The organism is Streptomyces sp. NPDC059679 (assembly GCF_042734105.1).
Lineage (GTDB): Bacteria > Actinomycetota > Actinomycetes > Streptomycetales > Streptomycetaceae > Streptomyces.
Map to the genome: position 1 here is coordinate 114,588 of NZ_JBHWES010000007.1, position 112,455 is coordinate 227,042.

The following is a 112,455-nucleotide window of genomic DNA, read 5'->3' on the forward strand; positions in this document are numbered from 1 at the left end:
CGCCTTCACGGACCAACTCATGGCTTCGATCGGTCGGGGCATGGAGGTGTACGGCAAGTACAGCAAGATCCTGAAGCCAGATGGCTCGGAGGCAGAGCTCGATCGGTACCTGACACTGTCCCGAGTCGCGGTACGTGATGCCATGGCGCTCAAGCTAGACGAGCTGCCACTCGAGACCTTCGACAAGCGCACCAGGTTCGCGGTCTTCTGGCTGCGCCTCAACGGCCTGACGACCATCTCAAAGGGGGAGTCAAGGTTCCTCGCTCAGGCTGACAGCCTCAGCTTCGACGACGTCCGAACGCGTCTCCTGAAGGAAAGTAATCGGGGGTTCAAGCTCCGCCTTGACCCTCCGGAAAGCGTTTCGACCGACTCGTCAACGATTGAGGTCGCGCGCGCCATGGCCGGCGCATGGGATGAAGGTGGAACAGAGGCTGTCGCCTCTGTGATCGCCACCGCAGAGTTTGCCCCCAATGACCCACATCTCTGGGCCGTGGTCGGAGAGATGGTGACTCAGCTGCCCCCCAGCGACAAGGCAGCAAAAGCCCTCACCGCGATTCAGAGAAACGTGCACGCCATCAGCAGCCTTGCCCAGCGTACAGCCGATACAGCTATGCCCAGCTCGACGCAATTGACCTTCGCTAACTTGCTTGAGGGGAGCTCCTGATGAGCGCGCAACAGACCGTACCTCACTGGGCAGATGTGCTGGCCCTGCGGCCGGAGGTTCGCGCATCTGATGGCTCCGTCGGTGAACTCCAGATGTCGCTTCACAAGGCCGTTTACCAGACGAAGGACGTGCCGTATCGCAAGGTCAGCTACTACGGTGAGATCACCGAGCCTACGCCGAATCTGGTCGGTTTCTTCGCCCGAGTGGCAAGGCGGCTTGGGACCGACGACATGGGCACGGCCCTCTTCCATCTTGACCAGGGCATGGGTGGCGGTAAGTCCCATGCCCTGGTTGGTCTCTATCACATGGCCAACACCCCTGCGGAATTCTTCGCTACCGAACTTGGACAGACAGTCCGTGAGGAGGCGGAGCAGGGCGGAGTCAGCCTCGATCTCAAGTCGCCCAAGGTGGTGACCCTGACGGCAGACAACTTCTCCCCAGGGCGCCCGACTGAGGTATTCGGCCCAGCGATCAACCTATTCGAACGCTTCATCTGGGCGCTCGTCGATGGCGACATGGACCGATACAAGCACTATGTCGGAATGGGTCCAAACAAGGATACTATTCGCACGGCGCTCTCGGATGCCAACCGTCCTGTCCTCGTGCTTCTGGACGAGCTGATGGACTACGTGCTCCCGCTCTCGGCCCCGGCCTACGTTGAAACAATGCCTGATGAGCAGGCATTTCTCAGTGCGCTCATGGATGCCTGCGACGACATCCCCCGGGTGTCGTTTGTCTTGGTCATGATCCGCTCGGAGCGAGACGAGCGCGGATACAACATGGCCGCGCAGGACTTCCGGCAGTTCGTTGCCGACCGCGTGGTCCGAAACGGCCTCACTATCCCCGTCAACGAGCCCCAGGACTTTTCGTCGATCATCAGGCGACGACTCTTCCAGGCGGTAACGAACGATCTCCCTACCCAGGACCTTGGGCGGTCCTACATAAAGGCAGCTACGGGTCCGTACACGACCAAGGTATTCGACAAGCTCGGAGCTAATCGAGGCGTAGCAGGCTTCCCGGCGAGGGTGGAGAAGAGCTATCCATTCCATCCAGAACTCATGCGGCTCGTACAGGAGGAGTGGTCCCTCGTTCAGGGCTTCCAGGAAGTCCGTTCCACAGTCGCTATCTTCGCCCGTACTGCGATGCACTGGGTGGATGAGCACAAAGCTAAGCGTTGGGCTCCAACGCTGGTCGGTGTAGGCGATATCCCACTCACCGTCGCACTCGAGCAGCTCCTTTCCTCCGGGCTGCTTATGGGCAATGACCGTGCAGTTCAAGGCTGGCGAGCTGTGGCCGGCACGGACATCACGAGCTCCGACAAGAGCCACGGCCGCGCGGTCGCGATCGACAAGGAGCTACGCAACCACGGGGTGGAGTCACGGCAGCCCGCGCCAGCGGTGCGAATGGCGACGGCATTGATGTGTTACTCGCTTGTGGGCCGGGCCCAAGGGCGTCGAGGGGCTACTAAGGCCGAACTGCTTGCCAGCATCTTTGAACCGTCATTCTTCGGGACTTCTGAGTTCAACGCTGCAGAGGAGGTCTTTAATGCGCTGACCGCAGAAGAGGGGCTGGGCGCGCTCTCAACGGACACGCCGACGAATGCCCCAGCACGCTACTCACTGTCGATCAAGCAGAACCTTCGCATGTACTTCACGGCTGCCAAAGCCCTTGTGCAGCGTGCGGAGCAAGAGGCCCTGGTTTGGAACGTCGCGCAGCAGATCGCTCAGAACTCCAAAGGGCCGTTCGAACAAGTCATCACCATCGACCGGCCGCGTGGTGAAGACGTTGACCTGAGCGAGGTCTTCGCTGATGTTGATTCGAACGCCACCCGGCTCGTTGTCCTTGACCCGCGTCGCTGGACACTGCTGAATGGCAAGGACAATAGCAGCCGGACCGAGATTTCAGCTCTCTTTGGTCTCGGGGACCAGGCGCTCACTGTCGATAATGCGGCTAGCTGCATCGTTGCCTGTGTGAACACGCAGCAGCGCGATCATGCGCGGAAGCGCGCTTGGGAGGTTCTGGCCTGGCGTCATGTTCTCCAGCAGGTCAGCGATGACGCAGAGGATGATCTCGTCCAGGCGCGCGGAAAACTCAGTGCGGCCGAGACGAAGCTCAAGGACGCTGTCCTCAAGGCTTACCGGCACTACGCTTATCTACTACGGGTAGGGGAAGAACTTGTAGTTGAGTTCAAGCGGTTCGAAGACGACGGTAAGTCCGCCCTTCACGGTCAGGCGGTCTGGGATCAGCTCGTCGAAAACAGCCGAGCGACCCGCCGCGGAGGGCTGGCGCATGAATACCTTGCGGCCTTGCTGCAAACCTTTGATCGGGCTCTCACGCCGCGGGAAGTGGTGCAGGCCTTCTATAAAAACCCGGCCTTCCCGCTTGTCACCTCAATTGATGAGATTCGCCGCGTAATCTTTGAACTCATCGAGCATGATTGGGAACTCGTCGACAGTAACGGGGCTGCCCTTTCAGTTCAATCGCAGGGTCAGATTCAGATCAACTCGATCGCCGTGACCCTCCAGCCTCGCACGAAGACTACTCCACAGTCTCCGAGTATGGGGGATGATTCTTCTGCGGAAGGGGGGAGCGAAACTCACTCGGGTAGTTCCTCGGGCCAGGGGGCAGATGAGGGCGGTTTGGAGAGTCAGCCAACTGACCCGACTGATGTGAATACTCCTCTAGGTTCGAAGGTGTACAAGCGTTATCTGCTTGAATTGGCCAATAGGAGCATCACCTCCCATGAGAAGCGTGAAGAGATTTGGCAACTGCTGCGGGAACTGGCCAAGGCATTGGACCCGGCATTCTTCAATGAGCGGGACCATCAACTCATTGATTTGAGGGTGACGCTGACGACCGCTGAAGGCGATGAGGGTCGTATCGTCTCGAAGGGGCAAGAGATCGGCGCACGTGTCGTAATCGAAGAGGACGACTTCTAAGCCCGCTGGGCCACCTTGAGGGAGAGAGGGGGGCCCAGCATTCATGCCGGGTGGCACGATTGCTGTTCAGCTTGGCACCAGGCCACGACGTCGAGGCATCTCAAGGCATGCGCGCCGTGTTCCCCTGGCTGGGGCGGGGGTCTGGAGCCGTGTACACAGAGCGGCGTACCCATGTCGGAGTCATTTTCATGGACGAACCGCTTGTACAGATTACTCTGGCCCTTGCAGCCTGCCGCCTCTCGCGGCCTGGCCAGGGCGCGGTGACTGGTGAGGGGGGAAGGAGAGCGCATGCGCTTCACCGTGGTGGAAGAAGGCAGCGAGGAACCAACAGATCTTCGCGCCCATGCATTGCTCATCACGGACCGATGGAGCGATCAAGGGTTCGTCACCATGTTCCACCTCGTGGTCTATGACGAGGGTGGTGTTCGGCGGGATATCGGCGAGGTCAAGATCGGCAAGTTCGGCATGGCAACTCGCTCCTCCCCTCCTGTTCCGCAGGGCTTCGACCACCTTGACGACACGTTCTTCTCTCTCGGCCAGGACGACAGCTACTACACCAATCTGGGAAGCCTGAGGATCGAGTTTCGAGAACAAGTTCTCTCCGCGCTCCGGGACATGGCCTTCGATGCGCGAATCTTTGCGCATGCCAAAGACGAGCCCGTGACGCAGCAGTCGCTCCTGCGATTTGTGAAGATCGCTGCGGTCGAAGAGCAGTTCCGCCGCATCGCCCAGGGGGGCCAGCGGGTGACGGCTTTCCAAGTGGGCTACAAGTCGCCGGCCCCTGCAGACGGCGGAGGAGACCCTGTTGTCTTGAAGTTCGCTGTGGTTCCAGAATCGCTGCCACCGACGAACATTCACGTGCTAATCGGCCGTAACAGTGTCGGAAAGTCCTTCCTCCTCAACAGACTAACCCGCTGCATCGGCGACAGCGAAGCCAGCGAAGAAGAAGTGGGCCGGATCATCGAGTACGGGCGAGGTGGCCGCGACACCTTCACCAACCTGGTCAGCGTCACATTCAGCGCCTTCGATGACTTCCCTCTGCTCAACGATGGCGACATAGGCATAGCCCGCTACGCGTATGTTGGGTTGAAGAGTCCTACCTCCAACCGGACGCCGAGGATCAAGACCCCCAATAGGCTCCTGGGCGACTTCACCGAGAGCGTGGAGGCGTGCCTAACCGGTACACGCGCCCAGCGGTGGACGAAGGCGCTCCGCACCCTGCAATACGCCGGAAGTGGCTTCATTACGGATGAATGGCTCGAAGACTTCCTCACCACACAGAACGCAGACAGCCGTCGCCGCAAGGCCCGCCGTCTCTTCGTGGGTCTCAGTTCGGGGCACAAGGTCGTCCTGTTAACGCTGACCCGCCTAGTAGAACACGTCACTGAGCGGACGCTTGTGGTCATCGATGAACCCGAATCCCACCTGCACCCGCCCCTCCTGGCCGCGTTTATCCGAGCCCTGTCCGACCTGCTTGCCGAGCGCAATGGACTCGCTATCGTCGCCACTCACTCGCCCGTCGTCCTCCAAGAGGTTCCGGCCTCATGCGTGTGGAAACTGAACCGGTACGGGAACCAACTCGTCGCCGAGCGTCCCGTCATCGAAACGTTCGGAGAGAACGTAGGCATCCTCACTCACGAGGTCTTCGGCCTGGAGGTCACAGATTCCGGCTACCACCGCTATCTGAAGAGACTCGTCCGCGACAACCTCTCGTACGGAGAGATCCTCGGCCGCTTCGACGGACAACTCGGTGGTGAAGCCAAAGGCATCGTCATGGCCCTCATCTCCGTACGCGACACACAAGGAGGCCTCGGCCCGGCTGTGGAGGAACGCTACTGATGCGCTCGCTGCCCGTGCCGAGCCTGTCTGCTCGGACCCTCTACCGCGCCTGCATTAGCACGGCGATCCGCAGGCACAAGCGGCGGCTGGAAGCGTTGGAGCAGGCCGTTGTCGATGCATCTGACGAGTTCGAGGCCGCAGCAAGCGCAGCCGCACTGCACACGCTCAACGAGCTCGCAAAGAAGCCTGCCGATGAGGCTGACCGCACTCAGCTCACCAATACCTACACAGATAGGCTCGTGCCGGACAGGTCGCCTGGCGGCGTGTTCTACAACGAATTGAAGAAGGTTCCCCACAAGATCTGCCCACTGTGCGGGCACCGTGATGTCAGCACCCTCGATCACCAGCTGCCGAAGATGAAATACCCGCTCCTGGCAGTCACGCCGATCAACCTCGTGCCAGCATGCGGCATTTGCAACTGGCTCAAGGGTGAACATGTGCCTGAGACAGCCAGCGAGCAGACGCTTCACCCGTACTACGACGATGTGGCAGATCAGCAGTGGCTCTTTGCCCGCCTGAAGTGGATCGAGAACCGCCCACCGGAGGTCACGTACTTCATACGCCCCCCGCAGGGCGCGGACTGTGTTCTCGCCGCCCGTGTGATTCGCCACTTTCAGATGTTCCGCCTCGCCGAACTCTACGGCCCCAATGCGGTTCGCGAGATGAGCAACATCCGCGGAATTCTCAGAGGAATGAACGCCGCAGGGCGGCGCAAGTATCTGCTGCTGGCGGAACACAGTATCCTCATAGACAAGGATGCAGGGGGTCAAAACCACTGGAAGAGAGCCTTGCTCCAGACTCTGGCAGGGGACTCCGGGTATCTCGAAGGCGGCTTCGACCAATTCTGAGCCTGTCGGCTCATGCCAGCGCACAGCGGCAGCCTGTATCACCTGACGGTCAGTTGTGATGTGGATTGGCCGTCCAGACCGTCCCATCTCCGCACTTGGCCGATGTGACTTCGCTACGGTCGCAACGCATCCAAGGGCGGCGTGGTCTCCCCCGGGTAGATGCCCATCGCCCTCGGCCTCGATCTGATCGGCAAGCATGTGCCCCTGTGTTCGACGGCAGCCTGATATATGTCATCCATGCCGGGCTCCTGGTCAAGACCCCTCGCTACCCCGATCCCGTATCAGCGTCGCGCGAAGCTCGCCGGCGCCCGGGTCGCCACCACACCGCTACCACCGCCACCCTCACAGCCGCGGGGCGGGCCATCCGGCGCGTCGGAGCTGACGGCGTCTTCGTCGTCGCACGGCAGAAGCTCCGCCCCGGCGTGGCTCACGCTGGCAAGACCGTCACTGTGGTTATTGAGGATGCCGAAGAGCCAGCACTATACGGCCGTTGACAGGATGACGATTTTGCGTCTCGGCGGTGACACGCCAGTGGTGCTTATCGGCGTTGTTTCGATCCTCGGTCGCCATTGAGGGCGACCGCCACTGCGGACCTCGACCCGCCCCTCGTGGCCTGGGCCAGGTTGCGATCCTCGGTCGCCCCTGAGAGCGACCGCCACCGGCACGATCGACGCCCCCGAGGGCCACACCTGGATGTTGCGATCCTCGGTCGCCTCGGAGGGCGGCCGCCACCCGCAACTGTCACGACAATATCGCCGACCCGCGGAAGGTTGCGATTCTCGACCGCCCCAGCGGACGGCCGCTATCGCAGGGCGGGTTTACGCCGCGGGGTCGCCCGTGTGTTGCGGTCCTGGGGCGGCCTCAGCCGATGAGGCGAGTGAGGGTCACTCCCTCGGGCACGCTGTCTTCGTCGATGTTGATCTGGTCGGCGTAGTCGTCCCAGGATCGTGCCTCGCTGTGGCCCAGCGGCTTGATGCGGATCAGGTCGAATAGCTTGTGGGCGGGGGCCCGTCCGTACGAGTCGTCGTGGGAGAAGACGTACAGGCCGCGGATGGCCATCTCGCCGCGTGAGGCGGCGCGGTCGTGATCGAACATCATGGTCATGGCTTGCCAGTAGGCGGCTAGGTCCGCTGAGGTGACGTTGGCCTTGGTGCCGAGGGCGCCGGAGTAGAAGCCGTGGCCGCGATACAGCCCGTAAGGCACGTAGTGCTTGTTGCCCATCTCGGTGACCTTGCCGTTGGCGAGGTCCTCGGGCTTGTTTGGGGCTACGCGGGTGATGCCGGCCTCAAGCGGGGTGATGGGGTCGACGGAGCGGGAGAAGGTGAGCTGCATGGGTCCGCGGGCCTTTCCGGCGTGCTTCTTCTGGTCGCCGACGGACATGACGGCGCCGAACATGCGGACGTCGTAGAAGTTGCGGATCATCCACTGCTGGGCGGTGGCGGTGTTGCCTTCTTTTGCGCCGCCTTCGTGGTAGGCGCGCTGAATCTGCGGGTTGAGGGCAACGCCTTCCTCGACGTACATCTCGAAGCCGGGCTGTCCTTGGTGGGCGAGGGTGATCGTGTTGCGGATCTTCCGCTTGAGGGCGACATCGGTGATGAGGCCCTGGCTGGTGATGGGGTCGAGGCGGGGCATGCCGCCGGCGTCGGGGTCGCCGTTGGGGTTGCCGTCCTTGACGTCGATGAGGAAGACGTAGTCGTGCTTGCGGGTGGGGTTCAGGTGTGCGGCTGTCATGACTGCGCTTGGTGTCCTTTCCGGTCCGGTGATGTCGTTGTGGGCTGTTATGCGCTCACCAGAGGGTGTCGTCCGTTGTGCTTGTGTCCTCGGTGGCCTCGGGGAGGGCGTCCGCTGCCTGATCGTCGGCGAGTTCCTTGCCGGCCTCGCGGGCCTTGATGGCTTCGGCGGCGGCTCGTGCGGAGTGAGCGCGTTGGTGTTCGTAGCCGAGGATGAACAGGGCCTGCTGTTCGGCGTTCAGGTGGGCGGGGAGAGCGTCGAGCAGGTCGAAGGCTTCCCGCATCCGGTTTTCCATGGCCCGGGCTGCGGGTTCGCTCTTGCGGGCGATGGTGCGCAGGTGGGGGCGGGCGCCGAGCCGGAGCCGGGTGAGGACGGCTCGGGGAGAGACGACGGCGGTGGTCAGGTACTTGTCGGTGATGGTGGTGTTGACCTTGGGCATGGCCTTGCGCTGGATCGCTTCGAGCATGGCCATGATCCGCCCGCATACATATCCGGGTTCGGTCGACTCGGTGTTCAGCCGGGGCACACAGAGCTCCTTGTGTCGGGTGGTCGTACGGGTCAAGGCAAGGCGCAGCAGCGCGATGCGGGGCCGGTCGATGTGGTGGTCGGCGCGGATGCGCTGCATGAGGACCGGCAGGATGTGGGCCGGCGGTGGAGTCCCGTGAAGTGCAGCTTTGGCCAGGTCAGCTTGCAGATGCTTGGGGACAGTAGTGTCGATGTACTTGTTCTTGCGCTTGTCCCAGCGAGCTCCGGACAGGGCGAGTCGCCAGACCGACCAGTAGACGTAGGTGTTGTTCCAGCCGTCCCAAGTCTGCTGGTCGGTGAACCAGGCACCGAGCCGCTGTTTCAGCTCGGGGACGGGGATGGTGATCCAATCGGCGACGATGACCCTGTTGGTGTTCACGCGCAAAGTGGTGGCGTGGAAGGCGTCGTCGAGGGCGGCCAGCGCATCGCGTCCCTTGTGGGGGTGGTTGAGCCCGTCGATGAGTTGGGCAACTTCCGTGGGGTCGGGGTTGTCCAGGGTCCACATGTCCGTTTCGGCCGTGGGGTTGCGGGTCCACCACACGATGGCGGAGTCGCCGGCACGGGTATGGTGCTCGGGGTCGGCCAGCAGTGTGTTCAGGGCGGTGGCGGCTTTGGTTCCGCACCGGACGCAGACGGGAGTAGCGCCGAGCTGCTTGATGCCGGCCCGGTAGTGGGCGGGCTGGTTGAGGCAGATCAGCTGCGTGTTCATCCCGGAGTTGGGAAGCCCCTTGATGGGGACCGGGAGCGTGGACAGCAACGATCCCGTCTGTCCGCAGACGAGGCAGAACCCTTCCTGGCTCTTGCCCGGCTTCCCACTCTTTGTGCTCTTGACCTTGTTTGCCCACCAGTGTTGGGCTTGCGGTAGGTCGTGGATCCATTGGCCGTCTACGCTGATGGCCACGAGGTGCCCCTGTTCCATCCCGTCGGGCCAGTGATCTGGCGTGCGCCTATCCAGCCACGCGGCGACCGTGTGGGCCTGCGGAAGGTCGGGGTGCTCGTTGCACCAGGAGCTCACCATGTCGCGGTAGGCGGCGTGACGTTCCCGGGCTTTGGAGATGTCCTTTGGGCTGGTCGACGGAACCTTCTCTTCGTCCGGGCTTTTCACCAGGCCGGGATGGGCGAGGACGTACAGTGCGCTGTCGGCGAGCAGGAACGGCGGGGGGTTCTTCCCAGAGCGGCCCGTGTATGGGGCAGTGACCGTTCGTTGCTCCTCCCCCTTGGCTGGGCGAAGGTCGATGATCAGCGGTTCGGTGTTGCCTGCACTGGAAAGATCGATCTGCCACATGATCTGGCGCTGCTGGTAGTAGTCGGGGACGGCATCCTGGCGGCTCTCGGCGTGTTGGACGAGGCTGTGCAGCAGCACTTCAGGACGTCCCCTCGGCGGTGGCGCGGCCCTCAGCCCCAGGCATCCCACCAACTTGGGTGGGGTTCAGCGGGCGGTCCGGCACGTGGAGAACACCGCGTTCGAGGCGGGCCCGGAACCAGTGGTATCGCTCCTTGCCGTTCGGTAGGTACTCGATGTGGTGGAGCATCAGCCCGATTTCGTCGATCGGGGGAATGCCTGCCTGGTCGGCGGGGGTGACGGCGCCGGCCTCCTGTGCTGATCCGCGGGGGCCGAAGAACGCTGCGAACTCGCGGCAGCCGAAGTGGGGTTGTTCGAAGCAGGCACCTCGCTTGATTCGGCGGTCGAACTGGTCGCGGTACTTCGGCAGTGGCGCGGTGCAACGGTCGGTGGCGTTGATGGTGGCGTGGATGCGGTAGGCGACGTCGCGCAGTGCGACGGTGGCGCGCTGCCCGCGGTCCTCGGAGGCGTCATACCGGTAGCCGTTGTTGGCGCGCAAGTCCTCGACGGTCTTCTTGGTGATGATCGAGTTGTTGACCTCGTTGCGCCGGAAGCTGGTCCACTGCACTGGCTTGAGCAGTTCAATTCGCTCGACTTGGTAGGTCATCTCCGGCTTCCGGAAGATCGCCTCCAGTAGCCCTCTCGCTGCTGAGGGAGTCATGGTCGGGTAGGAGACCCGTTCGACCTTGAGTTCTGGGCGGGTGAAGCAGGCCAGCGGTCCCCACGCCTCCACTTGGACGTGAAGTGGCCGGTCAGCCCTTTCCCCACGCTGTCGGTTTTGTGCCGTGAGCATAAGTCTTCACCCTTTCTGTGCTGCCTGGCTGGGCCGGTTGTCAGTGCCTGCGGTTAGCGTCATCGCGCCGGCGTTTGACCGATTGCGATCCCGGTCGCTCGACGGGTGTTGGGGGATCGAGGGCAGGGCGGTTGCTGCGATCCATGGCCTTGCGCTGCGCGGACTGGTAGTTAAATGTGTTGGTCTGTCAGAGTCTGGGAGTGTAGTCGACTGGATGTCAAATATGGTTGAAGATAAGAAAGATGATCCGGTATGTAGGTCAACGTCATCCCTGGAGGGCAGGCTCGTAGCCCACTCACCGGGCCATCAGGGCGTCTGGCACTGGTACGAAGACCATGCCCGAGGTACCGGAGAGCTGGCCCGCCGTTTCGCCGAGCCATGGGGAGGCGGCGAGCTCGCCTACCGGCTGGGCCGGGACCACGACATTGGCAAGGGCTCGTGCGCCTGGCAGGAGGGGCTGGTCGAAGAAGCCACGACCGGTCGCAAAGTCCGCCGCCCCTCGCACAAGGACGCCGGAGCCTTCCTGTTCGCCCAGGCTGCCCGTCAACATCCGGTGCTGACGCCGTGCGCCGGCGTCATCGAGGGACACCACACCGGCCTGTCCGCTTGGTCGGAACTTGGTGTCCGACTGAAGGGTCTGATGCGGGACTCCAGCGAGGTGGACGAGGCGATTAGCCGGGTCGCCGAGGTCATGCCAGAGATCCTGGACGGAACCTGCCCAGCCGCCCCGAACTGGCTCAACCCGCGCGACAAGACCAGCGTGGAGATGCTGGTCCGCATGACTTACTCGGCCGTCGTCGACGCAGACCGGCTCGACACCGTCGCACACTTCAGGCCTGGCGCGCACCTCCGGCAGAACGTGGACATGACGGAGTTGTGGGAACGGTACGAGAACGGCCGCCAGGAGGCCATTGCTGAGCGCCAACGCCGGAAGGAGCCCTCCTGGCTGGACAAGCTCCGCGAGGACGTCTACCAGGAAGCGATCGAAACCGCCGCCGGTGAGCCGGGCGTGTACCGGCTGCACCTGCCGACCGGCGCGGGGAAGACGTTCGCCGGCGGGGGCTTCGCTCTCCGCCACGCCGCGCTGCATGGGCTGCGGCGTGTCGTTGTGGCGGTCCCGTTTATTTCGATCACAGAGCAGAACGCGGCTGTCTACCGGGGCCTTCTGGACCCAGAGCGCGGGCCACGGGCGGTGCTGGAACACCACTCGGCCGTGAACTTTGAGACTGCCGACCGGCGGGCGTCGCGATCCTTGGACGCATCAGGGAACGTCCGCCAAGATCAAAACCGCACCCGTCTTAACAGGTGGGCGAAACTGGCTGCGGAGAACTGGGACGCCCCGTTCATCGTCACCACCACGGTCCGCCTGATAGAGAGCCTATTTGGGAACAGCCCGTCGGCCACCCGCCGACTGCACCGGCTTGCGAACTCCGTCATCGTCCTGGACGAGGTCCAGGCCCTCCCTGACACACTGCTGACGCCGATCCTGTCGGGGCTGCGCGAGCTTGTGGAACACTACGGAGTAACCCTTGTGCTGTCCTCGGCCACACAACCGGAACTCGCCGCGCTCAACCCCTGGCAGTCTGGTCTGCCGCAGCGGAACATCGTTGCGAACCCAGCACCGCTCTTCAATCGGCTCCGCCGGGTCCGGTACGAATGGCGCACCGCACCAGATGTGACTCTCGGAGACATCGCCGCAGAGGCCGCTGAGCACGACCAGGCTCTGATGGTGGTCAACGGGACGAAGGATGCCAGCCGCGTGCACAAAATGTGGCTCGGCGACCGCGAGGAGAATCCAGGCGTCCTGCACCTGTCGACCCGCATGACCGGCGGCCACCGAAGAGAGACCATCCAAACGGCAAAGCAACGCCTTGAGGCCAGCATGGACACTCTGCTGGTCTCGACGTCGTTGATCGAGGCCGGCGTCGACCTCGACTTCCCGCGCGGATACCGCGCCAGATCGCTGCCGGAGTCCGAACAGCAGGCTGCCGGACGCATCAACCGAGAGGGACACCGCCCGACCGAGGACAGCGTTATGGTCATCTTCGAACCGAGGGACGGTCTCCAGCCTCAAATGATCTACAACCGGTGCGGCATCGCCGCGGCGTCCCGCCGCTTCGGCGAGGAGCTTGCAGACCCTGATGATCTGGACACATTGTGCTCCTACTACCAGCACCGCTACCGACTCCAGGCCGGACGCTCCTCCACAGATCCCAACGGTGCCACCGGAGAAGCCATCGAGGCGCTGCGAGGGAAATTGGACTACCCGGAAGTCGCCCGCAAAATGCGGATGATCGACAACGAGCACTCCGTGGCCGTCGTAATCATCCGCCCCCAGCTCCACCAGAGCGACCGGCAGGCGGCCCAAGACGCTATCGACCAACTCCGCCGCGGCGTTCCGACCCCCGAAACCTATAGAACGCTCCAAGACCACATGGCATCCATTCCACAACGAGAACTGGAGATGGCGATCAGTGCTGGTCACGCAGTCGAAATCGCTGGCGACCTACACGAGTGGACGGGCCCCTATCACCCGCAACGAGGCATTGAGCCCCCCATGTAGCGCACACCGGCAACAGCAGGGGGCCATTGTTCGGCATGCGCGCAAGATGCCTGATGAGGAGTTGCAATCCACGCCCGTCCCTGGGCAACCGTCACTTGAACATCATTCACTCGTTGCGTGTGAGCTGCGGCGGCCGAGGATTTCAACCCGCCTGGTACCCCGTGTAGTACTGGGCCGCTACCGTGACGACTATCCTTTGGGCGGCCGAGGATCGCAACGAGCGCGCCGACATCCTCCGGCCCACCGCCGCACTCGTGGCGGTCGCTCTCTGAGGCGACCGAGGATCGCAACTTCCAGTAGATGACCACCGCGCAGAAGCAGGCGACGTGGCGGTCGCTCTCTTGGGCGACCGAGGATCGCAACTCGGAGATGACCTGCTCGATCAGCTCGCGGTCGAGCGGTGACGGTCGCTCTCTTGGGCCACTGAGGATCGCAACGACGGTCTCTTTGGCGCGCTTGACGAGGCGGGAGAGGGTGGCGGTCGCTGTCTTGGGCGACCGAGGATCGCAACTGCTCCTGTTCCGGGCAGGGAGCGGCGGGCTTGCCTGTGGCGGTCGCCCTTCGGGACGACCGAGGATCGCAACTTGAGCCCCTTGGGTTCGGTGAGCGCCGACGGGGTGGTGGCGGTCGCCCTTCGGGACGACCGAGGATCGCAACCTCCAGTACATCGCGAGGGTCGGACGCACCCTGATGGTGGCGGTCGCTCTTTGGGCCAGCCGAGGATCGCAACGAGGACGTGATGATCCCGTACTGGGACTGGGTGGGGGTGGCTCTCTGGGGCGGCCGAGGATCACAACAGGTATTCGAGGGCGCGCTGCAGCAACGGGCGGTGCGTGGCGGTTGCTCTCTGGGGCGGCCGAGGATCGCAACTGGGACGAAGTGCAGGACGTGAACCCGGTCATGGAGTGGCGGTCGCCCTTCGGGACAGCCGAGGATCGCAACCGTGCGTCGATCCGGTCCTCCCTGGTCCGGGAGCGGTGGCGGTCGCTCTCTTGGGCGACCGAGGATCGCAACAAGTACGACGTCGAGCGGGGCGACGCCGGTGACGCGTGGCGGTCGCTCTCTTGGGCGACCGAGGATCGCAACGACACAGCGCACAGCACCACCTGCGGTCCCATCACGCGTGGCGGTCGCTCTCTTGGGCGAGGATCGCAACCCCGTGACCCCGAAGGTCCTGGCGGAGGGTCCGATGTGGCGGTCGCTCTCTGGGGCGACCGAGGATCGCAACACCACGATCATGGCTGCGAACCACAACAGTTATAAGGTGGCGGTCGTTCTCTGGGGCGGCCGAGGATCGCAACGACGTCGCGGCCCTCCTGGTGGATGACGACGCGGCGGTGGCGGTCGCTCTCTGGGGCGACCGAGGATCGCAACCCCAGCTACACCCTGATCAAGGGGTTGGCCGACGCGGTGGCGGTCGCTCTCTGGGGCGACCGAGGATCGCAACATCCGTGACCGTCTCGAAGACCAGCGGGACGAGCAGGTGGCGGTCGCTCTCTGAGGCGACCGAGGATCGCAACGACATCGGCGACGCGGTCATGGCCCAGGGCTGGTAGTGGCGGTCGCTCTCTGGGGCGACCGAGGATCGCAACTTCAATGAATGCTCTGAACTGGCTGGATACCCCCACGTGGTCGCCGTCCTCTGGGGGCCGAGGATCGCAACGTCACCCCAGATAGGGCAAGATCAGGGACTACAAAGTGTGGGGGTCGTCCTTTGGGGCGGCCGAGGAACGCAACCCGTACGACGTCCGCACCGTCGTCGCTGGTGTGCACATGGCGATCGCTCTCTCGAGCGGCCGAGGATCGCAACGCTCTGTTGCGTGTGACCTTGCGCGACGATCTGCAGTGGCGGTCGCTCTTTGGGGCGGCCGAGGATCGCAACGCCTTGCCCTTGTCCTTCACGGCGGAGGCGGCGATGGTGGCGGTCGCTCTCTGGGGCGACCGAGGATCGCAACCTCATCGACACGGACTACCGCAGCGACGCCTGCACCGTGGCGGTCGCGTTCTGGGGCGACCGAGGACCGCAACGTAGGCCGGCGGGTGCTTCTCGCCCGGGTACCAGGTGGCGGTCGCCCTCAGGGGTGACCGAGCATCGCAACGTGTCAACCGGGAGCGAACAGATGAGGCGGCCCAGGCTGGCAGTCACCCTATGGGCGGCCGTGGATCGCTGCTCCAAGTAGTACCAGTAATCCCGCGCAGACTTGATAGAACGTCGTGATTATTGTCAGCTACGAGGCCGCCAGGGCAGGGCGACGCGCTCATGAGGCGGGCGAGCCGCCGTAAGTAGATTACATTGTTGAAAAACGCTTTTGTTCAAACCCCGGTACCGCTGGCTGGGTGCCGACCTCAGTTGTGATCGTGTCTCAGGAGGCGACGATGTTTCAGGGCACCATTCCGGGCCCCATGCGCGCCATCGTGCGTGAGACCGCCGGAGGCTGGCCGCGCGGGCCGGTCTACATACCGTGCTGCGGGAACTTCACCATCGAACGGTCGTTGGCCGGCATGGGCTTCGCCCTTCACTCCTCGGACGTGTCGATCTACACGACGGCCATTGGCCGGTGGCTCACCAGGCACCCGGTCGGCATCCAGCTGGGGGAGGGAAGCGCAGAACATCTCGGCTGGCTAGCTGACTCCATGGACGACGGCGTGGGCACGGTCGCTACACTCATGCTCGGCACGCGGTTCCTCGCCAGCGTCGGTCGGGAAGGACTGTGGCACGAGCGTGTGGTGCGCTCCTACCGAGAACAGTGGCAGGTCAAGCACGCGGAGACTGTGCAGCGGCTGTCCGGCACCGATGTTGAGCTGGCCTCCTACCAGGTAGAAGATGTGCGCTCCTGGCTCCAGAGGGTGCCTCGCGACGCCCCAGTGTGCAGTTTCCCACCCTTCTACGGCGGTGGCTACGAGAAGCTGTACGAGCCGCTGAACGAGCACTTCGTCTGGGACGCGCCCGAGTACGAGCCGCTGTCGGACGCTGACGTGGTCGACGTCCTCGGCGCGATCACCGACCGGCCCTACTGGCTGACCGCCTCCAATCACGATGTGCCCGACCTGCGGCGCTACCTGCGCGGTGTCATCAAGGCCACACCGCGCTCCGCTCCCTTCTACGTTTATGCGAGCGCGGCTCCCACGCGGATCGTCTCGCCCCGCCAGCAGATCGAGCCGGTCAAAGCTCCCCGGCTGCGGCGCGGCGAGGAATTGGATGGGCCGCTGTCGCTGGCACTGCTGAAGCCGGGACAGTTCAATGCGCTGCGCTCCCGGTACCTCAACCCGCGCATCGCACCCGGCGCGGCGAACCTCGCGGTCGCGGTGAAGGACGGCATTGGGCGGGTTTTGGGTGTCTTTGCGATGGCGCCGAGCAGTTATACGCCGGATGAGGCGTACCTGCTGTCGGACTTCGCGGTAGCGCCGACGGACTATCCGCGGTTGTCGAAGCTGATCGTGCTGGCTGCAACGTCCAGCGAGGCGCGGCTGTTGTGCCAGCGGGCCTTCTCACGGCGCATCCGGGCGGTGTCTACCACGGCATTCAGCAACAACCCGGTGTCCATGAAGTACCGCGGGCTGCTCCGGCTGACGAAGCGCGGCCCGTCGAACGAGGACGGCTGGCAATTCCAGCTCCAGTACCAGGGGTCCATGGGCGAGCACACACTTTCCGACGCCCTGGAGAAGTGGGCGAAGCGGTGGGGCGCCCGAGAGACGACGAAGACGGGAGTCTGACCATGGAGGACACGAAGCAGCTTGCCCCGCCCCAGATGGTGCAGGGCGACCCACGAGTGTTGACCCTGCTGGACCTGAACGCCAGGTTCCTGCCGCACGAGCAGTTCCAGCAACTGGTCACCAACATCAAGCGGGACGGGTGTCTGACCTCGACGCCCCTGGTATGGAACGACGCTGCGAACGGGCGGCTGATCGTGCTCTCGGGAAACCACCGGACTCTCGCCGCGATCGAGGCCGGCCTGACGTCGATCTGGTGGATGCAGATAGACGAGCCGCTTCCCCGGCAGCGGCAGATTGCGCTCCAGCTCTCGCACAACGCCATCGCAGGGCAGGACGATCCGGCGATCCTCAAGGAGCTGTATGAGGAGCTGGAGTCGGTGGAGTGGCGCCAATACACGGGCCTGGACGACAAGGTCCTGGACCTCCTGGAGAAGGTCGACGTCTCCAGCCTCGGTGAGGCGAATCTCGACTTCGCCAGCGTGCAGCTGATGTTCCTGCCCGACGAGCTGGAGCGCGCGGAGGCGGCCTTCGATGCTGCCCGGGCCACGGGCTCGGCGGACCAACGGTGGCTGGCAGGGCTGGAACAGTATGAACCGGTGTTGGGTGCGCTGGAGACCTCCCGGGCCGCGTACAAGATCGGCAACAGCGCAACGGCCCTGGGCGTGATTCTCGCGGTGTTCGAACGGCACCTGGGCGAACTGGCCGACGGGTGGTTCGACACCGCCTCCGACACGCCGAACCGCAAGGGCACGGCGCCGCTGGAGACGGTGTTCGGCGTACGGGAGATCCCGGTGGAGACGGCGGTCGCCGTGCGAGCGGCGATCGACCGGCTGGTGCAGGGCGGCGCCGTGCCGGAGAACGAGCCGTGGCGGGTGCTGGACGTGTTCGCTGCTCAGGACCACTAGAGCGGCCAGTGGCCAGGAGGTGACCGGTGGCTGAGGGCACCGTGGAGCCCTGGGAGCGGCAGGCGGCAGAGTCGGTCCAGGCGTTCGAGGCGTTCTCCGTGTACCGCGATCTCGGCCCGGTACGAAGTGTCACGAAGGCGGCACAGGAGTTGCATAAATCGCGCACGCTACTGGGGCGGTGGTCGCGCCAGTACGCGTGGGTGATGCGGGCCACGGCCTACGACCGTGAACTGGACCGTGTGTTCCTTGCCGAACAGCATCAGGCCCGCCGCGACATCGCCCGTCGGCACGCCAAGCTGGCGCAGGCGTTCCTGGGCAAGGCTGTGGCGCGACTCCAGGCCCTCGACCCCCGCGAGCTGTCCCCCTCCGACCTGCTGCGCTACTTCCAGGTCGCGGCCGAGATCGAGCGGAGAGCGGTTGGTGAGGCCCCGGTGGCGGCTGACGCGGCGATGGAGGGGCAAGGGGCCGATGCAGCTGCCCTGACGGATGAGGAGCGTCGAGCTCGGATGAATCAGCTGCGGCGTGAGCTGGAGCGGCGGCTGACGGAGGAGGGGCAGTGAGCCGGGGCCGGGCGAAACGGCGGCTAATCGAGAACTTCGCCGACCCGAGGATGATGACCCTTGAACAGCTGAAGGCCGAGGTGGCTGAGCTGGTACGTGCCGATGAGCTGTCGGCGCGACGCTGGGCGTGCGGAGTACCGGAATGCGATGGATTGCCGCACGAAGGGTGGCTGCATCACCACGCACGTGCGGCGCAGCGGCAGCCGTTGTGGCTGTGGACGGTGTGGATGCTGCTCACCGGGCGCGGGTGGGGTAAGTCGCGCACGGCGGCCGAGATGGTGCGGGAGTGGGCCAAGGCACCGGGGTTGCAGATCGCGGTGGTGGCGAAGAACGCCACGCTGGTGCGTGACATCTGTTTCGAATCCCCGAAGTCCGGTCTGCTGTCGGTGATCCCGGCGGATGAGGTGGCGAAGTACAACTCCTCGCTAGGCGAGACCTCGCTCCGGCTGAAGAACGGCACCTTGTTTCGTGGGTTCGGTGCGGAGACGCCGGACAATCTGCGCGGTTGGGCCTTCGACAAGGCGTGGTGCGACGAGTATGCGGCCTGGTCGCGGCACACCGCCCAGGAGGTCTACGACATGCTGTGGTTCTGTCTGCGTGAGGCGGATACCCCGCAGGTCGTGATCTCTACGACGCCGAAGCCGCTGCCGCACGTGAAGCGGCTTGTGGAGCGGGGACGGGCACAGGAGAAGGAGCACAGGGAGGGCGGCGAGCCGCCGCGGGTGGTGCTCACGCGCGGGCACATGCGTGAGAACGACGCGAACCTGAGCCCTGCGGCGCGGGCGGAGCTGGAAGAGGAGTACGCCGGCACCCGACTGGGGCGGCAGGAGCTCTCGGGCGAGCTACTTGAGGACGTCGAGGGTGCGTTGTGGCAGGGCTGGATGCTGGAGGTCGAAGGGTTCCGGTCGAGGTCGGAGCACCTGCCGGACATGCAGCGCCTGGTCGTGGCGGTGGACCCGGCGACCAAGAGCCATGAGAAGGCGGACATGACGGCCTTCACCGTCGCCGGGCGCGGGTATCCGGTGGAGACGTTGTTCGGGGATGACCGGCCTCGTGGCTACCTGCTGCACTGCGAACAGGGCCGACACACGCCGACACAGGCCATGCAGCGTGCGGCGAAGCTGTACCACGAGTACCGGGCGGACTGCGTAGTCATCGAGGCGAACAACGGCGGTGACTACCTGCCCGCGCTGCTGGAGCAGGTGGACCCGACGGTGAACTGGCGCATCGTTCATGCTACGCGCGGGAAGCGGGCGCGTGCGGCTCCAGTAGCGCAGTTGTACGAACAGGCCCGTGTGCACCACGTCGGCTCGGCGCGGCTGTTCGCGGAGCTGGAGGAGCAGATGACCACGTTCGTTGGCCAGGGGGAGACGGAGGATTCGCCGGACTTGTTGGATTCGGCGGTGTGGGCGCTATGGGATCTGTTTCTTGATGCGACGATGCCGCCTCCGCGCGGTGGGGATGATCAGCGGTTGAGTGGGCGGCGGTAATTAGGGCGCGGGTTTCGGGTGGCGAAATTCCTTGAATTAATTCGGGGTGAATATTGAATTCCAGGACTGAATTCCCTAGGATTAAAATAGAAAGAAATTGAAAAGAATTTCAATTCAATAGGGGGTCTCGTGGAATTCGAGAATGCTATGGCGCTCATCAACATCCTGGCCGGCTACATCAGGCAGAGTGAGCTGGAGGCCGAGCGGGAGGGACGGGGTGCTCGTTCTGCCAACCCGGATGTGCGGGTGGTCGGAACGTTCACCGAGGGCTCTGCGCCTGTAGCCCTGAAGGGCACGGACGGGGTCATCTGGCTCACGACCTACGACATTGACGGTCGGCTGCCTCGGATCGTGGAGGAAGACCTCGGGGTGTCTGGCGAGGAACTCGTGGAGCTGTCCATGGCCGAAGAGCGTTTCTGGCGGGGATGAGCTAAGGGCTGGGCCCGGCGGTCTTGTGGCCGCCGGGGCCAGCCCTTTGTCGTGTGCGATTCCCTAGTGGCGACTGGGCGACGCAGGGCGGTGCCTGTTCGCGCCGATAGGCTTGCCAGCGGCGTGGGGCTGACTGCCGGGAGGGCACTGTGGGCCTGCGTCAATTCGTCATCGATGCCTGGTCATGGCTGAACTACAAACCAGTCATGGCCGATGCTGGCCGCCCAGCGAGCGGGTCGTTTCCCGAACTGGCAGCCTCGTGGCTGCCCCCACATGAGATGCGGCGGCTCGCGTCATACAAGGTCTTGGCGAGCTACGACAACAACCAGGCTGGGCAGCTCGCGGCGGCCTCTGGTGACGAGGCGGCGTTGGAGCGGCGCGAGCTCGGCGACGCGGCGAATCTGGTGGACACGGCACTCGGCTACCTGCTCGGTTCGGATCAGCGGATCGCCGTGACGGGCGCTGAGCACGCCGACGACGAGGTGCCGGAGCCGGGCGCAGCAGAGGCCGCGGGTCTCCAGGAGCGGCTACGGACGTGGGGCGAGAAGGAGCTGCTCACGCTGCGGATACAACAGGCGGAGCGCGCGGCCGTACTGCTGGGCGACAGCGTGTATGTGTTGGCGTGGAACCCGGAGAAGCAGCGGCCGACGCTGAGGGTGTACGACCCCGGGCTCTACTTCCCTCAGTGGGACGACGACCAGGACCAGGACTTCCCAAGCAGGGTGCATCTGGCGTGGGAGTTGCCGGAGGACAAGGACGCGGGGCTGAAGGCCAGGGTGCGGCGGGTGACCTACGAGCTGGGGCCGATCTCTGAGAACGACGAGAGCGTTGTACGCGAGTACCCATGGGAGCCAGGTCGGCTATCGAACATCACGTGCTACCTGACGGATGCCGAGTGGCTGCTGGAGGACCTGAAGCGTGGGGAATCCCTGGACCGGTTGCCAATGCACAAGGCCGCGTTCCGGGTACGGCCGGACGGCACTGAGCTGGAGCGGGTGGATTTGTTGATCGATTTCGTGCCGGTCATCCACATCACAAACACCATCCCGGACGGTGGGGAGCATTGGGGACGGTCTGTGGTTGCTCGCGTGCTCCAGGGCCTGGACGAGCTGGCTGCGACCGACTCGGACAGCTCGGCCGCGTCCGCGACGACGGGCACCCCGATTATCGGGCTCGCCGGGGCACGGCTGCCGGTCGACCGGGCGACGGGCAGGCCGGAGAAGTTGAAGGTGGAGGCTGGCGCGGTGTGGCAACTCGGTGAGTCCGGGCGTATGGACGCGCTGGACACGTCGTCTCAGTTGGCGGAGCTGCGGGCCAGGGTGGAGCACCTGTTGGACCGGATCGCGTCCAACTCGCGTATCACGGCGGCAGGATTGGGCACGTTGGACGCTTCGGAGGTGCCCTCGGGGTACGCGTTCAAGCTGGCACTTGCGCCGTTGGATGCGCTGGTGGGGGCTATGCGGCTGGCCAGGGAGCACAAGTACAGGCTGTTGCTCAAGTTCGTGCAGCGGCTGTACCAGGCCGGTCGCGCCCAGGGGTGGACGGCTGGAGAGTCATTTCCTGCACGGCTGGCCTGGGCGCCGCATACGCCGACGGACCGGGCCGCGGTGCTAGATGAGGTCGTCAAGGCGTACGGCGCAGGGGTGTTGTCGCTGGAGACGGCGGTGCAGATGCTCTTGGACGCGGGCTATCCGATCGACGACGCTTCCCAGGAGGTGGCGCGTATCCGAGCGAGGACCGAGCAGGAGGCGGCTGCCCGGCTCGCGGAGGCGGCGGCGCGGCGCGGCGAGCTGGACTCGCAGGAGCACGAGGGCAAGGGCGCGCCCACCGCCGAGGTAGGGGACGCGGCCGATGGGGAGAAGGCGCCTGTGCCCGTGCCTCTTTCGAGCGGGAGCAGGTGAGCGATCGGGGTTGGTGGTGTCCATCGGTGGCGATATCGGCGCCGGTGGCTACACTGATTCGCAGCGTGGGGGCGCGCACCAGGAGGAGTTGTATGGCTGGGCCTCTGCCGACTCGCCGCCCTGTCGGCTACCGCCGCGATGGGCGGCCGATCTACCCGATTCTCGGTGCCTCGTCGGAAGACGAGGCGAACGAGCGACTCGACAATGTGGACGACGTCGACCAGACAGCCCAGGTGACGGTGACCCAGGATCGCCTCGGGAAGTTGTTGACTCGGGAGAAGCAGCAGGGCGAGCGGGCCGCGATCAAGCGTCTGCTGGCGTCTCTCGGGTTTGAAACGGCGAGGGACCTCACCCAGTTTGTGACAGCGCAGCGCGAGGCCGAACAGGCCGCCCTGTCGGAAGTCGAGCGACGGGAGCAGACCGCAGCAGAGCGAGAGTTGCAGGCCGCTCGGCGCGAAGAAGCCGCTGCCGAACGGGAGCGCACGGCGATACGACGCGCGGCGCTGGTGGCGCTCGGCGCCAAGGGTAATGACCTTGCAGACGCCGAGCGGCTGCTGGCAACGGACGACGAGGCCGACGAGGCCCAGGTCACGGCGGCGGCGGAGGCGCTGCGAGCCCGACGTCCCGAGCTGTTCGGTGACGTACGTACGCCGGCGCCGCCGGCGCCGGACGGTGCCCCAGCTGGTCGAGGGCCGTCGCGCACGGTGCCAGCACGTCGGCCGGGTTCGGCCGGGCTGGAGATGGCCCAGCGGCGGGGCCACCTCGTGGCTTCCGAATAGCAGAGGACCGGCCTGCTAACCAGCAGGTACTGGGGACCACGCCCCATGACTCCCGTGGACGGCACTGCCCCCATGGGCGGTGTGCGGACAGCAACCCGCATTCGTCCATAGGAGAAGGCATGACCATTCAGCCCGTAACGACTTCGGAAACCCTGATCGCCAGCCGTGACTGGCTGGCGGCTCTGCACGGGACCGACTCGACCGACAGCATCACTCTCGACCTGAACCTGTTCACCGAGGGCGTGCACTACCAGTGTGGTGATGGGTGCGAGCCTTATGGCCGGGTGCTCTCCGGTGTGCCGGTCGGGAAGGTCACCGAGAGCAAGCTGTACGGGCCGTACGACCCGGATGCGGTGTGCGGCCGGCAGGTTCTCCGCGGCTTCGTGTTCGCCGAGGTCCCGTTCGCACCGGGGCAGACACGGATTCCGGCCGCACTGCTGTGGCACGGGTCGGTGCGCTCGGCGAAGGTTCCGGGCGGCATCGACGTGTCTCAGGTCGCCTGGCACCCGCGCGGTGCGCAGATCCGCTTCGTGTAAGCGAGGCCGTGCACTGTGACGATCCAGGACCTGTTGAAGGACGTCTCGGTGGCGGACCTCACGACGTTCGCGCGTGCGGTGCCCTCGCCGAAGGACTTCCTGCTTACGCAGACGATCTTCCCGACACGGGAACTGCCGGAGGTCAAGTGGCGGGTTAGGGACTCCGGCCGGTACGTGAACGTCGCGAAGTACCGCAGCTTCGACGCCAGCGTTCCGTTCGCGACCCGCGAAGCGTGGCAGACCTCCCGCGAGGGCGCGCTGCCCGCGCTCGGGCAGAAACTCGTGGTGGGCGAGCAGGAGCAGATTCTGCTCGAAGCCTCTCGCGGCTCGGATCAGGACCGGCTGATCGAGCTGCTGTATGACGACGTCGAACGGCACGTAGAGGCGATCCGCTCCCGGCTGGAACTGGCGGCCGGCGACGTGCTGGCGGACGGCCGCTTCTCGCTGGTGCAGGAGAACGGCTTGACGCTGGAGGTTGACTGGAACGTCCCGGACGAGAACATGCCGGTCGCCGCCCGACCGTGGTCCGACCCCGCGTCCGATCCGATCGCCGACGAGCTGCGGTGGATTCAGCACCTGGACGACATCGGCGCTCCGGAGCCGGAGCTGGTTGTCACCAGCCGGAAGGCGTTCAGCTACCTGGCGGCGAACAACGCCTATCGGGCCGCGTACTACGGGTCGGTGAACCCGTCGACGACGCCGACGGCCACGCTGACCCCGCAGCAGATCAACGTGGTTCGGGGCAACTACAACCTGCCGCCGATCCAGTTCTACAAGGCACAGGTCAGGGTCGACGGCAAGCCGCGCAAGGTGCTGTCCGAGGACCTGTGGATTCTGGTTCCGCCGGAGCGCGAGAAGTGGGCGCAGACCATGCTCGGTGTGACGGCCGAGGCGCTGGTTCTTTCGCGCGGCACCAACCCGGAGATCATCAGGGAGGACGCGCCGGGCTTGATCATCACCCGTGGTGTACAGGATGACCCGGTTCAGATCTGGACCAAGGGCGCCGCGGTCGGCATGCCGGTCATGCACACCCCGGACGCGCACATCGTCGCGAAGGTGCTGTGATGCCGGTGCGCCGCCTGATCGCCGCCGTGTACGTGAAGGACCCGTCCACGCGGGAGGACCTGGTCCTGCTGCCAGGCGAGAGACCGGCCCCGGAGATCGCCGCGCTGGTGACGAACCCGGATGCCTGGGATACGCCGCTAGGAGAAGTGGAGGAGGCAGAGCTGCGGTCGGTCGCTGTTGGCGCGCCGGACCCAACTGCGGGGGTAGCCGAGGCGGCCGACGAGAAGGGCGAGGCAGCCGGAGGCGGAGCGAAGAAGGCACCGTCGCGGCGGCCGCGCTCGTCCGCTTCGTAATACGCACGCCCGCACGGCCCGGAGCCAGTCCCCCGTTCTGGCTCCGGGCCGTGCCTCATATGAGGGATGGTGAACCTGGTGGACGAATTCCAGCGGTCCTGGCTGCTCGCCCAGCTCGGCCCGGAGGCCGACCCGGCGGACCTGGAGCGCCGGTTCTTCCGGCTGCGGTCGGTACGCGCGGTCGCGCTCGAGGTACTGGGCGAGCGGCGTGCGAAACTGCTCGCCGATCCGCTGAAAGTCACCGTTGATGGCGTAGTGACCATGGACCTTCAGGAGAACCTACGCGGCATCGAACGGCAGATCGCAGCTGTACAGCAGGCGCCGGCTCCCGATGAGCCGGAAGACGAGGACGGCAAGGGCCATGTGTTGATGACCGCATGCATGGTGCCGACACATCGCTACAGGTAGCAGCGGCGGCCAGTTGGGGACAATACTTGCTCGCCTCGCCTTCTAAAGCGTGCTGCAGAATGTCGTGGTCAGGCAGCCAGAGCGGGGCTGTGAGGGTGTCTGGTCATGTGGCGAGGGCGAGGTTGTGCATACGAGTGACGGCCTGGACGGCGTGATGGAGGCCGTCGCCGCGCTGTGGCAGTCGCGCAGGATCTTGTAGTGCTTCATCCGGTCGAAAACATGTTCCATGCGGGCGCGGACCTTGCGGTGTTCAGCGTTGTCTTCTTCCTCGCCCTTCAACAGCGGCCGTCCCGGCCGTTTGCGGTGCGGCACGATCAGGCTGGTGTTGATGTAAGCGCCGTCGCCGGGCACGGTCACCCCATCACAGTGCGCGGCCAGGCCCGAGCCCCGCCATGCCTTCGCATCCGCGGTCGTGCCGCTATGGCGTACCAGTGGCCGCCGCTGGTTCCTGGGGACCCTGACGAGATCGCGCGCCGCGTCGCAGCCGTACTCGAGGAAGCCTGGCAGCGCCTCGCCAGCAAGCAGGGTGAGGTGATCGCCAAGTTCGTGGACAACCCACAGGACGCCGTACACCTTGGCGACCTTGGAGGAGTGCAAGCAGGCGATCCGTGAGTTTCGAAAACGTGTGGATCAGGAAGCCCGGCAGTTCGTACAGCGGCAGCTCCCTCACCTGTACGAGGAGGGTGGACGCGCGGCCGCTGAGGCACTGGGAGTGACCTTCACCTGGACCACGTTCCACCGCGACGCGCTCCAGTTGCTTGCAGCAGATTCCTACGCCGACTTCCTGCGCCGCTCTGAAGACGCCGAGCGGATGGCCAACCAGTTTTACCGGGCGGCGCGGGAAGCCGCGCGTCGAGAAGTGCCGCTACTCGCGGCGGGCAACATGACCGCGAAGCAGGCTGCGGAGAACCTTGCAGATCGACTCGCAGCCAAGCACAAGCTGACCCACGTCATCTACCGCAACGGGACGCGAGTCCCAGTCCGTGCTTGGGCCGAGGCTGCCACGCTCGCGAAGTCGGCCGTCGCCTACAACGCTGGCACCCTCAACCGGTCCCGCCAGGCTGGTGTTTCGATGGTCGAAGTCTTCGACGGTTCCGACTGCGGCTGGACCTCACACCAGGATCCCGATAAGGCGGCTGGATCATTGCGCAGTGTGGAGGAGGCGGCGGAGCGGCCTATTGGCCACCCGCGATGTCGGCGTAGTTTCGGACCTCGTCCAGGTGTGGAGGGTGCTTACTGAGGTGAGCGATGAACGTCGGCTCTGGGAGTCAGTCTGCCCAGTAGTTGGACAGCATCTCCCCGGGCCATGCCGGTTGGCGAACGTCGCCACGCGGCCCCATTTCTTTGAAGTACGGGGCCAGGTCGTAGATCGGGCTTCCGTCGACCGCGTCCAAGTCCGTGACGTGGAGGTCAAGACCATCGACCTTCAACAGCCGCGGGAAAGATTGGGCGAGTTGGTTCGGGCGGCGGTGGTTACGGTGTGCGAACGTGCCGGTCGCTGGCCACCGAGGGTCGTTCCGGGGGCTCCGTGCATGCAGGGCCACGTCACCTGCTGAGGCCAGGTGGAAATGCCAGACCACGAGGAGGTGTGAGAACTCCTCCAGGCCTTGGACAACCTCGACGGGGAAGTCCTGGTTCAGACGGATGATCGCAGTGCCGCTCCAGAGGTCGTCGGCCGGCTCTGTGCGTCCGCCGACTATTGCGCCGATGGGCTTGATCTCCAGCGACTTCATGCGCTCCTCCTTGATCCTTCGGCCACGACGATGCTCAATCTACTCGGGCCAAGTATGAGGCGGCTCGAGCTTCGAGTTCCGCGACGACGGGGATTCCACGATGCCGGTATGGCGAGAGTAGTTTGCGGACGTCATGGACCGCCTGCCTGGCCCGCCCGGAGTAGATGCCCTCCTCCATGGCTTCGAGGAGCCTGCTCCAGGTGGCGCAAGCCTCTTCGACGCTTCCGTTGGCGATCTGAGTAGCCCCCAAATACCCGAGCGTGACCGCGTGCGTGCGGCGGAAGGTGGCCCCTCTGGTGCGGATGCTCTGGCGGAACTGGCGGATGGCCCCCTTGCGGTCGCCGGAGTCGCGCAAGGTGCAGGCGGTCTCGTGAGCCAGCGCCGCGCCCGAGAAGAAGAACGTGCGGTGCGGTTCGTGGATGCCTTCCCGAGCTGAGGCAAGGTCGTCCTCGGCTCTCAACAGCGCCCGTGCTGCCGCCCGATGCTGGCCGTTTGCGGCGAGACCGCGAGCGTGTACGACACCGAGCAGGGCGCGCTCCCTTGGGGTAGCCGCAGCATACCGCTGGCCTTCAATGGAGGCTGAGGACAGCTCTAGGGATTCTTTGAAGAATCCGAGGTCAAGAGCTTGATGAGCCATGGCACGCAGGATGTGGCCGACCAAGGGAGGACTGTCCGCCCGCGCTGCTAGCTTGGTTGCCAGGACGAAGTACCGCTGCGCAACGGCGTGCTCCGCGTTGTCGAACGCCATCCAGGCGGACAGGTAGGCCAGCTCGCCGGCTGCCGAGAACATGTCGCGTCTGACCTGATCGCTGGGGAACCTGCCCCGGAGGAAGTCAGTCACATCAGAGTGCAGGTACTGCACGACTGCCTTGCGCCCGTGGCCGCCACCGCGCTGCTGGTCCATGCGGGAGAAGGCCACCGTCAGCTCCTCGACCATGGTCACGTCCCCGCGCCCCACCTGCTGTTGCCGGGGTGATGTCCGTTGCGAGGCCTGGGTCATCGCCTGCCACCATCGCTCTCCGGGCAGTGCGAGAGGAGCCACCGAATACACAGCGCCACCTATGAGCTTTCGGCGGTCCGCGTCCAAGTCCATTCTCCCCAGGTTGGTCAGGGCGATGAGAGGGTCAATGTCCCAATCCAGCGTTTCCTGCAATGGTGAATGGGGGTTATCGAACCCGAGCTCTTCTGGTGTGATGGCACGCTTCAATCGCCGCGACAGTGCCTGGCACAAGATAGCGGGCGCTGCGCCGGACGGTTCCGTCCCGCCCACCCACATGCTGACGTGTGATCGCCCGATGCTCGCGTAGTCGAGGAGCTTGCCTTCCTGGGCCACCCTGTTGAACGCGCTCGCGGCCTGCGCCCGTGACCAGCCAGCCTCTTCTAATAACTCGGCGAGTCGTTCGTTCCTTCTGCGTGCCATGACGGAACTCCTGCGCTCAAACGATCTTTGACCACTTTGGCCAACGTGGGCCGTTCTGGCTCTGACCTCACCTGGTGAAGGTCACGGTAGTCGCAGTACACGTACCCAGAGGCAGATGGCGGAGGCTCACCCCCTTCTGCGTGGCGACTGCAAACGATCTTTGACCACTTTGACCACTCGGCAGTCCTTGACCACGTTCACAGGATGCCCCGAACGCGGTTCGCTCTACGTGTCCACCACGTGAACGTGGGCAATGGTGCCGCGGTTTCTGGCCCAGCGTCCCCATGTCGTGCTGTCCGTCTGAGCTGCGGAGGAGCGAGGTATGGCTGTCACCACCGCAACGGGCGCGGAGATCCTTGCGGAGGTCAGCGCCAAGGGTGCGACGGACCCCTTGCCGACCGTTCTCGACGACTTGTCCCTGACAATCAAACGCCCGACCGTACCGGAGGGCATAGACGCCGTAGCGGTCGCTGGCGTCTGGGTGGGCGTCCTACGCCGGATCGGTGCCGCGAAGCTCAACTACTGGGGTCTGCCGGATCTGGTCGAGAACGGACGGCTGTTGATCAGCGAACTTGTCACCAACGCCTTGCGGCACGGCAAAGGCCCGGAGGTCGTGTTCCGCTTCATCATCGGTGTCGATCTGATCGTGCTGGAGGTAGACGACGGTTCACCAGGCCGGCCGGAGATCCGAGTGGCGGAACCTACCGAGGAGAACGGTCGGGGCATGCTCCTCGTCGCTTCCCTGGCGAACTCCTGGGGCGTTAGCGAGGACGGGACGAGGACCTGGTGCACGCTTACGGCGCCCGCATCGGTGAGGAGGGGGCGATGACACCGTGGCTCCCAAACAGGCGGCGTCCTTCGAGGGGGAACTGATGCGACACGGGGTGACCAGCGCGCGGGCTCCGTCCAAGACAACGTCTATCGGCATCCGTACGGCCATCTCTCCGAATCGACGGAGATGCACTACTCAAACTCATCAGCAGGGGGAATCTGTGAGCAATTGCGATGATGATGCCTTCCGTGTGGTCTCGTGGAACGTCGAGGCCAACGGTGCGGGTCGTGACGGCTCGGGCGAACGCTGGCACCTGGCCATGGATGTCCTGGCCGGTCGATAAGGCTGTGCCCTGACAGACGGCCGCCCCGGTCAACCGGTTGATTCGAGCCCGATTCATTGGGGCGGCGCAAGAACCCCGACCCGGGGATAGGCGGCCCTGCACGTTTCCACTTGTGGGGCATGGCACCTCAGGCCGGCGGCTGGGAACCGTCTCTGCGGCGTAGTTGTCTCAATACGCTCCGCACGTAGGCGCCCAGTAGTACTGCCATTCGCAATCCACCTTCGAGAAACGGGAGTTGGTATGAGTCCCCAGATCACGCACACCACGCAGGTGAAGGCGCCGAGCTCGGACACGACGTCGGACGGCTTCGACCTGGACGTCACCTTGGTCGAGGTCTCCGACGTCGCCGGTCTGATCAGCCTGACGGACGACGGCTGCGGCGAGACCTGCGGCGCCTGCACCACCAACGTGGCCTGACCCAAGGCGTACGTCATCCCAGGCCGGTGTCTTCGCGACTCACCGTGCGGAGGCACCGGCCGCTCGTCTGGAACACGGAGGTTGTGATGGCTTCGAGTACTGATTTCCGTGCTGGTAAGACCGCTCTTGTCCGTGCGGTGGCCCGGCCGGAGCTTCCCGTCTCTCCGTGTCTTGACCTCGATGACCTTTCCCCTCGCGGCGCGGCTGCCCGGCTCGAGTGGTTGCGGGAGGTGTGGTCCGAGGAGGACGTTGCCGAGGCACTGGAGCACGCCAGCCCTGCCCTTGCCTCCCAGGTGGGCGCCTTGTGCTCCTCCGGTGCCCCAGCCGCGCGTGATGTGCGCCGAGCAGCCGCTTCTGTGGTCCGCTACGTGTTGCGGGCCGAGCACCGGGCGACGCCGTTTGGCCTGTTCGCCGGTGTGGCCTCAGCCGACCTCGGGTCGCGAGCGGGCACGACCTGGGGATCGGATCACGCTGTCATCGGGCGGGCGAGTGCGGAGTGGCTGATGGCCGTTGTCGAGCGGCTGGAGTCGTGCCCAGAATTGCTTGAGCGCCTGTCGGTGGTCCTCAACAACACCGTCGCAAGACGTGGTGATCGGCTCATCGTGCCGTACAAGTCCGACAGCCAAAGTGGCCGGAGGCGTGCGGTCGAGGCGGCCATTGGCTTGACCGAGCCGGTGCGGGTGGTCCTGGATGCGACCCGGTCACCGATCCGCGTGGGGGTTCTCGCCGACAAGCTTGCCTCGGCGTTCCCCGCAGTGGCGCCGGGGAAGGCGCATCGGCTCGTGCAGGAGTTGATTCGGCAGCAGGTACTGATCACCAGCCTGCACGCACCGAGCACCGAGATCGATGCCCTGGAATACCTGTTGGGCCAGCTCGACGCCGTGGAGGCCGACACCGTGGCTCCGGTTACCGATATGGTCCGCGAACTGCGCGCGGTACAGAATGACTTGCGCGACTGTGGCTCCCGCGGTGGCCGGGCCAGCGCCGCGGCGCGTATGCGGGCCCTGGCTCCGGGCGGTCGCCGCCATCCCCTCGCTCTTGATCTCCGTCTGGATGCCCGGGTTGAGCTGCCCGAGGCAGTTGCGCGTGAGATCGAGCGAGCCGCCTCGGTCTTAACCCGGGTGTGCGCCCTTCCGTATGGGACCGCGGCGTGGAAGGCGTATCAACGGCGGTTCTACGAGCGGTATGGCATCGGCACGATGGTGCCGCTCAAGGAGGTCGTCGCGGACAGCGGTACCGGTTTCCCTGACGGGTATCCGGGTGCCTCGTCCGCCGCGCGCCGCCCCCGGCTGTCCGTACGGGACGACACTTTGGTGCACCTCGCGCAGGCCGCCGCGCTCGATGGCCGCAACGAGGTGGTCCTCACCGACGAATTGATCGCCGCAATGGATATGGGTCCCGAGCAACCAAGGGTGCCGCCGCACCTGGAGATCGGTGTCCGAGTGCACGCCGACAGCGCCGAGAAACTGCACCGAGGACGGTTCCGGCTGGAGGTCGTAAGCGTGTCCCGCGGCGTCGGCATCACCACGGGCCGGTTCCTCGCTGTGCTGGCCCCCAAGGACCGCGAGCGCCTGGCCGCGGAGCTGGCCGACCTACCGACCGCCGATCTCGGCACCGTCCCCGCCCAGCTGTCCTTCCCACCGCTGCTGCCCACGAGCGCCCATGTCACCCGCGCCCCACAGGTTCTGACCACCCTGATCAGCATGCAAGAGCACCGCCCCACAAGCGGCGATGTCCTCACGCCTGAGGACCTGGCGGTGGCCTGCGACGGTCGCCGCATGTATCTGGCCGCGCCCGAGCGCGGTCAACGGATCGAGGCCGTGGGGATGCACGCGCTCAATCTCAAGGAGCACACCCCGCCGCTGGTGCGGTTCCTCACCGAGCTGTCCCGCGCTCAGTGCGCGCAGGTCACCTTGTTCGACTGGGGCGCCGCCAACGCGATGCCGTTCCTGCCCCGGCTGCGTTACGGGCGCACGGTGCTCACCCCCGCACGGTGGCGACTGGAAGCGCCCGAGCTGCCCGGCCGAGACCGCCCCCGAGCGGAGTGGGACACAGCCCTCAACGACTGGCAGAGCCGTCGGCGGCTGCCGCGTCGGGTCTATCTCGCCGAGGACGACCGTCGCCTGCTCCTCGATCTCGACCAGGCCGGACACCGAAGCCTGCTGCGCCAGCACCTGAACCGCGCCCGCCTGGCCGTCCTCGTCGAAGCCCCGGAAGCCGACGCATACGGCTGGTGCGACGGCCGTGCGCATGAGGTCGTCGTGCCACTGAAGGCCACGCGATCACCAGCGTGGCCGCCCCTGCCGGCCCCCACCATGGCACGCACCTTCTCCGCGGCGCAGATCCAGACCCCCGGCGTGTCGTCCCTGCTGCTGGCCACCCTGTATGGCGACCTACGCCGCCAGGACACCCTGCTGGCCGAACATGTTCCGGACCTGCTGGAGCGACTTGGCGGCCCGCCGTGGTGGTTCATCCGCTTCCGCGACCCCAACCAACACCTGCGGGTGCGCATCGCCCTGCCTGACGCCGATGCCTTCGCCGAGACCGCCCGCACGGTCAGCACCTGGGCCGACGAGTTGCGCACTGCCGGATTGCTGTCGGACCTGCGCTTTCCCACCTCATACCGTGAAACGGGACGTTGGGGTTCCGGCGCTGCCTGGGAAGCCGCCGAGGAAGTGTTCCGCGCAGACTCGCGCGCTGTCGTCACCCAGTTCTCCCAGCGCGAGCGCCCGCACCGGCGCGCGCTGGTGGCCGCGCACTCCATCGCCATCGCGACCTCGTTTCTCGGCAGCACCGAGGCCGGCATGCGCTGGCTGATCGACCACATTCCGCCCACCGCGCCCGCACCTGTGCCTCGCCCGCAGTTCACCGAGACCGTACGGCTGGCCGATCCATCCGACGACTGGGCGGCACTGCGCAGCGTGCCCGGCGGGCACACCATCGTGGAGGCATGGGCAGATCGCGACGCCGCGCTCACCGCCTACCGACGCCACCTTCCGGCCCCGGAGACCCAGGGCATAGCCCTTGACGACGTCCTCTCATCGCTGCTGCACGTCCACTTCGTACGCCACGTCGCGGTCGACTTCCCCGAGGAAGAGGTCTGCCTCTACCTCACGCGCGCCGCAGCCCTGGCCTGGATGTCCCGGAGGCCACGGTGACCCACCCCCTCACGCTCAAGGTGGCGGACACCGTCGCCGACCTCCTGGCCGACCCCGCCACCGCGCCACTGGCATCGGAGATCGCGCCCTCGAAGCGTCAGCACCTCGCATACGGGCCGACCGGCATCGCGCTGCTGCACATCGAACGGGCTGCGGCCGGCCTGGGCTCGTTGCAGCGCGCCCATGACTGGCTCGCCGCAGCCGCCAGGAACCCGTTCACCAGCGGCCCCGACAGCCACCCCTTCTACGGGGCGCCCGCCCTCGCGCACGCCTTGGCCTGTGCCGCCGACCACCTGCCCGGCGCATACCAACGCGCCAGGGACACCCTGGACCGGCAGATGGCTGCGGACGTCCGCCGCCGCCTCGCAGCCGCTCACCGCCGCATCGACGCTGGGCGCCTGCCGGAGATCGCCGAGTTCGACACGATCCGGGGCCTGGCGGGCTACGGCGCCTACTTCCTGCGCCGCGACCCCACCGGCGCCGAAGTACGCGCCATCCTCGACTACTGCGTACGCCTCACCGAACCCGTTGCCCACGACGGCGAGGCCCTGCCAGGCTGGTGGACGCCGACTGGCCCCTCGGGGCGGCCGGACGGCCGTTTCCCGGGCGGGCACGCCAACAGCGGCATGGCGCACGGCGTCGGCGGTGTGCTCGCGCTGCTGGCCCTCGCCGCCCGAAGCGGAATCACAGTTGCCGGCCACCGGGAAGCCTTACGCGTGATCCTGGCGTGGCTGGACCGCTGGCAGGAAGAGACAGGCCGGGGCCTCGTCTGGCCGTACTGGGTGACACGAGACGAGCTGCGCACCGACCGCCTTGCCCCATCCGCGCCAAGGCGACCGTCGTGGTGCTACGGCACCGCTGGTCTGGCCCGTGCCCGGCAGCTCGCCGCGCTCGCCCTCGGCGATACCGACCGCCAGATCGAGGCGGAGACAGCACTCGTGGCAGCCCTCACCGATCCCGTGCAGCTCAAGGCCACCACGGACAACGGCCTGTGCCACGGCTTCGCCGGCCTGGCTCACGTCGCTGCCCGGACCGCCAACGACGCGCATCCCTCGACCATTGGTCAGCTCAGGGCGGCCATCCCGCCCCTGCTCACTCCGGTCTGTCCACCGGGCACCGACCCGGAAGACGCAGCCATGGCCGTCATCCGGGACGACGACGCGGGGCCCGGCTTTCTCAACGGCGCCGCCGGAATCGCCCTGGCGCTCCTGGCTCCTGCCACGACCACCCCGCCCCGCTCCGCTTGGGATGCCTGCCTACTCATCGCCTGACCTACCGACCGAAGGACCACTGCTATGCCCTCGGAACGTTGGCACCAGCACAACGTCACCTTCGCCGACCGTGAGACCGGCAAGCGCGCCATCACCGAACGCGTCGCTCCCATGCTGGTCGAGGCTGAGAAAGACCGACAGCTCACCGCCTGGTGGTTCATGAACAAGCAGCCCTGGCCGCTGCGCTACCGCGCTGCCGAGCCGTCTCCACTGATCGAGTCCCTGCTGAGCGACCTCGTCGGCGACGGCACGGTGCGGTCGTGGACGCCTGGCATCTATGAGCCCGAGACCTCCGCCTTCGGCGGTACCGAAGCCATGGACGCCGCCCACGACCTGTTCCACGAGGACAGCCGTCACCTGCTCACCTATCAGCCCGGCACCGGGCGGCTGGGCCGCCGGGAGACCGCCGTCCTCCTGATCAGCGCCATGATGAGGGCCGCCAATCTGGACTGGTTCGAGCAGGGCGATGTGTGGGCGAAGGCCGCCGCACTCCGACCGGCAACCGAACTCGCTCCCGAGCGGGCCGCCGCCCTGGGCCCGGCCATGCGGAAGCTGATGACGGTCGACGCCCGCGGCCTGTGCCGCTCGAGCGGCCCGCTCGACGGACACGCCGAGTGGGTGGCCGCCTTTGAGCGGGCCGGTACGACGCTCGCCTACCTCGCCACCGGGGGCGGGCTCACGCGCGGTCTGCGAGCCATCATCGCCCACCACGTGATCTTCCACGCCAACCGCGCAGGTCTCCCCTCAGAAGACCAAAGCGCACTGTTCAACACCGCACGAGAGGCAGTCATGGGATCGAGTGACAACACCGCGTCGTCCGCAGAGGGCACGTCCGAAACCACTAGCGTCGGGGCGGTGAAAACCGACACGATCGCCACCCCCGAGTCCGAGGCCGCACGGCTCCGCAACGCCCTGGTCGACAAGATCCGCGAATCCGGGTACGCCCGCACACCCGTCGTCGAGACTGCGCTGCGCACCGTACCCCGCCACCTGTTCGTGCCGGACGCTTCGCTCAAAGACGCCTACGCCAACGTGCCGGTCAACAACAAATACGACACCGACGGCACATCGATCTCCTGCGCCTCCCAGCCCGGAGTCGTCGCCCTCATGCTGGACCAATTGGAAGCCCAGCCCGGTGATCGCATTCTCGAACTCGGCGCCGGCACCGGCTACAACGCCGCCCTCATCGCCTACCTGGTCGGCGAGACCGGTCACGTCACCACCATCGACGTCGACGACGACCTCGTGGAAGGAGCCCGCGCGCACCTCGCCGCCGCCGGGTTCACCAACGTCGAGGTCCTGACCCGCGACGGGGCCCTCGGCCACGCCGACGGCGCCCCGTACGACCGGGTCATTGCCACCGTCGGCGCGCACGGTGTGCCGCACGCCTGGCTCGACCAGCTCGCCCCCGGCGGCCGAGTCGTCGTTCCCCAACGCCTCAAGGGAAGCGTGTCCCGCTCCATCGCCTACGAACAGCGCGACGGCCGCTGGACGAGCATCAGCAGCAAGATGAACACCTTCATGCCGCTGCGACGGGGCATTGCCGATGACGACCGCCGAGTCATCCCGCTCAGTACGGACGGCGCCGTTCGGCTCCAGGCGCCCGCCGGGCAGCACATCGACGCCGAGGCCCTGGCCGGAGTGTTGGAGCAACCGCGCACCGAGGAGTGGACCGGGATGATGGTCCGCGCCATGGAATCGCCGGAGTGGATGGAGCTTTTCGTCTCCTGCTCCCTGCCCAGCGGTCTGATCCGAATGCTGTTCCCGAAGGACGCCAAGGGGACCATCCTCACCGAGGACCCCTACCCGTCGTCGAGCGTGGCCGTTGACAAGGGCGCCGTTACCTATCTCGCCCGCCGCCTGTCGGAGAAGAAGACCCCCGAGGGCGGCAAGCTGTGGGAGTTCGGCGTCATTGGCCACGGTCCCGGAAGCGACGAACTGACCGCGAAGGTCGCGGAGGCGATCCGCACCTGGGACCGCGAGTACCGCGGTCGTGAGGCCACGTTCGAGATCCAGCCGCTCGACGCCCCGGTGATTGAACAGACCCCTGGCCTCTTCGCTCTCGACACCTCGCTGAACCGCATCGTCGTCGACTGGCGCTGATGCCAGCCCGGATGTGAAGAAGGTGGTGCCTGTCGGTGTGGCAGACGGGCACCACCGGCCGACCCATTCCACCGCGCCACTGTCGCCTCTGGGGGAACACATGGATCCGCACGGTCCGATAACAAGGCGTTTCCCGCTCGTCGCCCGGTTCCGGCCCGCCTGCCTGCCGCTGCCAGCCCGTGTGCGGGCCCTGGTGGAACTGGCCGCCAGGGCAGCGAAACAGGGCGAGCAGGGGTTGGCCTCTACCGTCTTCAACCAGACCGCGCTTGTCGCCTCCGATCTCGGCCTTCCCGACCTCGCCCGGTCGATATGCCGTCGGCACGCCGAGGTGTACCTGCACGCCTGCTCGCTGCCCGCCATGAGCGCCATCCGTGGGCTGGAACCCTTGGTCAGCCTCGCCCGCTTGCAGATCCGCGCCGGCCACGCCGACGACGGCCGCCAGCGACTTCTGGACCTGTACGAAGCCGTCCGCGTGGGCGGCACTGTAGTCGTCGACGGCATCGCGGTCCCGGCGAACCTCACCGCAACCGTCGAGGACCGCCAAGAGGTGCGTGCATGGCTGTGGCGCGTTCTCCTCGCTGACGGCACGCGGAGTTTCACGACCACGGGACGCTGGGACGAAGCCCTGGCCCACATCCAGAGCCACCGCGGCGTAGGCACACGAATGCTCGACGGCCGCCAAGTCGCCGTACTCGCTGCCCTCACCCAGGGTGACACGGACCAGGCCGCAGAACTTCTTGCAAACACGGTCCCTGGCGAGCCGTGGGAGCAGGCCGTCACCGCTTGCCTGGCGGTGCTGTGCGACCACGATGCCAGCCAGCCCATTGATGACCAGGTGGCAGACTTGGTGGGTAGCTACCTCGACCGCAAGGCGGAGCCGGGCATGACGGTCTTCGACATCCGGCTCGGACTCACGGTCCTCGACGCGGTAGCCTCTGCCGAGCATCCCGCAGGCTGTCACCTTGTCGAGGACCTGGTTCGGCGCGCTACGGAGGCCCGCGACGGATACGCCGCCCGCGAGATCCTGGCGCACCCTCTGGCGGCCGGGCTCGCCACGGGTAGGCAGGTACAGAGCTGCAACGACCTGGTCCGAGCCTGCGCCCTCGGAGCGGGTGACCTTCCGGACGGACTGTACGGCGATCTCTCGGCCGCTCTGGACTCCAGTCATGTGGTGCTCACCCGCACGGTGACCGCCCTCCAGGCAAACGGCAATTCGGCGCGGTGACAATTGCCCCGTCGCGCTGAAGGCTGAACAGCCTCACCGAACATTGATCGGTTGTACGCAGGGCACAGTGGACTGGTGAAGCGCGGTCGCTCAACCTTCGGGCGGGACACCGACCGCGGTTCGACGAAAGTAGGACAGCAGCTTCCTGAAGTGCCAGACGGACCACATGGAGGTCCGTTCAGACTCCTGACCATGGACGCAGGTCTTGCAGCCGTTCTTGGCGCCACCGTGGGCTCCATCGGTACCGGAGGGGCGGGTATCGTAGCTGCGCTACTCGCACGTTCCCATGGACTTCTTCAAGTGCGCGCCGAGCATGCTCGCGTTCGCGCTGAGCCAAGGCGGCTGGTCTACACCTCATTTGCAGAAGGTCTCCACAAGGCATGGGAGGCTCTGCATAAGGTCGAGATGCAACTGGACGCCTGGCCCGACGCGCTTCAGCGCAAGACGCGAGCATGGCCGAAGGCCTGTTTAGGCAAGCAGAGGTCGAATACAGGGATGTACGGGGACATGAGATCGGCGTCTACATCGAAGGACCACGATCAGTGACGCTTGCGGCGATGAGTGCAAGCAGTGCGCTGTCTTCGTACCACCAGACCTTGTCACTCGCGATCTCCGCCGCTAAAGGGTGGCAGATCTCCGAGGGGGATCCATTGAGAGAAATGGAGGACAAGGCAATAAAAGCGCATGAAAGATATCTAGAATTCCTGTTCGTAGCGTCTGGCGGATTGTCTCACGACGGACTCATAAGCGATAGATCGCCAACCATCTGACGTATCCAGAGTGGAGCCTCAGGCGGGGAAATCAGGTTGAGTGGCCTCTGCGAACACTGATGTGCCACCGTGCCCTACGACAGGACAACCTCACCGACCCCTCGGTGATGGCCCTGACCTTGCTGCTCACGAGCGATACATACCACCGCCAGGTGTAGCAGTTGGATGTCTTGTAACATCCGATGGCTGTTGGCCGACCAGCAGTAAGAGGAAGGTGTCCGACAGCGGTTCTAGCGTCAGATGAATGGACCACCACGACTCTGGCAAGCACCACGTACGGATCACCGCCCACGGCGACGAAGCCACCATCGAGATCGACGGCAAACGAGTAGATCCGAGTGCCCTCGGCGCGTACACCATCACCCAGACCCTGGGCGAGCCCGCACACGTTCTCTTTCACGTCACCGATGGCGGAAGCAACCAGTGGTCCGGGATGGCGCATGTCTCCGTCGCTGATGGGCCGGATCCCGGTCCGGCGGCGGCCGCGTTTCTCGACGCCATCGATGCGGAAGAGCTGGAGTCTGCCGCGCTCGCCCGCTCCGATCTCGACACGGGACCGCACTCGCTCACGAGGGCCATGCTCACTCAGCTCGGGGAATGGGCTCGTGGCGTTTGACGTGGATGGGGCGCGGCGCGTCGTCGGCCGCATCCTGGACGACAAGCTGGAAGTGTGGCGCGACAGCGCGGGGCACGCGGACGACCGTCTGGACGAGAGGACGGGGAAGCTTATGGCGCCGACACCAGACGAGGCATTGATCTGGGATGGGCTTGGTGCGGTGATGCCACTGGGGAGGCCCGCGATCACTAAGCCCCTCGGCAGTGCGGTTGCCAAGGAGCCGCCGACGACGGACTACCAGGCCGTGCTTCCCGTGCAGGCCCCGGAGCTACGGCCTGATGACGTGGTTCGCGTCGCCGGATCGGTACGGCCGGATGGTCCCCGAGATCCGCAGCTTGTTGGCCGACGCTTCCGAGTCTCCGACAAGGCCATCGGCACGTACAGCGTCGTGCGCATCGTCCGGGTACAGGTGATCGACTGATGGCCCCGGCGAACCCGCACCCGAACGCACACCCAGACGCGACCGCGTTCCGTGATCCGATCGCGTTGGCTGCCGCACTGACCCGCATGGGGCCGGCCGCGCGAGCCCGTACGCGCACCATCGCGCGGCACCACGCGATGCTGCTGCGCGTCCGTATCCAGCACAACGCCTCCGGCCGGCCGGGGCCGCGAGTGATCACTGGTCAGTACCGTGCTTCCTGGGACGTACGAATGCGCTCCGGTGGCGGTCAGGTGACGGCGGAGGTCTTCTCCGACGCTCCTCAAGCCCGAAGGCTGGAATATGGCTTTGTCGGCGTCGACTCGCTTGGCCGCCACTATCGACAGCCGCCTTTCCCGCATGTGGAGCCAGCCTTCCGGCAGACACAGCCCGCCTTCATCCAGGCTCTTGTAGACGGGGTACTGCCGTGAGTGCGGCGCGCCTGCCGGTCACCCGCGCGCTTGCCGCCCTCATCGCCAAGACCACCGATTGTCCCTGCGGTATTGGGGAGCTTCCCCGTGTCCAAGGGGACTCAGGGGAGTGGGAGCCCTCCTCAGTGCCGTACACCATCCTCGATTCGCTTCCAGGTGACTTCAGCGGCCCGCCTCTCTGGGACTGGCACGCGGACGCGGCCTGGTCCTACCAAGTGACCTCAGTTGGCGAGCGTGCTGACCAAGTGCAGTGGCTTGCCGATCGCGTACGAGCCGGAGTCGTCGGCCGGACCGACGAGGGATGGGTCAATGACCTGTACCTCCACGAAGCATGCGTGTCCGACAGAGAGTTGTACTACGACGCCGCAGGAGTCCAGTCGGTGTCGGCGGCAGGCGTTATCGTGTCCTATGTGCAGAGGTTCACGATCACGGTGACCCCTGCGTAAGAAGCGCATCTGCTGATCCTCACCGCGGAGGCCCGCGCGGACGCTAGGCCCCAGGCCAGGCGAACCCCCTTTGGAACCTCAAGGGGCAGGGCCTCGGCACGGGACGCTGCCCCAGAAGCGGGAGCGGACCTGTGTCCCTGAAGAAGTCGTCTACCACCCACACGCGATTCCTCCGGCGTGGCATCTCCAAGATCTACTGGCTCAAGAAGATCAACGATCCGATGTGGCCGACCCGCACGGAGATCTCCGAGCCCAACCGATTCGACCTGACCAACGCCGTCTCGGACATCGAGGGCTGGGCGCTAGAGAACGATCCCATCGAGACCCCTGACATGGGCAGCACCTTCAATAGCTCGATCCCCGGCAACGACAAGGCCGAGAACTCCAGCCTGACTTTCTACGAGGACCGGCACTCGGACGAGATCGAGCAGCATCTGCCCAAGGGGGCGAAGGGCTACATCGTTTTGCTTCGCAAGGGAGACATCCCGGGGTCGCGCTCCGTCGACGTCTTCCCCGTCCAGGTCGCGACCCGCGCGGCGACCTACTCGACCGGCAACGAGGCCGCCAAGTTCAAGGTTGACTTCACGATCACCGACGAGCCGTCGCTCGACTCCGTGGTACCCGAGGCGTTCCACACTCTGCCCAAGCCGGTGCAGCACGAGGACTGCGACGACAACCACGAGCACGGCCACCACGATCACAACGGTGATCACCTCGACGTCACCGTCACGAGCACCACCAAGGCCGCTGCCACGGTCCGCGAGCACAGCGACGAGGAGTGAGCATGTCGCGCCCCTCTCCGGCCAAGCGCCCGCCGTCCCCCTCTACCGCCTCATCGGTGGAGGGGGCCTGGGCAGCCAAGATGGACCGCCTGCGCCACCGCGCCCGACCGCAGAACAAACTCCGAATCTGCGACGACGATCAGCTGCGCCAGCGGTTCGAGGAGGCCGAGCAGACCGCTCGGAGTGCCCGGTTCGTGGCCGAGGCCAACCCCGGTGATGAACAGGCATCCCAGCAGGCTGATGTCGCCGCTGCCGCGTACGAAGAGGCCAAAGCCGCACTGGACGCCGCATCGGACTTCCTCACCTTCCGCGCCCTGCCGCGCCCGGTGCTCGAGGAGCTGATCGCTCAGCATCCGCCAACCGAGCAGCAGAACAAAGAAGGCGCGGTCTTCAACCCGGACACTTTCCCCGCGGCGCTGGTCGCCGCGGCCTCGGTAGACGGCATGAGCCGTGAGGAGGCAGAGGAGCTGCTGAACACCTGGTCAGCACCGGACGCCAACGCATTGTGGGACGCGGCGTGGCAGGTCCAGCAGGAAAGCCGGGTGGAGCTGGGAAAAGACTGAGCCGCGACCCGCAACTGCGCTCCGAGCTGGAGCTGTGCGAGCGGTTCCGGATCCCCCACTCGCAGTTCCTCGGCGACGACGGCCGGTGGACGGAGCTTGACCGGGCCAAAGCGTTGGCGTGGGCGGAGTGGCAGCGGTTGCTGTGTCCCGAGTGCCACACCCGGCCGGAGGAGTGGGATCACAAACGTGGCGGAGACCCTCACGCCTACGTCACCGACACCCTGCGCTGCCCCGGCTGCGAGCTGATCGAGCAGGAGCGTGACCACGTTCCCCAGGACCGCTCCGGCTACGGCGTGAAGATCCAGCTCCTGCCACGCGCCCAGTACCGCGAACACCCTGATCAACCCCGCACGACTATGTAAGGAGGTCCCTGCGGTGGCCGGGTTCACCCTGACCGTGGCAATGCGTGCCGAGGTCCGCGACCTGATCGCGGGAACTCGCGCTGCCTCTGGCCAGATGCGGACCCTCGCCGACCGTACCGACGCCGCCCACCGGTCCCTCACGCGCCTGGACGCGAACGGGGTCCGGCTCGCCAGCCAGTTCGCCGTGCTCAACCGCTCTGTGCGTTCGGCCGTCGGCGAGCTGAACCGGATCTCTGCCCGCGCCTCGGCCGCCCGTGCCAGCCTTCGAGCAGCCGGAGACGACGGGGCACGCTCCATGTCCCGACTCCAGCGCGCCATGGCCGGCGCGGGCAGACGCGGCATCTCCACCACCAACCTGCTCGCTGGTGGCGGCCTGCTCCTCGGCGCTGGCGAGATGGTGGAGGAGGGCAACCGCTACCAGCGGCAGATGAACCTCTTCCGCGCGGTGAACGACGCCACCGCAGCGCAGATGAAGCGTGCCGCCGTCGTCGCCCAAGAGCTTGGCAACGACCTGAGGCTTCCGGGCTCTACCGCAGCCGACGCGGCCGAGGGCATGGTCGAGCTGAGCAAGGCAGGCTTCCGAGCTGACCAGTCAATCGACGCAGTACGCGCCTCGCTGCAACTCGCGGCAGCAGCCGACGTCAACGCTGCCACAAGCGCCCGCTACCTGGGCGACATCATGGATCAGTACGGCCTCGGCGCTGATCAGGCGGCCAAGGCGTCGGACACACTGGCTGCCACGGCCAACAGCGCCTCCGGCTCCATCACCGACATCTACTACTCGATGCGGTACGCCGGGCCGGTCGCTAACGCGCTGGGCGTCTCTCTGGAGGACACCGCGGCCGCGGTCGGCATGCTCGGCAAGGCGGGCATCCTCGGGCAGACCGCGGGAACGTCGCTGCGAGGAATCTTTGCGAACCTCGCGGCACCCACACCGCAGATGCGCCGTGCGCTCAAGGATCTGGGGATCGATGCCTGGGACGCCCAGGGAAAGTTCCGCGGGCTTCGGGTCGTGATCGACGGTCTGTCCAAAGCTGAACACGATCTGTCCGACAAGGACTTTGCGGCAGGTGTTACGCGGGCCTTCGGGAAACCGGCACTCAGTGGGGCTGCTGCGCTGGCTCACCAGGGAACCGAATCCTTCGACGACCTGTCGATGGCCGTGCGGCAGACCGGCGCCGCCGCGTCCATCACCGCATCCCGTGGCCAGGGGCTGGCCGGTGCGATGACGCAGCTGCGCACCCAGGCTCGGCAGACCGGGCTGGCGCTGTACAACGGCATGGCCCCCGGCCTGGAGTACGTCACCCGGCTGCTCACGCGTGGCATGGCCGGTGCGACTCCGTACCTCACGACGGCGCTGGAGTACGGCCGGAACCTGGCCATCCTGTACGGACCAGAGCTGAAGGCGAAGGCTGGGGCCGGGCTCGGAGGGTTGCTCGACGAAGCACGTCAGCTGGTCGGCCCGCTCACGGCATTGGGCGAAGACGCCTTGGCCGCTGGGCTGAATTTGCTGATCAATGCTGCCCAGACACTCGGCGAGGTCATCAAGAATCTCGCACAAGGTGCCGAACCTGTTGTCGCCGCACTATCTGGCATCAGCCAAGGTGGCGGCGCTGCCGCGGGCACCCTGGACATCCTTGTCACGGTCGCGAATCTCGCCATGAACGCCGTGTCCGGCCTGTCAGCTGTCCTGGTTCCCATCGGGCACGCCGTGGGCGGGCTGGTCAGAGTTTTCGGAGCATTGCCCGCCCCCATCCAGTCGGCGGCCCTGGCCCTGTTGCTTTTCCGCCGATTCCAGCCCGGCTTGATGAGCGTTGCAAATACGGTCGGCGGGCCAGTACGCGGTGCATTCCAGGGTTTCGCCCAGCAGATGCAGCTGCAGCGGAACCTCGCTGCGACGGCCGGGGTATCGCTGACCCGCTACGGCGCAGCCTGGGCAGTGTTGCAGGCCCGAGTCGGTTTTCTCGGCAACATGACGGCCGCGTTCCGTAGCGCCAACGGTGCGGGCGTCACCTTCATGGGCACCCTGAACGGTGTCACTCGTGCGGCCGGTTCAGGGCTCCGTTCCGCGTTCAGCGGACTTGTCGGTGCGATGGGGGGACCTTGGGGGGCCGCGCTGGCTGGAGCAACTGTTGTTCTGGGAATGCTGGCCTCGGCTCAGCAGACGGCGGCTTCCAAAGCGGCACAACATAAGGCGAACATCGACGGACTGGCGAATGCCTTGCGTGAGTCCAATGGTGTCGTGACCGAGTCTGTGCGCCAGCAAGCGGCTCAGACCATCCAAGCCGAGCGGCTGCAACACATGAACGCCAGCCTCATGGACGCTATGCGGCTGTCGGGCTACTCGCTCAAAGACGTGACGGACGCCTACCTTGGCCAGGGCACGAGCTTGGACCAGCTCGCGGCGAAGATGCGATCACTCGCCAAAGAACAGCGAGCCGCCTTCGAGAAGACGAGCCGTGGTGACAGCAACCGCGACCGCCTCGCGGTGCGCGCGTTGGCCTACCAAGAGGCTGCGAAATCGCTGGAAGGCATGTCCGGGGACGCGGCGAAGGCGACCAGGTCGGCCAAGGAACTTGCGGCAGCGCAACGAGGGGCAGGCCAGGGAACAACCGCGTATGACCGGCTCAAGATGGCGGTGGGCGGACTGGCGGACGAGACAGCCGACGCCGACCAGCGCACGCGCTCACTCAAGGACGCCCTCGACCTGCTCTCCGGCGGTCAGATCTCCCTCCAGGCTGCGAGGGCGAAGGTCAACTCGGCCGTTCTCGATCTCAAGGAGGGCGGCCGGCATGTCAACCGAGACCAGGGATATGGCGGCAAGCAGCTCGTCAATGAGGACCAGACCCTCAACACCACCACGAGGAACGGCCAGCAGCTGTATACCCAGCTCACCGCACTTTCGGATGCGACGGCGGACGCCGCGGTGGCCACCTACGATCTCGCGCGGCGCAATGGTGAGGACCTGCCGACCGCGCTGGCCAAGGCCCGTGGGGAGATGAGCCGGGCGCGCGCCGAAGCGATCAGCGCCGCCCAGAGCTACGGTCTTACCAAGGCCCAGGCAATAGGCGTCGCCGACAGCCTCGGCCTGCTGCCCTCGAAGGTCTCGCTACTGCTCCAGACCAAGGGCATGGACAGCACGCTCGCGAACCTGATCGCGGTGCAGGCCGAATTTCACCGGCTGCCGAACCGAAAAACGATCAAGGTCGACTCGCTGAGCGACGGCGCGCAGCAGAGACTGCGATCCCTCGGCTTCACCGTGAAGACTGTGCCGGGCACCCGGCAAATCAAGATCACCGCGCCGACTGCTGCCGCCAGGAAGAACCTGGACGGGCTGATCGACAAACTCGGCCGGACGCCGAACTCGAAGCACGTGCGTGTCTCCGCACCATCTGCGGCGGCGATCAAGAGCCTGGAGGCCGTCCAAGCCAAGATCAGAGCGACCCCCGGAGCGAAGTCGGTCATCGTGCGCGCCCCCACGGCCAAGGCACGTAAGGAGCTGGAGGCCCTGGGCTTCCGGATCGAGAAGGTTCCTGGCTCGAAGAACGTCAGGGTCACCGTTCCGACGGGCGGGCCGCGCAAGGCGGCGGATGCCATCCAGCAGCGGATCGACGCGCTGCGCGGCAAGTCGGTGACCGTCACGACCCGTCACGTGACCATCTTCGACACGCTCCGCGATCAGCCTTCCCAAACGGCCGACGCCCTACGGCGCCAAGCGGAGAACCTTCGCAAACAGGCTCGGGGCGGAGTTGTCGACTACTTCGCGGACGGCGGTGTCGGACGCCCCCAACGCCGTGAGCGGCATGTGGCGCAGATCGCCCCCGCAGGTGCTTGGAGAGTCTGGGCGGAGCCCGAGACAGGCGGTGAAGCCTATGTGCCGATGGCGATGGAAAAGCGCACCCGCAGCAAAGCGGTGGTCGAAGAAGTCGTCGGCCGCTTCGGCGGGCAGGTCGAGTGGTTTGCCAACGGCGGCATGCGACGCCGGACCGGCCGCGGCTACAGCCCCATGTTGGCCCGCTCGTTCAAGCAGCCCCGGAACACGGAGGTCATGGCGGGTGTGGTGCGCGCCTTCGACATGCGCACCGGCAGCGACCGCGCCCGCACACGCGTGGTCGACGCCCGCGCCGGCGGGCGCGTCCAGGTCGTCGTCGTGCGCGAGCAGCAGCCGCTGATCGGAACCATGCCGGTCACGGTCACCGACAGCTCCGCCACACCTGAGCAAATCGGCAACGAAATGATGCGCAACCTGCGCAACGCGCAGCGTGGCGGGAGGGTCTGATGACAACGCTAACCAAGCAGCCCCGCATCGAACTGGCCCCGTGGCAGTTCGAGATCGGCGGCATCGTCCTCGGCAACGGCACACACATCCCGATCGGGAACATCGAAGGACTCGGCTCGCCCGCCACCCGGCCGCAAGACGTCGACAACCCGACCGGGGACGGCACCTTCCCCGGCCAGGACTTCTATGGCATCCGAACCCTGCGGTTCGAGGCCGGCATCAAGACACCCGGCGATCCGGCCATGGCCGCCGACCTGCTTGCCCGACTGGAGCTAGCCCTCGACGACCCGGGCGCCCGCACCCGGCCCGAGGGCCGCCACGTGCTGCGCGGACGCTGGCCTGGACACCGCACTCGCCGCATGTACGGTCGGCTGCGGCGCGCGGAGGCCACCAGCACCACTACGGCGATCAACGGTTGGATCCCGCTCGACGTCGAATTCGTCGGCACCGACCCGCGCTGGTACGACGACGAGCCGTCGCACCTCACGTTGGGTCTCGACCAGGCCACCAAGTACAAGAGCCCCGACCGCACGGTGGACCAGGCACTGTGCGCGCCAGCGGGCTGCGACCCCGCGGACCCACTCGACCGGCCCGGATGGATCACGAACTACGGCAACGTGTCGACTTGGCCCAGCATCCGGGTCCACGGCCCGATCGCCAACCCGCGTATCTGGAACACCGTCACCGGTCGTGTCCTGGAACTCGGGCTGTCGCTGCGAGCGGGGGAGTGGGTGGAAATGGAGACCCGGCCCGGCTCCTGCTGGGTCCTGCGCAACGGGAAGGTCAATGTCGCCAACGACCTCACCCCGCGGTCGCGCCTTGACCTGTTCGCCATTCCGCGTGGCCGCTCCGAGATCGGTTGGAGCGGCGACGACCCCACCGGCACGGCGCGCCTCGAAGCGTCGTGGCGGTCGGCGTACACCGCCTTGTGATTGGAGCACCAGTGACCCTTGTCCAGCCCCCGATGATGGTGCATGGCGGTAACCACTCCGCCCGAGCGATGCGCCTGATGATCCGCGACCTGGCGCGCGGCCGTCAGGGCATCGCCGAAGCCGGCGATCTCAAGGTCCGCCCTCTGGAGACTCCTGGCCCGGGCGTGCGCGTTGGCGACGGCTCCGCTCTGATCCACGGCGCACGCGCCTGGCAGGGGGCGTACACCCAGAGCAACATCGGCGACGCGGTGGTCGCGGTCCCGCCGACCGGCCCGTTCGCCCGTACAGACCTGCTCGTCCTGCGCGTCGAAGACCCCGAGTACGAGGGCGAACGCGACCCACGACGAGAAGACATCGGCTACTTCCACCTCGTCCAGGGCGTGGACCAGGACACGACCACTGCGCCGCATGGGATGACCGCCATACCCCTGGCCCGCCTCACGCTGCCCCGCAACACCGCGGTGGTCACGACCGACATGATTACCGACCTGCGACAGGTCGCCAATCCGCGCAGCGAGCGGACCATGCGCACCGTGCACCCGAAGGACACCGAGAAGGTGCCCGCCAAGCACGGCCAGTGGGCGAATTGGCCCAAGGAAGCCGCCTGGGATCTGGATATCCCGGCATGGGCGACGACGGCCACCACCGTGGTTACCCTCTCGGGCCTGCGCGCCGAGGCCGGCAGCATCTACGCAGAGCTGCGTACCCACCTCGGTGAACACAACGCACCGCTGACCGTAGTCGACGACGACGGCACCACCACCCGTCGCTCCAGCGTGACCCTCGCCGACACCTTCATCCTGCCGCCCGCCTACCGCGGCACCCGCCAGCACTTGGCCGTGCAGATCAATCAAATCGACAAGTACGGCGATGGCGACCTGACCGTGGCCAAAGGCACCACGGTGACCGCCGACATCGAGTTCACGGAAAGCCCGGTGTGATGCCCGACTACCGCTACATCATCGCCCGTGCTGGCACCGGCGAGGTCCTGCACTGGAACCTGCCGCTGGCCGAAGTCGAGTTCGGCCCGGAGAAGTCCGGACCGGGCTCGCTCAGCGCGACCCTGAATCCCACGTTCACCCGCACGATGAGCGACATGCTTGACGACGCCGGCGACGCGGTGATCCTTGTCGAGCGGAACTCGATTCTGATGTGGGGAGGGCTGCTGTGGAGGGCCGAACCAGAGGGCCCCAAACTCCCTGTCGAAGCATCCGGGTTTACCAGCTACCTGCACCGCCGCTTCGACATCCACGGCAACCTCGACGGGCGTGGTCCGTACATCGAGGCAGACCCGTGCCAGGTCATCCGCGATGCCTGGGAGTACGCCCAAGAGCAGCCGGACGGGGACCTGCAAGTCGTCGTGGACGACACGAAGTCGAACGCGAAGGCCGGCACCGCGAAGGACCCCTACACCACCTCCAAGTCAGACCCCCGCAACCTGGGGGAGATCGTCGACGAGATGGCCAACATCGACGACGGCCTGGAATGGACCGAAACCGTCACATGGCGCGGTCGCCGAGCCGAGCGGCGCGTAGTCCTCGGCGCCCCGCGGCTCGGTCGGCGCCGCGAAGACCTGACCTTCACCACCAGCGCCAACGTGGTCGGCGAGCCCCACGTCATCAAGGACGCCGACTCCTACGCTCAATGGGTCATCGTGCTCGGCGCCGGCGAAGGCAAGAAGCGCAAGGTCGTGGTCGACGGCGTACGCAATGGGCGGCTGCGTCTGGAGCACAAGCTGGAGACCAGTGCGAAGGACGAGACCAAGCTCAAGCAGCGCACTCGCCGCGAACGGCTGGCCCGGCAGATCCTGCCAACGCTCACCGAGCTGGAGATCACCGACCATCCCGCCGCTCCGATCGAGGCGCTACGCGTCGGCGACGACGTACGCGTCCGGCTGCACGAGCCGCACACCGAGTACGACGGATGGAACCGCATCGTCGGCTGGACCGTGCGCCCCGGCGAGGGCGAGACCCCGGAGCGCGTGACGCTGAAGCTTGAGCGCACGGTCAAGCCGGAGGAGAGCGGCGACGAGACGGAGGAGCAGTAGATGCCGGACACGATCGATGCGCTCGCACGCCGCATCGCCAGCCTGGAGCGACGCGTCAGCACCCTGGAGCGGGCCCGACGCGCGCCGTACCCGCCGTGGCGGGACCTGCCGCTTACCGGAGACACGGCGGTGCCCGACGCCACGCAGCCGCCGCAGATCCGCGCCGATCCGTGGAACATGCTGGAACTCAGCGGCCGGATTGGACTCTCGGGCGGCCGAGCCGTAGACGAAGCGGTCGTCGCGCTCCTGCCGGAGGGCTTCTGGCCTGCCGCGCACCGCACCGTTCCGGTCGCCTCCGATGTGGCGCGCCGTGAACTCCACCTCGACATCGATCCCAAGGGCCAAGTGACTCTACGGGTCCAGGATGGCGGCAGTGCGAGAGCCACCTGGCTCAGCCTCGACAGTGTTTCGTGCCGCATTGATGGCGACGACGAGGAGTAGAAGCCCCCCGGGGTTCGCACGCCGAGATGGCGCCGATGCCTCTGGGTACCATGATCGCCGGGGTGACCCTCCACCCTTGCTTCGCAGCGAACCCCGAGGGACCGGCCCGCAGACAGGGCACGGCCGACTGCCATACGGCGCAGGGGAGAAGGCGAAGCGAGCGTGGCAACACCATTGAGCGGGGACAGATTCCTGTCCACGCTGAAGCACGCGGGCCTCGGCGTCGTCGAGCACGGCAAGTGGCGCACCCACAACCGCAACACCCATGGCAACTGGGGCCCCGTGAACGGGGTCATGATCCACCACACTGGCCCCTACTCGTCCGAGGCCGACATGGTGGATCTGTGCCGCGTCGGCTACCAGGACCTTCCAGGTCCGTTGTGTCATGGCGTGATCGACCGATCCGGAACGATCCACCTGATCGGTTACGGCCGGACCAACCACGCCGGCATGGGCGACACCGACGTCCTGCTCGCGGTCATCGCGGAGAAGGCAAACCTGCCGGGCGACAACGAGGCCGACACCGACGGCAACCGGCACTTCTACGGCTTCGAGTGCATCAATACCGGCAGCCAGCCCTGGCCCGCCGCCCAGCTGGATGCAATGGCTCGCGCCGCCGCGGCCGTGTGCCGCGCCCACGGCTGGAACGAGCACAGCGTCATCGGCCACAAGGAGTGGAAGCCGAGCAAGCCGGACCCGGGCGGCATCGACATGGACGACTTCCGTGCCCGTGTTGCCCGCCACCTCAAGGATGACGGCCAGACGCCGGACAGGCCGAAGCCGACTCCGAAGCCGAAGCCCGCCCCCAAGCCAAGGCCGGTCCCGAAGTACGCCGCCTACCCCGGCAAGGACTTCTTCCGCGAAGGCCGGTCGTCGCCCGTGATCGCGGCCATGGCGAAACGGCTGATAGCCGAGGGCTGCGACTCCTACGACACTCGGCCCGGCCCGGTGTGGAGCGACGCGCACCGCCGCTCATACGCCGCCTGGCAGATCAAGCGCGGGCATCACGGAGCCGCAGCTGACGGCGTCCCCGGGCCGGACACCTGGACCGCGCTGCGCGTCCCGCATGCCGCCCGCCCCGCCGAGCCCGCCCCGACCACCCAGGAACAGGACCACGACCCCATGCCGCAGGCCCTCGCCGACGTCGCCGAACGCACCATCGCCACGTACCTCGAGTCGGTCCTGGGCTTGATGGCTGCCTCCAGCACCACCGACATGGTGTCGCTGTCCGCGTGGCAGGCCGCCGCCGTGTCCGCGATACCCGCAGCCCTGTCGGCGCTGAAGTCCACGCTCGGCACGGTGCTGGGACGTGCGGGCACCGCGTCCTGGCTACCCGGCAAGCACGACCCGGCCACCCCAATGTCGTAACCCAAAGCCGCACGCAAGGAGGCACCATGCCAGAGGGAGAGATCGCGCTGGCCCTCGCCGAGCTGCGCAGCGCATTGGAAGTCGGCCTTGCTCGAATCGATGGACAGTTGGCGTTGCTGGTACAGCGCAGCGACCAAACTGACAAGGCGGTCGAAGACCTGGAGGCGCGGGTGACGTCCTTGGAGAAGGGGAGGTGGCCACTGCCGACCATCGCTGTCCTGGCCAGCGTCACCGCAGTGGTGCTGACGGTGTTCGGCGCGGTCCGAGGCTGAGGCGATGTGCTCACGTCGAGTCTTGGCGGCAGCTGCTCAGCACTTCTGGGCGCCCGCTTCCGGGCTGGGATCGTTGTTCACGAGAGAGCAGGACGCTAAGGCTGTCGCCGGGCTCGGGTGGTGTTCCTCGATAGCTGGATCCTCTCGCTGACAGCGTGGTGCCGGGGCTTGCCGGTGACGGCTTGACCTTCGAGTCAGGTCGAAGCCTTAGCGTCGTTGCTATGAGCACCATGCGGATCTCCCAGCTGGCTAAGCGCACGGGTGTCCCGGCGACCACGCTGCGGTTCTACGAGGACGCCGGACTGCTGCCCGCCGACCGTACGCCGGCTGGGTACCGGATGTACGGCGAGGACGCGGTGGAGCGGCTAGCGTTCATTGGCGCGGCCAAGCACCTGGGGCTACCACTGGACGAGGTCGGCGACCTGCTTGGGGTGTGGGAGCGGCGCATGTGCCGAGGTGAAGGCGAGCCTACGGCCGAAGATCGCCGACCGCCTGGCCGAGGCCGAGCACCGGGCTGCGGAGCTGCGGACGTTCACCGCCTCGCTGCACGCCGCACTGAAGCATCTGGATGCGCTGCCGGACCGAGGCGCCCCCTGCGACCCGCAATGTGGCTTCCTCACCGCGCCCGCGCCCACCGAGTCGCAGGTCAACATGGTGACCGCGTCGAGCTGCAGGGGGGTTGATCAGGAGGCCGAGCGGTGGCGGAGCGCCGCAGTCGCCTGTGTGCTGAGCGGTGAGGGCATGGCCGAGCGCACGAGCGCCTGGCACGAGGCCCTCAACAGTGCCGACCGGGCGGCGATCCCCGATGGACTGCGTCTGACCCTGCCCGTCGAGCAGGTCCCCGTTGTCGCAGAGTTGGCCGCCGCCGAGCAGCAGTGCTGCCCATTCTTCGACTTCCGACTCCACCTTGATGGTCCCCATCTGCATCTGGAGGTCAGGGCCTCTGCCGACGGGTTTGGTTTGCTCGCCGAGCTGTTCGGCCCAGGTAGCTGAACCTGTCCCGCAGCACTTCCTCATTTCTCGCGCTGTCTCCCTTTGCCAGAAAGACTCCTTATCGTGCTAGTCACCCGCTCCGTTGCCTTGTTCTTCGTTGCCGCGGTATTCGAGATCGGGGGCGCCTGGCTGGTCTGGCAGGGCATGCGTGAGCACAAAGGCTGGATCTGGATCGGGGCCGGTGTCATCGCGCTGGGCTTGTACGGCGTGGTCGCGACCTTCCAAAGCGACGACAACTTCGGGCGAATCCTGGCCGCGTATGGCGGTATCTTCGTCGCCGGGTCGCTCGCCTGGGGCATGGTCGCCGACGGCTACCGCCCCGACCGTTTCGACGTCATTGGCGCGCTGATCTGCCTCGTCGGGATGGCGGTGATCATGTACGTTCCGCGCGGTGACTGACTCGCGTCACACGCCTGCAAACGAATGTCTGCCCCTGGGCCGCCCGGCGCCACGTGATAAAGCCCCCCGCACAGCTCTTTCGGGGCTGCCGCGCCTGCCGAAGAGGGCGGAGCCTGGACGTGCGGAAAGCGAATGGCCCCTGCCGCAGCAGGGGCCATCGAGGCCTCTTGGAGTAGACCGTCGCCCACGTTAGCAGCGCCGACCGGTTGCGCGTGAGGCTACGCTTCCGTCGACACGCGCGAGGAGACACTGCGAAGGACGGGGCAATGCGCCAGCTCAAGCCGTACCTGGTCGGGCATCAAGAGTTCGCTGCTCTGTACGGGGTGGAGCCCGGGATGGTCGGACAGTGGCTGAGCCCGAGTAGGCGCGCGCTGGACCCGGCCACCGCCATCGTGGTTTCGGGCGTGCGCTACTGGCCCCTGGGGTTCGCGGCCCGCTATGGCACGACCACCCCGCGGTTCAAGCAGGTCAACGTGCGCGTAAAGGAACGGCTGATCGCCGAGCAAGGCGAGGGCTGGGAGGCGGACCTTGGCGACGAGTTGCCGCCGATTGTGGGCCAGCAGGAGATCATCCAGATCTTCCACCTGCCGGCGCAAGGCAACCTCGCCACGACGATCGCCACCGGACGCTTCCCGCACAGAGACTGGTTGCTGTCCGGGTCCCCGCTCTGGCTGCTGGACACGGTTCTCGATGCGGTGTCTGCCCTCCGCGAGAGTGCCCGCAGCCTGCCTTGGGAGACCGACGCGGCCGTGATTGCCGCTCTGCGTAACGGTACGTACGACGGTCCCGGATCGAAGGTTTTGACGCGAGGACGGCATGTAGCAAAGGGCCTCTGACCTGTGGGAACACTGTACATCGAGTCGAAATGCGAATAAGATATAAGTATTCCGATTTGGGTGCCATTGATTCGCAACGGAGGCATGAATGCAGATCGTCCATACGCCCGCCGGTGACGGCGTCGCGGTCATGAGGCCAAGTGAAATCGCACTCATGGAGTCAGTCCTGTCGCGCTACGTGCTGGAGAACCCGGACCACAACCTTGCTGTCCGGATGCTCGCGGATGTCTCTCGTGCCAATGGGGAGGTCGAGCGTACGTGGGCGGAGCGGCCGGGTCGCGTGAGCTCGACCTGATCGCGATGGTGTGAAGTCGGGCTGTCGTAGCTGGGGTTGATTAGCTCGCGCCAAGCCTCCAAGATAGGTGACATTCTTGGAATCGGTCACCAGGGAGGTGAGGATGGAGGACGTCCAGGACGAGATTCCGGGCCTGGTGATCCACACCGTGCGACAGCCTGACGGGGAAGCGGGCACGATCCAGGCGCAGTTCGAGGCGTTCCATCAGCTCAACCCATGGGTTCTCCGGGCCTTGGAGAGCCTGACGGCTGACTACCTCAAGCGCGGCGCTACCCGCGTCGGCATCGGGATGCTCTTCGAGGTCCTGCGCTGGCGCTACGCCACAGCCACCGAAGGCGACGAATTCCGGCTCAACAACAACTTCCGCAGCAGGTACGCCCGGCTGCTTATCGAGCGCCACCCCGAGTGGGCGCCCGCGTTCAAGGTCCGCGCCCTGCGGGCCGACTGAACCGAACCTCTTGGAGAACGACCAATGAACCAACCGAGCGAGCAACAGGGCGGCGGCACCACATCAGCCGCCCTGGCACCCGCCAGTGCCGAGACACCGCCAGAACGCGCCGTCACCCAAAGCGCCATTGTGCTCCGAGCCGACCAAGTGGAGTTCGACGCGCGCCAGGTGGCCGCGCTCGCGCTGATCAGCCCTGGTCTCCAGCAGGCACCGCGCGCGCAGCTAGCCGTGTTCTTCCACTACTGCGTGAGGTCCGGTCTCGACCCGTTCGCCCGCCAGATCTACATGATCGGGCGCAAGAACCGGGGCGAGGACCGCGACGAGAACCCGGTCAATTGGACCATCCAGACCGGCATCGACGGCTTCCGCACGATCGCCCACCGCGCGGCCGAGCGGACTGGAGAGCGAATCTCCTACGAGGACACCGTCTACTACGACGCTGAGGGCAAAGCGCACGAGGTCTGGCTGGCGCCCGGGTCTCCGGCGGCCATCAAGGTCACCGTGCTCCGGGGCACCAGCCGTTTCCCCCTCATCGCGCGCTGGGACGAGTTCGCCCCGGAGTACTGGGACGCCAAGCAGAGCAAGTACGTCGTCGCCAAGATGTGGCGCCAGATGCCTGCCCACATGCTGCGCAAGTGCGCTGAGGCTGGTGCCCTGCGGATGGCCGCCCCACAGGACCTGTCCGGCGTGTACGCAGACGAGGAGATGGCTCAGGCCGACGCAGAAGTGGTCGCGGGCGAGGCCGAGGAAGCCACGCAGCGGCTGCGCGCCGCCGCTGGTCTGACGGGACACGAGCAGGACGAGGGCGACGGCGACGAGGCCAACGCCGACGCATCCGAGAACGGGACGCCCCGGAAGGATGCCAAGACGACGCCGCGGAAACGGGCGAAGGCAGCCCAGCCCAATGCGGCAGTGGAACGGGAGCAGGCCGCGGGCGCCGACGAGGGCCAGCCCATCCGCAAGCGCGCGGCCCCGCGGAAGCGAACCGCTGCCGCCAAGAGCGGTGCCACCTCCTGACCTGCTCCCATCCGCTCGGGTGCCGCCCGCCGAGCCGGGCAGCACCCTGCCTTCCTGGAGATCACATGACCATCACGGCCGATCGGCCCGTCAGCCTGTGGCCCGCAGCCCACGCGGCCGACGCACGTCGTCCACGGTCCCTGCAAACCAAGATCGGCGCGAGCGACACCGTATGTGCGCGGCGCGCCGGGTACCTCCTGCACGGCCGCACCCCCACCGACACCGGCGAGAAGCGCAAGGCGATCCTCGGCACCTTCCTGCACACCGGGATGCTGGAGGCAGCCCGCGAGGAGTATGGGTGGATCATCGAGCGTCGCGTCGAGGACGACACCATCCGGGGCCACATCGACGCGGTCCAGCTCGACAGCCATGCGGCCGCTCGCCTGCCCAAGCGGCTGCGCCCTAGCCTCCCGGCTGAGGTGACCACCGTAGAGGACATCAAGACCAAGAGCACGTTCCAGTGGGACGCCATCCGACGCTACGGCGCCAGCGATGCCGAGATCCGCCAAGCCCTGCTGTACGCAGACCTGTTGCGTACTGAGGGGTTCGCCAACATCGACGGCCAGCGTCAACTCGCCCGGATCGGCCCGCTGGCTGTCGGTCGCATCCGGTTCCGGTTCATCAACCGTGACTCGGGCGATGACCACGTACAGGAGATGCCCTTCAACGCAGAGCGTGCTCGAGGCGCGCGCTGGTGGGTCCAGCAGGTTCGCGCGGCAGAGACGCCCGAGGACCTACCGCGTACCTTTCCCGGGCCGGGCCTATCCGCTGTCTGCGATAAGTGCTCCTTCAAGACCGCCTGCTGGGGCCCGACTATCGGCGGCCAGAGTCCGCAGAGCATCCTCATCCACGACGATGCCGAGCGGGGGAAGGCGCTGGCCGAGTACGTCGAGCTGTCCGAGCAGATCAAGCCGCTCAAGGACCGGATGAAGGTGTTGCGTGCCGAGCTCGACGGCTCGGAGCCCGGTGCGTACGGCGAGAACGTGCTGTCCTGGAGCGGCGGCAACCCGACCAAGGTTGACGACACGGACGCCATGGTCGCCCTCTTCAAGCGGGCTGGACTGCCGGTGCCGATGGCGCCCGATGTGGCGGTGATGAAGGCACAGCTCAAGGCGGCGGACATTCCCGTGCCCACACGGCTCGACCATGATCGGCGCACCTCGGTGGGCATCAACGTCACCCTTCGCAAGAAGCCCTGACCCGCGCCCCAAGAGGGGCAGGCCCGCTGCTGGTCCTGCCCCTACCTCGGCGCACCTCGAGCCGGACGTAATGGAGAGGTGCCGGTGAGCATCCAGCTGATGGTGGCGGCGGCCTATCTGCCTAAGGAGGTGATCAACAAGACGCAGAAGCTCGTCCTGATGAAGATCGCGGACTCTGCCGACGATCAGACGCGGTTGGCCAGGCCAGGCCTTGAGCGAATGATGGCCTGGTCCGGGGTGGGCGACAAGCAGGTCATCACGGTCGTCACGGAGCTGGTCGGCCTCGGCCTGGTCGAGCGAGTCGAAATCGGCAGGGTCGGACGCCGCGCCGAGTACCGGGTCTTCCCGCATGGGGTGCCGCCGATTCCCTCGACAGAGGAACTGATCGAGCGGCGCCGTTTGGCGCAGCGTGCGCCGAAGAATCCGCGGCTGGCCAGGAAGGTGCCGCGCCGAAAACCATCGACAACTGCGCGTACCCAGGACGACGTCGTCGCTCGCGAGGAGATCCGTGCTGCCCTGGCGGCCGCTTTCGAGAGTGGGTTGCCGGAAGGGAACCCTGGAGACGCGTGGGAAAGGGTTGCTGCGGGGGAACCCGGCAGGTTCCCCCAGGGAAACCGCGTAGGTTCCCCTGCGGAAACCCCTTCTCTTCCCCCTCCTTCCTCACCCCTTCCTGTTCCCCCTACCCCCGGTGCCGACGCAGAGGGGGAGCCGGACGGAGATGCCGAGGGGCAGCCACCGAGTGGTTGCCCACACCATCCGCGGTCCGCTGGCAACTGCCGGGGCTGCGGGACGAACCCGCGTGCCGTTCGGGAGCAGGCGCGACGCAAGGCTGCCGAGAAGGAACGAGCCTCGCAGCAAGAGTGGCTGAGGGGGTTCTTTGCCGAGCAGCAGCGCCGTGTGGCTGAGACGGACCCGCAGGCGCTCGAGATGGCGCGGCAGCGTACGCGCGACCTGGCTCGCATGGGCCGAGCATCCAGTAGGAACTCCGGCAGCAAATAAGCGAGTTCATGGATCGCCGACATTGACGCCCACGTGAACGCTAATAAGATATAAGTAAGTCCAAACTTCGAGTCGGATCCCCTTGGAGAATGAATGACCACCTCGACTGTCGACCCCGCCGCCTACCTTGTGGTGGCCGAAGTTATCCACGGCCCGCTTGCTACGCCCATCCTCGGCAAGGGGCTGTTCTGCTCCATCGAGTGCGCGGCCGTCGAAGTGCGCGAACTGTCTCGCTCGATCAGCGAACGCGGGCAAGGGGCGGCCTTCGTCCTCCAGCACCAGGGTCGCCCCGTCGGGTGTGCCGTCACGCGCGGCGGCCAGATGTGGGTGGTGCAGGTTCTCGCCTCCCATGAGCTGCCCGCCACGAACTAAACACAACTCTCAACATAGGTGACATTGTTCAAAAGGACGTCGCCCTCCCCTCTTGGAGACAGAAATGACTGTCGCGGCACTGCCCGACCACGAAGACCGGACCAACCCGCTGTGGCTCAAGCTGTTCCATGGCTATCGCCACGTGATTTCACCGCTGCGCCACTTCGGCTGGATTACCGACGTCGAACTGAGCGGCGGCAACTTCCACGTCCGCGCCGACCTCGGTGACGGCACTGAGTTGATCATCGCCGCCGAGCACGCTCTGCCCGTCGATCCCACCGAGGTGACCGGGTGGCACGTAGCGCGGCAGAACATCGAGGACCCCGCGCGACTCACCGCGCTGTACGACTCCACTCCAGATGGCCCACAGGCGCACCACGGAGTCAGCCTCATCCCGATGTTCGCGCGCATCGACGAGTTGGGCGCCCCGAAATCCGCCAGGCAGCTGATCGTGTCGTCCACGCACACAACGCCTCACGGCGTGAACCACAACCAGACCGCAGGCTATGAGGCGGCGGGGACGGCCATCGCCCGCTACTTCGAGTGGTCGCGGCGAATGGTCGCCAACGAGGGCTATCGGTGCGTCTGGGAAGAGCCTGAACAGGATGGCTACCCGCTGGCGCTCTTCGAGAAGGACGGCCACATCACCACCGTCCGCGTCACGCCCAGTGACGGCTGACCCGTCGCGCCGCGCGCCGCGCCCTGTCAGGGGCGTGGTCCGGTGATCTGGCTGCCGATTCTCTGCTTCCTCGGCGTCGCGGCGTTCATCGCCCTGGGGATCGAGGACAGTCGCCACCGTCGCGCGCGACGCACCCCCGATCAGTCCTGATCACGGCCGCCCGGCCCAACCTCCGGGCCGGGCGGCCCCGCCCCTTGGAGACCATCCCTTTGTCCCGCGCGATATCCCTGCTCTGCGGAGCAGGCGGAGACGCGACCGGCCTGGAGGAGGCCGGATTCGACCCCATTCTCGGTATCAACCACTGGCAAACAGCGATCGACACCTTTGAGCTCAACCACCCGGGCGCTACGGGGCGCTGCGCTGACATACGCAACTACCCCATGCGTTGGCTGCCGCAAGCCCTCATCCTGTGGGCCTCCGTCATCTGCACCGAGATCAGCCCCGCCGGCGGGAAGAAGCGCCAGCCCGCCCCGGCGCAGGAAGCCCTCTTCGAGGAAGAGGAGCAGTGGAGAGAACTGCCGCCGGAGGCGTTCGAGCTGACCCGCGTCACCGCCTGGTGCGTACTCCGTGCCGCTGAGGCCAAACGGTTCCCCTGCGTGGTCGTCGAGAACGTCACGGAGTTCGTCACCGACTGGATCTTGTTTCCGGAATGGATCCGGGCCATGAAGAAACTGGGCTACCGAGTCCAGATCGTCTCAGTGTCGTCTGCCCACATCGGTTCCGAGACCAACCTGTATGCGCCGCAATGGCGCGACCGCGTATACATCGTCTTCACGCTCACCACTGTCCGCCGTCCCGATCTCGCGCCGCGCCCGCTCGCGTACTGCTTCGAGTGCGGCCAGGACGTGAAGGCTCGGCAGAGCTGGCGCAATCCGAAAGTCCGCGTCGGCAAGTACGGCTCCCAGTACGACTATCGCTGCCCCAATACCCGCTGCCGCCATGCCCTGGTCGAGCCGTACGTGCGCCCGGCCTCGGACGTGATCATGTGGGACGACATCGGCCAACGCATCGGCGACCGCACCAAGCCATTGGTACCGAACACGATGCGGCGGATCGAAGCGGGACTGGAGAAGTTCCCTCTCGAGCCCAGCGTCGTCACCCTCACCCACGGCAAGGACGGCGGAGACAGGGCCTTCGCCCCGCACGCGAGGCCGCTGCCCACGCGCACGGCCAAGCTGGGTGAAGCCCTGCTGGTGCCCGTCGGCGGTTCATGGAACGACACCCCGGCCTCGGTCGACGTGCCCATGCGCACCCGTACGACACGTGAGAGCGAAGCTCTTGTCACGGTCGACCCGGCGCCCTTCATCGTGGAATTCCGCCGCAACTGCGACGCCGCGCCAGTGGACAATCCGCTCAGCACGCTGAGCACGGCCCGCCACCACGGCCTGGTGGTGCCCGATGGTGTGGCCCGTGACCGGGCCCGCAACACGCTCGTCATCCCATACCGCAAGGCCGCACCCAAGACCGCGGCCGAACCCCTGCACACTCTCGCCACCCGCGACTCGGCGGCCGTGGTGCGCACCGCGCCCGCCATCGAGGACTGCTACTTCCGCATGCTCCAACCGCGCGAGCAGCTGTCGGCACAGCGGTTTCCCGAGACGTTCCAGGTTGTCGGCTCCAAAGCCGCCCAGACCCGTCAGGCGGGCCAAGCCGTGAGCGTCAACGTTGCGCGATGGGTCGGCGAACGCCTCAAGCCCGTCCTGGCCTGACCCCGAAGAAGAAAGGATTCAATCCATGGACACTGGCACGGCCAGTCACCTGGCGATGCTCTTCCAACAGCGTGAAGAATTGGCCACTCAGCGCCGACGTATCGAGAGGGCGCACTGCCTCGCGGTCCTCGACCACATCGCCGCCAGTATTCGCCGCAACTGCCCGGAAGCCGTCTACGTCAACTTCGCGTACTACGGCAACAGCCGGACGCTGGACCTCCTCGGCGTGCTCGGGGGACAGCCCAGCCCGCTCGGTGCCTACCCCTGGCTGTGGGGCGGCAGGGACGAGAGGCACCCGCTCGCCGAGCTCGCCGACCAGATCGAACGGGACGTGCAGACCGCGCTGGCCCCGACCCACTCTCTGGCTTGGGCCATGGTGCGCCGCGACGGTGTGAGCGACGGCAACAGCTGGCTGTTGGAGCTACCCCCGCCCGACCGCGCCGCGCGCATCGCCCAGCTGGTACGCGAATACCACCCGGAGGCGACCGCGCTGATTGTGGACGGGCGCCCCTCCGGGGGGCGCATCATCGAGGTCGTTGAAGGAATCTCCGACGATGGCACCGAGAACCGCACCAGGCGGCGTTGGACGCCCGAGTGCGAGGAGATCCTAAGGCGCTTGGTCGCTCAGATCTTTGCAGTACCGGCCCTGGACGAGCGTCATCTCATGCCGATCGACGACCTCTACACGCACCCTTACGACAGCACCCCCGGTCATCTTGTGCGCCTAATGCGGCTGCCGCCCGTCGCGTAGTCACCCACGCAAGCATCGAATGAGCGGCACTGAATGGGTCAGCGAGGCACCGTGCGCCGGGGACATGCGCTTTACGCCCGACAATGCGACTGCGGACTCACTCAGAACGCCGCAGAACCGCAAACTACTGACGGTCTGCCGGGCGTGCCCCTTCAGAGCACGGTGCATTGCCCTGGTACTGCCGCGCCACTCCCTGTTCGACGGCATCTGCGGCGGACGCCTGTGGTTCAACGGTCAGGTCCGGGCCACCTGTCAGGGCGCCAACCGCGACGAACTCAAGGAGGGCGCTGCCCCCATCACCCACGGCACCGAGGCCGGAGCCCGCGCCCACAACCGGCGCGGGGAGACGGCCTGCACCCTGTGCCGGGAAGCCGGACGGCGTGCCCAGGCTCGCCGACGCGAGCGCAAGCGAGCATCCGGCCAGTAAGCACCCCTTCAACCTCCCCAAGGAGAAAGATGTTCACCGTCAAGGCGGATGCCCTGTCCGCCACCCTCGACAAGGTCGTCCCCCATCGGTCGGCTCTGTCCGCCTGCCTGCCCGACCTGGATCAGGTCGACATGGTCCTCCTCGACTGCACCCGCAGTTGGCTGCATGTCGTTGTGGCCGGAGAACGGACCATGGCCGTTGCACGAACGCGTATCGAGAACACGACGCACTGGTCTGCACCGGTCGCCTACGCCGACGTCGACGCTCTGTGCGCATGGTTGGATTCCTCCGACGAGGTCCACGTCCAGCACACCCTGGACGGCGGCCGGCCTCTGCTGCACTTCACCGAAGGTGCAGCGCGTGCGACCGTGCCAGTGGCCTCCCACATGGCTGAACTGCCCTGGCGTGAGGTGCTGCTGGCGGAAGCTCCCCAGTCCCACGCCCTGAGCCGGGCCGTACGGATGAGTTCCCGGGACCTTGCCCTGTGGGAGCACGCAGGCAAGGACATCGAAGTGTGGCCCGCCGCCGGAGTAGCGGCGTTCATCGTCACCTCGGGCCCGGACTTCATCGGCCTGCAACTGCCTCACCTCGGTTCTCCTGTCGAGGTGGTGGACGGTTGGCAGGCGTCACTGCGCACGCGGCGGTTCCTCTACGAGGGCATTCCGTACGAGGTTGGGGCCAGCTATACGGATCAGTGGGGGATGGTATGGCGGGTTGCTGCTTCGCCCGCCCCAGGGGAGGAGCCGCTCGTGGTCTCCGCCGACCGGTCCAGTGTTGCCTTGCCGCTGGCTGTGGTTCTCCAGGCAGGCGGACGCCTCACACGCGACCTCGTGATGCGGCACCCCTGAAGATAGATGACATTTATGAATCGAGATCTCTTAATCGCCGGGTGCAGGCGTGACGTGTGCGGTGACAACGAACCTGACGGCGATCGGTGTGTGGGCCTCAGACCTCTCCCCGCCGCGTGGCTCGCCAGCCCGGCATTCGCGCGAGCCGGACGGCCCAGTCCTGACGTAGGAAGTGAAAGGGAACTCTGTGAACAAGACTCAGCTCGTTGAGGCCATCGCTGACAAGACCGGCGGCAAGAAGAACGCTGCGATTGCAGTGAACGCCGTATTCGATGCCATGGTGCGCGCCGTCGTCGGCGGAGACACCGTTTCCATCACTGGCTTCGGCAGCATCAGGCCCGTCGATCGTCCGGGCCGCCTCGCCCGCAATCCGCAAACCGGCGGCCCCGTGCGGGTGCCCACCACTCGCGTTCCAGCCTTCCGCGCTGGCGCGCGGTTCAAGGCCCTGGTCGCCGGAGCCCGGGTCCTCCCGGTATCCGGCAACTGCATCCAGAAGGCTGCCAAGACGCCCCGCCGGTAACCGCCACGCACTACGTCGCCGCCCCGGCGCCCGCCGGGGCGGCGCAGTCGAAGGAACCAGGATGAACCACCCTGTGGGAACCGAAATAGAGGCCACGGCACTGTGGTTGGAGCAGCACGCCGCTTCCGGCGCCGCCGATGTCCTGCGCCGAGCGGGGCGCCAGCGCGACGAGGCGCGTTGGGAGCTCGCTGTCGCGCTCGCCGGGAAGCGGCGTCTCCTCCTGGCGTGGCGCTCGGCGCGTGAGCGCGCCGAGGAACACGCGGGCGAGGCGGCCCAGTTGAAACGCAAACTGCGTGCTCACCATGGGCAGCCGGACGGGCAGAGTGGGCGCGCGACCTTGCAGGGTCACGATGTCCTACGTGACCACGCCCTGATGCGTGTCGACCTCGCACGCTTCCAGAACTTGCTTGAGCGGGCAGGTTGGCTACCTGACGCCAAGCCGCGCCATTTGTGTCGCTGGCGCGACGGGTGGTGGGAGCTGGCCTACCGAAAGAAGAGCCCGAAGGACGGTTACCACGACAACGGCTGGTACCTGTGGGGGCCGGCCGAGAGCTACTTCGGCGAGTGGGTAGCGGCGCTGAAAGTTGACGCGACGGTTGAGGCCGATCGACTGATCACCAAGCACCTTGCCGCTGCGGCGGAGGCTGAGCGTTGAGTACGTCAGAACTCATCAGCGGTCACAATTCTCTTGATGGCCTCATCTCGGGCGCCATGGATTAGGGAATTGGAATTTCCGTAAATCAGGGCGCGCTTCAATTCCGGGAAACTTGCCTTAGTGGCATTTGCTATTAAGATATAAGTAAGGAATTCGCGAAATCCTGAAACGGAAAGGACACACCCCGCGCCCCCGGCTCAACGCCGGGGGCGCACCCATACGCGCAAGCGTCCTCTTGGAGACCATCACCATGACCTACAGCCGAGGAGTGCAAGTCCTCTCGGGCATGATCGGTGTCGAGCCCGATCACGTCGCCCGCGCGCTTCGCGTCGCCGCGCGGACCCACGCCGCGATCCGGGCCAGCCAGTTCAGCCACCTGACGGAGGAGCAGTTCCAGCGTCTCATCAGCCGGGACCAGCACGCCGTCGCGGTGGTTGCCAACCTGGCCATGCGCTTCGCGGGCCGCGTTGAAGACGCCCACCTGCTTATGGATGTCTACAGGGCCAGCGTCGGCGCAACCGTGCATCACCCCCTGATCCGCGAAGGTGTTGGCGCGCTGCCGCAGTTCCACCGCCACGAGTACGTGCAGCAGGCCATCCGTGTCCTCCTGGCAGCCGATCTGCCGCCCATCCACATCGACGGCGTCCGCGAACTCAAGCCCGGCTTCCAGGTCGACCCCGCATGGGGCGACATGCCCGGCTGGGTTTTCATCCAGCCGGACCCTGACGCCGAAGGCCGCAGCGGCTTCGCCGGCGGCCGCCTCGGCTATCTCGCCGTCATGCGCTGGGCCGGGTGGGGCGTGATCACCGTGCCGCTCCCCGGCGAGCTGTGGGGTGTCTGCCACCCCGACTACCGGGACAAGCCCTTCCCCTCCTGACCCCCTCCGCACCCGGACCGCCCTCCGCGAGCCGGGGCAGCCGACTCTGAAAGGCCAACTGCACCGTGAAGTTCCCGGTAGACGACACCACACTCAGCGCCTGGGCCTCCCTCCTCAATCTCACCGAAGAGCAGACAGCAGCCACGCTCGAGGAAATCGAGCAAACCCTGCGCGTTGGCTATGTACACCGCCCCACCGAGTTCCGGCACTTGAGCTTCGAGAAGCTGACCGCAGAGATGGACATCGACGAGTTGGCCCTCATGTTCCTCGTTACTGGGCTTCGGCAGGCCGGGCATCCGGAAGCGGCCGATGCCGTCGAGATACGCGGCCTCGTGGCCAACCTCGAGGCCAAACGCCCATCCGACTGATCGCCACCTCAGCACCCCATGCCGCCCCGGCCGCGCACGGCGCACCGGGGCGGCTCCATGCGCGCACCCAAAGGAGACTCGTGTCTGACGACGACATGGCCCTGCCACGGGCCGCCGCGCCCGCTGCGGACCGGCCCATACCGAGCTGGGCGAAGAAGGCCCCACCGAAGTCGAACACCGACCTACGAACCCCCGCCAAGACCACGTGGCACAAGGGCCTCGCCCCGCACGACCCCCACGACCACGCCCGCACGATCGTCGAGAACGTCATCGACGCCTGGTACCAGAGCTACGGCGGCAGCAGCATCGACATCCCCATCGGCACCGTCGCCGCACTCGCGCTCCTTCGCCAGCCCACAGAGATCGGCAACGGCCTGGCCGACTGGATACTCAACCGCCAGCCGCACGAACTGCCCCAACTCTTCAAAGAGATCTACCTCGGCTACTGGATCAAGCGCCCCGACCTGATCAACCGCGCCCTGCGCTTGCACGACTGGGCCTGGAACCCCAACCCGGACACCCAGCAGCTCCACGCCGTCCAGGCCGTCACCCACCGCGCCATCAACCAGGGCCTGCTGGACCTCACCGGCCACGACGACCCATACATGCGCGCGGAATCCGATGTCCTCAGCCCGCTCCTCACCGGCCTTCGCCACAAGAGCGACAGGAAGTGGCGCGGCGAGTACCACACGCCGGCGTGCGTCGCAGACCTCATGGTCAACATGCTCGTCGACAAGGAATTTGCCCGACCCAACCTGGCCATACGCGACCCGGCCGTCGGCTCGGGCACGATGTTCCGCTCCGTTGCCCAACGGCTCCGCGACTTCGACCTCAACCCACACGACTACCACTGGTACGGCAACGACGTTGACGCCCTTGCCGCAGCCTGCGCCGCCGTCAACACGATCATCTGGGACCTCGGCCCACGGGCTCACATCGGCTGCGCCGATTCGATCGCCCTCGAGGACGGCGGCCACGCCAAGACGCTCGCCGAAGCCAAGGACGCCTTCGAGGAACGCGACAAGTACGTGGGCACCGCCACCGCCATCGTCGCCTCCCGCCGCGCCTTCCGTCTCCTGGACGAGCTCATGGAGACGGCCGCCGCATGACCGATGAGCACGACCTCGTACGACCCCGAGCCACCCCCGCACGACGACCCCGCAGGCCCTCGTTCGTGCAGGCCAAGACCGCCAGCGCCGCCTATCCGATAGACGATCTCGCCCCCTACCTGGAACCGCCCTGGACCAAGGAGGACACCGACACCCCCGACCGCTCCGCCATCTACACCCACCCGGAAGGCCACCACATCGGCCTGCGCCTCCAGCCCGGCGACCTGATCATCCAAACCTGGATCACCGCGGGCCCCGACCTGCCGCCGCTTCCGGTCGGCACAGCCGAGGAGAAGGCCGAAGCCCAGGCCGCCAACGACGCCCGCCTACAGCCGGGACGCACTTGGCACCGCACCATCCCGACCCGCCACGCCAAGGACCTGACGACGGCGGTCAGTAGCCTCCTGCGCGACCAGCTCATACCCGCGCTCACCAAGAAGCCCAGGTTCGCGCGCACCGTCAGCTACGCGACCAAGGCCCAGCCGAACGCCCAGGACGAGGCACCCGGAACGAAGAAGGGGCGCTCCACCGCCAAGTACCCCCCATCCGCCAAGACCGACACGGCACCAAAGAACAAGGAGACCGAAGAGTGATTCCTCCCCAGCGCAAGCTCACCATCCGCAGCATGGCCAACCTCGCCGAGGTCCTGCCATTCATACTCGGCCACTACCCCGACGACAGCATCGTCTTCCACTGTCCCGGACCCCGTTTCATCGATGGGCCGAGTATGACCTGCCCACTGCCTGAGGACCCGACCCACTGGCTTGAGGTTGCCCACCTTGCCGCACGAAAGTTCATGCGCTACGCCCTCGCCAAAGGCAAGGATCTCTACTGTGACGTCATCATCTATCTCTGCCGTGACCCTCGGCCTGGTCAGAACGCTGAGGAGACTGCCGAGCTCCTTCGCAGCATGGCGAACTGGCTGGTCGATGCGATCGCCGACCACCGTGGCGCCCCTCAGCTAACTCTCGGACTTGTCGCAGGACGCTGGTGGGCATACACCTGCTACCAGCCTGGATGTTGTGAGGGCGAACCCCTCCCTGCTCTCGATGACCCCAACAGTGCCGCAGCACAGCTCATCCGACTCGGCTTCTCGCCAGGCCGCCGGACCTCGGAGATCGCGAAGGAGTTCCAGCCCGGCGATGCCGATCGCACTGAGCAACAGCGCCGTGCGCTCGACAACGAGGCCGCGGCATGGAGCTCTCAATGCGTCACCGACGAAGGGCAAGACGCCGTACTCCGGGCCACGAATGCGCTGCTCGAATCTGCGATGAGCGCCTTCCGCGATGGTGCCACGGAACTCGCGGACGACATAGCCGCCCGGCTCATCCACGGCCTGCATGACGAGTTGGCGCACGACCGTGGCATGGAATACGCCGAGGACGACGACCTTCCCCACGCCCGGCGTCTCTGGGCCTTCCTCGCCCGGCGGTGCATCCCGCCCTACACCGAGGCCGCGGTGCCCGTCCTCACGTTGTTCGCGTGGATCGCGTGGCGGCAGGAGGACATCCTCGCCGCACGACTTGCCCTTACGCAGGCCCTCACCGCCGACCCTGACTACGAACTGGCCGACGTGCTCAACTACGCCATCAACAGCGAAGTCGATCCGCAGGGGCTGCTTGAGACCGCGCGTGAGAACCGGGCCCGACGGCTGAAGGACACGTAGCGCACCGGCATCCAGACGAACTGAACAATCCGCGGCCCCGGCACACTGCCGGGGCCGCCCCAAACAGAGGTACCAGGTATGACCCCAGAGGAATCTGCCGACGCCGTCACGCCGCAGACCGCCTACCTTCCGCGGCGCCAGTCTCAGGCGGTCCGCACTCTCCCTCGCTTCGCTGCCATACGCCGCAATGTCCGATCCTTCAGCTTTGGCGGCGGCTGGCAGTCCATGGCGGCCCTCGTGCTCGCTGCTCGCGACGACCTGGACTACCGCACGTTCATCATGGCCAACGTCGGCGACGACTCCGAGAATCCCAGGACACTCCGGTATCTGCACCAGTACGCGCTGCCGTTCGCCGCCGAACACGGCCTTGAACTGGTCGTGGTCGACCGTGTTATGAAGCGCACCGGAGAGGTCCGCACGCTGTACCAGGACCTGACTCGGGAAGGCTCCCGGTCGCTCAAGATTCCCGTGCGGATGTCCAACGGGGCTCCGGGCACCCGCTCGTGCACCGTCGAGTTCAAAATCAAGGTCGTCGGCGACGAACTCAAGCGACGCGGCGCCAGCGCGGAGCACCCAGCCACGGTTGGCATCGGCATCACCCTGGATGAGATCCACCGGGCGAACACACGTCACTGCGAGCCGCATGAGCGGATCGAGTACCCGCTCTTGGAGCGCGGTATCCGTCGAATCGACTGTGCTCGGATCATCCGCTCAGCAGGGCTGCCGGTGCCACCCAAAAGCTCTTGTTGGTTCTGCCCCTTCCACCGTCCTGAGACGTGGCAGGAGATGCGCCGCACGGAGCCTGAGCTGTTCGTGAAGGCATGCCGGCTCGAGGATCTGCTCAACGGCCGGCGTGACGAGCTCGGCAAGGACCACGTCTATCTGACCGCCTTCGGCAAGCCTCTGCGAGAGGCCATCGGCGACGGCACGGACACCCTGCCGTTCGACGCATACGGCATGGGTTGCGATTCGGGCTGGTGCATGACCTGACCATGACCGTTGGCCACAGCCTGGTGGCGCCGTCGACTCGGAAACGGGTCTATGATCGCCGAAATTTGCCGCAGGGTTTCGACGCGAGAAGGGGACCAGGCTCACTCGAAAGGAATAAAGATGCCCTACGGTCCCGCCACTCCGGTTAACGTTCCCGGCTACACCACTAGATGCGCCCGAAGTCGTCCGCTAGCCGGATGATGTCGTCCTCGCCAAGATAGTCGCCACGCTGAATTTCGATGATGGTCAGTGGCTCGTCTTCATTGTTGACGATCCTGTGGGGCTGCCCGATCGCAATGTCGACGCACTCGCCGACCCTGGAAACGACCGTCTCACCGTCGATGATCGATGATGCGGTACCTGCGACGACCATCCAGTGTTCGGCGCGGTGCTCGTGGGTTTGGTAAGAGAGCCGCGCGTGGGGCTTGACCTCGATCCGTTTGACCTTGAAACCTGCACCTTCGTCGAGGATCGTCCAGGTGCCCCACGGCCGGTCGTCGGATTCGCCGATCACAGTTTTCCCTTCGCTTGCTGACAGGCGAGTCCAGCCTGGGGGCTGTCCCGTAACTGCTTCGGTGGGCCGGGCGCGACGGCCTACGCTCGAACGCACCGCGCCAGCTGGCCGTACTTCATACCGGAGGAATAGCGGATCCCCTCACGGTTGAGACCGGTGAACTTGATGCCGTGGGTGCGTCGCTGCACAACAGTCAGCCGGAGGATCTGGGTACCGAACTCGGTCGAGAGCTCAAGGAGGTCGCCGGGCTGGAGGTCTTCGGCCAGGACATCGGTCACCATAGCGGTGATGGTACGACTTGATCGTGATGCAGATCGGTGAAGGACGGCTGTATGGGTCACCGGAGAAGACCGTCTCAGATGATGATCTCGTGGTGGCTGATGTGATCACGGCGTTGAAGCCGACCCGGATGGCCCCGTTCACCGGGCTGAGCCCGCGCGACTGCCGACTCAAAGGCGACGGCGTCCACCACGCCATGCTTGGCATCGCCCGCCTGCATAACCTCCTCAAGGCCGCGTAGCGGGACCTCCCAGCACCTCGGTTGGCCTTGCCCCGGGCGAAGGTGGCCGAGCCGTTTTCGCCGGTAAGGGACTCCGCTGCGCGCAGGCTCAGATTGCTCAGCGCCCGGATTGCTCAACCTGCGCTGATGGACTCGGAAGCCCTCACTCGCACTCGGGGGCGGGCTCGCGGGGGCCCGCAGGGGACACGCAGGGGACGGAAGGACCCGGAAGGATCAGGAAGGGTAGGGCGGGCCACGGAAGTGTCTGGCTCTCTGACCTGGGAAAACAGTAAGGGCGGGGCAAGATCAAGTCGTGATCGGAAGATCCGTAAAGGACTCATAATCCGTCGGCCGTGGGTTCGAGTCCCACCCGCCCCACCGGGCAGGTCTCTGACCTGCGGAAATGTCTCAGCAGGCGTGCGGATTCAGGACTTTGGGTCAACAGACTGAATCCGCTGCCCGTGAGTTCAGCGCCGTCGCCATCAGGGTTGCGAGCGGGTGGACGCCGAGATGGCCTGCTGCGGACCGCGCAGGTTCTACTGCCTGAGGTCGATCATGCGGGCGGGCTGCCCTGTCGTGCGGGCGATGGTTTCGAAGTCGCGGTCGAAGTGGAGCAGGGTGAGTCCCGCGTTTTCCGCGGCGGCGGCCACCAGGAGATCGACGGGGCCCGCGCTTCGGTGCTCCCCTTTGGCGGTCAGTTGTTCCTGGACGATGCGGGAACGGCGGTAGGTGCCGTCCGGCATGGGGCACCAGGTGTAGTGGGCGTCGAGCGCGGCCTTCAAGCGGGTGCGGTCCGCGGCCGAACGGGCCGAGTACAGGACTTCCAGTTCGGTGAGGTCGCAGATCGCGACGAGACCGGCGCCGATCCTGTCGTCCCATTCGGCCGTGTTCTGGCGGAGCAGGACGCGGGCGAGGGCGGAGGTGTCGATGAGGTAGTCGGCGACGGTCACCCGTCCGCGCCGGTGCCGCGGTCATCGCCTGCCGCACCCGTGGGGCGGTACGCGTCCTTGTTCAGTAGCAGGTCCATGTCCAGGGCGCCGTCGGCCACCAGTTCGCGGGCTTCTTCGAGGGAGCGTAGACGCCGGTAGCGGGCCGTGACTTCCCGCAGGGCGGTGTTGATGGTGTCGCGCTTGGTGGTGGTGCCGAGTTCTTTGGCTGCTTCTTCCAGTGCCTCGTCGTCGAGATCGATGACCGTGCGACTCATGGTGTCTTCCTCCGCCCGCCGACTGTGTATATCAAGGTACTGGATCGTTTATATATCGGCCAGGTCCGAGCAGCGGAGCCTGCCGGTCATGCCGCGCCGGGCCGCGATGATGTCCGCCGCGATGGGCACCGGCAAGGCGTTGCGTGAGGTGGGGAATCAGGGCTCGTCAGTCCGTGATAACGGCGTCGCGGTGGATCCACTGGGCGCTGTGGGCCGCCTTGTGCAGGAAGTCGGCGACGTCCGCGCGGCTGATCGTCGGGTTGCCCTTCATCGGGAGGCGCTCGCCGACGAGGTAGCCACCCTTGGCGGGGTCCTTGGTCAGCGCGGTCGGGTAGACCAGCGTCCAGTCCAGCCCGCTGGAGCGGATCGCCTGCTCGGAGAGTTCCTTGTTCGCGTAGATGTTCCGGAGAAACGTGCGGTACATGATCTTCTGCACGGTGCTCGCCGACCGGTAGGTATCACCCACACCGAACGAGGACAGCCATACCAGGCGCGAGACGCCCTGTTCCTTCGCCGCGCCGATCACGGCCGCTGCGGCGCGGGTGAACAGGTCATCGGCACGCACCGATGTGCTCCTGCCGAGGGCCGAGACGACGACGTCCTGCCCGATCATGGCCTCCGCGACATCCTTGTGCGAGGTGGCGTCTCCGGCGACTACATTGACCTGGTCTGCCAGGTCCTCCAGCGCCTCCGGCCTGCGGGCCAGGACTGTGACCGTGTCGCCGGCAGCGATGGCCAGGTCGACGACGTGGTGGCCGGTGGGACCGGTCGCACCGAGGATCAAGAGTTTCATGGGATGTGCATCCTTCGTCTGGGAAGTGGGACGAAGCCGGTATCAGGCCAGATAGGCCAGGTCTTCTTCGGTGAGGGTGATCGCGGCGGCGGCCATGTTCTCCTCCAGGTGGGGAAGGGAGCCCGTGCCCGGGATGGCCAGGGTCACCGGAGAGGAGGCCAGCAGCCAGGCCAGGCCGATCTGGGCAACGGTGGCATCGTGCCGACCCGCCACCTCGGCCAGCCGCTCGTCGTCGAGTTCCCGCCCGCCCCCCATCGGAAAGAAGGGCACGAAGGCGATACCAGCCTCCTCGCAGGCCGCCAGAAGGTCGGCGTCGGCACGCTGGGCGGCGTGGTAATGGTTCTGCACGGCGACAACAGGGGCGATCGCGCGGGCCTCCGCGAGATGGTCGGCGTTGACGTTGCTGATGCCGAGGTGGCGGATCAGCCCCTCTTCGCGCAGCGCCGCCAGTGCCTCGAACCGTGCGGCGAGTGACTCGTCGTGCGGGGGCGACATGGCACCGATGCGCAGATAGACCAGATCGAGGCAGTCCAGCCCCAGGCTTTCCAGGTTGGCCTCGACCAAGGGGCGCATGTCGGCGGCAGTGCCCTGCGTGAAACCGTCCTCCCGGACGATGTGCCCCACCTTGGTGGCGATCACCAGGTTGGACGGGTAGGGGAACAACGTCTCACGGATCAGGGTGTTCGCACGCACCGCACCGTCGGCGCTGAAGTAGAAGTCGGCGGTGTCGATGTGGTCGACACCCAGCTCCACGGCGCGGCGCAGCACGGCACGGCCGGCCTCGGGATCACGGGCAGGGCCGAACATGCCGGCCTTCGACGGCAGGCGCATGGCGCCGAAACCCATCCTGTTCACATCCAGGTCGCCACCGAAGCGGAATCTGTTGCTCATGGATGTGAGCCTGCAACGGGCGTGCTCCTCGGGCGAGCCCGTGGCACCTTGCTGCCAACGGCACAATGGACGTATGCCACAGGTCATGGAGCTCCGCGGTGATGTCGAGCTGTGGGCTCGGATCAAGCCCTTGACGGAGTCGGACGACGCGGAATGGGTTCAGATCGCCCACGATCTCGACACCTGGCCCGGAGCCCGTGAGGCCGCCCGTCTCCAGATGCGCCGCGGCACGGTACCCCAGGCACGCAAGCTGTACAGCCTCGCCGCTCTCGCCGACGAGCGCGACCGGGAGGCCCTGCGGGAGATGGCTGCCTATGGCTTCCAGGTGCGGATCGCCACTGCCCCGCTCCCGCAAGGCACCGTCATCATCGACCGGCGGACCATGATCCTCACCGGCCCGGTCCCCTCCGCCCTGGCCGCTCAGGGCCCGCCCACCTACACGATGAGCGCCTCGCCGGCTCTGATCGGCGGAACCTATGCACTGTTCGAAGCCGTTTGGGAAAGCGCGGCCGATCTGGCCACCTTCCTCGATTCGAGATGGCCCCGCATGGATGACCAGACCTCCAGGGTCCTGCGCGCCCTGGGCTCCGGCGCCACCGATGAGGCAGCCGCCCGGGAACTGGGCATGTCGCTGCGCACCTATCGCCGCCGGGTCGCGGAGCTGCTGGCCAGCCTCGACGCGGCCTCACGTTTCCAGGCGGGAGTACGGGCCGGGGAGCTGGGACTGACCCGCGGATGATCAACGTGGGGCGAGGTGCGGCGCGCAGGTTGAATCCGCTGCGGCGGGGTTCGAGTCGCCTCGCCGAACTGGTGCTACTCATTCCATGACCAGATACGGCTATGCGTGAGGCTTGCGCGAGCGGGCCATGGTCGCGACGATCCGGCGGGGCAGATGCCGTACCGCCTGGTCGTACAGCTTGAAGTGCCAGCCCGCGATGCTCACCGGCGCCCCGCGGCGCAGGTCCTTCATCGCAATCCGGGAACGACGGCAAGGACGCGCACACCGTGGTCCTTCAGGTCGTACCGGAGGGACTCGGAGAACCTGATCAACCATGCCTTAGCGGCGCCGTACGTGCCGGTGGGCAGCCACTGGACGGCAGGCAGATCATCGCGCGTCCGAGGCCCCGATGAAGCTGGGATCACTGCGCACCGACCGCGTTCGGATGGGTGAGCGCCGGGACAGCAGCCATCCCATCAGCGCGGCGGCGAGGCCGGCCAGGCCGGCCGCCGCGAAGCCGCCTGCCGGTCCGGACGTGTCGATCGCCCCGCCGACGACCGGGACGCCGAGGGCGAAGCCCGCGCCCAGCGCCGAGGCATGCAAGCCTGTCGCCTCACCGCGCACGCTCGCGGGTGCGAGTCGGCTCACGGCGTCGGACAACGCGGAAAGAGTCGGTGCGGCAAGCAGCCCCGCGCCGCAGCCTGCCACACACAACCAGCGCCAGTCGTGGGCCAGTCCGGCGAGAATGGTCACCAGCCCGAGCAGGCCGAGCAGCAGCCAGGTGGGCAGCGGTCGCGGGAGCGCGCCGTACAGAAGCCCGCCGACGATGGAGGCCGCGCCGTACACGGCGATCACGACGGCGGCCCAGGAGGCCTGGCCGGCTTCCTTGAGAGTGGCCACGATGGCCAGGTCGGTACCGTTGAGCACGATCGTGGCGCCGAACGCCATCACCAGCACCGCGATCATTCTCGGGCCCAGCCACTCCCGGCGACGGGGGCGGTCGGCTGGGTCGGCCGGCGCCTCGTCCTCGGCCCGCAGCGGGGGGTTGAGCAGGGCGATCCCCGCTCCGCCCGCCACGATCGCAGCGCCGACGCCCCAGGCCACCACGCCGGAGGGCAGTTGTGCCGCGCAGAGGATCACGATCGGCGGGCCCACCATGTAGGACAGCTCGCCCTGTACCGCCTCCAGCGCGAAGGCGGCCCGTCGCTGTCCCGTCTTCGTCATCGCGGCGATCGCCTGCCTGGTCACCATCGGGGCCGGCACCATCAGCAGACCTGCTACGAAGGCGGCGCCCAGCAGGGTCGTGTACGGCAGTACCGCGACGCTCAGCCAACACGCGACCTGAACCACGACGGTGATCAGCAGCACGATACGCGCGCCCCGCCGGTCGATCATGCGGCCCAGCAGCGGACCGCCCAGCGCCAGACCGGTGGTCATGGCCGCCGCGGCTCCTCCCGCTGCCGCGTAGCTCATGTTCAGGCCCAGAACGACGTACATCGTCAGCGCCATCCCGGAGGCCGTGATCGCGGTGCGGGCGAGCAGCGAGACACCCAGCAGCGATGCCACCCCGGGCACGGCGAGCACTTGTCGGTATCGAGTCACCCGCGTGACGCTAACTCCCATCATCTGGCGATAGGAAGTGGCCATATGATTGGATCCGATATAATGGATTCTTATGGCGAGGGATCTGGAGATCGTACTGCTGCGGTCGTTCGTCACCGCTGTGCGGGCGGGCAGCATCAGCCGCGCCGCAAGCGCGCTGGGGCAGAGCCAGCCCGCGCTCAGCCAGCAGTTGCGCAAGCTTGAGAACACCGTCGGTAGCCCCCTGCTCCTCCGGTCCACGACCGGCGTCTCGCCGACCCGCGCGGGTGACGAACTCCTGCCATACGCGGAGCGCATCCTCTCGCTCTCCGCGCAGGCACTCACCGAAGCCGGCCGTGCACTGACCGGCCACTGCGGCGTCGGGTTGCTCGAAGACCTCGCCGCGTCCCAGCTTCCGCAGGCCCTCGCCGACCTCGCCCGGCTGCATCCAGGCGCGACGCTCGAGGTGCTCAGCCTCTCCGGCGACGCGAGGCGCGAGGCGTACGACGCGGGACGCGTCCAACTCGTGCTCGACGAGGCGGCGGACGTTCCCGGCCGGCCGCGCTGGACGGTACGCCGACCGCTGGTCTGGGCGGTCGGCCAGGGTGTGGACCTGGCTGCCGATCCGCTACCCGTGGTGCTGTTCTCGGGCCCGTGCACATGGCGTGCGTCGGTGCTGGAAGGGCTGGAAGGCGCCGACCGCCGCTGGCGGGTGGCGTTCGAGAGCAACAGTCTCGTCGGCGTGCTCGCCGCGGTGCGGGCCGGGCTCGGCGTTACGGCGGTGCTGTCCGGGAATCTCGAACCGGCCATGGCGTGCCACGACGCGGACGCCCTGCCCAGCCTGCCGGACGTCGAACTCGGCCTGGCCAGGCACCCGCGGACCGAAGGCGATCCGCTGGTCGATGCCGTGGAGACCGCGCTACGACGCATGGTCTGAGGGTTCTTCGAGGAGCTGGAGCCGGAGAGGGGTGCCGCTGCGGGGCCGCTCCCCCCGGTCGGTCCCGCAGTCATCTGTCGTCCGGTGTCGTCCGGTGTCGTCCGGCGATCCCGAAGACGCTCGACCTCTGCGCGCCGTGATCAGCGTGCTCTCGCCGTTGCCCGCGTCGAACGCGAGGCCCAGCCCGCTGTTCGGGACCGCCCGGCGGCCACGGGCCGCAGGCGGACCTGGGCGTCCAGGCCGCCGCCGGGAGCGCCGTGCAGGGTGATCTCGCCGCCGGAGGCGCGGACGAGGTGGCGGACGATGGGCAGGCCGAGGCCCGTGCCGTCGTGGTGGGTGTCGGAGGCGCGCCAGAAGCGGTCGAAGGCGCGTTCGCGGTCGGCCTCGGGCATCCCCGGACCTTGGTCGACGACGTGGAGTCCGGCGCCGGGGGGGCGGGCCAGGGTGATGGTGGTGCCGGGCGGTGAGACGCGCAGGGCGTTGGCCACAAGGTTGTCGATGATCTGCTCCAAGGCCCCTGGAATCGCCCACACTTGGCCCACTCGTACGCCACTGACCCTGACGGCGACATGCTGTTCGGCGGCGAGCGGTTCCCACATCGCGGCGCGCTCGGTCAGCACCGCGTCCAGGTCCACCGGCTCGGCGGTGGTCGCCGAGTTCTCGAGCCGGGCCAGCGCGAGCAGGCCCTGGACCATACGGCCGAGGCGCTCGACCTCGCCGACGGACTCCTCCAGGCTGCCGTGGGCGCGGGGGTCGAGGTAGGGCTCGAAGTTCTCCAGCCGCAGGCGCAGCGCGGTCAGCGGGGTCTTGAGCTGGTGGGAGGCTTCCGAGGCGAAGGCGTGCTGGGCGTTGAGCAGGTGCTGGAGCCGGGTGGCCGTATGCGTGAACGAGGCGGCCAGGCGGCGCAGTTCGGGCGGGCCGGTGCTCGCGTCCGGTGGGTTTGCGACGTGTCCGTCGGCGAGCTGGGCGGTGGCCGCCTCCAGTGTGCGTAGGGGGCGGGTGATCCAGCGGGCCAGGGTGAAGGCGATCAGCGCCACCGCGGCCAGGATGCAGGCGCCGGCCAGCGCGAGGGCGCCCAAGATGCGGTGGATGCGGGCGGTGACCTCGGTCATCGGGTAGGTCAGGCGCAGGGCGCCGCGGATCGTGGTGCCGGAGGAGCCGGGCATGGTGGCCGACAGGACCTCGTCCCCGGCGGTCACGGTGGGCTCGTTGCGCAGGGCGCGGGCGATATCCGGTTCGCCGGAAAGGTCCGTGCCCTTGCCGACCCGCGTATGGGAGTCGGCGAGGACGAGGCCGGTGCGGTCGGTCACCACGACCCGTCCGCCGGTCCGGTCGGCGTAGTCACCGACCACGTCGGGCAGCGCGTCGAGGTTGCCCTTCTCGATGTTCTCCTCGGTGACCTCCGCGAGCATGGAGGCGTCGCGCTCCACGGTCTGGGAGGCGCGGGAGACCTCGCCGCGGGCGTAGATGATGCCGAGCGGGATTTCCAGCCCGGCCAGTACGAGCAGGGTCAGGCCGAGGTAGCTGAGCAGCAGGCGGCGGGTCATCCCGATGCCTCGGACGCCATGTCCTGGTCGGGATCGGTGAGGCGGAAGCCGACCCCGCGTGCGGTGGTGATCCACCCGGGGTCGCCCAGCTTGCGGCGCAGCGCGGCGACATGGGCGTCGAGAGTCTTGGTGGGGCCGAAGAAGTGCGGGTCCCACACCGCGTCCATGATCTGCTGGCGTGAGTGCACGGCGCCGGGGTCCTGGGCGAGATACGCGACCAGATCGAATTCCCGTGGAGTCAGGGCTATTTCACGACCGTCGAGGCGAACGTGACGGGCTCGACGGTCGATCTCCAGCGGCCCCGGCCGCTGTGCGCCGTCTCCAGGAGCGGCGGGCGGTCCGGCGGGTTCCGGCGAGGCGACGGGCAGGGCGCCGGTGGTGCGCCGGGTGACCGCACGGATGCGGGCGACCAGCTCCCGTACGCCGAAGGGCTTGGCCAGGTAGTCGTCGGCGCCGAGTTCGAGTCCGACGATGCGATCGGCCTCCTCGCCACGCGCAGTGATCATGATGATGGGCACACCGGACTTGGCCCGCAGGCTGCGGCATACGTCCAGCCCGTCCATGTCCGGCAGACCGAGGTCGAGCAGCACTAGGTCCGGGGCGGCGGTGGCGTCCGCCAGGCCGGCGGCGCCGGTACGGGCCCGGTCCACCGTGTAGCCGTAGCGGCCCAGCCCTTCGGTGAGCGGGCCGGCGATCCGGTCGTCGTCTTCGATCAGCAGCAGCCGCATGGCGGCAGGCTCGCACAGCGGTGCCACGGGAGTTGGGGTGTTCACGAGAACCCGCCTGGGGCCTGAGAGGCATGAAGGGAGGAGTGTGCCGTCCGGCCGGTCGCGTACGAGGCGATCCGTACGAGACGATCCGTACGAGACGATCCGCACGAGGCGATCCGGCCGGACGGCGGGGGTGAGGAGGCGACGGCCCCGGCTGGGGGAGTCAGTCATCGCCGGAGCGGTCGCCGTCCTCGTGTCGCTGGTCTTCCCGGTGGCCCTGGTCGTCCTCGCGGCCCCGGTCGTCCTCGTCGTCGTGCCGGTCAGCGGTGGATGGCAGCGAACCGGTTGGCGTCGGAAGGACGCCGGCGCCACCGTCGGGAGGAGACGCCGGGGAGGGAGTCGCCCCTGGCGGCTGGGGTTGCTCGGTAGGCGGTTTCGATGCCGGATCCCGCACGGTGCCGACGGGTGTCGGGTTGGAGGAGACCGTGTCGCTGACCGCCGACAGGGCGAAGCCGAAGCCGCCCATGACCGTCAGGGCGGCGGCCACGGCCAGAACCGGGCGGCGGCGGGCGAGCAGCCGCTGCCACCCGAAGGCATCCCGCTCCCGGCCGCGACCGCGTGCCTGCCGCGCCGCGTCCGGCTCGTCGACGGGCGCGGCGGCGTCCGCGGGCCCGGTGGCGTCCGCGGGCGTGGCAGCGTCTGCGGACCCGGAAGCGTCCGCGGACCCGGCAGCGTCCGCGGGCTTCGGCAGCGGCTCGTCGCCGGGCCAGGCTTGGGAGGCGGCGGGCGACGGGTAGTTGAACGCGTCCTCGTCGAAGCGCGCCCCGTAGGCTCCCTCCGACGGTTTGAGGACGGCCGTCGTCTCGGTCGCCGGCTTCACTGAGGGGGAGCCGGGGGTGTTCCGGGGCTCGGTCGACATGCGCTTCTCCCTTCCGGCGGGTCGGACCTCGGCCGTCAGCCGGCGTTCTCCGTTTCCTCGGTGCCCTCCTGCTTGGTGCCGGTGACGTTGTACGACTTGTCGAGGTACACCTCAACCGTCGAGCCGTCCTGCTTCTGCACCTCGACCGCGTACATGCCGGGCTTCTCCGCGTCCTCCTCGGACTTCAGGACCGTGCCCGGGTACTTGGCCAGCGCGGCGGCCTCGGCCTTCTGCTTGATGTCACCGGTCAGCGGCGGCTCCTTCTTGTCGTCGGCGTCACCCCCGGCCTCACCGCCCGCCTCCGCGCCACCCGCGCTCGGGGCTGACTGCTGGGTGTCGGCGGAGTTGGAGCTGCTGGAGCTGTCGTCGGAACCGCCACCGCAGGCGACGAGGGTGAACATCAGGACGGCGGCGGGAGCGGCGAGAAGGGCACGGCGGGGCAGGGCACGCATCAGTTGTCTCCAGATCAGCGGGGATGCGGAGGCCCGTGAACCGGCCCTCCGGGGGACAGCTATGACCCTAGGAACCGGCTCTCCAGAGCGAGCCCAGCAAACAGAGAGCGGCAGACCAGGAAACGACCAATGTTTCGCAGCACGGCGGCTGTACGCGCCCGGCCCGGGCCGCAGTCGGCCCATAGCCCGACGGTCAGGTGGTGGTACGGGGCAGCCTGACCCGGAAAGCCGCGCCGCCACCCGATGCCTGCCCCACCACCAGCGTCCCGCCGTGGCGCTCTATGACATCGCGAGCGATGGCCAGGCCAAGTCCCGCTCCACCGTCGTCCCGCGTGCGGGCCTCGTCGAGGCGTACGAAGCGTTCGAAGATCCGCGCGCGGTCGGCCTCGGGCACACCGGGGCCGTCGTCGGTGACGATGAGCACCGCGTCCGCGCCGTCGGCGCGCACTTCGACGCCGACCGCAGACCTCGCGTGGCGTTGGGCGTTGTCGAGGAGATTGCCGAGCACGCGGGCCAACTGCCCTCTGCTGCCGCGCACGTCCAGCGGCGTACCGCCCATGCTGAGGCTTGGGGCGATGCGATCCGTCGCCGTGCGTTCCGCCAGTTCCTCGCGGACGAGAACCGCCAGGTCGACCCGGGCCTCCGCCGGCCGCTCGCCGGCGTCGAGGCGGGCCAGCAGGAGCAGGTCGGCCGCCAGGTGCTGGAGGCGGATGACGTCCGCGAGCACCTCCTCGACGTCCAGAAGCTCGGAGTGCGCGACGGCGACCTCGAGTTGGGTGCGCAAGGACGCGATCGGGCTGCGCAGTTCGTGCGAGGCGTCGGCGACGAAGCGGTGCTGGCGCTCGACGGACTGCTCCAACGCGGTCAGGGTCTCGTTGGTGGTGGCGGCGAGCCGGGCGATCTCGTCGTACGAGTCGGGCTGGGGCACGCGGCGCGAGAGATCGCCGCTGGCGGTGATCTCGGCCATCTCCGTACGGATGCCCTCGACGGGGCGTAGCGCCCGCCGGGTGACCAGCCATGTCACCCCGGCGACCACGACCAGCAGGCATGGCAGGCCGATCAGCATGACCCTGGTGACCTGGTCGAGGGTGGCCTGTTCGTCCTCCAGCGAGGTGCCCGCGTAGACGGTGTAGGTGCGGCCGTCGTAGGCCGTTCCCTGTACGGCGGCGAAGCTGTAGTCGTGGGTTTCGTCGCCGACCCTCACGGCGAGGTCCCTGCGGTCCGTGTCCGTGCCGACCTTGCCCCGGGCCGGGGCGCTGTCGTCATCGTCATCGTCGTCGTCATGGCCGCTGTCATCGCCGGGAGACGAGACTTCTGGCGCGGTGCCCTTGGGAGCGGGCGAGTAGTTCGTGACAGGACCGCGTCCGTCCAGGTCGTCACTGGCGGCCAGCACCTTGCCGGCGGAGTCGACGATCTGTACGGGCCGGTCCTCGTCGTCGGGCAGGGGCACGGAACCGAAGTCTCCGTTCAGCGCGGCCTGCGCGCCCGCCACCGTACGGGCCGCGACCTCGGACTCCAGGCTCGCCCGGCCGACCAGGTTGTGGCGCAGTACGACGACCACCGCGACGCCCGCGGCGACCAGGGCGACGGAGACGACCAGGGTCGCGGCCAGCGCGGCGCGGGCGCGGACGGAGGCGAATGGCCTACGCATGGCGGCCGCCGTCGGCTTCCAGACGGTACCCGGCGCCTCGTACGGTCGTGATGGAACGCCGTCCGAACGGGAGGTCGAGCTTGCGGCGCAGGGCGCTCACATAGACCTCGACGATGTTCGGGTCGCCGTCGTAGGCGAAGTCCCACACGTGGGCGAGGACGTCCGCCTTCGACACGACCCGGCCCGCGTGCAGCGCCAGGTGTTCCAGGACCGCGAACTCCTTGGTGGTCAGCGGGACCTCCGCCCCCGCCCGCTCCACGCGCTTGGCGCCGGGATCGACGGTCAGGTCGCCGATCTCCAGCACCTGGACGGCGGTCCGGGTACGGCGACGCAGCAGGGCGCGGATGCGGGCCTGAAGGACGACGTACGAGAACGGCTTGGTGAGGTAGTCGTCCGCGCCGGTGTCCAGGCCCTCGGCCTCGTCGTACTCGCCGTCCTTAGCGGTCAGCATGAGGATCGGCGTCTCGTCGCCGGCCGCCCGCAGCTGGGCGCAGACGCGGTAGCCGTTCAGGCCGGGCAGCATGATGTCCAGCACGATCAGGTCGTAGTCCTGCTCCTGCGCCATGTGCAGACCGCTGACACCGTCATGGGCCACGTCCACGGCGAACCCCTCCGCGGCCAGACCCCGGGCCAGGGCGGTGGCCAGGCGTGTCTCGTCCTCTACGATCAAGAATCGAAAGGGGTGGCGCGGAGCGCCTCCGGCAGGGCGGTGGTGGGAGACGGGCGGGCGCATACCTCTCAGCGTCGCATGTCCTTCCTGAAGCGATCTTCAGGAAGCTTCAGCGTGGCTTCAGGATCGCTCGCGCAGGGTTGTCCATGTCAGGCCGACCCCGGTCGGCATCCCTGCGGCCCGGCCGCAGTTGAGGAAAGGACCACCCGCGATGAAGTCCCTCAAGCGCTCGCTGACCGGCCGTCGCCGTACCGTCGCCGCCGTGCTCGCGGCCACCGTGGTGCTCGGTGGCGCCGGTGCCGCGACCGCTGTGGCCTTCGCCGACGACGGCAGCCACGACAGCTCCCACGACAGCGCGTACGAAAGCGCCCGCGCAGCCGCGGGCACCACCAACGAGGACCGCGACGACGACGGTACGTCCGCCACGAAGACCAAGGTCGACCTCAAGCAGGCGGCCGACGCGGCCGTGGCGTCGGTCGCGGGCAAGGTCACCTCCGTCGAGCTTGAGGGGCACCGGGGCAAGACCGTCTGGAAGGTCGATGTCGTCACCGCCAAGGGCGCGGAACACGAAGTCACGGTGAACACCACCAGCGGCAAGGTCACCGCGAACAGGACCGACCACGACGACACCGACGACGATGCCGCTCTGGCCAGGTCCGCCAAGACCAGCCTCAGCCAGGCCGTGGACGCCGCGCTCAAGAAGATCCCCGGTACGGCGACATCCGCCGAGCTGGACGACGACAACGGTCGGTCGGCCGCCTGGGAAATCGACGTCACCGACACCAAGGGCGCCGAACACGAGGTCACCGTCGACGCCCGATCCGGCAAGGTCACGGCCGTGCAGGCCGACGACGACCACCACGACCGCTCGGGCGACAACGACGGGGGCGACGACCACGAGGAGGACTGACCCGCTGAGCACGTCTGTCTGACCGCCTTGGGCAAGCCCTTGCGAGAGGCCATCGGCGAACGGCATGGACACCTTGCCGTTCGCCGTATGCCGTATGCCGTATGCCGTATGCGGCATGGGCTCCGACTCAGGCTGGTGGCACGTACCTCCTCGATACGTCGGCGCTGCAGTGGCTACGAGGACACGCCCCCGGTGCAGGAAGCCCCTGGTTCGGGGGTCTGTGCGCCCTGGACGTACTTGTCGAGGAACGCGTTGACCCGCGCGTCGGACGCGTTCTGGACGTCGAGTTGGTGTCCCCAGGCTGTCAGCGTGATCGGTGACGACTGGTTCTTGTAGGGGCTCATCAGCGTGTACGGCGTCTTGGCCACCTTGGCCTCCAGCGCCGCGACGTCCGCGTCGGCGGCCTCGTCGTTGTACGTGACCCAGACGGCGCCGTGCTCCAGGGCGTGCACGGCGTTCTCGTCGCGTATCCGGCTGTCGTAGACGTCACCGTTGCAGTTCTGCCAGGCGGGGTCGTGGTTGCCACCGGCGGGAGGCGTCATGGGGTAGTTGATCGTGGTGGTGACGTGGTTCCGGCTCAGATTGGGCCAGGTCTTTTCACCGGTGACCAAACCCCCCGAACTCCCTGAATCTCCCGAGTCTCCCGAATCCCCTGGGTCTCCCGGGGGCGTAGTTTTTTCCGGCTGCGCTGTCTTTTCCCCCTGCGCTTGAGAGTTTGCGCCCTTACTGGACTCGTCCTTACTGGAGTCGTCTCTGAGGAGGAAGAAGGCTCCGCTTCCCAGGAGAATCACCATCACCGCCGCGAGGGCGATCCACATGGCTGTTTCCCTCTTTGCGCCGGGTGCGGGGGCCGGGGGGTGGGCCGGTGGCGCATACGGCATGGGGCCGGGCGAGTAGGGGACGTGGGCGTGCTGTCCGATGACGGTGGGGTGGCTCGCGAAGGTGGCCTGGGGGGAGTGTGCGGGCGGAGCTGACGGCGTGTGCGGCGGCATGTGCGGTGGCGCGGTGGTGGGGCTGCCACTCGTTGCCTGGCCGGGGCGGGGTGGTTCTGCCGCGGGCGGTGTGGTGGTGGCTGGGAGCAGGGCGCCGGCTTTTTCGCTGGTCATCCGGTCGGTGGCGTCGCGGGTGAGGAGCCCGGTGATCAGTGTGGAGAGCGGAGGTTGGCAGTTCAGTGGTGGCAGGTCGTCGTTGAGGATGGCCTGCAGGGTGGCGGCCGGGGTCTGGCGGGCGAATGGATCGCGCCCCTCGACGGCGTGGAACAAGGTCGCGCCCAGCGACCACAGATCCGTCGCGGGAGAAGGATCAGCGCCCTGGAACAGCTCCGGCGCCATATAGCCGGTCGAGCCGACGACGCCGTCGCGGGTCAGGCGGGTGTCGTCCACGGCGTGGGCGATGCCGAAGTCCACGAGCTTGACGTGGTCGCCGGGCAGCACCATGACATTGCTGGGTTTGATGTCCCGGTGGACGAGTCCGATCGAGTGCGCGGCGTCCAAAGCGGCCAGCAGCTGTCCGGCTATATGGACCACTCGCTCCTGCGGCAGGGCCCTGTACCACTCCAGGAGATCCGCCAGCGAGGGGGCCTCGAGCAGCTCCATGACGATGTAGGCGGCGTCGTCCTCGGGTGTCGCCGGCACGAGGTCGTAGATCGCCACAACACCGGGATGGTTGAGCCGACCCGCCGTACGAGCCTCGCGCAAGGCGCGTTCGCCGAACATCGACCGCTCCTCGGCCGACAGCCCTGGTGGAGTACGCAACTCCTTGACTGCCGCAGCCCGTCCGATCAGCTCGTCGGTCGCCCTCCAGACCACCCCCATCCCACCCTGGCCCAGCACGCCTGCCAGTCGGTACCGGCCGGCCACCAGCCGCCCAGCCCCCTGGGAATCCGTCTCCACAACCGTGCTCCTCACGGAATCGCCCGCCGGCCGACGCCTCGCGCGCTAGCCTCACAGCAGGTTATCCAGTGATGCCATCACGTAGAGATCTCACGGGGGAGGGCACGAGCCGATGGCCGGGAATTTCGCCTGCGATCCGCAGGAAGCCGATCTGGTCGCACGGGAGTTGACCCGCATGCGCTCCGATATGCGGCCCTCGTCGGCACTCCGCCGTCGCCGTGGTCGTACGGGTCGAGACCTGCCGCCCTTGCGGTTGCCCGAAGTAACGGCAGGGCGGTAACGGCAGCGGTGTCGGTGCCGTGAGGTTCACTGGGCCGCATGCACCACACCGAGCTCCGTCAACTGCTTGATCAGACCCTCACCGACCCCCGGCCGCACTGCCCGCTGCCCGGGCATGGCGAAGGACACGTCTGTCTCGTCCGCGCCGGATGGGATCTGGCGCAGCTGGAGCAGGCCGTTCTGGAGGTGCTGCCCTGGACCGGTCAGCCCGTGCGGCGGCTGGTCACCGGTGGCGTTCCGATCCCCGCGTTCGGCGGTCCGCCCACAGGGTCGGGCGAGGGCGAGGTGCTGGAGTTGCGCGGTTGGGCCCTGAACGAGCACTGGTTCGGTTACGGCCTGATGGCCGCGGCGGACGGCCCGCGCGGGGTGATCGTCGTCGCGGGCCGGGGCGCCTTCCCGTCCGATGTCGGGTGGGCGCAGCGTCTTGCGGTCCTCACCGGATGGGAGGCGCTGCGGCCGGTCCGCGATGACCACGCAATCGGCAGGACGATCGACTGGGCGGCCGCGGAAGCCGCGCTCGGTACGGCCCTGCCCAGCGGGTACAAGGAGATCGTCGACCTGTTCGGGGTGGGCAGCTTCGACGAGTATCTGGATCTGCTGGTGCCGGGCGTCCCGGCGGCGGATCTTGTCAGTTGGGGCCTGGACATGCCGAAGTACGCCGAGCTGTACCGGCCCTACCCGGTGTATCCCGCGCCCGGCGGCGTGCTGATCTGGGGCAGCTCGGAGCAGGAGGTGACGTTCCACTGGCTGACCGGCGCCGACGACCCGGACGGCTGGCCGGTGCTCGTGCAGTACAACTCCGGCGAGTGGCAGCGCTTCGACTGCGGCACCGGCGAGTTCATTCTGCGGATGCTCACCGACCGGCAGGAGCCGTTCGCCTTTCCGACCGCGGCGCGGGTGGCCGCCCACTGGTTCGAGGGATGGGGCCTGGCCGAGCCTCAGTAGACGGTCAGACGGTCAGGCGATTCAGGTCTTGTGGCGGTATTCGCTCGGCGATACGCCGTAGGCGCTGCGGAAGGCGCGGGTGAAGTCGCCCGGCCGGGAGAACCCCCACGTCGCGGCGGTGGCCTGGATCGGCCGCCCGGCGAGCCGGGGGTTGGCGAGGTCGCGGCGGCAGCGTTCGAGGCGCTGGTGGCGGATCCAGGACGCCACGGTCAGGCCGTGCCGCTGGAAGAGGCGGTGGAGCGAGCGAGGGGACATGTGGTGGGCCGCGGCGACGGCGGACGGGGTGAGGCCGGGGTCGGGCAGGTGTCGGCGGATGAACTCCTGCACCCGGAGGAGCAGCGCGCGCTCCCGGCTCTCCGGCGGCAGGGCGGACATGGCGTCCAGCCGCTGCGCGATGGTGTGGGCGAGCAGATCGACGAGGGTGGTGGACAGCCGGGGCGCGTCCTGAGGGGCGAACTGCCGCGGATGGCGGGCGACATGCGTGAGGAACTGGGAGAGCAGCGAGGCGAATCCCTCGCCACTGGGTATCCGGGTGGCCGCGAGGCGGTCCACCTGCCGCCCGGTCAGCGGCAGCGCCGCCCGGGGCAGATGCAGAAGTAACTGGCGGACCGGCGCCGCGCCCTCGGGGCTCGCCCAGCCGTCGAACGGCTCCGAGGAGCTGTACACCGCCAGGTCCCCGGCGCCGAGCAGGGTGTGCCTCCGGAACTGCGTCAACCCCATGTTCCCGGAGAGCGTGAGCGACAGCTGCACATAGCCGGGGTCGCTGCGCTGGATCAGCCGCGGGGTCCGGGTCACGGTCAGCATGGGGTAGGTCATGTCCGAGACCTGGACGTCACCGAGGTTCAGCACCCGGGCCGAGGCATCGAAGTCCGCCGCCCGGTCGCTGCCCATGGCGGTCGGGATCAGCGTCGAAGCCGTCATGTCGTGCCACCAGCCGAACCGTTCTTGCGGTGTCAGCCACTGCGTCGTCATGGTCGCGATGTCCACGGTTCCCCCTCGACCCCGCCCTGCTCATTCGTCGCTCTCTCCATACTGCTCCCGCCGCACCGGCCCGTTGTCAGTGCCGCGCCCTACCGTGGAAGACGTCCTATCCACGCTGCGGGCTGCGCGTGACTCGGACGCGAGAAGGCCGGACCCATACAGCGCGGGTCCGGCCTTCGCATGCCCCCAGGCCTTGTAAAACCTCGTTGCCCGATCCGTCGCGTACGGCATACAAAGAATTCCGTGATCCGCAAGTACCCGAGGACCCCGCATCTCCAGGGCTCCCGACTCCAACCCGGCGACGAGGACCTGGCCGCCGTACCGTTCGCCGATATCGCGGGCCGGTACCTCGTGGTCGAGGAGAAGCTCGACGGCGCCAACGCGGCGATCAGCTTCACACCGGACGGGGAGCTGCGGCTGCAGAGCCGTGGCCACTTCCTCACCGGCGGGCCCCGGGAGCGTCACTTCTCGCCGTTCAAGGCGTGGGCGGCGCTGGTCCGGGATCTGTTGTGGCCGCGGCTGGGGAGCCGCTATGTGCTGTACGGCGAGTGGCTGTACGCCAAGCACACGGTGTACTACGACGCCCTGCCGCACTACTTCTGCGAATTCGACGTACTGGACCGCGACGAGGGCGTGTTCCTGTCCACCGTCCGGCGCGGTGAGCTGCTGGAGGGGCTTCCGGTGCACTCGGTGCCCGTGCTGCACACCGGGCCGCTGAGCAGCCTGGACGCGCTGACCGCGTTCGTCGGGCCCTCGACATGCCGTACGGAGGGGTGGCGGGCGGCGCTGCGGGAGACGGCCGGGGCGGGCGGGCTCGACCCTGAGCGGGTGGCCGCGGAGTCCGACACCTCGGACTTCATGGAGGGCCTGTATGTGAAGGTCGAGGAGGACGGCGTGGTGGCCGGTCGCTACAAGTGGGTGCGGGCCGGCTTCCTGACCAGCGTGCTGGACTCGGGTACGCACTGGCTCGACCGCCCGATCGTACCCAACCGGCTGCGGGACCCGGCGGTGATGTATGCGCGCGCTTGAGGGCCCCTTCCAGGATGAGGGCCCCTTCCGGGAACTGCTCGATCTGTGCCCCGCACCGCCGGACTGGACGGTCCCCTGGGAGCGGATCGTCGGGGCGTACCCGTGGATCCGCCGCCTGGAGGGCGTACCGCAGGACGCCGCCCACCACGGCGAGGGCGATGTGGCCACCCACACCCGTATGGCCGCCGAGGCGCTGGCGGGGCTGCCCGAGTGGCGGGCCAGGACCGCGGCCGGGCGGGCGCTGCTGTTCGCCGCCGTGCTGCTGCACGACGCGGCGAAGCCGGACTGCACCGCCACCGACCCCGACGGGCGGATCACCGCCCGCGGCCACTCCCGGCGCGGCGAGCTGATCGCGCGCAGAGTGCTGTGGGAGCTGGGGGCGCCCATCGCCTGGCGTGAGCACGTCGCCGCCCTGGTCCGGCACCACCAGGTGCCGTTCTGGGCGCTGGAGCGGCCGGACCTGGAGCGCATCGCCTTCCGGGCCTCCCTGCTGGCCAGCAACGACGACCTGGCGGTGCTGGCGCGGGCCGATATCCTCGGCCGGATCTGCGGCGATACGGACGTGATGCTGGGACACGTCGACCTGTACCGCGAGTACTGCGCCGAGCAGACGTGCCTGGCCGCGCCGCGCCGGTTCCCCTCCGACCACGCTCGCTTCGAGTACTTCCGCACCCCCGGCCGGGATCCGGACTACGCCGCGTACGACGACACCCGGATGACGGTGACCGTCCTGTCGGGGCTGCCCGGCGTCGGCAAGGACCACTGGATCGGTGCCCACCGCCCAGGTCTGCCCGTGGTCAGCCTGGACGCGCTCCGCGCCGGGCTGGGCGTGGATCCGGCGGCCGACCAGGCCCCGGTGGTGGCGGCCGCGCGGGAGGCGGCGCGGGGGCATCTGCGCGCGGGCGAGCCGTTCGTCTGGAACGCCACCAACGTCTCGCGGCGGCTGCGCGAGCAGTGCGTGGGGCTGGTGGCCGCGTACGGCGGGCGGGTCGAGCTGGTGGCGCTCGAGGCGCCGCCCGCGGTGCTGCGCGCCCGTAACGCCGCCCGGCCCAGGCCGGTGCCCGAAGCGGTCATCGACCGGCTGATCCGCCGCTGGGAGACCCCCGACCCCACCGAGGCACACCGCGTCACCTGGATCGACACGGCGGAGATCGCCTGAGGCCACGGCCGCGTGAGGCCACGGCCGCCGCAGGTCACGACCGTGTGAGCAGGGCGGGAATACCACCTGAGGCGACCTGGTTGACGCGGTCCGGGCCACTGCGGATGGCAGGGCAGGCCCACTGCCGACAGCATGGAAGCAGGTAGCGCAGGCATGAGCAGCACCGTTGAACTCACCAAGGACAACTTCGACGAGATCGTCTCGGGAAACGACTTCGTCCTGATCGACTTCTGGGCCTCCTGGTGCGGTCCGTGCCGAATGTTCGCACCTGTCTACGAGCGGGCCGCCGACAAGCACCAGGACCTGGTCTTCGCGAAGGTCGACACCGAGGCGCAGCCCGAGCTCGCCGCCGCGTTCGACATCCAGTCCATCCCGACCCTGATGATCGTGCGCGAGAACATCGCGGTCTTCGCCCAGCCCGGCGCCCTCCCCGAGCCGGCCCTGGAGGACATCATCGGCCAGGCCCGCGGCCTCGACATGGACGAGGTCCGCGCCTCCGTCGCCGAGGCCCAGCAGAAGGCGGCCCAGGAGAAGGCGGAGGCGGGCGAGGCGGGAGCGCCGGGCAGCCATGGGTGAGCTGGTGCTGATCCGGCACGGCGAGACAGAGTGGAGCCGGTCGGGCAGACACACCAGCTGGACCGATCTGCCGCTCACGCCACGCGGCGAGGAACAGGCCCGCTCGCTGCGCCCGCTGCTCGCCGACCGCAAGATCGCGCTCGCCCTCGTCAGCCCCATGCGCCGGGCCGTGACCACGGCCCGGCTCGCGGGGATCGAGGGGGCACGGATCGAGCCGGACCTGCGGGAGTGGGACTACGGCGGCTACGAGGGCATCACCACCGACGAGATCCACCGCACCAGGCCCGACTGGAACCTGTGGACCGATGGGGTCGCCCCGGGTGACCCCGAGCACCCCGGCGAGACGCCCGAGCGGATCGGCGCCCGCGTCGACCGGGTGCTGGCCGCCATCGAGGCCGAGCTGCGCGCCGACCGCGGCGATGTGGTCCTCGTCGCCCACGGCCATGTGCTGCGCGTCCTCACCGCGCGCCGCCTCGGACTGCCGCCCTCCGGCGGCGCGCTCTTCCGGCTCGACACGGCGACCGTCAGCCGCATCGGAACCGAGCACGGCCGACCCGCCGTTGTCGCGTGGAACGTGGGTTCCGGGTCGTAGGCTCAGGGGTGATCACCGGCTGATCACCGGCAGGTGATCCACGGCTCCCGGAAGCGAAGCCGGCAGAAGCTCAAAGACGAAGCTCGCAGAAGCTCACAGAAGGCAGGAAGCATGGCTACGACGCGCACCGCGCACACCGTCTGGCACGGCAATCTGACCGAGGGCAAAGGGGCGGTGACCTTCGACTCCTCCGGGATCGGCGAGCAGCCGGTCTCCTGGCCCTCCCGCGCCGAGCAGGCGAACGGCAAGACCAGCCCGGAGGAGCTGATCGCGGCCGCGCACTCCAGCTGCTTCTCGATGGCGCTGTCGCACGGCCTCACCCAGGCCGGGACCCCGCCGACGCAGCTGACCACGCAGGCCGACGTCACCTTCCAGCCGGGCACCGGCATCACCGGTATCCACCTCACCGTGGAGGGCACGGTCGAGGGCGTGGACGAGGACGCGTTCGTCGCGGCCGCCGAGGAGGCCAAGAAGAACTGCCCGGTGAGCCAGGCGCTCGCCGGTACGACGATCACTCTGTCGGCGAAGCTGGCCTGACGGCGTCAACACGCTGCAGCAGCCCCCAGGTGAACTCCGCCACACAGTGGTGGAGTTCACCTTTTCCGTCCGGGGCCGTGAAGGCCAGCCGCCAGCGGGTGGGCGCCGAGCCCTCCATCGGCCGGGCGGGCGCGAAAGCCTTCGCCACCTCGTCCACCGTGCAGGACCAGGGTGTCAGGTCACAGGCCGTACGCGGCCGGGGCCCGGCGGCGCCGGGCGAGCGCACCAGCCACTCGTTCCACACCCCGCCGCCAGGCACGGTCAGCACCTCGAACCGCAGATCCGGCCACAGCGGCACCGGCCAGCTCAGCGCGTCGCAGCTCAGATCGCCGATCCGGCGGGTGGCCGTGGTCTCGGGTGCGCCGAGTACGGAACGGTAGTGGGTGACCGCGGACCGGCGCCGCGGTGAGCGCCGCATGGCCTGCCAGCGGCGGTTGGCCTCACGCATCACGGAGCGGCTGAAGCCCAGCTCGCGCAGTGCGCCCTCGACCAGGTCCGGGTGATAATCGGCCATTCTCCGCAGCAGCACCAGTACGAAGGGGAAGGGCGTGGGGAAGGAGTCGGCCGAGGGGTCGAGCGCGGAGTTCATGGCGCCATCGTGACGCACCCCGACGTTACCCAGGGGTACCAACGCCTGGCCATTGCCTGGAGAAGTCACCCCTGCGTAATCTGTTCGCGATACCGGCCGCTGGCCGGAATCTCGAACAGATGGTGCCAACTGGACCAGAAGGGGTGGGCGAGCGACATGGGACGCTTGGTGCCCGCAGTGACCCGGGCCCTGGACATACTCGAGCTCTTCCTCGACGGGGACGGCACGCTCTCCGCACCCGAGATCACCCGCAAGCTCGGGCTGCCCCGTACGACGGTCCATGAGCTGGTGACCACCCTGGCCGCTCGCTCCTACCTCGTGCAAGTCCCCGACCAGCCCGGTCGCTACCGTCTTGGGGTGCGCCCGTACCAGCTGGGCAGCCGATACGCCGAGCAGCTCGACCTGGCCGCCGAGGGGCAGCAGGTGGCCCGCAGCGTCGCCGAGACCTGCGACGAGACCGTCCATGTCGCCATCCTCGAAGGCGCGGACGTGATCTATGTCGCCAAGGTCGACTCCACCCACGCCGTACGCATGGTCTCCGCCGCCGGCCGCCGGCTGCCCGCCCACTGCACCTCGGTCGGCAAGATGCTGCTCGCCTCCCTCTCGGAGGAGGACCTGGCCGCCCGTATCCCGGAGGACAAGCCGCTGGCCGCGATGACGGACAACAGCATCACCTCCCCGCAGGATCTGCGCCGCCACCTCGTCGCCATCCGCGAGCGCGGCATCGCCGTCGAGCAGCGCGAGTCCAACCCGGACGTGAGCTGCGTGGCGGCCCCGGTGCGGGACTCGGCCGGCAAGGTCGTGGCGGCGCTGTCCATCTCGGTGCCGATGATCCGCTGGAGCGAGGAGCGGCAGGAGGAACTGGCGGAGCTGGCCGCCAAGGGCGCGGGAGAACTGTCGGCCCGGCTCGGACACCGGAGGCGTGGAGCATGAGCGAGACGAATGACGCGACCGGCGTCGGTGCTGGTACCGGTGGCGGACTGGACGTCGCCGTCCGGGCGGCCGCCGAGCTGGGCGAGGGCCCGACCTGGGACGCCGCCGCGCAGCGGCTGATCTGGGTCGACATCCTCTCGTCCCGCGTGCACACCTACGACCCGGCCGACGGCCGGCGCACGGTTCTGGCGACCGAACAGCACGTCGGCGCGGCCAAGCCCCGCGCGGGCGGCGGTCTGGTGGTCAACCTCCGCGACGGCATCGGCCTGTACGGAGCCGACGGCGCGTTCTCCTGGCTGGCCCACGAGCCGGTCCCCGGCCGCCGCGGCAACGACGCCGCCGTGGCGCCGGACGGCTCGCTGTGGGCGGGCACCATGCGCTACGACGAGGCGACGGGCGGCGGCACGCTGACCCGTATCGCCCCGGACGGCTCCCGTACGGAGATCCTGCCCGACGTCACGGTCAGCAACGGCACCGGCTGGAGCCCGGACGGCAGCCTCATGTACTACGCCGACACCCCGACCTGCCGGATCGACGTCTTCGACGTGGCGGGCGAGGGAGTCACGGGCCGCCGCCCCTTCGTACGGATCGAGGACGGCGCCGGTTTCCCCGACGGGCTGTGCGTGGACGCCGACGGCTGTGTCTGGGTCGCGCTGTGGGACGGCGGCGCGGTCCGCCGCTACACCCCGGACGGCACGCTCGACCGGGTGGTCGAGCTGCCGGTGCGCCGCCCGACCGCGTGCGCCTTCGGTGGCTCCGGCCTGACCGACCTGTATGTGACCTCGGCCAGGGTCGGGCTCGGCCCCGCCGAGCAGCCGCTCGCCGGGTCGGTGCTGGTCCTCGCGGGGGCGGGGCAGGGGCTTGCGCAGCCGGCGTTCAAGGGCTGAGGGCTGCGGAGATCTGAGGCAGCGGCGCTGAGTGGGCTGAGCCGCCGAGGCGGACAATTTCGGTCAAGCGGAAACAGGCGCGGCGCGAATCCGATCCTTGCACAGGATTCTCACAATCCGCGGTTCCTCCGCTACCCGCCGGGCACATAACCTGCCCGGCGAAATGGATTACTGTCCTGCCTGTCGCCGCCACCTCAACGGCGCTCTCGCCTGCCCCGGTTGCGGCGCGTACGCCGAGGAGTCTCCGTACCCCGCCGCCGAAACCGCCGCGGTCGACTACGGCTGGGCCGACCGCGGGACAGGCCGCGCGGCCTACACCGGCGAGACCGAAGCCGAGACCGAAGCCGAAGCCCTGGGCGAGGTCATCGGCAGGGACGAGGCAGTCGGCGAGGCCGGCAAGGGTGACGTCGTCGGCGAGGACGTCGACGGCGAGCTCTCCGCGGCCCCCGGTGCCGCCTCGACCCGCGCGGACCGGCGCAAGGCGTCCCGCAGAAAGCCAAAGCCCCGCGGCCTCGTCGGCGGCCGGGCGCGCCGGGCGCGGCGCGGGCGGGGGCGCCGGGTGACGATCATGGCGTCGGTGCTCGGCCCCGTGCTGGCCGGGCTGTTCGTGGCGGAAATCGCCACGGAGGGCGGCATCTTCCATGAGCCCTCGTCCTCGTCCAGCCCCGATACGTCGCCGGAAGCGGACCACAGCCCGGGCGAGGGGGACTCCAGCGGACCGCGTACGCGCCACAGCGGCGCGCCGGGCGAGGCGCCGTCCGCGGGCGCGGACGACGCGAGCGGCGCGGACGAGGGCAAGGGCGACGGCGAGGACGGCTCGGGCAAGGGCGAGAAGGAGTCCAAGGGCAGCAAGTCGCCCAGCGCGGACGGCTCCTCGTCGGCCGACGGCGGTACGGGCGGTTCCTCCGCCACGCCCTCCGCCACGGGCGGCGGGGGAGGCGGGGCCACCCGGCCCCCGACCTCGCCCTCCGACCCAGGCCCCACCATCTCGTCCCCGTCCCAGCCAACGCCCTCGCCCACGGAGACCTGCGACCGCTTCCTGTGGTGGTGCACCTGAGAAGGGCCGCCGACCTGGCCCGGCCCGGAGCTGGGCGGGACCCGGGACCAAGCCCGGCCCCCGCCCGTCCCGGGCGGGGGATCAGACCGAGTCCGTCCCGAGCATCCGCTTGAGCAGGTCGCGCAGTACCGTGCGCTCCTGCTCCGACAGCCCGGCCAGCGGCGCGCGTGCGAAGTCGAGTGAGCCGCGCAGCCGGTCGGCGGTCTCCTTGCCCCGGTCCGTCGCGGCGGCGAGCTTGACGCGGCGGTCGGCCGGGTCCAGGCGGCGCTCGGCGAGGCCGCGGGCCTCCAGGCGGTCGATGATCCCGGTGACGTTCGACGGCTCGCACTTCAGCTGCTGTGCGATATGGCGCATGGGCGTCGGGCCCCGGGACAGCAGTCCGAGCACCCGCGCCTGCGCGCCGGTCAGGGAGTGCTTCCCGGCGGCCGTCTCGTATTCCTCGTGATAGCGAGCGACGATGGTGCCGATGAGTTCGACGACTTCGAGCGTCAGCGGATCAGGAGGTTCGGTACTGGAGGTCATGGGGACCAGGGTACCCATTTATTTGACATCATGAAATATGTACCAGCATGATTGTTTCATCACCTGAAGTAATAGGAGGACCCCATGGCCCCCAAGCCCGCGATTCCCGCCACCAGCCGCGAATGGCACCTCGTCGCCCGTCCCGAGGGATGGCCGAAGCCGGAGGACTTCGCGCTGCGCGAGACCCCCGTCACCGAGCCGGGCCCCGGCCAGGTGCTGGTCCGCAACCTGTACATGTCGGTGGACCCGTATATGCGCGGCCGGATGAACGATGTGAAGTCGTACACCCCGCCGTTCAAGCTCGACCACCCGATGGACGGCGGCGCCGTGGGCGAGGTCATCGCCTCGAACGCGGAGGGTATCGCCGTCGGCGACCACGTCCTGCACTTCGCCGGCTGGCGTGAGTACGCGCAGGTGGAGGCCAAGCACGCGGTCAAGGTGGACCCGGTTGCGGCCCCCCTCTCCGCCTACCTCGGCGTCCTCGGCATGACCGGCCTCACCGCGTACGCGGGCCTGCTCGAGGTCGCGTCCTTCAAGGAGGGCGACGCGGTCTTCGTCTCCGGCGCGGCGGGCGCGGTCGGCAGCGAGGTCGGCCAGATCGCCAAGCTCAAGGGCGCCTCGCGGGTCATCGGCAGCGCGGGCTCCGACGAAAAGGTCAGGCTGCTGACCGAGGAGTACGGCTTCGACGCGGCGTTCAACTACAAGAACGGCCCGGTCGCGGACCAGCTCAAGGAGGCCGCGCCCGACGGTATCGACGTCTACTTCGACAATGTCGGCGGCGAGCACCTGGAGGCCGCCATCGGCCGCCTCAACGTGCACGGGCGCATCACCGTCTGCGGCATGATCGCCCAGTACAACGTGACCGAGCCGCCCGCCGCCCCGCGCAACCTCGCCCTTGTCATCGGCAAGCGGCTGCGTATTCAGGGCATGCTCGTAAACGACCACCAGCACCTCCAGCAGCAGTTCGTGGAGGAGGTCGGCGGCTGGCTGCGCGACGGCAAGCTGCACTACCGGGAGACGGTGGTCAAGGGCCTCGACAACGCGGTGGACGCGTTCCTGGGCATGCTGCGCGGTGCGAACATCGGCAAGATGATCGTCGCGCTGAACGACTGACAGCGGCCGGGCCGCCCCCTGCCCGCGCCATGCACGCCCGCCCACAGTTGAGGCCCCCGGATCCCAGGGTTCCCCTCGCGTCTTGTGGCTGCGGCCATGCCGCGAGCCGACGCGGCGATGCTCGGGCCCGGCCTCGGGCCGTGCCCGCTGGACGGCATGGTCTGGTTGACCAGCCGGGCCTCGGCGCTCCAGGCCGAGCAGATGCGGTGGACGACGAGGCGGCCGGGGCGTCGTCGGCGGCGAAGGGGGTGATGCCGCCGAGGGTGAAGGACGAGATCAGGTCCAGGGCGAAGGGGCGGTCGCCCTCGTTGGCGGCGCTGGTGCGGATCCGTGCGAAGGGGTCGCCGGGGTGGTGGGTCAGCCGGTGGACGAAGATCTCCAGACCGATCACGTCGCCCACCGCGTCGTGACGCGGATACCGGACGGTCAGATCTCCCAGCTCAAACATGAGTTGCCCCGCCTCATCCCCGCCTCACACGTCCGACGGCGGGACGGTAAGCGCTTGCTCCGGTACGGGTCAAGGGGTGAGGCGAGTCGTGTTCAAAGCGTTGACGCGCACTCCTCGGCGGCTTATCTTCCCTGTCCGAAGTTACGAGCGGCATTCGAAATAGCGAACAGTGCTGCCTGTGCAGCAGGAATGAGCCGCAATGCAACGATCCTCCCCAACCCGCCGCGGAGTGCTCACCGGGCTCGGCGCCCTCGCCGCCACCGGGGCGGTGGGCGCGGGCGCCGCCGGCTGCGCCGCGCCCTCGTCAGTCGCCGCGGGCAAGACCCGGCTGCGCTACTGGCATCTCTTCGGCGGCGGCGACGGCGTCAACATGAAGGCGATGCTGGACGCTTACAGCGCGGCCCATCCCGCGATCGGCCTGGAGGCCGCCACGCTTAAGTGGGGCTCTCCGTACTACACCAAGCTCGGCATGGCGGGCGCGGGCGGGCGCGCTCCCGAGGTCGCGGCGCTGCACCTGGCCCGGCTCGCCGGTTTCGCACCCGGCCGCCTCCTCGACGCCTTCGACCTCGACCTGCTCGCCGACCACGGGGTGACCGCCGACGACTTCCCCGAGGACATCTGGAAGCGCGGCGCGGTCGGCGGCAAGCAGTACGCCATTCCGCTCGACACCCACCCCATGGTGCTCTTCTACAACACCGAGGTGTGCGAGAAGGCCGGGCTGCTAGGCCCCGACGGCAAGCTCAAACCCATCAACGGCGCCGAGGAGTTCACCGCCGCGCTGCGCACCGCCAAGAAGGTCACCGGAGCGCCGGGGCTGGTCACCGAGACCATCGGCGGCGATGTCGTCGGCCCCTGGCGGGTGTTCTCCACGTTCTACTCGCAGACCGGCGGAAAGATCCTGTCCGCCGACGGCCGCCGCCTCGCCCTCGACGACGCCAAGGCGCTCAAGGCGCTCGAGTACATGGCCATGCTCGTCGACGAGGGGCTGTGCCACCGGCGGGTCGACTACCAGGGCTCCATCGGCGTCTTCAACGGCGGCAAGACCGGCTTCTACCTCAACGGCGAATGGGAGATCAGCTCCTTCCGCACCACCAAGCTGCCGTTCTCCATGACCCGGGTCCCGGCCCTCTTCGGCCGCCCCACCGCCCAGGCCGACTGCCACTCCTTCGTCCTGCCCCACCAGCGGGACCGGGGCGGCAGGACCAACGAGGCGGCCCACGAGTTCGTGGCCTGGATGATCAAGCACACCGTCGAATGGGCCAAGGGCGGTCATGTCCCGGCGTATCTGCCGACGCTGGAGAACCCCGCGTATCTCAAGCTCCGGCCGCAGTCCGAATACCGCTCGGTCGTGGGCGACGTCGTGCTCGACGAGCCAGCCTGGTTCGCCGGCTCCGCCTCCCTCATGTGGATCGAGCTCGGCTCGGTCTTCTCCGGGGTGCTCACCGGCTCCCGCACGCCCCGGAACGCGCTGAAAGAGGCCAAGGTCCGGCTGCGCGAGCTGCTGGACACCCCCGACCCCTTCGGAGGTGCGAAATGAGCGCGCCGACCGTCACCGCGCCCCCGCCGCGCTCCCCGCAGGCCACGGCCGCCACCACCCCGCCCAGGACCGTACGCCGCCACTGGACCGAGCACGGGCTGGTCTTCGTGGCCCCCTTCCTCCTCGTCTACGCCCTCTTCCTCCTCTGGCCGCTGCTGTACGGCGTCAAGATGAGCCTCGGCGACGACAACATCACCGGCACCGACAGCCACTTCATCGGCTTCGACAACTACGCCGAGGCCCTTCAGGACCCCGACGTGTGGTCCTCGCTGTGGAACACCGTCTGGTTCACCGTCCTGTCCACCATCCCCCTCGTCCTCGTCGGCCTGGGTTTGGCGCTGCTCGCGCATCATCTGCGGGTGGTCCAGTGGCTGTGGCGGCTGAGCTGGTTCGCGCCCTTCCTGCTGCCGTCGGGCGTGGTCGGGCTGCTCTTCATGTGGGTGATCTTCCCGTCCGACTTCGGCTTCGCCGACCAGGCGCTCGCCTCCCTCGGTCTGCACCCCGGCATCGGCTGGCTCACCGATGAGCGCTACGCGATGCTGTCCATCGTCGCGACCACCGTCTGGTGGACCGTCGGCTTCAACTTCCTGCTGTATCTCGCGGCGCTCCAGGCCATTCCGCAACACCTCTACGAGGCGGCGGAGCTGGACGGCGCGGGCGCCTGGGCCAGGCTGCGTAACATCACCCTGCCGATGCTGCGGCGCACCACGGGCGTTGTGGTCGTGCTGCAGATCCTGGCCTCGCTGAAGATCTTCGATCAGGTCTACGTCATGACCGCCGGCGGCCCGGACGAGTCCACCCGCCCGATCCTGCAGTACGTCTTCGAGTCCGGTTTCACCGGCTACCGCATCGGCTACGCCTCCGCCGTCTCGTACCTCTTCTTTGCCCTGATCGTGATCGTCTCCCTGGTCCAACTGCGGCTGACCCGCCGCGCGAGTGAGGAGGGCGCGCGGATATGAGCGCGGAGACAGCCGTGACACAGGAGACGGCCGGGACACGGACGAAAACGGGCGCGAGCGCGGACGCCGGCGCGGGCCGCAGGTTCCGCTGGTCCCCGGGCCGGATCGCCATGCTGCTGATCGCGCTCGCGCTGGTGGTGCTGTGGGTGCTGCCGCTGGCGTGGGCGGTGGCCACCTCCCTCAAACCGGAGGGGGAGACCACCACGACGCCGCTGAAGTGGATCGGCTCGACGATCACCTTCGGCGCATACCGCGAGGTGTGGAAGTCGGGCGACATCGGTCAGTGGATGTTCAACTCCGCCTATATCTCGGTCATGACGACCCTGCTGACCGTGGTGCTGTGCGCCATGGCCGCGTACGGCTTCTCGCGCACCGAGTTCCGCGGCCGCAAGGTGCTCTACGGTCTGGTGCTGGCCGGGATCATGGTGCCGCCGCAGGTGCTGATGGCCCCGCTGTTCGCGGAGATGGTCTCCATGGGGCTCGTCGACACCTACTGGGGCGTGATCCTGCCGCAGGTCGCCGTGCCCGCGATGGTCTTCATCCTGGTCAAGTTCTTCGACGGGGTGCCGCGTGAGCTGGAGGAGGCGGCGTTCGTGGACGGGGCGGGGCGGTGGCGGGTCTTCTGGACCATCGTGATGCCGCTGTCCCGGCCGGTGCTGGCGGCCGTGGCGATCTTCACCTTCATCTCGACGTGGAACAACTTCCTGTGGCCGTTCCTGGTCACGACCGACCCGAACGGGATGACGCTGCCGGTGGGGCTGGTCAACGTCCAGTCCTCGTACGGGCTGCGGTACGCCCAGATGATGGCCTCGGTCGTGATCGCCGGCCTGCCACTGCTGGTGGTCTTCACGCTCTTCCAGCGCCAGATCGTCCGCGGTGTGGCCCATACGGGGCTGGCGGGCCAGTGAGTGTCCCCCCACGGGGTGGGTCCGGTCCGCCCGGCCCGGCAGACCGCCGGGTGGACCGGCCCCACCGGCGACGCTCGGACCGTCCGGCGGTAGGGCGCGCGGCGTCGCGGGCCCTACCGCCGGACGGTTCAGCTCCCCAACACCACCGTGGTCAGCGACCGCGCCGGCAGCTCGACCGCCAGCTTTCCGCCTCGGACGTCCGCCGTGCCGACCCGGCTCAGCGAATGCGTCTCATCGGTGCGGTACACCGATCCGCGCGCGGAGCCCCCCGCACCGCCGCCCGTCAGCGCGTAGTCCGCCCGCACCGCGTCCGTCCCCGTGTTGAGGATTTCCAGCACCCGCTTCCCGTCCTGGTTGCGGAACGCCGTGATCTTGACGCCCGACGCCTCGGTCGACGCGGCCACCCGCACCGCCCCCGGCCGGATGAACCTGCTGTACGCGCCCAGGGCCCACAGCCGCTTGGAGACGTGGTAGTCCGCCCCATCCAGCTGGATCAGCCCGCGCGTGGCCCCGATCGAGGCGCCGAACCAGTACACATACGCGCTGGCGCGGGCGTCCGCGAGCGTGGTGTGGATGGCCTCGGCGACGGCCAGACCGTCGTAGCCGGAGCCGTCGTCCCACGCCTCGTTCCAGGTCGCGCCGTTCGGGCTCCACTCGGACATCCAGGTGCGGCGGTCGGTCGGCAGCGGCTGGTCGGAGGGGGTGACGTACGGATGGCCGGTGTGCACCCCGACCAACGCCGCGGCCTGCGGATCCGCCTCGATCGCCGCGCTGAACGCCGCCTGCTGGTCCCATCCGGCGGCGTCGCAGCACACCAGGTCGATCCCGGCCCGCCGCACGGTCGGCCCGAGCGCCTTGACCGTCTCCACCGCCTGCTCGGGCGTGAACTGCATGGACGCGTACGAGGTGGAGAGGTCCGGCTCGTTGGTGAAGCCGACGTCGGTGATGCGGACGCCCTCCTGGCGGTAGAACTTGGCGTACTGGACGAGGTAGTTGGCGTACGCCTGCCGCCACTCCGGCTTGAGCGTCCCGCCGTTCGCGTCCGTGCCGTTGGTCTTCATATAGCCGGGCGCGCTCCAGGCGTCGGCGTAGAAGCGCTTGACGCCGTACGCCTTCGCCTCCCTCGCCAGCCACACCTGGCCGCCGTCGTCGCCGTCCCACTCATAGCGCGGTGCGGCCTCGGGGCCGCCCGGGTCGGTCGGCTGGATCGACTTCATATGGTCGTACACCTCGTCCGAGGACGAGCCGACGCCCAACCGCAGAATGCTCAGACCGGCCCCGGACTTCCGGTCCAGCAGCAGGTCCAGGACCTCCCGCTGGCGTTCGGGGGTCAGCCCGCGCGCGCCGTGCATGATGTCGGCGCGCTGGAATGCCTGCGAGAAGCCGAAGCCGTCGATGGGCTGGAGGCGTTGGCCGAAGTCCACCCGACCGGTGGTCCCCGCCGTGGTTCCCGCCGCGGTGCCGTCCCCGGCATGGGCCTTAGGCGCGGTCGCCGCCGTGCCCAGGAGGGCGACGGCCAGTGCGCCCGTCACAGCGGCGCGCATCACCTTGATCACAAGAGCGTCCTTTCCCCTGCCTCCGAAAAACTTCCGGAACGTCACCGAAACGTTCGAGGGAACGTAGAGGCAGCTGAGAGGCGAGTCAATCCCCTGGGAGGAGGGAGGTGTTGAGGCCGCCCATCGCGTCGCGTACCGCCATGTGTTTCGGAGGGGCACCGAAAACATTCCGAAGGAGAGCCGAATGATCCACGCCAAGTCCGCGCGCACGCGCCCGGGCGGCCGTGTCCGCAGGGGCCGGCGACTCGCCGTCCTGGCGGCCGCCACGGCCTTCGCCCTGTTGCCGACCAGCGCCTCCGCCTACCCCAATCCGGGCCGGGTGACGGGCGACATCGTCGTGCACGACCCCACCATGATCCGTGCGAGCGACGGCACCTACCTGCTGTACTCCACCCACGGCGGTCTGGAGGCGCGCACCTCCACCGACCGGATCGCGTTCAGCCGCTCGGGGAACGCCTTCAACACCCCGCCGTCGTGGTGGAAGAACTACTCCTCCAGCAATGACCCCTGGGCGCCCGACATCTCGTACCAGGGCGGCAAGTACCTGATGTACTACGCCGTCTCGTCCTTCGGGTCCAGCAACTCCGCGATCGGATTCGCCACCTCGTCCAGCGGCAAGGCGGGCACCTGGACCGACTACGGCATCGTGCACTCCACCACCGGCAGCAGCAACTACAACGCCATCGACCCCAACCTCTTCGTCGACGGCGACGGCAAGTGGTGGCTGTCCTTCGGCTCGTGGTGGTCGGGGCTGAAGATGATCCGCATCGACCCGTCCACGGGCAAGCAGTACGCGGGCGACAAGACCGTCTACAGCATCGCCTCCCGGCCCACCGGCACCAAGGCCGTCGAGGGGCCCACGGTCGTCAAGCGCAACGGCTACTACTACCTGTTCGCCTCGTACGACACCTGCTGCGCGGGCACCAGCTCCACGTACAAGATCAAGGTCGGCCGCGCCACCAGCCCCACGGGACCGTACCTCGACAAGAACGGGGTCAACATGATGAACAACGGCGGCTCGGTGGTGCTGGAGTCCCACGGCCGCTACATCGGCCCCGGCGGGCAGTCGGTCATGGGCGACGTCGACGGTGACCTGCTCGTCTACCACTACTACGACGGCCAGGACAACGGGGCCCCGAAGCTCGGCGTCAACCTGCTGAGCTGGAGCGGGGGCTGGCCGACCGCGTACTGATCATGACCTGACATGAACCTGACGGTTCGAGGAGGTGTACCAAGGGCAAATCTGGAGACGGATCACGAAGGTCCTACGCGCGTAGCGCCCCCGCCCCTCGGCGACGAGAGACGGGGGCGCTACGGCACATCACCGACAGAAAGCAGAGATCCATGACGCAAGACCGCACCTGGAACAGACGCCGGTTACTGATGCTCGGCGGCGGCGCCGCGGCGGGCGCCGCGCTCGGCCTGGGCGCCAAGGTGGCCACCGCGAGCGAGGCCGCGCCCACGGCTGTACCGACGTCCCCGCGCTTCCAGCTGACTGAGCCCTCGTACGACCTCTTTCGCCATGCGTCGCTGCACAACGCGAGGGTCCAGCAGTCCTTCACCTTCGACAACGTCAACCGGCGCCTGTTCGTGGCCCAGCTCAAGGACGGCTCCGCGGACAGCAGCGGCGATCTGTGCATCACCCAGCTGGACTTCTCCGGCAACGAGCTCGGCTATATGTATCTGCTCGGCTTCGGACACGCCGTGTCCATCGGCGCGCAGGCCGTGGGGTCGGACACCTATCTGTGGACCGAGGTGGACGTCAACAGCGGCGCCCGCGGCAAACGGCTGGCCCGCTTCCGCTGGAGCAGCGGGACGACCCTGTCCAACACCTCCTCCGCCCTGACCAAGCACTCGCCCGTCTCCGACGCGACGGAGACCACCTGCGCGATCGACCCGGTGAACAACCGGATGGCGATCCGCTATCTGAACACCGCGGGCAGCAGGCGGTACGCGATCTTCAATGTGAACGAGGTCGCGGCCGGGAACTACGCCAACCGACTGGCGGACTTCGCCCAGCCCAGCGACTCCGCCGTCTTCCAGGGCTATGCGCTCTACGGCTCCTACGTCTACCAGCTGACCGGCACCGCCTACGGCGCCGACAACCCGTCCCCCGGCAACGCCTACGTCTCCAGCGTCAACGTCAACACCGGCGCGCTGACCCAGAAGGCCTTCACCCAGGCGGGCTCCACGCTGACCTACCGCGAACCCGAAGGCATGGGGGTGTACCGGACGGCCGCGGGGGAGGTCCGGCTCTTCCTGGGCTTCGCCTCCGGTGAGGCGGGCGACCGCCGCAGCAACATCTTCTACAAGAACGTCCTCGTCTGAGCCGAGGCTCAGCGGGCCGGGCTCCCGCCCGGCGACTCGTATCGGCAGTCGCCGGGCGGGAGCCCGTATGCGCCGTCGGCGTAGCTCCGGGCGCTCCGGGTACCCGAGGGAGGTCCGTCCGCCGACGAAGGGAACCGGCAGTGACTGACCGACGACTGGAAGCCCCCGGGGACCACATCGACGCCGTACCGCGGGACCTGCCCGACCAGCAGGCGCACGACGGCCCGGACCCCCTGGACGTGGACAGCCCCCCGGCGCGGTACAGCCCGCCCGAGGACCCCGACGACGTGCCCGATGTGGACGAGTCCGGCACCGGGCGGCGGGGGAGCCCCCGGAAGTCCGGGAGCCCGCGCCCGGACCATCCGATTCCGGATGAGCCATCCGGGTGAAACCTCGCAAAAGCTGCGAATATAAAGGGTAGGGACAACCGAACGAACCGCTCAAACGGCTCAGCGAAAGCGAAGAAGGTGCCCGCCATGGCCAGCGTGGAATGGCACGCCGAGCACGTAATGGTGAACCTCACCGGAATCTCGCGGGACGACGCCGACGTGGTCTTCGACGTACTGCACCGCTGCTACCGCTCCGACGACGCGTACGCCGGCCTGCCGGAGCATCCGCTCGAAGGACACCCAATGGTGTGGACCTCGACCTTCGAGGTGACCCCGACCCACCCGGAGCCCGAGCCCACCGCACTGACCGCGCCCATCACGGCCGATCTGCAGGGCTGCCCGTGCCAGGTGGAGCTGATGCGCGAGGTCCTGGCCCGCGCCTTCGCCATCGAGGACCATGGCAAGGTGCCGGGCGACCAGGAGCGCGAGGTGGAGCTCCGGCTGGTGAGCCGGTAGGACGCGCGGTACGAGGGCGGAGGCGGCGCCTCAGACCCCGACGGTGCCGTCGACGCCCTCGCGCAGAAAGTCGGCGTGGCCGTTGTGCCGCCCGTACTCCAGGATCATGTGGAGCATCACCGTGCGCAGCGATACGTCCTGCCCCCACCGCTCGGCGTGGACCGTCACGTCCAGCGACTCGGCCGCAGCCTCGATCCGCCGTGCGTGCTCCACCTCCGCCTGCCAGGCCGCGAACGCCTCGGCCCGCGTGGCCTCCCGCGCGTCGTAGGCCGCCTGGAAGTCGAACGAGTCCGACCAGACGAGCGGGATGTCCTCGCCGCCCAGCACCCGGCGGAACCAGTTGCGCTCCACCTCGGCCATGTGCCGCACCAGCCCGAGCAGCGAGAGCGTCGAGGGCGGCATCGACTGACGCCGAAGCTCCTCGTCGGACAGGCCGTCGCACTTCTTGGCGAGGGTCGCCCGGTGGAAGTCGAGGAAGCCGCGCAGCGTCTCGCGCTCGTCAGCGGTGGTGGGTATGCGGGGGCGTTCGGTGGTCACGGGTGGGTCCCTTTCGTACGGGCTGATGCTCGCGGAGGCTTTCAGTCCAGCTCGACGAACCGGCTCGCCCACGTCTCGAACTGTTCGTAGGGTTCCTTGAGCCCGGCCCGGAGCGCGTCGAGGTCCGGCGGTCGCAGCCCGAAGGTCTCGTTCAGCCAGGTGAGGTATTCCTGGTGGCCCTCGGTGTGCTGCTCGACCAAGTCGGGGTTCAAGGTCTCGTTGTCGATGGCCAGGAGCTGGAACAGCTCCAGCAGATTCCGCGCGACGATGTAGAGGTCTCCTTCGTCGCCGACGAAGACGACGGGCAAGGTGGCGAGGTCGGTCCGATCGTCACAGCGCCAGAGGGCGTAGTGGGAACCGGAGCGGGTGGCCAGCGCGAAGGGGATGAAGCCGTCCAGGAACTCCGGATCCTCCGACCAGGTGTGCAGACCGGCGTTCACGCCGTACTCGCGTAGTTCGAACCCGTCCGAGTACCAGACCCGGCCGATCCGGTTTTCGAACTCTTTGAGCAGGTTCAGTTCCGGTATGGGTGAGTAGACGTCACTCAATTCGATGCCCCCGTGTCTCAGTTGCCGCGACAAACGCTCTCCGGTCGAGGCAAGTGAATCATGCGTCGGCCGGCGGTCGTCGAGCCAGTTGCCGTGGAAGCCGAACGGCACCCGGGCCGGCAGCTGGACCGTGGCGACGGGACCCGCGGCGAGGTCGTCCGCGTCCAGGACGACCAGGTCGCTGCGGTCGGTGGCGGCGTCGGCCGGGTTCGGCCCGTTGCGCAGATACCAGCCGGCCAGCTCGGGCGGGATCGTGCCGGTCACCGGCAGGTCGTGGGCGCTGAGTTCCTCGGTGACCGGGGCGTAGTTCCCGGCGAGGTGCCGCGGGGTCATCGGGTCGGGCGGGGTCATCAGGCCGGCTGCCCGGCCTTGGCCTGGACGTGGGCGACGTAGCGGATGGTGAAGGCCATCGGGACGGCGAAGCCGGCGATCTGGACGAGCGTGGCGGGGGTCGAGTGCCCGTGTCCGGCGTGCGCCTCGAAGGCGAGCGCGAGGGCGGTCAGGGCGAAGGCCGCGGTCCATGCGGCGGTGATGACGACGTTGATCCGGATGAACGGCTTGAGTTCCCAGAGCTCGCGCGGGGTGGTGCGCTTGGCGATGCCCAGGGTGAACGGCTTGCCGATGGCCAGCGAGGCCCCGGCGATGGCCGCCAGCGTGCCCGAGGAGAGGGCCCCGGAGTAGTCGTGCGCGCCCGAGTCGTGATCGGTGAAGGCGATCACCGCCAGTACGGCGAAGAAGGCCGCCGAGCCCAGCTCGATGATCAGCGCGTCGAGCCCGACCCCGGCCCGTACCTGCTGGCCGATCAGCGCCACCGCGACCACCAGCGCGGCCGGCGCGCCCCACTGCCAGCTCCCGGAGGGCAGCACGGCGAAGACGATCCACGGCAGAAACGTACGCAGGTAGGACATGACCACTCCGTTTCGAGGTCCCTCTTCTGACATGTCAAAACTAGAAGGTCCGGCTGCGACATGTCAATTCTGGAATGTAGGGTGGAGGCATGAGCCTTCGACACGCACTGCTCGGCCTTCTCTCGGAGCGCCCCGCCAGCGGATACGACCTGCTCAAGCGATTCGAGACCTCGCTGGCCACCGCCTGGCCCGCGACCCAGAGCCAGATCTATACGGAGCTGACCAAACTGGCGGCCGGCGGACTGATCACGGTGGCGGCCGAAGGGCCGCGCGGCCGCAAGGAATACGCCATCGCCGACGAGGGGTTGGCTGAGCTGCGGCACTGGCTGACGGAGACCACACCACAGCGGAACACCCGCAGCGACATTCTGCTGCGGGTGTTCTTCCTCGGGGTGCTCGAGCCCGAGCAGGCGCGCGCATACCTGACCGGGCTCGTCGAGATGTCCGAGCGCGGGCACGAGGAGCTGTGCCGGCTGGAGGAGTCCATCGACTGGGGTGATGACGATCTGTCGGTCTACGGCCGGATCGCGCTGGAATACGGCCTGCGGTTCAACGCCATGCGGCGCGAATGGGCCGAGTGGGCGGCCGGTCAGATCGGAAGCTGAACAAGTGGTCGTCGGGCGGAGGTGGGCGCTGACGTAGGGGCCCGGCACCCTGGGCCCGTACGGGGCGGCCCAGGGGCGGATCGGGGCTCGCCCCGATGCGTGGTCCGGGCCGACTCGCGGAGGGTGGGCGTTGTCACGCCGGTTCGGGCCGCGACGCGGCCCCGTAGGACAAGGAGGCCCCGCCACATGGCCACGCTTCGGACTTCTCGCTCCGCCATCACCTTGTCGCCGTCCCTGACCCGCCGTCGCGCCCTGCTCGCGGCGGGCGCGGGCGCGGGGGCGGTGGCCGTCGGGGCCGGGCTCGCGTCGGCGCCCGGCGCCTCGGCCGATACGAAGCGGAGGGGCAAGGGCGGGCCGCCGACGGAGGGGCGGATCGACACGCACCACCACGCATTACCGGACGCCATGCGCGCGTGGGCCATCGAGGCCGGGCTGCTCCCGCCCGAGGGCGGGCCGGACTGGGCGCGTTGGACCCTCCGCGAGACGCTGGAGGTGATGGAAGCCAACCGCATCGCGGCCGGTGTCGCCTCCGCCCCGGTGCCGTCCGTGGCCTTCCGCGATCGGGCGGTGGCGAAGGACGGCGTCCGGGTGTTCAACGAGTCCCTGGCGGGCGGCACCGAGCTGCCGGGGGTGTCCGAGGCCATCGGGGACTTCCCGCTCGACACCACCCGGGCGGCGCTCAACCTGATCGCCACCGGCACCCTCGACCGCTACCCCGACCTGTCGATCATCCTGTCCCATGCCGGCGGTTTCCTGCCGTACGTGGCCGGGCGGGCCATCTCCGCCGGACGGCAGGGGGAGGGCCCCGACCCCGAGGCGGTCCGCAGAGCACTCGGCTGCTTCTACTTCGACACCGCCCTTCCGCTGTCCCCGTACGCCACCCCGACCCTGCTGGCCGCCGCCGACCCGACCCGCATCCTGTGCGGGAGCGACTGGCCGGCCAGGCCCGCCCGCGAAGTGGGTGCCATCACCGCGGACTTCGACCGCGACCCTGCCCTTGACCACCGTGCCCGCCGACGCATCAACCGGGACAACGCGCTTCGCCTCCTCCCCCGCCTCGCGGCCCGGCTGAGGCGCGGAGGTTCAAGATCCAGAGTCACCGTTGAAAATCATGTACAGCGCCTCGTGCGGGCCGACGACCAGGAGCCGTCGGGCGTCCTCGTACACGTCGATCGAGTGGTCGTCGGTCCGCCAGAACCCGCCGTCCTCGTCGGCGTCGGCCCATATGAGCATCCGGCGCTCCGGGCCGCCGACCCGCTCCAGGGGGCGGGCCAGGAGCTCGTCCAGGAGGGCGTCGACCAACGGGCCGGACGCATCGGACGTCTCGCGGCACTGGTGGCGGCAGGCGCGGCGGAACGCCTCGACCTCGGTCAGGAAGGCGGCGGTGTCCAGGGAGTGCAGCTGGTCACCCAGCATCCACAGGCTCGTGGCCGATTCGCCGGGGGCGCCGAGGGTGGTGCAGTCCTGGGCCGGGTAGTCGCCCCGTCCCTCGCTGTCGATGTTGTCGATCTGATCCTGGGTCGGGATCAGATGGGACGGGCCGAACCAGGCGCCCGCCCCGTAGTCGTAGTAGACCCCCAGGTAGGTGTCGTCGTACTCCTCGCACCAGGACGTGGACTCCCACCACTCCCGCACCTCGTCGAGGTCGGCGGCCTGCTCCGGATCGAGTCCGTGAGGCTGCCAGCCGACGCTGAACGCGGCGCGCCCGTCGCACTTCAAGAGGGCCGCGAGAACTGTCCCGGCACACAAGGCGCGCACCTTCGCCTCGGCGACGCCGTGCTCCTCGGGGGCGACCCGGACGCCGTCCGGGCAGGCGGCGAAGGAGCATGCGGCGTGGCGCGGTTCGCCACGCCCCTCCCGCTCCCGACGCGGTACGACGCTGATGCGCAGCGCCGCGTCGTACTCGGTCTCCCACGCCAGCACCACATGCGTCTCGTCGGGCACGACCGCGCCGGTGACCGGGTCCACGACCGTCACGAGCACCGCTTCCCGCCCCTGGGAGAGGATCAACTCGCGCAGGTCGGCGATGAGCAGTTCAACGCGTCGGGATGGAACGCTGCTGCCCGCCAGCAGGGCCCGCTCCACGGCGGAGGCCGCCTCTGCCACGGCGATGGCCCGGCAGGCGTGTGGGTCACGCCTCGTGCCGTTCGTATGCTCCATCGCCGGGAAGAGTCCGGTCTTCACGAGTGCGTCGGGTCGCATCATCCAGGGTTCGTTCGGCTCCGGCCGGATGTCCGTGAGCACCATGGGTGCGTCGGGGGCGTCAGGGGCGTCCTCGCTGAGCCAGCGGTCGATCAGATGGACCCGCACCGCGACATCGAGCTGTTCGTTCCAGTCCTCGGCGAGAAGGTTTCCCTTCGGGGCCTCGTGCTCGGGATGCTGAAGGAACTCTTCGACGTCAGGGCTCAACACACGTACCTCCTGGGGCAGATGGCAGCACCAACAGGAAGTCTCTCGCACGCCTCCGACAGCGGGCCGGGCGCTTCCGGGCCGCACGAGGCGTTGACGCGTGGGGAACGGAGATCTTACCGTCTCGTTCGAAGTCACGATCGGTATCCGAGATATCGGACAAGCGCGCGCCAGCGCAGGAGAGAGACGCCGCAATGCAGCCGACGACCCCCAGCAACCGCACCCCCGCCGAGACCCCTGCCGACACCCCCGCTCCCGCCCCACCGGCCCGCTTCACCCTCGACCCCGCCTTCGCCGTGGGCGACGTCGACCCGCGTGTGTTCGGGTCGTTCGTCGAGCACCTGGGCCGCTGCGTCTACACCGGCATCTACGAACCCGGCCACGCCACCGCCGATGAGGCCGGTCTGCGCACCGACGTCCTGGAGCTGATCCGCGAGCTGGGGGTCACCGTCATCCGCTATCCGGGCGGCAACTTCGTCTCCGGCTACAAATGGGAGGACGGCGTCGGCCCCGTCGACGAGCGCCCGCGCCGACTCGACCTGGCCTGGCGGTCGACCGAGACCAACCGCTTCGGCCTCGGCGAGTACATCGACTTCCTCCGCAAGGTCGACGGCGAGCCGATGATGGCCCTCAACCTCGGCACCCGTGGCGTCGCCGAGGCGCTGGAGCTGCAGGAATACGCCAACTTCCCGTCCGGCACCGCCCTGTCCGACCGCCGTGCCGCACACGGCGACAAGGACCCGTACGACATCCGGCTGTGGTGCCTGGGCAACGAGATGGACGGGCCCTGGCAGACCGGCCACAAGACCGCCGAGGAGTACGGGCGGCTGGCCGCCGAAACCGCCCGCGCGATGCGGCAGATCGACCCGGACGTGCAGCTGGTGGCCTGCGGCAGCTCCTCGCAGTCCATGCCGACCTTCGCCGAGTGGGAGGCGACGGTCCTGCAAGAGGCGTACGAGCTCGTCGACTACATCTCCCTGCACGCCTACTACGAAGAGCTCGACGGCGACCGCGACTCCTTCCTCGCCTCGGCCGTCGACATGGAGTCCTTCATCGAGAACGTGGTCGCCACCTGCGACCACGTGGGCGCCCGGCTCAAGTCCAAGAAGAAGATCAACCTCTCCTTCGACGAGTGGAACGTCTGGTACCAGACCCGCTTCCAGGGCGAGGAGCCGCCCAACTGGGACGAGGCGCCGCGGCTCCTGGAGGACAACTACTCCGTCACCGACGCCGTCGTCTTCGGCTCGCTGCTCATCGCGCTGCTGCGCCACGCCGACCGGGTCACCGTCGCCTGCCTCGCCCAACTCGTCAACGTCATCGCGCCGATCATGACCGAGCCGGGCGGCCCGGCCTGGAAGCAGACCACCTTCTTCCCGTTCGCGCAGGCGTCGCGTTACGGGCGCGGGCGGGTCCTCCAGGTCAGCGTCGACAGCCCGACGCACGAGACGGCCAAGTACGGCGAGGTGCCGCTGCTGCACGCCACCGCCGTCGCGGACGAGGAGACCGGCGAGGTCACCGTCTTCGCCGTCAACCGCGACCAGACGCGACCGCTGCCGCTGGCGGTGGACCTGCACGGCCTGTCCGTATCCCGGATCGTCGAACACAGCGTCCTCGCGGACGCCGACCCCGAGGCCCGCAACACCCTGACCGAGCCCGAGCGCGTCACCCCGCACGCCGCGACCGGCACGGCCCTGGACGGCGGGGTGCTGCGGACCACGCTGGAGCCGATGTCCTGGAACGTCATCCGGCTGGCGTGAGCGGGGCGGTCAGCGCCGCGCGGTAGGCAGCCTCCGGCTGCGCGCCTTCGAGGACGGTCCCGTCCTCGAAGGCGACGTACGGTACGGCGTCGACCTGGACGCCGAGCGCGCGTACGCGGTCCAGTTCGGCGCGCAGCGCGGCTGTGCCGCTGTGGTCGTCGGCGTCGGTGGCCGCCACCACCCCGGTCTCGGCGGCCAGCCGGGCCAGGGTGGTGCGGTCGGAGATCAGCAGCCCATCGGTGAAGTACGCCCGGAACAGCCGCTCCGCCATCCGCTCCCCGACCCCCTGCGCGGACGCGCGGGCGACCAGCCGGTGAGCCTCGAAGGTGTTGGTGAACAGGGCGCGTTCGAAGCGCAGCTCCAGACCGTCCGCCACGCCGAAGGAGGTGTCGGAGGCGACCTGCCGTACGAACGCCTCGCCCCGGGTCCGCCTCCAGACCTCGAACAACGGCTCACCACCGGCGGAGGGCGCGTCGGGCTCGGCTTGGAAGGGGCGGATGGTCAACTCGGCCTCGCCGCCGGCAGCGCGGGTGAGGCGGGTGAAGCCCAGGTAGCAGCGGACACAGGCGAGGTCCAGGGCGATCTCAACACGGCGTTCGGTTCGCATGCCCATCAGCCTCGGCGCTGCGCGAGGGAACAGGAAGAGCAAGCCTCGTCCTGGTAAAAGCGGTACCAGGCTGGGTGCGGGACGCCCGCCGCCCGCGACCGGATACTGAACCGATGAGCGGAACAGGGAGCGGTGACGGGAACACCGGAAGCCTGGCCGGGGACGACGGACGCCCGAGCGGGAACACTGGACGCGAGGGCGGGAACACCGGACACCCCGGCGGGGACGGCGCGGCCGGCGACCTCGCGGGCGCGCTGCGCCGCTGGCGCGACCGGCTCGACCCGGCGACGGTCGGCCTGCCGGCCGGACGCGTGCGCCGCGCGCCGGGGCTGCGGCGCCAGGAGTTGGCCCAGCTCGCGGGGATGTCCGTCGACTACGTCATCCGTCTCGAACAGGGCCGCGCGACCTCCCCGTCCCCCCAGATCCTCACCGCCCTCGCCCGAGCCCTACGGCTGTCCGAACCGGAACGCCGCCACCTGTTCCTCCTCGCGGGCCGGCCCGCGCCCACCACCGACCGCATCTCGTCCCACCTCACCCCCGGCGTCCAGCGCATGCTCGACCAGATGCGGGCCACCCCGGTCGGGGTGTACGACGCGGCGTGGACCCTGATCGCCTGGAACCAGCTGTACGCCGCGCTGCACGGCGATCCCTCCGGGCGCTCGGAACGCGAGCGCAACGTCCTGTGGCGCCACTTCACCGGGCGCCCCGACCGCGTGACCCACACCCCCGAACAACAGGCCCGCTTCGAAACCGCCACCGTCGCCGA

108 protein-coding genes and 7 pseudogenes (2 of these 115 running past the window's edge) are annotated in these 112,455 nt (G+C 67.9%); 84 read left to right on the top strand and 31 right to left on the bottom strand.

Annotated elements, in window-relative coordinates:
- The 4 genes from ACFV2X_RS11160 to ACFV2X_RS11175 all read left to right on the top strand — a co-directional run.
- A protein-coding gene (locus ACFV2X_RS11160; RefSeq protein ID WP_385614264.1) for a hypothetical protein crosses the window boundary here: on the top strand, window positions 1–664 show its 3' portion. 2,123 nt of this gene lie to the left of the window's left edge; the window shows 664 of its 2,787 coding nt (coding positions 2,124–2,787); its start codon lies beyond the left edge, outside the window; the stop codon is at window positions 662–664.
- The gene (locus ACFV2X_RS11165) at window positions 664–3,603 is read left to right on the top strand and encodes a DUF499 domain-containing protein (RefSeq protein ID WP_385614267.1); all 2,940 of its coding nucleotides are present in this window, start codon (window positions 664–666) and stop codon (window positions 3,601–3,603) included. Before ACFV2X_RS11160 ends, ACFV2X_RS11165 begins: the two co-directional genes overlap by 1 nt.
- Before the next feature lie 288 nt (window positions 3,604–3,891).
- Window positions 3,892–5,442: an AAA family ATPase gene (locus ACFV2X_RS11170; protein WP_385614269.1), complete on the top strand. Its 1,551-nt coding sequence runs from the start codon at window positions 3,892–3,894 to the stop codon at window positions 5,440–5,442.
- Window positions 5,442–6,290 carry a hypothetical protein gene (locus ACFV2X_RS11175; RefSeq protein WP_385614271.1) on the top strand — a complete coding sequence of 283 codons (849 nt, stop codon included), beginning with the start codon at window positions 5,442–5,444 and terminating at the stop codon, window positions 6,288–6,290. The genes ACFV2X_RS11170 and ACFV2X_RS11175 overlap by 1 nt, the downstream gene beginning before the upstream one ends.
- Before the next feature lie 861 nt (window positions 6,291–7,151).
- Here the strand turns inward: ACFV2X_RS11175 and cas7c are convergent.
- The 3 genes from cas7c to cas5c are packed head-to-tail and all read right to left on the bottom strand — an operon-like array spanning window position 7,152 to window position 10,681.
- Window positions 7,152–8,021 (bottom strand): type I-C CRISPR-associated protein Cas7/Csd2, encoded by an 870-nt coding sequence (gene cas7c, locus ACFV2X_RS11180; RefSeq protein ID WP_385614274.1) that lies wholly within the window; start codon window positions 8,019–8,021, stop codon window positions 7,152–7,154.
- Window positions 8,022–8,076: 55 nt separating this feature from the next.
- A complete protein-coding gene (gene cas8c / locus ACFV2X_RS11185) occupies window positions 8,077–9,909 on the bottom strand; it encodes a type I-C CRISPR-associated protein Cas8c/Csd1 (RefSeq protein ID WP_385614277.1) in 1,833 nt (610 codons plus the stop codon).
- A 1-nt stretch (window position 9,910) separates the two neighbouring features.
- On the bottom strand, window positions 9,911–10,681 hold the full coding sequence (gene cas5c, locus ACFV2X_RS11190) for a type I-C CRISPR-associated protein Cas5c (protein ID WP_385614279.1): 771 nt from the start codon (window positions 10,679–10,681) through the stop codon (window positions 9,911–9,913).
- A gap of 223 nt (window positions 10,682–10,904) precedes the next feature.
- Between cas5c and ACFV2X_RS11195 the strand changes: the two genes are divergently transcribed.
- The 12 genes from ACFV2X_RS11195 (at window position 10,905) to ACFV2X_RS11250 (ending at window position 25,324) form a co-directional block, all read left to right on the top strand.
- Window positions 10,905–13,244 carry a CRISPR-associated endonuclease Cas3'' gene (locus ACFV2X_RS11195; protein WP_385614281.1) on the top strand — a complete coding sequence of 780 codons (2,340 nt, stop codon included), beginning with the start codon at window positions 10,905–10,907 and terminating at the stop codon, window positions 13,242–13,244.
- Window positions 13,245–15,620: 2,376 nt separating this feature from the next.
- Window positions 15,621–16,958 (top strand): hypothetical protein, encoded by a 1,338-nt coding sequence (locus ACFV2X_RS11200; RefSeq protein ID WP_385614283.1) that lies wholly within the window; start codon window positions 15,621–15,623, stop codon window positions 16,956–16,958.
- Window positions 16,959–16,960: 2 nt separating this feature from the next.
- Window positions 16,961–17,863 (top strand): ParB/Srx family N-terminal domain-containing protein, encoded by a 903-nt coding sequence (locus tag ACFV2X_RS11205; protein WP_385614285.1) that lies wholly within the window; start codon window positions 16,961–16,963, stop codon window positions 17,861–17,863.
- Window positions 17,864–17,889: 26 nt separating this feature from the next.
- Window positions 17,890–18,423 (top strand): hypothetical protein, encoded by a 534-nt coding sequence (locus tag ACFV2X_RS11210; protein ID WP_385614288.1) that lies wholly within the window; start codon window positions 17,890–17,892, stop codon window positions 18,421–18,423.
- Window positions 18,420–19,913 carry a terminase large subunit domain-containing protein gene (locus ACFV2X_RS11215; RefSeq protein WP_385614291.1) on the top strand — a complete coding sequence of 498 codons (1,494 nt, stop codon included), beginning with the start codon at window positions 18,420–18,422 and terminating at the stop codon, window positions 19,911–19,913. Before ACFV2X_RS11210 ends, ACFV2X_RS11215 begins: the two co-directional genes overlap by 4 nt.
- A 147-nt stretch (window positions 19,914–20,060) precedes the next feature.
- A complete protein-coding gene (locus tag ACFV2X_RS11220; protein ID WP_385614294.1) occupies window positions 20,061–20,342 on the top strand; it encodes a hypothetical protein in 282 nt (93 codons plus the stop codon).
- 206 nt (window positions 20,343–20,548) lie between these two features.
- Window positions 20,549–22,243: a hypothetical protein gene (locus ACFV2X_RS11225; RefSeq protein ID WP_385614297.1), complete on the top strand. Its 1,695-nt coding sequence runs from the start codon at window positions 20,549–20,551 to the stop codon at window positions 22,241–22,243.
- Between the two features lie 92 nt (window positions 22,244–22,335).
- Window positions 22,336–23,022, top strand: a complete 687-nt coding sequence (locus ACFV2X_RS11230) for a hypothetical protein (protein WP_385614299.1) — start codon at window positions 22,336–22,338, stop codon at window positions 23,020–23,022.
- A gap of 119 nt (window positions 23,023–23,141) precedes the next feature.
- On the top strand, window positions 23,142–23,558 hold the full coding sequence (locus ACFV2X_RS11235; RefSeq protein ID WP_385614302.1) for a head decoration protein: 417 nt from the start codon (window positions 23,142–23,144) through the stop codon (window positions 23,556–23,558).
- 15 nt (window positions 23,559–23,573) lie between these two features.
- Window positions 23,574–24,623 carry a major capsid protein gene (locus tag ACFV2X_RS11240; protein ID WP_385614305.1) on the top strand — a complete coding sequence of 350 codons (1,050 nt, stop codon included), beginning with the start codon at window positions 23,574–23,576 and terminating at the stop codon, window positions 24,621–24,623.
- Window positions 24,623–24,916: a hypothetical protein gene (locus tag ACFV2X_RS11245; RefSeq protein ID WP_385614308.1), complete on the top strand. Its 294-nt coding sequence runs from the start codon at window positions 24,623–24,625 to the stop codon at window positions 24,914–24,916. Before ACFV2X_RS11240 ends, ACFV2X_RS11245 begins: the two co-directional genes overlap by 1 nt.
- A gap of 66 nt (window positions 24,917–24,982) precedes the next feature.
- Entirely contained in the window at window positions 24,983–25,324 is a 342-nt protein-coding gene (locus ACFV2X_RS11250; protein WP_385614310.1) for a hypothetical protein, read from the top strand.
- A 103-nt stretch (window positions 25,325–25,427) separates the two neighbouring features.
- Here ACFV2X_RS11250 and ACFV2X_RS11255 read toward each other — a convergent pair.
- Window positions 25,428–25,741: pseudogene (locus ACFV2X_RS11255) on the bottom strand (transposase family protein); the annotation flags it as partial.
- Between the two features lie 166 nt (window positions 25,742–25,907).
- Here ACFV2X_RS11255 and ACFV2X_RS11260 point away from each other — a divergent pair.
- On the top strand, window positions 25,908–26,564 hold the full coding sequence (locus tag ACFV2X_RS11260; protein WP_385614313.1) for a hypothetical protein: 657 nt from the start codon (window positions 25,908–25,910) through the stop codon (window positions 26,562–26,564).
- A gap of 28 nt (window positions 26,565–26,592) precedes the next feature.
- Here the strand turns inward: ACFV2X_RS11260 and ACFV2X_RS11265 are convergent, their stop codons facing one another.
- Together ACFV2X_RS11265 and ACFV2X_RS11270 are read right to left on the bottom strand one after the other, a co-directional pair.
- Window positions 26,593–27,057: an SAM-dependent methyltransferase gene (locus ACFV2X_RS11265; protein ID WP_385614316.1), complete on the bottom strand. Its 465-nt coding sequence runs from the start codon at window positions 27,055–27,057 to the stop codon at window positions 26,593–26,595.
- 34 nt (window positions 27,058–27,091) lie between these two features.
- A complete protein-coding gene (locus ACFV2X_RS11270) occupies window positions 27,092–28,477 on the bottom strand; it encodes a Tat pathway signal protein (protein ID WP_385614319.1) in 1,386 nt (461 codons plus the stop codon).
- A 322-nt stretch (window positions 28,478–28,799) separates the two neighbouring features.
- Between ACFV2X_RS11270 and ACFV2X_RS11275 the strand changes: the two genes are divergently transcribed.
- The 42 genes and pseudogenes from ACFV2X_RS11275 (at window position 28,800) to ACFV2X_RS11480 (ending at window position 68,650) form a co-directional block, all read left to right on the top strand.
- On the top strand, window positions 28,800–29,306 hold the full coding sequence (locus ACFV2X_RS11275) for an ATP-binding protein (RefSeq protein WP_385614321.1): 507 nt from the start codon (window positions 28,800–28,802) through the stop codon (window positions 29,304–29,306).
- A gap of 526 nt (window positions 29,307–29,832) precedes the next feature.
- Complete coding sequence (locus ACFV2X_RS11280) at window positions 29,833–30,009, top strand: FxLD family lanthipeptide (RefSeq protein ID WP_385614324.1); 177 nt, start codon at window positions 29,833–29,835, stop codon at window positions 30,007–30,009.
- An 86-nt stretch (window positions 30,010–30,095) separates the two neighbouring features.
- On the top strand, window positions 30,096–33,167 hold the full coding sequence (locus ACFV2X_RS11285; RefSeq protein WP_385614326.1) for a lantibiotic dehydratase: 3,072 nt from the start codon (window positions 30,096–30,098) through the stop codon (window positions 33,165–33,167).
- Window positions 33,164–34,438 carry a lanthionine synthetase C family protein gene (locus ACFV2X_RS11290; RefSeq protein ID WP_385614328.1) on the top strand — a complete coding sequence of 425 codons (1,275 nt, stop codon included), beginning with the start codon at window positions 33,164–33,166 and terminating at the stop codon, window positions 34,436–34,438. The genes ACFV2X_RS11285 and ACFV2X_RS11290 overlap by 4 nt, the downstream gene beginning before the upstream one ends.
- A 24-nt stretch (window positions 34,439–34,462) precedes the next feature.
- Window positions 34,463–36,541 carry a methyltransferase, FxLD system gene (fxlM, locus tag ACFV2X_RS11295; RefSeq protein ID WP_385614329.1) on the top strand — a complete coding sequence of 693 codons (2,079 nt, stop codon included), beginning with the start codon at window positions 34,463–34,465 and terminating at the stop codon, window positions 36,539–36,541.
- Window positions 36,542–36,641: 100 nt separating this feature from the next.
- On the top strand, window positions 36,642–37,766 hold the full coding sequence (locus ACFV2X_RS11300) for a hypothetical protein (RefSeq protein WP_385614332.1): 1,125 nt from the start codon (window positions 36,642–36,644) through the stop codon (window positions 37,764–37,766).
- A 1,014-nt stretch (window positions 37,767–38,780) separates the two neighbouring features.
- Window positions 38,781–39,152 carry a hypothetical protein gene (locus tag ACFV2X_RS11305; RefSeq protein ID WP_385614334.1) on the top strand — a complete coding sequence of 124 codons (372 nt, stop codon included), beginning with the start codon at window positions 38,781–38,783 and terminating at the stop codon, window positions 39,150–39,152.
- Entirely contained in the window at window positions 39,142–39,573 is a 432-nt protein-coding gene (locus ACFV2X_RS11310; protein ID WP_385614337.1) for a DUF6093 family protein, read from the top strand. Before ACFV2X_RS11305 ends, ACFV2X_RS11310 begins: the two co-directional genes overlap by 11 nt.
- Complete coding sequence (locus ACFV2X_RS11315; RefSeq protein WP_385614340.1) at window positions 39,573–40,001, top strand: HK97 gp10 family phage protein; 429 nt, start codon at window positions 39,573–39,575, stop codon at window positions 39,999–40,001. Before ACFV2X_RS11310 ends, ACFV2X_RS11315 begins: the two co-directional genes overlap by 1 nt.
- A gap of 577 nt (window positions 40,002–40,578) precedes the next feature.
- The gene (locus tag ACFV2X_RS11320) at window positions 40,579–41,229 is read left to right on the top strand and encodes a hypothetical protein (RefSeq protein WP_385614342.1); all 651 of its coding nucleotides are present in this window, start codon (window positions 40,579–40,581) and stop codon (window positions 41,227–41,229) included.
- A gap of 80 nt (window positions 41,230–41,309) precedes the next feature.
- The gene (locus ACFV2X_RS11325; protein ID WP_385614344.1) at window positions 41,310–41,792 is read left to right on the top strand and encodes a hypothetical protein; all 483 of its coding nucleotides are present in this window, start codon (window positions 41,310–41,312) and stop codon (window positions 41,790–41,792) included.
- Entirely contained in the window at window positions 41,747–42,154 is a 408-nt protein-coding gene (locus ACFV2X_RS11330; protein WP_385614347.1) for a hypothetical protein, read from the top strand. The genes ACFV2X_RS11325 and ACFV2X_RS11330 overlap by 46 nt, the downstream gene beginning before the upstream one ends.
- Before the next feature lie 13 nt (window positions 42,155–42,167).
- Complete coding sequence (locus tag ACFV2X_RS11335; RefSeq protein ID WP_385614349.1) at window positions 42,168–46,433, top strand: phage tail tape measure protein; 4,266 nt, start codon at window positions 42,168–42,170, stop codon at window positions 46,431–46,433.
- Window positions 46,433–47,365, top strand: coding sequence for a hypothetical protein (locus tag ACFV2X_RS11340; RefSeq protein WP_385614352.1), 933 nt, complete (start codon window positions 46,433–46,435; stop codon window positions 47,363–47,365). Before ACFV2X_RS11335 ends, ACFV2X_RS11340 begins: the two co-directional genes overlap by 1 nt.
- Before the next feature lie 68 nt (window positions 47,366–47,433).
- Window positions 47,434–48,306 (top strand): hypothetical protein, encoded by an 873-nt coding sequence (locus tag ACFV2X_RS11345; protein WP_385614355.1) that lies wholly within the window; start codon window positions 47,434–47,436, stop codon window positions 48,304–48,306.
- A complete protein-coding gene (locus tag ACFV2X_RS11350) occupies window positions 48,306–49,412 on the top strand; it encodes a hypothetical protein (RefSeq protein ID WP_385614358.1) in 1,107 nt (368 codons plus the stop codon). The genes ACFV2X_RS11345 and ACFV2X_RS11350 overlap by 1 nt, the downstream gene beginning before the upstream one ends.
- The gene (locus tag ACFV2X_RS11355) at window positions 49,413–49,853 is read left to right on the top strand and encodes a hypothetical protein (protein ID WP_385614360.1); all 441 of its coding nucleotides are present in this window, start codon (window positions 49,413–49,415) and stop codon (window positions 49,851–49,853) included.
- Window positions 49,854–50,015: 162 nt separating this feature from the next.
- A pseudogene (locus ACFV2X_RS11360) lies at window positions 50,016–50,924 on the top strand (peptidoglycan-binding protein); the annotation flags it as partial.
- A gap of 323 nt (window positions 50,925–51,247) precedes the next feature.
- Entirely contained in the window at window positions 51,248–51,493 is a 246-nt protein-coding gene (locus tag ACFV2X_RS11365; RefSeq protein ID WP_385614363.1) for a hypothetical protein, read from the top strand.
- A 230-nt stretch (window positions 51,494–51,723) separates the two neighbouring features.
- A pseudogene (locus tag ACFV2X_RS11370) lies at window positions 51,724–51,897 on the top strand (MerR family transcriptional regulator); the annotation flags it as partial.
- A 52-nt stretch (window positions 51,898–51,949) separates the two neighbouring features.
- Window positions 51,950–52,486, top strand: a complete 537-nt coding sequence (locus ACFV2X_RS11375) for a hypothetical protein (protein ID WP_385614588.1) — start codon at window positions 51,950–51,952, stop codon at window positions 52,484–52,486.
- A gap of 63 nt (window positions 52,487–52,549) precedes the next feature.
- On the top strand, window positions 52,550–52,885 hold the full coding sequence (locus ACFV2X_RS11380) for a YnfA family protein (protein ID WP_385614366.1): 336 nt from the start codon (window positions 52,550–52,552) through the stop codon (window positions 52,883–52,885).
- A gap of 266 nt (window positions 52,886–53,151) precedes the next feature.
- On the top strand, window positions 53,152–53,721 hold the full coding sequence (locus ACFV2X_RS11385) for a hypothetical protein (RefSeq protein ID WP_385614368.1): 570 nt from the start codon (window positions 53,152–53,154) through the stop codon (window positions 53,719–53,721).
- Window positions 53,722–53,809: 88 nt separating this feature from the next.
- On the top strand, window positions 53,810–54,016 hold the full coding sequence (locus ACFV2X_RS11390; protein ID WP_319685916.1) for a hypothetical protein: 207 nt from the start codon (window positions 53,810–53,812) through the stop codon (window positions 54,014–54,016).
- A 103-nt stretch (window positions 54,017–54,119) separates the two neighbouring features.
- Window positions 54,120–54,464: a hypothetical protein gene (locus ACFV2X_RS11395; RefSeq protein ID WP_319685917.1), complete on the top strand. Its 345-nt coding sequence runs from the start codon at window positions 54,120–54,122 to the stop codon at window positions 54,462–54,464.
- A gap of 24 nt (window positions 54,465–54,488) precedes the next feature.
- Entirely contained in the window at window positions 54,489–55,481 is a 993-nt protein-coding gene (gene bet / locus ACFV2X_RS11400; RefSeq protein ID WP_385614372.1) for a phage recombination protein Bet, read from the top strand.
- 65 nt (window positions 55,482–55,546) lie between these two features.
- Window positions 55,547–56,680 (top strand): hypothetical protein, encoded by a 1,134-nt coding sequence (locus tag ACFV2X_RS11405; RefSeq protein WP_385614374.1) that lies wholly within the window; start codon window positions 55,547–55,549, stop codon window positions 56,678–56,680.
- A gap of 84 nt (window positions 56,681–56,764) precedes the next feature.
- A complete protein-coding gene (locus ACFV2X_RS11410; protein ID WP_385614377.1) occupies window positions 56,765–57,679 on the top strand; it encodes a helix-turn-helix domain-containing protein in 915 nt (304 codons plus the stop codon).
- A 93-nt stretch (window positions 57,680–57,772) separates the two neighbouring features.
- A complete protein-coding gene (locus ACFV2X_RS11415) occupies window positions 57,773–58,051 on the top strand; it encodes a hypothetical protein (RefSeq protein WP_319685921.1) in 279 nt (92 codons plus the stop codon).
- Between the two features lie 64 nt (window positions 58,052–58,115).
- Window positions 58,116–58,730 carry a hypothetical protein gene (locus ACFV2X_RS11420; protein ID WP_385614380.1) on the top strand — a complete coding sequence of 205 codons (615 nt, stop codon included), beginning with the start codon at window positions 58,116–58,118 and terminating at the stop codon, window positions 58,728–58,730.
- Between the two features lie 209 nt (window positions 58,731–58,939).
- The gene (locus tag ACFV2X_RS11425) at window positions 58,940–60,439 is read left to right on the top strand and encodes a DNA cytosine methyltransferase (RefSeq protein WP_385614382.1); all 1,500 of its coding nucleotides are present in this window, start codon (window positions 58,940–58,942) and stop codon (window positions 60,437–60,439) included.
- Between the two features lie 25 nt (window positions 60,440–60,464).
- Window positions 60,465–61,190, top strand: coding sequence for a hypothetical protein (locus ACFV2X_RS11430; protein WP_385614385.1), 726 nt, complete (start codon window positions 60,465–60,467; stop codon window positions 61,188–61,190).
- A 19-nt stretch (window positions 61,191–61,209) separates the two neighbouring features.
- On the top strand, window positions 61,210–61,617 hold the full coding sequence (locus tag ACFV2X_RS11435; RefSeq protein ID WP_385614387.1) for a hypothetical protein: 408 nt from the start codon (window positions 61,210–61,212) through the stop codon (window positions 61,615–61,617).
- A 29-nt stretch (window positions 61,618–61,646) separates the two neighbouring features.
- Entirely contained in the window at window positions 61,647–62,465 is an 819-nt protein-coding gene (locus tag ACFV2X_RS11440; protein WP_385614389.1) for a hypothetical protein, read from the top strand.
- A 187-nt stretch (window positions 62,466–62,652) separates the two neighbouring features.
- Window positions 62,653–62,970 (top strand): annotated as a pseudogene (locus tag ACFV2X_RS11445) (HU family DNA-binding protein); the annotation flags it as partial.
- A gap of 76 nt (window positions 62,971–63,046) precedes the next feature.
- Window positions 63,047–63,640 carry a hypothetical protein gene (locus tag ACFV2X_RS11450; protein ID WP_385614392.1) on the top strand — a complete coding sequence of 198 codons (594 nt, stop codon included), beginning with the start codon at window positions 63,047–63,049 and terminating at the stop codon, window positions 63,638–63,640.
- A gap of 235 nt (window positions 63,641–63,875) precedes the next feature.
- Complete coding sequence (locus ACFV2X_RS11455; RefSeq protein ID WP_385614394.1) at window positions 63,876–64,517, top strand: hypothetical protein; 642 nt, start codon at window positions 63,876–63,878, stop codon at window positions 64,515–64,517.
- A gap of 65 nt (window positions 64,518–64,582) precedes the next feature.
- On the top strand, window positions 64,583–64,885 hold the full coding sequence (locus ACFV2X_RS11460; RefSeq protein WP_385614397.1) for a hypothetical protein: 303 nt from the start codon (window positions 64,583–64,585) through the stop codon (window positions 64,883–64,885).
- 80 nt (window positions 64,886–64,965) lie between these two features.
- The gene (locus ACFV2X_RS11465; protein WP_385614400.1) at window positions 64,966–65,994 is read left to right on the top strand and encodes an N-6 DNA methylase; all 1,029 of its coding nucleotides are present in this window, start codon (window positions 64,966–64,968) and stop codon (window positions 65,992–65,994) included.
- Window positions 65,991–66,587, top strand: coding sequence for a hypothetical protein (locus ACFV2X_RS11470; protein ID WP_385614403.1), 597 nt, complete (start codon window positions 65,991–65,993; stop codon window positions 66,585–66,587). The genes ACFV2X_RS11465 and ACFV2X_RS11470 overlap by 4 nt, the downstream gene beginning before the upstream one ends.
- Window positions 66,584–67,660 carry a DUF4192 domain-containing protein gene (locus tag ACFV2X_RS11475; RefSeq protein ID WP_385614406.1) on the top strand — a complete coding sequence of 359 codons (1,077 nt, stop codon included), beginning with the start codon at window positions 66,584–66,586 and terminating at the stop codon, window positions 67,658–67,660. Before ACFV2X_RS11470 ends, ACFV2X_RS11475 begins: the two co-directional genes overlap by 4 nt.
- A 78-nt stretch (window positions 67,661–67,738) precedes the next feature.
- Window positions 67,739–68,650, top strand: a complete 912-nt coding sequence (locus tag ACFV2X_RS11480; protein ID WP_385614409.1) for a phosphoadenosine phosphosulfate reductase — start codon at window positions 67,739–67,741, stop codon at window positions 68,648–68,650.
- A 166-nt stretch (window positions 68,651–68,816) separates the two neighbouring features.
- Here ACFV2X_RS11480 and ACFV2X_RS11485 read toward each other — a convergent pair whose 3' ends face one another.
- The gene (locus tag ACFV2X_RS11485; RefSeq protein WP_385614411.1) at window positions 68,817–69,164 is read right to left on the bottom strand and encodes a phosphomannose isomerase type II C-terminal cupin domain; all 348 of its coding nucleotides are present in this window, start codon (window positions 69,162–69,164) and stop codon (window positions 68,817–68,819) included.
- A gap of 80 nt (window positions 69,165–69,244) precedes the next feature.
- Window positions 69,245–69,445, bottom strand: coding sequence for a hypothetical protein (locus tag ACFV2X_RS11490; protein WP_385614414.1), 201 nt, complete (start codon window positions 69,443–69,445; stop codon window positions 69,245–69,247).
- A 155-nt stretch (window positions 69,446–69,600) separates the two neighbouring features.
- Between ACFV2X_RS11490 and ACFV2X_RS11495 the strand changes: the two are divergent.
- Window positions 69,601–69,684, top strand: a pseudogene (locus ACFV2X_RS11495) (IS5/IS1182 family transposase); the annotation flags it as partial.
- Window positions 69,685–70,199: 515 nt separating this feature from the next.
- On the opposite strand, the gene ACFV2X_RS11500 reads toward ACFV2X_RS11495, so the two are convergent.
- The 4 genes from ACFV2X_RS11500 to ACFV2X_RS11515 all read right to left on the bottom strand — a co-directional run bounded on the left by ACFV2X_RS11500 (window position 70,200) and on the right by ACFV2X_RS11515 (window position 72,551).
- Window positions 70,200–70,613, bottom strand: coding sequence for a PIN domain nuclease (locus ACFV2X_RS11500; protein WP_385614416.1), 414 nt, complete (start codon window positions 70,611–70,613; stop codon window positions 70,200–70,202).
- Window positions 70,610–70,867: a type II toxin-antitoxin system VapB family antitoxin gene (locus tag ACFV2X_RS11505; protein ID WP_385614418.1), complete on the bottom strand. Its 258-nt coding sequence runs from the start codon at window positions 70,865–70,867 to the stop codon at window positions 70,610–70,612. Before ACFV2X_RS11505 ends, ACFV2X_RS11500 begins: the two co-directional genes overlap by 4 nt.
- 166 nt (window positions 70,868–71,033) lie before the next feature.
- Entirely contained in the window at window positions 71,034–71,660 is a 627-nt protein-coding gene (locus tag ACFV2X_RS11510) for an NAD(P)-dependent oxidoreductase (protein WP_385614423.1), read from the bottom strand.
- A gap of 42 nt (window positions 71,661–71,702) precedes the next feature.
- Complete coding sequence (locus ACFV2X_RS11515; RefSeq protein ID WP_385614426.1) at window positions 71,703–72,551, bottom strand: oxidoreductase; 849 nt, start codon at window positions 72,549–72,551, stop codon at window positions 71,703–71,705.
- Window positions 72,552–72,624: 73 nt separating this feature from the next.
- On the opposite strand from ACFV2X_RS11515, the gene ACFV2X_RS11520 reads away from it, so the two are divergent.
- A complete protein-coding gene (locus ACFV2X_RS11520; RefSeq protein WP_385614429.1) occupies window positions 72,625–73,290 on the top strand; it encodes a DNA-binding response regulator in 666 nt (221 codons plus the stop codon).
- Between the two features lie 99 nt (window positions 73,291–73,389).
- Here the strand turns inward: ACFV2X_RS11520 and ACFV2X_RS11525 are convergent, their stop codons facing one another.
- Together ACFV2X_RS11525 and ACFV2X_RS11530 are read right to left on the bottom strand one after the other, a co-directional pair.
- Window positions 73,390–73,521, bottom strand: a complete 132-nt coding sequence (locus ACFV2X_RS11525; protein ID WP_385614431.1) for a hypothetical protein — start codon at window positions 73,519–73,521, stop codon at window positions 73,390–73,392.
- 135 nt (window positions 73,522–73,656) lie between these two features.
- On the bottom strand, window positions 73,657–74,871 hold the full coding sequence (locus ACFV2X_RS11530; protein ID WP_385614433.1) for an MFS transporter: 1,215 nt from the start codon (window positions 74,869–74,871) through the stop codon (window positions 73,657–73,659).
- Between the two features lie 73 nt (window positions 74,872–74,944).
- Between ACFV2X_RS11530 and ACFV2X_RS11535 the strand changes: the two genes are divergently transcribed.
- The gene (locus tag ACFV2X_RS11535; protein WP_385614435.1) at window positions 74,945–75,787 is read left to right on the top strand and encodes a LysR family transcriptional regulator; all 843 of its coding nucleotides are present in this window, start codon (window positions 74,945–74,947) and stop codon (window positions 75,785–75,787) included.
- A gap of 140 nt (window positions 75,788–75,927) precedes the next feature.
- Here ACFV2X_RS11535 and ACFV2X_RS11540 read toward each other — a convergent pair whose 3' ends face one another.
- The 6 genes from ACFV2X_RS11540 to ACFV2X_RS11565 form a co-directional block, all read right to left on the bottom strand.
- Entirely contained in the window at window positions 75,928–77,334 is a 1,407-nt protein-coding gene (locus ACFV2X_RS11540) for a sensor histidine kinase (RefSeq protein ID WP_385614438.1), read from the bottom strand.
- On the bottom strand, window positions 77,331–78,062 hold the full coding sequence (locus tag ACFV2X_RS11545; protein ID WP_385614575.1) for a response regulator transcription factor: 732 nt from the start codon (window positions 78,060–78,062) through the stop codon (window positions 77,331–77,333). Before ACFV2X_RS11545 ends, ACFV2X_RS11540 begins: the two co-directional genes overlap by 4 nt.
- Before the next feature lie 205 nt (window positions 78,063–78,267).
- Window positions 78,268–78,963 carry a hypothetical protein gene (locus tag ACFV2X_RS11550; protein WP_385614441.1) on the bottom strand — a complete coding sequence of 232 codons (696 nt, stop codon included), beginning with the start codon at window positions 78,961–78,963 and terminating at the stop codon, window positions 78,268–78,270.
- A 35-nt stretch (window positions 78,964–78,998) separates the two neighbouring features.
- Window positions 78,999–79,415 (bottom strand): PepSY domain-containing protein, encoded by a 417-nt coding sequence (locus ACFV2X_RS11555; protein ID WP_385614444.1) that lies wholly within the window; start codon window positions 79,413–79,415, stop codon window positions 78,999–79,001.
- 193 nt (window positions 79,416–79,608) lie between these two features.
- Entirely contained in the window at window positions 79,609–81,066 is a 1,458-nt protein-coding gene (locus ACFV2X_RS11560) for a sensor histidine kinase (protein ID WP_385614447.1), read from the bottom strand.
- Window positions 81,059–81,799: a response regulator transcription factor gene (locus ACFV2X_RS11565; protein WP_385614449.1), complete on the bottom strand. Its 741-nt coding sequence runs from the start codon at window positions 81,797–81,799 to the stop codon at window positions 81,059–81,061. The genes ACFV2X_RS11560 and ACFV2X_RS11565 overlap by 8 nt, the downstream gene beginning before the upstream one ends.
- A gap of 148 nt (window positions 81,800–81,947) precedes the next feature.
- Between ACFV2X_RS11565 and ACFV2X_RS11570 the strand changes: the two genes are divergently transcribed.
- A complete protein-coding gene (locus ACFV2X_RS11570) occupies window positions 81,948–82,646 on the top strand; it encodes a PepSY domain-containing protein (RefSeq protein ID WP_385614452.1) in 699 nt (232 codons plus the stop codon).
- Between the two features lie 173 nt (window positions 82,647–82,819).
- On the opposite strand, the gene ACFV2X_RS11575 is transcribed toward ACFV2X_RS11570, so the two are convergent.
- Window positions 82,820–84,538: a DUF3105 domain-containing protein gene (locus tag ACFV2X_RS11575; RefSeq protein WP_385614455.1), complete on the bottom strand. Its 1,719-nt coding sequence runs from the start codon at window positions 84,536–84,538 to the stop codon at window positions 82,820–82,822.
- A 318-nt stretch (window positions 84,539–84,856) separates the two neighbouring features.
- Between ACFV2X_RS11575 and ACFV2X_RS11580 the strand changes: the two genes are divergently transcribed.
- Window positions 84,857–85,762: a hypothetical protein gene (locus ACFV2X_RS11580; RefSeq protein WP_385614458.1), complete on the top strand. Its 906-nt coding sequence runs from the start codon at window positions 84,857–84,859 to the stop codon at window positions 85,760–85,762.
- A gap of 21 nt (window positions 85,763–85,783) precedes the next feature.
- On the opposite strand, the gene ACFV2X_RS11585 is transcribed toward ACFV2X_RS11580, so the two are convergent.
- Window positions 85,784–86,749 carry a helix-turn-helix domain-containing protein gene (locus ACFV2X_RS11585; RefSeq protein WP_385614460.1) on the bottom strand — a complete coding sequence of 322 codons (966 nt, stop codon included), beginning with the start codon at window positions 86,747–86,749 and terminating at the stop codon, window positions 85,784–85,786.
- A 237-nt stretch (window positions 86,750–86,986) separates the two neighbouring features.
- Here ACFV2X_RS11585 and ACFV2X_RS11590 point away from each other — a divergent pair, with 237 nt between their 5' ends.
- The 5 genes from ACFV2X_RS11590 to ACFV2X_RS11610 all read left to right on the top strand — a co-directional run bounded on the left by ACFV2X_RS11590 (window position 86,987) and on the right by ACFV2X_RS11610 (window position 90,636).
- Window positions 86,987–87,772: an RNA ligase family protein gene (locus tag ACFV2X_RS11590; RefSeq protein ID WP_385614463.1), complete on the top strand. Its 786-nt coding sequence runs from the start codon at window positions 86,987–86,989 to the stop codon at window positions 87,770–87,772.
- Window positions 87,759–88,931, top strand: coding sequence for an AAA family ATPase (locus ACFV2X_RS11595; RefSeq protein ID WP_385614465.1), 1,173 nt, complete (start codon window positions 87,759–87,761; stop codon window positions 88,929–88,931). The genes ACFV2X_RS11590 and ACFV2X_RS11595 overlap by 14 nt, the downstream gene beginning before the upstream one ends.
- Before the next feature lie 153 nt (window positions 88,932–89,084).
- Window positions 89,085–89,507: a thioredoxin gene (trxA, locus tag ACFV2X_RS11600; RefSeq protein ID WP_385614468.1), complete on the top strand. Its 423-nt coding sequence runs from the start codon at window positions 89,085–89,087 to the stop codon at window positions 89,505–89,507.
- Window positions 89,500–90,099 carry a histidine phosphatase family protein gene (locus ACFV2X_RS11605; RefSeq protein ID WP_385614471.1) on the top strand — a complete coding sequence of 200 codons (600 nt, stop codon included), beginning with the start codon at window positions 89,500–89,502 and terminating at the stop codon, window positions 90,097–90,099. The genes trxA and ACFV2X_RS11605 overlap by 8 nt, the downstream gene beginning before the upstream one ends.
- 111 nt (window positions 90,100–90,210) lie before the next feature.
- Window positions 90,211–90,636, top strand: coding sequence for an OsmC family protein (locus ACFV2X_RS11610; RefSeq protein ID WP_385614473.1), 426 nt, complete (start codon window positions 90,211–90,213; stop codon window positions 90,634–90,636).
- Here the strand turns inward: ACFV2X_RS11610 and ACFV2X_RS11615 are convergent.
- Complete coding sequence (locus tag ACFV2X_RS11615; RefSeq protein WP_385614475.1) at window positions 90,611–91,225, bottom strand: hypothetical protein; 615 nt, start codon at window positions 91,223–91,225, stop codon at window positions 90,611–90,613. The genes ACFV2X_RS11610 and ACFV2X_RS11615 overlap by 26 nt on opposite strands.
- Before the next feature lie 156 nt (window positions 91,226–91,381).
- Here ACFV2X_RS11615 and ACFV2X_RS11620 point away from each other — a divergent pair, with 156 nt between their 5' ends.
- The 3 genes from ACFV2X_RS11620 to ACFV2X_RS11630 all read left to right on the top strand — a co-directional run bounded on the left by ACFV2X_RS11620 (window position 91,382) and on the right by ACFV2X_RS11630 (window position 94,102).
- Window positions 91,382–92,158, top strand: coding sequence for an IclR family transcriptional regulator (locus ACFV2X_RS11620; RefSeq protein WP_385614478.1), 777 nt, complete (start codon window positions 91,382–91,384; stop codon window positions 92,156–92,158).
- Complete coding sequence (locus ACFV2X_RS11625) at window positions 92,155–93,045, top strand: SMP-30/gluconolactonase/LRE family protein (RefSeq protein ID WP_385614481.1); 891 nt, start codon at window positions 92,155–92,157, stop codon at window positions 93,043–93,045. Before ACFV2X_RS11620 ends, ACFV2X_RS11625 begins: the two co-directional genes overlap by 4 nt.
- Window positions 93,046–93,208: 163 nt before the next feature.
- Window positions 93,209–94,102 (top strand): hypothetical protein, encoded by an 894-nt coding sequence (locus ACFV2X_RS11630; protein WP_385614483.1) that lies wholly within the window; start codon window positions 93,209–93,211, stop codon window positions 94,100–94,102.
- An 81-nt stretch (window positions 94,103–94,183) separates the two neighbouring features.
- Here the strand turns inward: ACFV2X_RS11630 and ACFV2X_RS11635 are convergent, their stop codons facing one another.
- A complete protein-coding gene (locus tag ACFV2X_RS11635; RefSeq protein WP_385614484.1) occupies window positions 94,184–94,642 on the bottom strand; it encodes a MarR family winged helix-turn-helix transcriptional regulator in 459 nt (152 codons plus the stop codon).
- A 66-nt stretch (window positions 94,643–94,708) separates the two neighbouring features.
- Between ACFV2X_RS11635 and ACFV2X_RS11640 the strand changes: the two genes are divergently transcribed.
- From ACFV2X_RS11640 to ACFV2X_RS11655, 4 genes are all read left to right on the top strand, one after another.
- Window positions 94,709–95,737 carry an NADP-dependent oxidoreductase gene (locus ACFV2X_RS11640; protein WP_385614486.1) on the top strand — a complete coding sequence of 343 codons (1,029 nt, stop codon included), beginning with the start codon at window positions 94,709–94,711 and terminating at the stop codon, window positions 95,735–95,737.
- Between the two features lie 647 nt (window positions 95,738–96,384).
- On the top strand, window positions 96,385–97,722 hold the full coding sequence (locus ACFV2X_RS11645) for an extracellular solute-binding protein (protein WP_385614489.1): 1,338 nt from the start codon (window positions 96,385–96,387) through the stop codon (window positions 97,720–97,722).
- Window positions 97,719–98,681, top strand: coding sequence for a carbohydrate ABC transporter permease (locus ACFV2X_RS11650; protein ID WP_385614491.1), 963 nt, complete (start codon window positions 97,719–97,721; stop codon window positions 98,679–98,681). The genes ACFV2X_RS11645 and ACFV2X_RS11650 overlap by 4 nt, the downstream gene beginning before the upstream one ends.
- Complete coding sequence (locus ACFV2X_RS11655) at window positions 98,678–99,589, top strand: carbohydrate ABC transporter permease (protein WP_385614494.1); 912 nt, start codon at window positions 98,678–98,680, stop codon at window positions 99,587–99,589. Before ACFV2X_RS11650 ends, ACFV2X_RS11655 begins: the two co-directional genes overlap by 4 nt.
- A gap of 128 nt (window positions 99,590–99,717) precedes the next feature.
- Here ACFV2X_RS11655 and ACFV2X_RS11660 read toward each other — a convergent pair whose 3' ends face one another.
- Complete coding sequence (locus ACFV2X_RS11660; RefSeq protein WP_385614497.1) at window positions 99,718–101,133, bottom strand: glycoside hydrolase; 1,416 nt, start codon at window positions 101,131–101,133, stop codon at window positions 99,718–99,720.
- Window positions 101,134–101,329: 196 nt separating this feature from the next.
- Between ACFV2X_RS11660 and ACFV2X_RS11665 the strand changes: the two genes are divergently transcribed.
- The 4 genes from ACFV2X_RS11665 (at window position 101,330) to ACFV2X_RS11680 (ending at window position 104,318) form a co-directional block, all read left to right on the top strand.
- Window positions 101,330–102,337, top strand: a complete 1,008-nt coding sequence (locus ACFV2X_RS11665) for an arabinan endo-1,5-alpha-L-arabinosidase (protein WP_385614500.1) — start codon at window positions 101,330–101,332, stop codon at window positions 102,335–102,337.
- Window positions 102,338–102,489: 152 nt separating this feature from the next.
- The gene (locus tag ACFV2X_RS11670; RefSeq protein ID WP_385614502.1) at window positions 102,490–103,473 is read left to right on the top strand and encodes a teichoic acid biosynthesis protein C; all 984 of its coding nucleotides are present in this window, start codon (window positions 102,490–102,492) and stop codon (window positions 103,471–103,473) included.
- 140 nt (window positions 103,474–103,613) lie between these two features.
- Window positions 103,614–103,862 (top strand): hypothetical protein, encoded by a 249-nt coding sequence (locus ACFV2X_RS11675; RefSeq protein WP_385614505.1) that lies wholly within the window; start codon window positions 103,614–103,616, stop codon window positions 103,860–103,862.
- An 87-nt stretch (window positions 103,863–103,949) separates the two neighbouring features.
- Window positions 103,950–104,318 (top strand): hypothetical protein, encoded by a 369-nt coding sequence (locus ACFV2X_RS11680; protein WP_385614506.1) that lies wholly within the window; start codon window positions 103,950–103,952, stop codon window positions 104,316–104,318.
- 30 nt (window positions 104,319–104,348) lie between these two features.
- Here ACFV2X_RS11680 and ACFV2X_RS11685 read toward each other — a convergent pair whose 3' ends face one another.
- The 4 genes and pseudogenes from ACFV2X_RS11685 to ACFV2X_RS11700 form a co-directional block, all read right to left on the bottom strand.
- Complete coding sequence (locus tag ACFV2X_RS11685) at window positions 104,349–104,855, bottom strand: DinB family protein (protein WP_385614508.1); 507 nt, start codon at window positions 104,853–104,855, stop codon at window positions 104,349–104,351.
- Window positions 104,856–104,896: 41 nt separating this feature from the next.
- Complete coding sequence (locus ACFV2X_RS11690) at window positions 104,897–105,580, bottom strand: carotenoid oxygenase family protein (protein WP_385614579.1); 684 nt, start codon at window positions 105,578–105,580, stop codon at window positions 104,897–104,899.
- 12 nt (window positions 105,581–105,592) lie between these two features.
- A pseudogene (locus ACFV2X_RS11695) lies at window positions 105,593–105,736 on the bottom strand (carotenoid oxygenase family protein); the annotation flags it as partial.
- A gap of 17 nt (window positions 105,737–105,753) precedes the next feature.
- Window positions 105,754–106,311, bottom strand: coding sequence for a hypothetical protein (locus ACFV2X_RS11700; RefSeq protein ID WP_385614510.1), 558 nt, complete (start codon window positions 106,309–106,311; stop codon window positions 105,754–105,756).
- Between the two features lie 89 nt (window positions 106,312–106,400).
- Here ACFV2X_RS11700 and ACFV2X_RS11705 point away from each other — a divergent pair, with 89 nt between their 5' ends.
- Window positions 106,401–106,916 carry a PadR family transcriptional regulator gene (locus ACFV2X_RS11705; RefSeq protein WP_385614513.1) on the top strand — a complete coding sequence of 172 codons (516 nt, stop codon included), beginning with the start codon at window positions 106,401–106,403 and terminating at the stop codon, window positions 106,914–106,916.
- A gap of 405 nt (window positions 106,917–107,321) precedes the next feature.
- Window positions 107,322–107,957, top strand: a pseudogene (locus ACFV2X_RS11710) (amidohydrolase family protein); the annotation flags it as partial.
- A gap of 42 nt (window positions 107,958–107,999) precedes the next feature.
- Here the strand turns inward: ACFV2X_RS11710 and ACFV2X_RS11715 are convergent.
- A complete protein-coding gene (locus tag ACFV2X_RS11715) occupies window positions 108,000–109,328 on the bottom strand; it encodes a hypothetical protein (RefSeq protein ID WP_385614515.1) in 1,329 nt (442 codons plus the stop codon).
- Window positions 109,329–109,519: 191 nt separating this feature from the next.
- Here ACFV2X_RS11715 and ACFV2X_RS11720 point away from each other — a divergent pair, with 191 nt between their 5' ends.
- Window positions 109,520–111,082, top strand: a complete 1,563-nt coding sequence (locus ACFV2X_RS11720; protein WP_385614517.1) for an alpha-N-arabinofuranosidase — start codon at window positions 109,520–109,522, stop codon at window positions 111,080–111,082.
- Here ACFV2X_RS11720 and ACFV2X_RS11725 read toward each other — a convergent pair.
- Window positions 111,066–111,689, bottom strand: a complete 624-nt coding sequence (locus ACFV2X_RS11725) for a DsbA family protein (protein WP_385614520.1) — start codon at window positions 111,687–111,689, stop codon at window positions 111,066–111,068. The genes ACFV2X_RS11720 and ACFV2X_RS11725 overlap by 17 nt on opposite strands.
- A 113-nt stretch (window positions 111,690–111,802) precedes the next feature.
- Between ACFV2X_RS11725 and ACFV2X_RS11730 the strand changes: the two genes are divergently transcribed.
- Window positions 111,803–112,455, top strand: partial view of a helix-turn-helix transcriptional regulator gene (locus ACFV2X_RS11730; RefSeq protein ID WP_385614523.1) — the 5' portion only. 367 nt of this gene lie beyond the right edge of the window; 653 of the gene's 1,020 nt are visible here — the first part of the coding sequence; it begins with the start codon at window positions 111,803–111,805; its stop codon lies beyond the right edge, outside the window.

Excerpts from the sequence above, each read along its gene's own strand:
- ACFV2X_RS11645 (WP_385614489.1), top strand. The coding sequence starts at position 96,385 with ATGCAACGATCCTCCCCAACCCGCCGCGGAGTGCTCACCGGGCTCGGC.
- ACFV2X_RS11300 (WP_385614332.1), top strand. The coding sequence starts at position 36,642 with ATGGATCCGCACGGTCCGATAACAAGGCGTTTCCCGCTCGTCGCCCGG.
- ACFV2X_RS11200 (WP_385614283.1), top strand. The coding sequence starts at position 15,621 with ATGTTTCAGGGCACCATTCCGGGCCCCATGCGCGCCATCGTGCGTGAG.
- ACFV2X_RS11235 (WP_385614302.1), top strand. The coding sequence starts at position 23,142 with ATGACCATTCAGCCCGTAACGACTTCGGAAACCCTGATCGCCAGCCGT.
- ACFV2X_RS11525 (WP_385614431.1), bottom strand. The coding sequence starts at position 73,521 with ATGAAGGACCTGCGCCGCGGGGCGCCGGTGAGCATCGCGGGCTGGCAC.
- ACFV2X_RS11620 (WP_385614478.1), top strand. The coding sequence starts at position 91,382 with ATGGGACGCTTGGTGCCCGCAGTGACCCGGGCCCTGGACATACTCGAG.
- cas7c (WP_385614274.1), bottom strand. The coding sequence starts at position 8,021 with ATGACAGCCGCACACCTGAACCCCACCCGCAAGCACGACTACGTCTTC.
- ACFV2X_RS11725 (WP_385614520.1), bottom strand. The coding sequence starts at position 111,689 with ATGCGAACCGAACGCCGTGTTGAGATCGCCCTGGACCTCGCCTGTGTC.
- ACFV2X_RS11355 (WP_385614360.1), top strand. The coding sequence starts at position 49,413 with ATGCCGGACACGATCGATGCGCTCGCACGCCGCATCGCCAGCCTGGAG.
- ACFV2X_RS11700 (WP_385614510.1), bottom strand. The coding sequence starts at position 106,311 with ATGTCCTACCTGCGTACGTTTCTGCCGTGGATCGTCTTCGCCGTGCTG.
- ACFV2X_RS11470 (WP_385614403.1), top strand. The coding sequence starts at position 65,991 with ATGACCGATGAGCACGACCTCGTACGACCCCGAGCCACCCCCGCACGA.
- ACFV2X_RS11385 (WP_385614368.1), top strand. The coding sequence starts at position 53,152 with ATGCGCCAGCTCAAGCCGTACCTGGTCGGGCATCAAGAGTTCGCTGCT.
- ACFV2X_RS11405 (WP_385614374.1), top strand. The coding sequence starts at position 55,547 with ATGACCATCACGGCCGATCGGCCCGTCAGCCTGTGGCCCGCAGCCCAC.
- ACFV2X_RS11570 (WP_385614452.1), top strand. The coding sequence starts at position 81,948 with ATGAAGTCCCTCAAGCGCTCGCTGACCGGCCGTCGCCGTACCGTCGCC.
- ACFV2X_RS11655 (WP_385614494.1), top strand. The coding sequence starts at position 98,678 with ATGAGCGCGGAGACAGCCGTGACACAGGAGACGGCCGGGACACGGACG.
- ACFV2X_RS11250 (WP_385614310.1), top strand. The coding sequence starts at position 24,983 with ATGGTGAACCTGGTGGACGAATTCCAGCGGTCCTGGCTGCTCGCCCAG.
- ACFV2X_RS11505 (WP_385614418.1), bottom strand. The coding sequence starts at position 70,867 with ATGAGTCGCACGGTCATCGATCTCGACGACGAGGCACTGGAAGAAGCA.
- ACFV2X_RS11580 (WP_385614458.1), top strand. The coding sequence starts at position 84,857 with ATGCACCACACCGAGCTCCGTCAACTGCTTGATCAGACCCTCACCGAC.
- ACFV2X_RS11545 (WP_385614575.1), bottom strand. The coding sequence starts at position 78,062 with ATGCGGCTGCTGCTGATCGAAGACGACGACCGGATCGCCGGCCCGCTC.
- ACFV2X_RS11510 (WP_385614423.1), bottom strand. The coding sequence starts at position 71,660 with ATGAAACTCTTGATCCTCGGTGCGACCGGTCCCACCGGCCACCACGTC.
- ACFV2X_RS11305 (WP_385614334.1), top strand. The coding sequence starts at position 38,781 with ATGGACCACCACGACTCTGGCAAGCACCACGTACGGATCACCGCCCAC.
- ACFV2X_RS11220 (WP_385614294.1), top strand. The coding sequence starts at position 20,061 with ATGGCGCTCATCAACATCCTGGCCGGCTACATCAGGCAGAGTGAGCTG.
- ACFV2X_RS11275 (WP_385614321.1), top strand. The coding sequence starts at position 28,800 with ATGGCTGTCACCACCGCAACGGGCGCGGAGATCCTTGCGGAGGTCAGC.
- ACFV2X_RS11560 (WP_385614447.1), bottom strand. The coding sequence starts at position 81,066 with ATGCGTAGGCCATTCGCCTCCGTCCGCGCCCGCGCCGCGCTGGCCGCG.
- ACFV2X_RS11205 (WP_385614285.1), top strand. The coding sequence starts at position 16,961 with ATGGAGGACACGAAGCAGCTTGCCCCGCCCCAGATGGTGCAGGGCGAC.
- trxA (WP_385614468.1), top strand. The coding sequence starts at position 89,085 with ATGAGCAGCACCGTTGAACTCACCAAGGACAACTTCGACGAGATCGTC.
- ACFV2X_RS11265 (WP_385614316.1), bottom strand. The coding sequence starts at position 27,057 with ATGAAGTCGCTGGAGATCAAGCCCATCGGCGCAATAGTCGGCGGACGC.
- ACFV2X_RS11660 (WP_385614497.1), bottom strand. The coding sequence starts at position 101,133 with ATGCGCGCCGCTGTGACGGGCGCACTGGCCGTCGCCCTCCTGGGCACG.
- ACFV2X_RS11395 (WP_319685917.1), top strand. The coding sequence starts at position 54,120 with ATGGAGGACGTCCAGGACGAGATTCCGGGCCTGGTGATCCACACCGTG.
- bet (WP_385614372.1), top strand. The coding sequence starts at position 54,489 with ATGAACCAACCGAGCGAGCAACAGGGCGGCGGCACCACATCAGCCGCC.
- ACFV2X_RS11555 (WP_385614444.1), bottom strand. The coding sequence starts at position 79,415 with ATGCGTGCCCTGCCCCGCCGTGCCCTTCTCGCCGCTCCCGCCGCCGTC.
- ACFV2X_RS11595 (WP_385614465.1), top strand. The coding sequence starts at position 87,759 with ATGCGCGCGCTTGAGGGCCCCTTCCAGGATGAGGGCCCCTTCCGGGAA.
- ACFV2X_RS11340 (WP_385614352.1), top strand. The coding sequence starts at position 46,433 with ATGACAACGCTAACCAAGCAGCCCCGCATCGAACTGGCCCCGTGGCAG.
- cas5c (WP_385614279.1), bottom strand. The coding sequence starts at position 10,681 with ATGCTCACGGCACAAAACCGACAGCGTGGGGAAAGGGCTGACCGGCCA.
- ACFV2X_RS11720 (WP_385614517.1), top strand. The coding sequence starts at position 109,520 with ATGCAGCCGACGACCCCCAGCAACCGCACCCCCGCCGAGACCCCTGCC.
- ACFV2X_RS11625 (WP_385614481.1), top strand. The coding sequence starts at position 92,155 with ATGAGCGAGACGAATGACGCGACCGGCGTCGGTGCTGGTACCGGTGGC.
- ACFV2X_RS11440 (WP_385614389.1), top strand. The coding sequence starts at position 61,647 with ATGTTCACCGTCAAGGCGGATGCCCTGTCCGCCACCCTCGACAAGGTC.
- ACFV2X_RS11640 (WP_385614486.1), top strand. The coding sequence starts at position 94,709 with ATGGCCCCCAAGCCCGCGATTCCCGCCACCAGCCGCGAATGGCACCTC.
- ACFV2X_RS11705 (WP_385614513.1), top strand. The coding sequence starts at position 106,401 with ATGAGCCTTCGACACGCACTGCTCGGCCTTCTCTCGGAGCGCCCCGCC.
- ACFV2X_RS11550 (WP_385614441.1), bottom strand. The coding sequence starts at position 78,963 with ATGTCGACCGAGCCCCGGAACACCCCCGGCTCCCCCTCAGTGAAGCCG.
- ACFV2X_RS11435 (WP_385614387.1), top strand. The coding sequence starts at position 61,210 with ATGAGCGGCACTGAATGGGTCAGCGAGGCACCGTGCGCCGGGGACATG.
- ACFV2X_RS11175 (WP_385614271.1), top strand. The coding sequence starts at position 5,442 with ATGCGCTCGCTGCCCGTGCCGAGCCTGTCTGCTCGGACCCTCTACCGC.
- ACFV2X_RS11430 (WP_385614385.1), top strand. The coding sequence starts at position 60,465 with ATGGACACTGGCACGGCCAGTCACCTGGCGATGCTCTTCCAACAGCGT.
- ACFV2X_RS11195 (WP_385614281.1), top strand. The coding sequence starts at position 10,905 with ATGGTTGAAGATAAGAAAGATGATCCGGTATGTAGGTCAACGTCATCC.
- fxlM (WP_385614329.1), top strand. The coding sequence starts at position 34,463 with ATGCCCTCGGAACGTTGGCACCAGCACAACGTCACCTTCGCCGACCGT.
- ACFV2X_RS11670 (WP_385614502.1), top strand. The coding sequence starts at position 102,490 with ATGACGCAAGACCGCACCTGGAACAGACGCCGGTTACTGATGCTCGGC.
- ACFV2X_RS11450 (WP_385614392.1), top strand. The coding sequence starts at position 63,047 with ATGAACCACCCTGTGGGAACCGAAATAGAGGCCACGGCACTGTGGTTG.
- ACFV2X_RS11520 (WP_385614429.1), top strand. The coding sequence starts at position 72,625 with ATGCCACAGGTCATGGAGCTCCGCGGTGATGTCGAGCTGTGGGCTCGG.
- ACFV2X_RS11165 (WP_385614267.1), top strand. The coding sequence starts at position 664 with ATGAGCGCGCAACAGACCGTACCTCACTGGGCAGATGTGCTGGCCCTG.
- ACFV2X_RS11420 (WP_385614380.1), top strand. The coding sequence starts at position 58,116 with ATGACTGTCGCGGCACTGCCCGACCACGAAGACCGGACCAACCCGCTG.
- ACFV2X_RS11285 (WP_385614326.1), top strand. The coding sequence starts at position 30,096 with ATGGCTTCGAGTACTGATTTCCGTGCTGGTAAGACCGCTCTTGTCCGT.
- ACFV2X_RS11245 (WP_385614308.1), top strand. The coding sequence starts at position 24,623 with ATGCCGGTGCGCCGCCTGATCGCCGCCGTGTACGTGAAGGACCCGTCC.
- ACFV2X_RS11615 (WP_385614475.1), bottom strand. The coding sequence starts at position 91,225 with ATGAACTCCGCGCTCGACCCCTCGGCCGACTCCTTCCCCACGCCCTTC.
- ACFV2X_RS11280 (WP_385614324.1), top strand. The coding sequence starts at position 29,833 with ATGAGTCCCCAGATCACGCACACCACGCAGGTGAAGGCGCCGAGCTCG.
- ACFV2X_RS11315 (WP_385614340.1), top strand. The coding sequence starts at position 39,573 with ATGGCCCCGGCGAACCCGCACCCGAACGCACACCCAGACGCGACCGCG.
- ACFV2X_RS11605 (WP_385614471.1), top strand. The coding sequence starts at position 89,500 with ATGGGTGAGCTGGTGCTGATCCGGCACGGCGAGACAGAGTGGAGCCGG.
- ACFV2X_RS11350 (WP_385614358.1), top strand. The coding sequence starts at position 48,306 with ATGCCCGACTACCGCTACATCATCGCCCGTGCTGGCACCGGCGAGGTC.
- ACFV2X_RS11650 (WP_385614491.1), top strand. The coding sequence starts at position 97,719 with ATGAGCGCGCCGACCGTCACCGCGCCCCCGCCGCGCTCCCCGCAGGCC.
- ACFV2X_RS11415 (WP_319685921.1), top strand. The coding sequence starts at position 57,773 with ATGACCACCTCGACTGTCGACCCCGCCGCCTACCTTGTGGTGGCCGAA.
- ACFV2X_RS11225 (WP_385614297.1), top strand. The coding sequence starts at position 20,549 with ATGGCCGATGCTGGCCGCCCAGCGAGCGGGTCGTTTCCCGAACTGGCA.
- ACFV2X_RS11230 (WP_385614299.1), top strand. The coding sequence starts at position 22,336 with ATGGCTGGGCCTCTGCCGACTCGCCGCCCTGTCGGCTACCGCCGCGAT.
- ACFV2X_RS11345 (WP_385614355.1), top strand. The coding sequence starts at position 47,434 with ATGCGCCTGATGATCCGCGACCTGGCGCGCGGCCGTCAGGGCATCGCC.
- ACFV2X_RS11480 (WP_385614409.1), top strand. The coding sequence starts at position 67,739 with ATGACCCCAGAGGAATCTGCCGACGCCGTCACGCCGCAGACCGCCTAC.
- ACFV2X_RS11390 (WP_319685916.1), top strand. The coding sequence starts at position 53,810 with ATGCAGATCGTCCATACGCCCGCCGGTGACGGCGTCGCGGTCATGAGG.
- ACFV2X_RS11490 (WP_385614414.1), bottom strand. The coding sequence starts at position 69,445 with ATGGTGACCGATGTCCTGGCCGAAGACCTCCAGCCCGGCGACCTCCTT.
- ACFV2X_RS11680 (WP_385614506.1), top strand. The coding sequence starts at position 103,950 with ATGGCCAGCGTGGAATGGCACGCCGAGCACGTAATGGTGAACCTCACC.
- ACFV2X_RS11630 (WP_385614483.1), top strand. The coding sequence starts at position 93,209 with ATGGATTACTGTCCTGCCTGTCGCCGCCACCTCAACGGCGCTCTCGCC.
- ACFV2X_RS11540 (WP_385614438.1), bottom strand. The coding sequence starts at position 77,334 with ATGACCCGCCGCCTGCTGCTCAGCTACCTCGGCCTGACCCTGCTCGTA.
- ACFV2X_RS11270 (WP_385614319.1), bottom strand. The coding sequence starts at position 28,477 with ATGGCACGCAGAAGGAACGAACGACTCGCCGAGTTATTAGAAGAGGCT.
- ACFV2X_RS11565 (WP_385614449.1), bottom strand. The coding sequence starts at position 81,799 with ATGCGCCCGCCCGTCTCCCACCACCGCCCTGCCGGAGGCGCTCCGCGC.
- ACFV2X_RS11535 (WP_385614435.1), top strand. The coding sequence starts at position 74,945 with ATGGCGAGGGATCTGGAGATCGTACTGCTGCGGTCGTTCGTCACCGCT.
- ACFV2X_RS11635 (WP_385614484.1), bottom strand. The coding sequence starts at position 94,642 with ATGGGTACCCTGGTCCCCATGACCTCCAGTACCGAACCTCCTGATCCG.
- ACFV2X_RS11665 (WP_385614500.1), top strand. The coding sequence starts at position 101,330 with ATGATCCACGCCAAGTCCGCGCGCACGCGCCCGGGCGGCCGTGTCCGC.
- ACFV2X_RS11325 (WP_385614344.1), top strand. The coding sequence starts at position 41,310 with ATGGACCGCCTGCGCCACCGCGCCCGACCGCAGAACAAACTCCGAATC.
- ACFV2X_RS11610 (WP_385614473.1), top strand. The coding sequence starts at position 90,211 with ATGGCTACGACGCGCACCGCGCACACCGTCTGGCACGGCAATCTGACC.
- ACFV2X_RS11170 (WP_385614269.1), top strand. The coding sequence starts at position 3,892 with ATGCGCTTCACCGTGGTGGAAGAAGGCAGCGAGGAACCAACAGATCTT.
- ACFV2X_RS11365 (WP_385614363.1), top strand. The coding sequence starts at position 51,248 with ATGCCAGAGGGAGAGATCGCGCTGGCCCTCGCCGAGCTGCGCAGCGCA.
- ACFV2X_RS11515 (WP_385614426.1), bottom strand. The coding sequence starts at position 72,551 with ATGAGCAACAGATTCCGCTTCGGTGGCGACCTGGATGTGAACAGGATG.